This window comes from Comamonas aquatica NBRC 14918 (genome assembly GCF_000739875.1).
Classification (GTDB): Bacteria; Pseudomonadota; Gammaproteobacteria; order Burkholderiales; family Burkholderiaceae_C; genus Comamonas; species Comamonas aquatica.
In genome coordinates this window covers 1-113,747 of sequence record NZ_BBJR01000034.1, presented here as the reverse complement: position 1 = coordinate 113,747, position 113,747 = coordinate 1, and the positions used below count along the sequence as shown (strand labels likewise).

At 64.5% G+C, this 113,747-nt stretch carries 100 protein-coding genes and 1 pseudogene (1 of these 101 running past the window's edge); 44 read left to right on the top strand and 57 right to left on the bottom strand.

Features of this window, described 5'->3' with window-relative positions:
- The 4 genes from recB to CA2_RS05840 all read left to right on the top strand — a co-directional run.
- Positions 1–1,882 carry the 3' end of an exodeoxyribonuclease V subunit beta gene (recB, locus tag CA2_RS05855; protein ID WP_042413727.1) on the top strand. It extends 1,919 nt beyond the left edge of the window, so the window shows 1,882 of its 3,801 coding nt (coding positions 1,920–3,801); its start codon lies beyond the left edge, outside the window; its stop codon occupies positions 1,880–1,882.
- Positions 1,879–3,966, top strand: coding sequence for an exodeoxyribonuclease V subunit alpha (gene recD, locus CA2_RS05850; RefSeq protein WP_042413724.1), 2,088 nt, complete (start codon positions 1,879–1,881; stop codon positions 3,964–3,966). The genes recB and recD overlap by 4 nt, the downstream gene beginning before the upstream one ends.
- A gap of 98 nt (positions 3,967–4,064) precedes the next feature.
- Positions 4,065–4,454, top strand: a complete 390-nt coding sequence (locus tag CA2_RS05845; protein ID WP_052369848.1) for a DUF2946 family protein — start codon at positions 4,065–4,067, stop codon at positions 4,452–4,454.
- A gap of 302 nt (positions 4,455–4,756) precedes the next feature.
- Positions 4,757–5,209, top strand: coding sequence for a copper chaperone PCu(A)C (locus tag CA2_RS05840; RefSeq protein ID WP_245620892.1), 453 nt, complete (start codon positions 4,757–4,759; stop codon positions 5,207–5,209).
- Positions 5,210–5,279: 70 nt separating this feature from the next.
- Here the strand turns inward: CA2_RS05840 and CA2_RS17485 are convergent, their stop codons facing one another.
- The 3 genes from CA2_RS17485 to CA2_RS05825 form a co-directional block, all read right to left on the bottom strand.
- A complete protein-coding gene (locus CA2_RS17485; RefSeq protein WP_081888885.1) occupies positions 5,280–6,437 on the bottom strand; it encodes a CMD domain-containing protein in 1,158 nt (385 codons plus the stop codon).
- Complete coding sequence (locus tag CA2_RS05830; protein WP_042413717.1) at positions 6,434–7,924, bottom strand: NAD(P)-binding domain-containing protein; 1,491 nt, start codon at positions 7,922–7,924, stop codon at positions 6,434–6,436. The genes CA2_RS17485 and CA2_RS05830 overlap by 4 nt, the downstream gene beginning before the upstream one ends.
- Positions 7,925–8,005: 81 nt before the next feature.
- On the bottom strand, positions 8,006–9,031 hold the full coding sequence (locus CA2_RS05825; RefSeq protein WP_042413714.1) for a Bug family tripartite tricarboxylate transporter substrate binding protein: 1,026 nt from the start codon (positions 9,029–9,031) through the stop codon (positions 8,006–8,008).
- Between the two features lie 230 nt (positions 9,032–9,261).
- Between CA2_RS05825 and CA2_RS05820 the strand changes: the two genes are divergently transcribed.
- From CA2_RS05820 to CA2_RS05805, 4 genes and pseudogenes are all read left to right on the top strand, one after another.
- The gene (locus CA2_RS05820) at positions 9,262–10,137 is read left to right on the top strand and encodes a PhaM family polyhydroxyalkanoate granule multifunctional regulatory protein (RefSeq protein ID WP_042413710.1); all 876 of its coding nucleotides are present in this window, start codon (positions 9,262–9,264) and stop codon (positions 10,135–10,137) included.
- Positions 10,138–10,189: 52 nt separating this feature from the next.
- Positions 10,190–11,461: an FIST N-terminal domain-containing protein gene (locus CA2_RS05815; protein WP_081888884.1), complete on the top strand. Its 1,272-nt coding sequence runs from the start codon at positions 10,190–10,192 to the stop codon at positions 11,459–11,461.
- A pseudogene (locus CA2_RS05810) lies at positions 11,458–12,768 on the top strand (MFS transporter); the annotation flags it as partial. The gene CA2_RS05815 and the pseudogene CA2_RS05810, both read left to right, overlap by 4 nt.
- Positions 12,769–12,831: 63 nt before the next feature.
- Complete coding sequence (locus CA2_RS05805) at positions 12,832–13,908, top strand: zinc ribbon domain-containing protein (RefSeq protein WP_042413705.1); 1,077 nt, start codon at positions 12,832–12,834, stop codon at positions 13,906–13,908.
- A gap of 89 nt (positions 13,909–13,997) precedes the next feature.
- Here CA2_RS05805 and CA2_RS05800 read toward each other — a convergent pair whose 3' ends face one another.
- Both CA2_RS05800 and tgt read right to left on the bottom strand, forming a co-directional pair.
- Complete coding sequence (locus CA2_RS05800; RefSeq protein WP_042413702.1) at positions 13,998–15,473, bottom strand: GGDEF domain-containing protein; 1,476 nt, start codon at positions 15,471–15,473, stop codon at positions 13,998–14,000.
- A 138-nt stretch (positions 15,474–15,611) separates the two neighbouring features.
- On the bottom strand, positions 15,612–16,784 hold the full coding sequence (gene tgt / locus CA2_RS05795; protein WP_042413848.1) for a tRNA guanosine(34) transglycosylase Tgt: 1,173 nt from the start codon (positions 16,782–16,784) through the stop codon (positions 15,612–15,614).
- A gap of 90 nt (positions 16,785–16,874) precedes the next feature.
- Here tgt and CA2_RS05790 point away from each other — a divergent pair, with 90 nt between their 5' ends.
- Positions 16,875–17,363 carry a universal stress protein gene (locus CA2_RS05790; RefSeq protein ID WP_042413700.1) on the top strand — a complete coding sequence of 163 codons (489 nt, stop codon included), beginning with the start codon at positions 16,875–16,877 and terminating at the stop codon, positions 17,361–17,363.
- A gap of 51 nt (positions 17,364–17,414) precedes the next feature.
- On the opposite strand, the gene CA2_RS05785 is transcribed toward CA2_RS05790, so the two are convergent.
- The 3 genes from CA2_RS05785 to CA2_RS05775 form a co-directional block, all read right to left on the bottom strand.
- Positions 17,415–17,843 (bottom strand): hypothetical protein, encoded by a 429-nt coding sequence (locus tag CA2_RS05785; RefSeq protein WP_042413845.1) that lies wholly within the window; start codon positions 17,841–17,843, stop codon positions 17,415–17,417.
- A 251-nt stretch (positions 17,844–18,094) separates the two neighbouring features.
- Positions 18,095–19,294, bottom strand: a complete 1,200-nt coding sequence (locus CA2_RS05780; protein ID WP_042413844.1) for a phospholipase A — start codon at positions 19,292–19,294, stop codon at positions 18,095–18,097.
- Positions 19,295–19,469: 175 nt separating this feature from the next.
- A complete protein-coding gene (locus tag CA2_RS05775; RefSeq protein WP_042413697.1) occupies positions 19,470–21,533 on the bottom strand; it encodes an ATP-dependent helicase in 2,064 nt (687 codons plus the stop codon).
- Positions 21,534–21,734: 201 nt separating this feature from the next.
- On the opposite strand from CA2_RS05775, the gene CA2_RS05770 reads away from it, so the two are divergent.
- On the top strand, positions 21,735–22,688 hold the full coding sequence (locus CA2_RS05770) for an AEC family transporter (protein ID WP_042413692.1): 954 nt from the start codon (positions 21,735–21,737) through the stop codon (positions 22,686–22,688).
- Positions 22,689–23,033: 345 nt separating this feature from the next.
- Here the strand turns inward: CA2_RS05770 and CA2_RS05765 are convergent, their stop codons facing one another.
- The 3 genes from CA2_RS05765 to hemE form a co-directional block, all read right to left on the bottom strand.
- On the bottom strand, positions 23,034–24,161 hold the full coding sequence (locus CA2_RS05765) for an asparaginase (RefSeq protein ID WP_042413689.1): 1,128 nt from the start codon (positions 24,159–24,161) through the stop codon (positions 23,034–23,036).
- 181 nt (positions 24,162–24,342) lie between these two features.
- The gene (gene priA / locus CA2_RS05760) at positions 24,343–26,508 is read right to left on the bottom strand and encodes a replication restart helicase PriA (protein ID WP_042413686.1); all 2,166 of its coding nucleotides are present in this window, start codon (positions 26,506–26,508) and stop codon (positions 24,343–24,345) included.
- A gap of 397 nt (positions 26,509–26,905) precedes the next feature.
- On the bottom strand, positions 26,906–28,039 hold the full coding sequence (gene hemE / locus CA2_RS05755; RefSeq protein ID WP_042413682.1) for a uroporphyrinogen decarboxylase: 1,134 nt from the start codon (positions 28,037–28,039) through the stop codon (positions 26,906–26,908).
- 234 nt (positions 28,040–28,273) lie between these two features.
- Here hemE and gltS point away from each other — a divergent pair, with 234 nt between their 5' ends.
- Complete coding sequence (gene gltS / locus CA2_RS05750; RefSeq protein WP_245620895.1) at positions 28,274–29,500, top strand: sodium/glutamate symporter; 1,227 nt, start codon at positions 28,274–28,276, stop codon at positions 29,498–29,500.
- A 413-nt stretch (positions 29,501–29,913) separates the two neighbouring features.
- On the opposite strand, the gene CA2_RS05745 is transcribed toward gltS, so the two are convergent.
- The gene (locus tag CA2_RS05745) at positions 29,914–32,190 is read right to left on the bottom strand and encodes a protein-disulfide reductase DsbD family protein (RefSeq protein ID WP_042413679.1); all 2,277 of its coding nucleotides are present in this window, start codon (positions 32,188–32,190) and stop codon (positions 29,914–29,916) included.
- A gap of 100 nt (positions 32,191–32,290) precedes the next feature.
- On the opposite strand from CA2_RS05745, the gene CA2_RS05740 reads away from it, so the two are divergent.
- Positions 32,291–33,178, top strand: a complete 888-nt coding sequence (locus CA2_RS05740) for a creatininase family protein (protein ID WP_042413676.1) — start codon at positions 32,291–32,293, stop codon at positions 33,176–33,178.
- Positions 33,179–33,266: 88 nt separating this feature from the next.
- Here the strand turns inward: CA2_RS05740 and CA2_RS05735 are convergent, their stop codons facing one another.
- The gene (locus tag CA2_RS05735; RefSeq protein WP_245620891.1) at positions 33,267–34,775 is read right to left on the bottom strand and encodes an ABC transporter substrate-binding protein; all 1,509 of its coding nucleotides are present in this window, start codon (positions 34,773–34,775) and stop codon (positions 33,267–33,269) included.
- Positions 34,776–34,990: 215 nt separating this feature from the next.
- Here CA2_RS05735 and CA2_RS05730 point away from each other — a divergent pair, with 215 nt between their 5' ends.
- On the top strand, positions 34,991–36,946 hold the full coding sequence (locus CA2_RS05730) for a sensor domain-containing diguanylate cyclase (RefSeq protein ID WP_042413670.1): 1,956 nt from the start codon (positions 34,991–34,993) through the stop codon (positions 36,944–36,946).
- Between the two features lie 184 nt (positions 36,947–37,130).
- Here the strand turns inward: CA2_RS05730 and CA2_RS05725 are convergent, their stop codons facing one another.
- The 22 genes from CA2_RS05725 to flgB form a co-directional block, all read right to left on the bottom strand.
- Positions 37,131–38,774, bottom strand: a complete 1,644-nt coding sequence (locus tag CA2_RS05725) for an alkaline phosphatase D family protein (RefSeq protein WP_042413667.1) — start codon at positions 38,772–38,774, stop codon at positions 37,131–37,133.
- 108 nt (positions 38,775–38,882) lie between these two features.
- A complete protein-coding gene (locus CA2_RS05720; RefSeq protein ID WP_052369846.1) occupies positions 38,883–39,491 on the bottom strand; it encodes a hypothetical protein in 609 nt (202 codons plus the stop codon).
- A gap of 151 nt (positions 39,492–39,642) precedes the next feature.
- On the bottom strand, positions 39,643–40,314 hold the full coding sequence (locus CA2_RS05715; protein WP_042413665.1) for a histidine phosphatase family protein: 672 nt from the start codon (positions 40,312–40,314) through the stop codon (positions 39,643–39,645).
- A 199-nt stretch (positions 40,315–40,513) separates the two neighbouring features.
- Positions 40,514–41,680, bottom strand: coding sequence for a DUF1513 domain-containing protein (locus CA2_RS05710; RefSeq protein WP_042413662.1), 1,167 nt, complete (start codon positions 41,678–41,680; stop codon positions 40,514–40,516).
- On the bottom strand, positions 41,664–42,668 hold the full coding sequence (locus CA2_RS17480) for an imelysin family protein (RefSeq protein ID WP_081888886.1): 1,005 nt from the start codon (positions 42,666–42,668) through the stop codon (positions 41,664–41,666). Before CA2_RS17480 ends, CA2_RS05710 begins: the two co-directional genes overlap by 17 nt.
- Positions 42,668–44,146 (bottom strand): di-heme oxidoreductase family protein, encoded by a 1,479-nt coding sequence (locus CA2_RS05700; protein WP_042413660.1) that lies wholly within the window; start codon positions 44,144–44,146, stop codon positions 42,668–42,670. Before CA2_RS05700 ends, CA2_RS17480 begins: the two co-directional genes overlap by 1 nt.
- Positions 44,147–44,223: 77 nt before the next feature.
- Entirely contained in the window at positions 44,224–45,411 is a 1,188-nt protein-coding gene (locus tag CA2_RS05695; RefSeq protein WP_042413655.1) for an imelysin family protein, read from the bottom strand.
- Positions 45,412–45,525: 114 nt separating this feature from the next.
- Complete coding sequence (locus CA2_RS05690; RefSeq protein WP_042413652.1) at positions 45,526–46,470, bottom strand: PhzF family phenazine biosynthesis protein; 945 nt, start codon at positions 46,468–46,470, stop codon at positions 45,526–45,528.
- 95 nt (positions 46,471–46,565) lie between these two features.
- Positions 46,566–47,750, bottom strand: a complete 1,185-nt coding sequence (locus CA2_RS05685; RefSeq protein ID WP_042413649.1) for an aminotransferase-like domain-containing protein — start codon at positions 47,748–47,750, stop codon at positions 46,566–46,568.
- Between the two features lie 226 nt (positions 47,751–47,976).
- A complete protein-coding gene (locus CA2_RS05680; RefSeq protein WP_042413644.1) occupies positions 47,977–48,576 on the bottom strand; it encodes a LysE family translocator in 600 nt (199 codons plus the stop codon).
- Positions 48,577–48,763: 187 nt separating this feature from the next.
- Positions 48,764–49,990, bottom strand: coding sequence for an HDOD domain-containing protein (locus tag CA2_RS05675; protein WP_369441157.1), 1,227 nt, complete (start codon positions 49,988–49,990; stop codon positions 48,764–48,766).
- A gap of 110 nt (positions 49,991–50,100) precedes the next feature.
- Positions 50,101–51,306: a flagellar hook-associated protein FlgL gene (gene flgL, locus CA2_RS05670; protein ID WP_042413641.1), complete on the bottom strand. Its 1,206-nt coding sequence runs from the start codon at positions 51,304–51,306 to the stop codon at positions 50,101–50,103.
- Positions 51,307–51,330: 24 nt separating this feature from the next.
- The gene (gene flgK / locus CA2_RS05665) at positions 51,331–53,307 is read right to left on the bottom strand and encodes a flagellar hook-associated protein FlgK (RefSeq protein WP_042413635.1); all 1,977 of its coding nucleotides are present in this window, start codon (positions 53,305–53,307) and stop codon (positions 51,331–51,333) included.
- 21 nt (positions 53,308–53,328) lie between these two features.
- Positions 53,329–54,285, bottom strand: a complete 957-nt coding sequence (gene flgJ, locus CA2_RS05660; protein ID WP_042413632.1) for a flagellar assembly peptidoglycan hydrolase FlgJ — start codon at positions 54,283–54,285, stop codon at positions 53,329–53,331.
- Positions 54,282–55,427 (bottom strand): flagellar basal body P-ring protein FlgI, encoded by a 1,146-nt coding sequence (locus tag CA2_RS05655; protein WP_042413629.1) that lies wholly within the window; start codon positions 55,425–55,427, stop codon positions 54,282–54,284. The genes flgJ and CA2_RS05655 overlap by 4 nt, the downstream gene beginning before the upstream one ends.
- Before the next feature lie 21 nt (positions 55,428–55,448).
- Complete coding sequence (locus tag CA2_RS05650; RefSeq protein ID WP_081888882.1) at positions 55,449–56,192, bottom strand: flagellar basal body L-ring protein FlgH; 744 nt, start codon at positions 56,190–56,192, stop codon at positions 55,449–55,451.
- A 119-nt stretch (positions 56,193–56,311) separates the two neighbouring features.
- The gene (gene flgG, locus CA2_RS05645) at positions 56,312–57,094 is read right to left on the bottom strand and encodes a flagellar basal-body rod protein FlgG (RefSeq protein WP_042413623.1); all 783 of its coding nucleotides are present in this window, start codon (positions 57,092–57,094) and stop codon (positions 56,312–56,314) included.
- A 34-nt stretch (positions 57,095–57,128) separates the two neighbouring features.
- Entirely contained in the window at positions 57,129–57,866 is a 738-nt protein-coding gene (gene flgF, locus CA2_RS05640) for a flagellar basal-body rod protein FlgF (RefSeq protein WP_042413620.1), read from the bottom strand.
- Positions 57,867–57,898: 32 nt separating this feature from the next.
- Positions 57,899–59,188, bottom strand: a complete 1,290-nt coding sequence (gene flgE / locus CA2_RS05635; protein ID WP_042413617.1) for a flagellar hook protein FlgE — start codon at positions 59,186–59,188, stop codon at positions 57,899–57,901.
- 17 nt (positions 59,189–59,205) lie between these two features.
- Positions 59,206–59,874, bottom strand: a complete 669-nt coding sequence (locus CA2_RS05630; RefSeq protein ID WP_042413615.1) for a flagellar hook assembly protein FlgD — start codon at positions 59,872–59,874, stop codon at positions 59,206–59,208.
- A gap of 21 nt (positions 59,875–59,895) precedes the next feature.
- On the bottom strand, positions 59,896–60,300 hold the full coding sequence (gene flgC / locus CA2_RS05625) for a flagellar basal body rod protein FlgC (RefSeq protein ID WP_042413612.1): 405 nt from the start codon (positions 60,298–60,300) through the stop codon (positions 59,896–59,898).
- Between the two features lie 29 nt (positions 60,301–60,329).
- Positions 60,330–60,755 (bottom strand): flagellar basal body rod protein FlgB, encoded by a 426-nt coding sequence (gene flgB, locus CA2_RS05620; RefSeq protein WP_042413609.1) that lies wholly within the window; start codon positions 60,753–60,755, stop codon positions 60,330–60,332.
- A gap of 171 nt (positions 60,756–60,926) precedes the next feature.
- On the opposite strand from flgB, the gene flgA reads away from it, so the two are divergent.
- The 3 genes from flgA (at position 60,927) to CA2_RS05605 (ending at position 62,565) form a co-directional block, all read left to right on the top strand.
- The gene (flgA, locus tag CA2_RS05615) at positions 60,927–61,667 is read left to right on the top strand and encodes a flagellar basal body P-ring formation chaperone FlgA (protein ID WP_042413830.1); all 741 of its coding nucleotides are present in this window, start codon (positions 60,927–60,929) and stop codon (positions 61,665–61,667) included.
- Positions 61,668–61,759: 92 nt separating this feature from the next.
- Complete coding sequence (flgM, locus tag CA2_RS05610) at positions 61,760–62,086, top strand: flagellar biosynthesis anti-sigma factor FlgM (RefSeq protein ID WP_042413606.1); 327 nt, start codon at positions 61,760–61,762, stop codon at positions 62,084–62,086.
- Between the two features lie 113 nt (positions 62,087–62,199).
- The gene (locus CA2_RS05605) at positions 62,200–62,565 is read left to right on the top strand and encodes a hypothetical protein (protein ID WP_042413602.1); all 366 of its coding nucleotides are present in this window, start codon (positions 62,200–62,202) and stop codon (positions 62,563–62,565) included.
- Positions 62,566–62,745: 180 nt separating this feature from the next.
- On the opposite strand, the gene CA2_RS05600 is transcribed toward CA2_RS05605, so the two are convergent.
- From CA2_RS05600 to motA, 9 genes are all read right to left on the bottom strand, one after another.
- Positions 62,746–63,462, bottom strand: coding sequence for an RNA polymerase sigma factor FliA (locus CA2_RS05600; protein WP_042413599.1), 717 nt, complete (start codon positions 63,460–63,462; stop codon positions 62,746–62,748).
- Positions 63,463–63,466: 4 nt separating this feature from the next.
- Positions 63,467–64,249: a hypothetical protein gene (locus CA2_RS17150; protein WP_052369844.1), complete on the bottom strand. Its 783-nt coding sequence runs from the start codon at positions 64,247–64,249 to the stop codon at positions 63,467–63,469.
- Positions 64,242–65,765 (bottom strand): flagellar biosynthesis GTPase FlhF, encoded by a 1,524-nt coding sequence (gene flhF, locus CA2_RS05590; protein ID WP_042413596.1) that lies wholly within the window; start codon positions 65,763–65,765, stop codon positions 64,242–64,244. Before flhF ends, CA2_RS17150 begins: the two co-directional genes overlap by 8 nt.
- Positions 65,762–67,888, bottom strand: a complete 2,127-nt coding sequence (flhA, locus tag CA2_RS05585) for a flagellar biosynthesis protein FlhA (RefSeq protein WP_042413593.1) — start codon at positions 67,886–67,888, stop codon at positions 65,762–65,764. Before flhA ends, flhF begins: the two co-directional genes overlap by 4 nt.
- Positions 67,889–67,909: 21 nt before the next feature.
- Positions 67,910–69,061 carry a flagellar biosynthesis protein FlhB gene (gene flhB / locus CA2_RS05580; protein ID WP_042413590.1) on the bottom strand — a complete coding sequence of 384 codons (1,152 nt, stop codon included), beginning with the start codon at positions 69,059–69,061 and terminating at the stop codon, positions 67,910–67,912.
- Between the two features lie 237 nt (positions 69,062–69,298).
- Entirely contained in the window at positions 69,299–70,075 is a 777-nt protein-coding gene (locus CA2_RS05575; RefSeq protein WP_042413588.1) for a protein phosphatase CheZ, read from the bottom strand.
- Positions 70,076–70,079: 4 nt separating this feature from the next.
- Positions 70,080–70,469, bottom strand: coding sequence for a chemotaxis response regulator CheY (gene cheY / locus CA2_RS05570; protein WP_042413586.1), 390 nt, complete (start codon positions 70,467–70,469; stop codon positions 70,080–70,082).
- Between the two features lie 76 nt (positions 70,470–70,545).
- Positions 70,546–71,526, bottom strand: coding sequence for a flagellar motor protein MotB (gene motB, locus CA2_RS05565; protein WP_042413582.1), 981 nt, complete (start codon positions 71,524–71,526; stop codon positions 70,546–70,548).
- Between the two features lie 3 nt (positions 71,527–71,529).
- Positions 71,530–72,387, bottom strand: coding sequence for a flagellar motor stator protein MotA (motA, locus tag CA2_RS05560; protein ID WP_042413827.1), 858 nt, complete (start codon positions 72,385–72,387; stop codon positions 71,530–71,532).
- A 379-nt stretch (positions 72,388–72,766) separates the two neighbouring features.
- On the opposite strand from motA, the gene CA2_RS05555 reads away from it, so the two are divergent.
- Complete coding sequence (locus tag CA2_RS05555; protein WP_042413579.1) at positions 72,767–73,498, top strand: LbetaH domain-containing protein; 732 nt, start codon at positions 72,767–72,769, stop codon at positions 73,496–73,498.
- Position 73,499: 1 nt separating this feature from the next.
- A complete protein-coding gene (locus CA2_RS17475; RefSeq protein ID WP_081888881.1) occupies positions 73,500–76,352 on the top strand; it encodes an O-linked N-acetylglucosamine transferase family protein in 2,853 nt (950 codons plus the stop codon).
- Positions 76,353–76,478: 126 nt separating this feature from the next.
- On the opposite strand, the gene CA2_RS05545 is transcribed toward CA2_RS17475, so the two are convergent.
- The 9 genes from CA2_RS05545 to CA2_RS05515 form a co-directional block, all read right to left on the bottom strand.
- Positions 76,479–77,240, bottom strand: coding sequence for an SDR family NAD(P)-dependent oxidoreductase (locus CA2_RS05545; protein WP_042413574.1), 762 nt, complete (start codon positions 77,238–77,240; stop codon positions 76,479–76,481).
- Positions 77,237–77,911, bottom strand: coding sequence for an acetyltransferase (locus CA2_RS17470; RefSeq protein ID WP_081888880.1), 675 nt, complete (start codon positions 77,909–77,911; stop codon positions 77,237–77,239). Before CA2_RS17470 ends, CA2_RS05545 begins: the two co-directional genes overlap by 4 nt.
- A 2-nt stretch (positions 77,912–77,913) precedes the next feature.
- The gene (locus CA2_RS05540) at positions 77,914–79,287 is read right to left on the bottom strand and encodes an acyl-CoA reductase (protein WP_156105964.1); all 1,374 of its coding nucleotides are present in this window, start codon (positions 79,285–79,287) and stop codon (positions 77,914–77,916) included.
- Positions 79,188–80,315 carry a LuxE/PaaK family acyltransferase gene (locus CA2_RS05535; protein ID WP_245620890.1) on the bottom strand — a complete coding sequence of 376 codons (1,128 nt, stop codon included), beginning with the start codon at positions 80,313–80,315 and terminating at the stop codon, positions 79,188–79,190. The genes CA2_RS05540 and CA2_RS05535 overlap by 100 nt, the downstream gene beginning before the upstream one ends.
- 13 nt (positions 80,316–80,328) lie before the next feature.
- The gene (locus CA2_RS05530; RefSeq protein ID WP_169741448.1) at positions 80,329–81,720 is read right to left on the bottom strand and encodes an AMP-binding protein; all 1,392 of its coding nucleotides are present in this window, start codon (positions 81,718–81,720) and stop codon (positions 80,329–80,331) included.
- 11 nt (positions 81,721–81,731) lie between these two features.
- Positions 81,732–81,956 carry an acyl carrier protein gene (locus CA2_RS05525; protein ID WP_042413567.1) on the bottom strand — a complete coding sequence of 75 codons (225 nt, stop codon included), beginning with the start codon at positions 81,954–81,956 and terminating at the stop codon, positions 81,732–81,734.
- A gap of 34 nt (positions 81,957–81,990) precedes the next feature.
- Positions 81,991–82,767, bottom strand: coding sequence for a TylF/MycF/NovP-related O-methyltransferase (locus tag CA2_RS17465; RefSeq protein ID WP_081888879.1), 777 nt, complete (start codon positions 82,765–82,767; stop codon positions 81,991–81,993).
- Between the two features lie 16 nt (positions 82,768–82,783).
- Positions 82,784–83,890 carry a DegT/DnrJ/EryC1/StrS family aminotransferase gene (locus CA2_RS05520; protein ID WP_042413564.1) on the bottom strand — a complete coding sequence of 369 codons (1,107 nt, stop codon included), beginning with the start codon at positions 83,888–83,890 and terminating at the stop codon, positions 82,784–82,786.
- Positions 83,891–84,154: 264 nt separating this feature from the next.
- Entirely contained in the window at positions 84,155–85,396 is a 1,242-nt protein-coding gene (locus CA2_RS05515) for a flagellin (protein WP_042413561.1), read from the bottom strand.
- Between the two features lie 392 nt (positions 85,397–85,788).
- On the opposite strand from CA2_RS05515, the gene CA2_RS05510 reads away from it, so the two are divergent.
- The 5 genes from CA2_RS05510 (at position 85,789) to CA2_RS05490 (ending at position 90,970) form a co-directional block, all read left to right on the top strand.
- A complete protein-coding gene (locus tag CA2_RS05510) occupies positions 85,789–86,988 on the top strand; it encodes a flagellin (protein ID WP_042413558.1) in 1,200 nt (399 codons plus the stop codon).
- A gap of 178 nt (positions 86,989–87,166) precedes the next feature.
- A complete protein-coding gene (locus tag CA2_RS05505) occupies positions 87,167–88,348 on the top strand; it encodes a flagellin (protein WP_042413555.1) in 1,182 nt (393 codons plus the stop codon).
- A 433-nt stretch (positions 88,349–88,781) separates the two neighbouring features.
- Positions 88,782–90,149: a flagellar filament capping protein FliD gene (gene fliD / locus CA2_RS05500; protein ID WP_042413553.1), complete on the top strand. Its 1,368-nt coding sequence runs from the start codon at positions 88,782–88,784 to the stop codon at positions 90,147–90,149.
- A gap of 95 nt (positions 90,150–90,244) precedes the next feature.
- Positions 90,245–90,655, top strand: a complete 411-nt coding sequence (fliS, locus tag CA2_RS05495; RefSeq protein ID WP_042413551.1) for a flagellar export chaperone FliS — start codon at positions 90,245–90,247, stop codon at positions 90,653–90,655.
- Between the two features lie 24 nt (positions 90,656–90,679).
- Positions 90,680–90,970 (top strand): flagellar protein FliT, encoded by a 291-nt coding sequence (locus CA2_RS05490; protein WP_476728541.1) that lies wholly within the window; start codon positions 90,680–90,682, stop codon positions 90,968–90,970.
- A 418-nt stretch (positions 90,971–91,388) separates the two neighbouring features.
- Here the strand turns inward: CA2_RS05490 and fliE are convergent, their stop codons facing one another.
- Positions 91,389–91,712 carry a flagellar hook-basal body complex protein FliE gene (fliE, locus tag CA2_RS05485; protein ID WP_042413820.1) on the bottom strand — a complete coding sequence of 108 codons (324 nt, stop codon included), beginning with the start codon at positions 91,710–91,712 and terminating at the stop codon, positions 91,389–91,391.
- A 181-nt stretch (positions 91,713–91,893) separates the two neighbouring features.
- On the opposite strand from fliE, the gene fliF reads away from it, so the two are divergent.
- The 13 genes from fliF (at position 91,894) to fliR (ending at position 103,034) form a co-directional block, all read left to right on the top strand.
- Positions 91,894–93,585 (top strand): flagellar basal-body MS-ring/collar protein FliF, encoded by a 1,692-nt coding sequence (fliF, locus tag CA2_RS05480; protein WP_042413815.1) that lies wholly within the window; start codon positions 91,894–91,896, stop codon positions 93,583–93,585.
- A 47-nt stretch (positions 93,586–93,632) separates the two neighbouring features.
- The gene (fliG, locus tag CA2_RS05475) at positions 93,633–94,628 is read left to right on the top strand and encodes a flagellar motor switch protein FliG (protein WP_042413549.1); all 996 of its coding nucleotides are present in this window, start codon (positions 93,633–93,635) and stop codon (positions 94,626–94,628) included.
- Positions 94,629–94,659: 31 nt separating this feature from the next.
- On the top strand, positions 94,660–95,475 hold the full coding sequence (locus CA2_RS05470) for a FliH/SctL family protein (RefSeq protein ID WP_042413547.1): 816 nt from the start codon (positions 94,660–94,662) through the stop codon (positions 95,473–95,475).
- A 40-nt stretch (positions 95,476–95,515) separates the two neighbouring features.
- The gene (gene fliI, locus CA2_RS05465) at positions 95,516–96,883 is read left to right on the top strand and encodes a flagellar protein export ATPase FliI (RefSeq protein WP_197504879.1); all 1,368 of its coding nucleotides are present in this window, start codon (positions 95,516–95,518) and stop codon (positions 96,881–96,883) included.
- A 21-nt stretch (positions 96,884–96,904) separates the two neighbouring features.
- Complete coding sequence (gene fliJ / locus CA2_RS05460) at positions 96,905–97,369, top strand: flagellar export protein FliJ (protein WP_042413541.1); 465 nt, start codon at positions 96,905–96,907, stop codon at positions 97,367–97,369.
- A gap of 2 nt (positions 97,370–97,371) precedes the next feature.
- Positions 97,372–98,607 (top strand): flagellar hook-length control protein FliK, encoded by a 1,236-nt coding sequence (locus tag CA2_RS05455; protein ID WP_042413538.1) that lies wholly within the window; start codon positions 97,372–97,374, stop codon positions 98,605–98,607.
- Positions 98,608–98,796: 189 nt separating this feature from the next.
- Positions 98,797–99,354, top strand: a complete 558-nt coding sequence (locus tag CA2_RS05450; protein ID WP_042413535.1) for a flagellar basal body-associated FliL family protein — start codon at positions 98,797–98,799, stop codon at positions 99,352–99,354.
- A gap of 17 nt (positions 99,355–99,371) precedes the next feature.
- The gene (gene fliM, locus CA2_RS05445) at positions 99,372–100,376 is read left to right on the top strand and encodes a flagellar motor switch protein FliM (protein WP_042413532.1); all 1,005 of its coding nucleotides are present in this window, start codon (positions 99,372–99,374) and stop codon (positions 100,374–100,376) included.
- Positions 100,366–100,815 (top strand): flagellar motor switch protein FliN, encoded by a 450-nt coding sequence (gene fliN / locus CA2_RS05440; RefSeq protein ID WP_042413529.1) that lies wholly within the window; start codon positions 100,366–100,368, stop codon positions 100,813–100,815. The genes fliM and fliN overlap by 11 nt, the downstream gene beginning before the upstream one ends.
- Positions 100,808–101,167: a FliO/MopB family protein gene (locus CA2_RS05435; protein ID WP_245620889.1), complete on the top strand. Its 360-nt coding sequence runs from the start codon at positions 100,808–100,810 to the stop codon at positions 101,165–101,167. The genes fliN and CA2_RS05435 overlap by 8 nt, the downstream gene beginning before the upstream one ends.
- An 8-nt stretch (positions 101,168–101,175) precedes the next feature.
- The gene (gene fliP, locus CA2_RS05430; RefSeq protein WP_042413810.1) at positions 101,176–101,955 is read left to right on the top strand and encodes a flagellar type III secretion system pore protein FliP; all 780 of its coding nucleotides are present in this window, start codon (positions 101,176–101,178) and stop codon (positions 101,953–101,955) included.
- 18 nt (positions 101,956–101,973) lie between these two features.
- Entirely contained in the window at positions 101,974–102,243 is a 270-nt protein-coding gene (gene fliQ / locus CA2_RS05425) for a flagellar biosynthesis protein FliQ (RefSeq protein WP_042413524.1), read from the top strand.
- Positions 102,244–102,263: 20 nt separating this feature from the next.
- Entirely contained in the window at positions 102,264–103,034 is a 771-nt protein-coding gene (gene fliR, locus CA2_RS05420; protein ID WP_042413521.1) for a flagellar biosynthetic protein FliR, read from the top strand.
- A 93-nt stretch (positions 103,035–103,127) separates the two neighbouring features.
- Here fliR and CA2_RS05415 read toward each other — a convergent pair whose 3' ends face one another.
- Positions 103,128–103,757 carry a response regulator gene (locus CA2_RS05415; protein WP_042413517.1) on the bottom strand — a complete coding sequence of 210 codons (630 nt, stop codon included), beginning with the start codon at positions 103,755–103,757 and terminating at the stop codon, positions 103,128–103,130.
- Between the two features lie 38 nt (positions 103,758–103,795).
- Positions 103,796–104,884, bottom strand: a complete 1,089-nt coding sequence (locus CA2_RS05410; protein WP_042413512.1) for a hybrid sensor histidine kinase/response regulator — start codon at positions 104,882–104,884, stop codon at positions 103,796–103,798.
- 103 nt (positions 104,885–104,987) lie between these two features.
- Here CA2_RS05410 and CA2_RS05405 point away from each other — a divergent pair, with 103 nt between their 5' ends.
- The 7 genes from CA2_RS05405 (at position 104,988) to CA2_RS05375 (ending at position 111,469) form a co-directional block, all read left to right on the top strand.
- Complete coding sequence (locus CA2_RS05405; RefSeq protein ID WP_042413509.1) at positions 104,988–105,434, top strand: hypothetical protein; 447 nt, start codon at positions 104,988–104,990, stop codon at positions 105,432–105,434.
- A gap of 53 nt (positions 105,435–105,487) precedes the next feature.
- A complete protein-coding gene (locus tag CA2_RS05400) occupies positions 105,488–105,850 on the top strand; it encodes a response regulator (RefSeq protein ID WP_042413506.1) in 363 nt (120 codons plus the stop codon).
- Between the two features lie 42 nt (positions 105,851–105,892).
- Entirely contained in the window at positions 105,893–108,022 is a 2,130-nt protein-coding gene (locus tag CA2_RS05395) for a chemotaxis protein CheW (protein WP_042413503.1), read from the top strand.
- Positions 108,023–108,125: 103 nt separating this feature from the next.
- On the top strand, positions 108,126–108,614 hold the full coding sequence (locus tag CA2_RS05390) for a chemotaxis protein CheW (protein ID WP_042413500.1): 489 nt from the start codon (positions 108,126–108,128) through the stop codon (positions 108,612–108,614).
- 104 nt (positions 108,615–108,718) lie between these two features.
- Positions 108,719–109,582 carry a CheR family methyltransferase gene (locus CA2_RS05385; protein ID WP_042413498.1) on the top strand — a complete coding sequence of 288 codons (864 nt, stop codon included), beginning with the start codon at positions 108,719–108,721 and terminating at the stop codon, positions 109,580–109,582.
- Between the two features lie 50 nt (positions 109,583–109,632).
- Positions 109,633–110,331, top strand: coding sequence for a chemoreceptor glutamine deamidase CheD (cheD, locus tag CA2_RS05380; protein ID WP_042413495.1), 699 nt, complete (start codon positions 109,633–109,635; stop codon positions 110,329–110,331).
- 16 nt (positions 110,332–110,347) lie between these two features.
- Positions 110,348–111,469, top strand: coding sequence for a protein-glutamate methylesterase/protein-glutamine glutaminase (locus CA2_RS05375; RefSeq protein WP_042413492.1), 1,122 nt, complete (start codon positions 110,348–110,350; stop codon positions 111,467–111,469).
- A 116-nt stretch (positions 111,470–111,585) separates the two neighbouring features.
- On the opposite strand, the gene abc-f is transcribed toward CA2_RS05375, so the two are convergent.
- Positions 111,586–113,481, bottom strand: coding sequence for a ribosomal protection-like ABC-F family protein (abc-f, locus tag CA2_RS05370; protein ID WP_042413807.1), 1,896 nt, complete (start codon positions 113,479–113,481; stop codon positions 111,586–111,588).
- A gap of 68 nt (positions 113,482–113,549) precedes the next feature.
- Between abc-f and CA2_RS18375 the strand changes: the two genes are divergently transcribed.
- Positions 113,550–113,747: hypothetical protein (locus CA2_RS18375; RefSeq protein WP_217997625.1), on the top strand; the 198-nt coding region annotated here is incomplete at its 3' end.

The window sequence follows — 113,747 nt, the reverse complement described above, 5'->3', positions numbered from 1 at the left end:
CGACGGACTGGCCGTGCGCGCCGGTCTGGCCACGCCCATGATGGGGCTGTCGTTTGACGAGCTGGCCTGGCTGGCCAGCGACGATGAAGCTTTTGATGCGCGCAGCGAGCAGCTCAAGGAGCTGCACAGCCTCTGGCTGCGCCTGGGCGTGCTGGCCATGCTGCGCCAGACCCTGTACCGCTTTGCATTGCCGGCGCGCTGGCTGCAGGACCTGGGGGGCGAGCGCCGCTTGACCAACTACCTGCACCTGGCCGAGCTGCTGCAAGGCGCGAGTGCCCAACTGGAGGGCGAGCAGGCGCTGATCCGCTGGCTGGCCACCCAGATTGAGAACCCGGGCGCGGCCGGCGATGCCCAGATCGTGCGGCTGGAGTCCGATGCCGATCTGGTCAAGGTCGTCACCGTGCACAAGAGCAAGGGGCTGGAATACCCGGTGGTCTGTCTGCCGTTTGCGGGGAGCTTTCGGCCAGTGGATGGCAAGGCGGCCTATCTGTCGCTGCCCGTGCAGATTGATGGTGCGCCGGCGCGCGAGTTGGTGCTGGACTACAACGAGGCGCAGCTGGCGCAGGCCGACAAGGAGCGCCTGCGCGAGGACCTGCGCCTGCTCTATGTGGCGCTGACCCGCCCGCGCCATGCGCTGTGGATGGGGCTGGCGCCGATGAAGCGCGGCAGCAGCAAACATTGTGTGAACGAACAGGGCGCTGCCGGCTACCTGCTTGCGGGGGGGGCTTCTCAATCCGTAGCGGGCTGGCGCGCCAGCATCCAGGCCCTGGCCGAGCGTTGCACGCGGATCGCCGTGGTGGACCTGCCGGCCGAACTGCCCGTGCCCACGCGCTATGTGCCGGCGCAGGCCTTGCCCGCCCTGGCCGCAGCGCCCGTGTATGCGGCGCAGTTCGACCGCCGCTGGGGCATCGGCAGCTTTTCGTCGCTGACCCGCGCCATGGCCGCCCCCAGCCTGCCGGTCCTGCCGGTGGCCGCGCAAAGCCCTGCCGAGGACGAGCGCGCGCTGCAGGCCCAGGAGGCCGGTGATGCCGCGCTGGACCTGGGTGCCATCCACGACGCCATGACCGCCTTGCCCAGCGTGGCCCCAGCCCGCGCCGGCGCACGCAGCGATGCGGCGGTCTGGCACCGCTTCATGCGCGGCCCGGTGGTGGGCAACTTCCTGCACGACCAGCTGGAATGGCTGGCCGCCGAGCACTTTGCGCTGCAGCCCGAAGACGACCCCGAGGCCAGCGAACCCCTGGCGGCCCGTCTGCTGCGCCGCTGCGAGCGCGCGGGCCGCCAGGCGCAGGCCGCCGATGCGCTGCAGTGGCTGCGCGCCGTGGTGCACCAGCCGCTGGCGCCGCTCGGTGTCTCGCTGGCCCAGCTGGGCGAAGGCGATGCGCTCTTGCCCGAGATGGAGTTCTGGCTGCCGGCGCAGCGCCTGTCGGCCCCGCGCATCGACGCGCTGTGCCGCCAGCACATCCTGCCCGGTCGGCCGCGCCCGGCGCTGCCCGAGCGCGAGCTGCACGGCATGCTGATGGGCTTTGCCGATCTGGTGTTCCAGCATGGCGGGCGTTATTGGGTGCTGGACTACAAGACCAACCACCTGGGCCAGGATGCGGTGGCCTACGGCGCCGGGGCGCTGGCGCAGGCCATGCTGGAGCACCGCTATGACGTGCAGGCCGCGCTGTATCTGCTGGCGCTGCACCGCCTGCTGCACAGCCGGCTGGGTGCGGCCTACGACCCCCGGGAGCAACTGGGCGGTGCGCTCTACTTCTTCCTGCGCGGTCTCGATGGCGAGGCCGCCGGCATGCAGGTGCTGCAGCCATCGCTGGATTTGCTCCAAGGGCTGGAAGCATTGCTCGACGACCGCGCCGAAGAACCCCAGGAGGTGCAGCCATGAAGGGCCGCCGCAAAGCCGATTTGCAAACGCTGGACCTGTTTGCCGCCGCCGATGAGGGCGACACCGTGGTGTTGAGCACCATCGACTGGCTGGCCGCCCTGGAGCGTCTGGCCGATGCCGGCCTGCTGCGCCGCCTGGACAGCGCCCTGGCCGCCTTTGTGGCCGAACAGGACGCCGAGGCCGCGCCCGCGCTGCTGGTGGCCACGGCCGTGCTGGCGCAGATGGAGGGGCGTGGCCACAGCTGCCTGCCCTTGCAGGCGCTGGCCAGTCATCCGAATGAAATCCTGGCCTGGCCCAAGGAGGCTCTGCGCTTGCAGCTATCGCTGTGGGAGCAGTTGCCGCGCCAGACCAGCGACTGGCTGCATGCCCTGCGCCGCAGTCCCGTGGTGCGCGTCGTACCGCCCGGGGCGGTCGTGGCCGACCGCGGGCAGCCACTGGTGCTGTGGGATGGCCCCGCGCCCCTGCTGTACCTGCGCCGCTACTGGGACTACGAGCGCAGCGTGGCCACGCACATTGCCCAGCGCACGGCGGCCGATGCGGTGGCGCTGGATGAGCCCCGGGTGCGCGACTGGCTGGGGCGGCTGTTCAGCGCGTCCACCGTGGCCGCGGAGGCGGTGGACTGGCAACAGCTGGCTTGCGCGCTGGCGCTGCGCGGGCGTATGTCCGTCATCACCGGTGGCCCGGGCACGGGCAAGACCTATACGGCGGCGCGCCTGCTGGCGCTGCTGTTTGCCACTGCGCCGGATGCCGCGCAGCTGCGCGTGGCGCTGGCCGCGCCCACGGGCAAGGCGGCGGCGCGGCTCAAGCAATCGATTGACAGTTCGCTGCGGGAGCTGCAGGGGGCCGTGGGCCGCGATCTGGATCTGGAAGCGCTGGTCCAGCGCATGGGCGCGGCGCGCACCCTGCATGCGCTGCTGGGCGCCAGGCCCGACACGCGGCGTTTGGCCCACCATGCCGGCCATCCGCTGGATGTCGACGTGCTCATCGTCGATGAGGCCTCCATGATCCACCTCGAGATGATGGCCGCGCTGCTGCAGGCCCTGCCGCCCACGGCACGCCTGATTCTGCTGGGCGACAAGGACCAGCTGGCTTCGGTGGAGGCCGGGGCCGTGCTGGGCGACCTGTGCCGCGATGCGCAGCAGGGCCACTACGCACCCGACACCGTGGCCTATGCCGAGCGCGTGACGGGCCAGTCGCTGCCGGCAGCCTATCGGGCGAGTGGCCCTGTGCTGCCGCTGGCCCAGCACACGGTCATGTTGCGCAAAAGCCGCCGTTTCAGCGGCCCGATTGGCCAGTTGGCCCTGGCTGTGAATGCCGGTGATGCGCCGGGGGCCATGGTGCTGCTGCGCACGCAAACCCAGGCCGGCCCGCAGGCCGAGCTCTGGGCGCGCGAAGGCGGTGAGGTTGAGGCCGTGGTGCGCAGCGCCGTGCAAGGCCGTGGCGGCAGGGCCAGCTATGCGGCCTATGCCGAGCGGCTGGCGCAGCGTGGCCAGGGCGGCTTTGCCACCGAGGCCGAGCACCAGCAATGGGTGCGGGACGTGCTGGCCGCCTTCGACCGCTACCGCCTGCTGTGCGCCGTGCGCGAGGGCGCCTGGGGCGTGGCGGGCCTGAACCGCGCGGTGGAGCAGGCCTTGCAGGCCCAGGGTGCCATCCGCAAGGAGGGCGAGTGGTACCGAGGCCGCCCGGTGATGGTCACGCGCAACGATGCGCAACTGGGCGTGTTCAATGGCGACATCGGCATGGCCTTGCCCGGCTTTGCCGACCCGGCGCGGCTGCGCGTGTACTTCCTGCAGGGCGAGCACTTGCACCACGTCAGTACGGCGCGCCTGGCCCATGTGGAGACCGCCTTCGCCATGACGGTGCATAAGAGCCAGGGCTCGGAGTTCGAGCACACGGCCCTGGTGCTGGCCGCGCAGGGCGGCAATGTGCTCAGCCGCGAGCTGGTCTACACCGGCATCACGCGGGCACGCCAGGCGTTTTCGCTGTGGTCCGAGGCGCCGGGGCTGCTGGCCTCGGCCATCGCCAGCCCGACCCGGCGCAGCAGTGGCTTGCTGCGCTGGCTGAATGCCAGTGCCCATTCCTGAAAACGGAGCGGTTGGCGCAGATCCAGTCAGCGCTAAAAGCCGATTTGGGCCATAGCACCGTGGGGGGGCTGCACTGGGGCATATCCGCTCCCCCTAGAATGGCCGACATGTTGCTGCTGGCCCCATCGCTTCGTTGGCGTCGCTACACCGTCTGGGTGTTGGCGGCGTGGCTGTGCGTGGTGGCGGCCGGCGTCGGGGCGCCGCTGGCGCGGGCCCATCTGGCCCTTGGGAGCCTGGAGCGCCTGTGCTCCGGCGACAGCGCGCCGCACTGGGTGCCCAGCCCGGCCAGCACGGCCGGTGCCGATGCGTCGGCGGCGCTGCACCATCTGATTGATTGCCCGCTGTGCATGCCGGTGCTGGCGCCGCCGCCTGCTCTGCAGGCCGCCAGCGTCCAGGCCGCAGCGCCGGATCGCCCGGTGGACTGGGCCTGGGTGCCGGTGGCGGCGCGCTGGACCTATGGGCCGTTGGCGCGCGGTCCTCCGGGTTGAGGCACTGTCTTTTCTGCACGTGTTCACAGCCGGTGCACGCCGGTGTGGGTGGGGGCCTGGGTGTGTAGCGGCGTTGGCCGCGCGCGCCACGCTGAGATCGGCGGTGTGCGCCGAACCTCCCAGGCCGTCACCCCGGTCCCGCCGCGTTGAGGTCGGTGGCACGTGCACAGAACACGCAGGCGGTCGCCGCCGTGGCGACCTGCTTGCGTCGGGTCCTGAATTTTTGAAAGCAATCTGTGATGTTAAAGAACCCCATGTGGATCGCCGCTGCGCTGCTGAGCGCTGTCTTGACAACCCCTGCCATGGCCCACTCCGATGCGGCCCATGTCGCCGCCGAAGGCGCCTGGGCACGTGCCAGCGTGGCCGGCCAGCAGGCCACGGGCGCCTTTGTGCGCCTGACGGCCAAGGAGCCGCTGCGCCTGGTGGGCGTGCGCACGCCGGCCGCGGCCGTGGGCGAAATCCACGAAATGAAGATGGAGGGCGATGTGATGCGCATGCGCGCCCTGGATGGCCTGGACCTGCCTGCGGGCCAGACCGTCGAACTCAAGCCCGGAGGCCTGCACCTGATGTTCCAGCAGCTCAAGGCCCCGTTGCAGGAAGGCACGCAGGTGCCCGTGACCCTGGTGTTCCAGGATGCCCAGGGTGCGGAGTCGCGCCTGCACCTGCAGGTGCCGGTGCAGCGCATGGCCCCCAAGGGCGGTGAGGCCACCGGGCATGGCGGCCATGCCATGCCCGCGGGCGGCCACCAGCACTGAGGGACCACCGCCCCCAGCCGGCGTGCGCCAGGTGGGGGCGGTGTGTATCCGGTCCTCGGGGCGTCTGGGCTCAGGCGGCCTGGGGCCAGATTTCCACGCCCAGGTTCAGCATCAGGCGGTTGGCCCAGCCGAACAGCGCGGCCGAGTGCAGCATGTCGAGGATTTCCAGGTCGGACAGGCCGGCCTCGCGCAGGGCCAGTACGTCGCGGGCGGCGAACGCGCCCGGTGCGCGCGTCAGCACCAGCGAGGCCTGGATGATGGCGCGCTCGCGCGCATTGGTGCCGGCGGTGTCGGGGTCATCGAACAGCTGGGCCATCACGTCGTTGCGCTTGGCCAGTTGCTCGAAACGCTGGGCATGCACGGAGGCACAGTACACACAGCCGTTGCTGCGCGACACGGCCGTGGCCGCCACTTCACGCTCCGCGCGCGACAGGCCGCCGGGCGCATACATGATGGCGTTGAAGGCCTGTGAACGCTCCAGCAGCACGGCGGGCTGGCGGCCGAGCAACAGGTAGAAGTCCATGGTCTTGGCCTTGGGGTGGCTGATCTCCAGCACCTTCTGCTGTTCGGGCGTGGCCGTGGCCGGGTCCAGCACCGGCAGCCAGGACTTCCAGTCCAGCGTCTCGCTGGTGAAGCCGTTGCGGCGCAGCGGCTCGCCCGGCGCGGGCAGGTTGGCGGGGTGCACAAACGGTGCGGCCGCCGCGGTGTCGGGGGCCGCACTCGGGGCGATGCCACCCAGCGCTGCCATGGCCTGCACGCCGACCAGCAGGCGGGCCTGGTAGGCCACAAAACCGACCAGCTGGGCCAGCAGCACGGTGTCGTCCACGGACAGGCCCGCCGCCGGGATGGCCAGCAGCGTGGCCTGGTCGCTGTGCGCAGGCTTCAGGGCCAGGGTGCGCACAAAGTGCAGCATGGCATCCAGGCGCGTATCGTCGGTCTGCGCGCCGGCCTGGTCCAGGACGCTGCGCAGCGCGGGGGTGAGCGCGTCGCCCAGGGCCAGCGCGCGGGCGCGGTACTCGGCCGCCAGGGCGTCCACGCCGCTGACGCGGGCCTGCTCGGCGGCCAGCACCAGGCGTTCGATCTGCGACAGGCCCGCCGTCAGGGCGTCGCCCAGCAGCAGGTCTTCGCAGGCCTGGGTGGCCACGGCGACCTTGCTGCGCTCGTGGCGGGTGGCGAATACGGGGTTGCCGGCGGCGAGGCCGGCCAGGCGGTCAATGGTGTCGGTCATGAAAAAACGTTTCCGTCGTGCAGTTGGCGAATGCGTGCTGCGCTGTCCGCGGCGGTCCACTCCGTGCCGTCCAGTTCGGGTTCGGCATAGGCTTGCAGCTGGGCGAAGTGGTGCTCGATGTCCTCGCGGTAGAACAGCGCGGCCAGCCCCTGGGCCAGCTTGCGGGCGCCGTCGCTGATGGCGGGGATGTCGCCCGAGATCGTGCCGTGGGACAGCGCGGCCGGATAGCAGAAGCAGTGAATGCGCTCCAGCCCAGGCTGGGCGCCGGGTGTGTGCTCCTGAAATTCAAACAGCGCACCCAGGTCGGGGGAGGCGGACAGCTCCGCATCCTCCTGCCCGGTGGCGGGTTGGTAGCGCTGGTTCCACAGGCGCACGTGGGGGGCGATGTCGGCAAACTCCGGGCGCAGGCGCCAGTCGATGGCAAAGCCGGTGGAGACGATCAGGAAGTCCAGCACGAACACGCCCTGGGTGGTGTGCACGTGCAGCTTGTCGCCCACGGGTTCCACGCGCTGCACCGCACAACCCAGGTGGAAGTGGGCGTTGGCATGGCGCGCCACGCGCAGGGTGCTGCCCTGCGGGGGGGGCACCTGCTGGGCGTTGATGTAGTGGCGGATGCGCCATTTCCAGTCATCGGACAGCAGGTACTGGCCGTGGGTCAGGCCGGGCACGCCCGAGCCCTTGGATTTGTTGATGCGCGGCAGGTCGCTGCGGCGCACCAGCAGGTCCACGCTGGCGGCGCCCAGCTCCAGGGCCGTGCCGGCGCTGTCCATGGCCGAGGCGCCCGCGCCCACCACGCCCACATGCCGGCCGGCCAGCGTGGTGTAGTCCAGGGCATCGGACGAGTGGGCCCAAAAGCGGCGGTTGATGCCGTGCATGAAGGCCGGCACCTGCGCGCCACCCAGGCCGTCGCGGCCTGTGGCCAGCACCAGGCGGCGCGTGAACCAGGTGCGTGTGTGGCCGTCGGCGCGCACGTCCAGGGCCACCAGGCCATCGGCCTGGGGGCGCACGGCGAGCACCTCGTGCGCGTTGCGCACATCGGCGCCGGTGACGCGGCGGTACCAGCGCAGGTAGTCCATCCATTGCAGGCGCGGAATCTTGTCGAGGGCGGTCCAGGCCTCCAGGCCGAACTGCGCAATGAACCAGGCACGGAAGCTCAGCGCAGGAATGCCCAGCGCCGGCCCGGTCAGCTCCTTGGGCGAGCGCAGGGTCTCCATGCGCGCCGTGGTGGCCCAGGGGCCCTCGAAATCGCGCGGCGAACGGTCCAGCAGCACCGGGCGGATACCAACCTGGCGCAAGGCCACGTTCAGCGCCAGGCCGGCCTGGCCAGCGCCGATCACCAGCACGTCGTGCACGGCCTCGCTGTGGTGGGTGCGGGCGGGCAGCCAGCTCTTGGCTGGCCAGCCCAGGGTGGTGAAATCGTCGCGCAGGCGTTCTTCCAGGGCCGGCAGACCAGCCGGCTGGGGGTGTGAAGCAGCGGAAAGAGACATAACAAAATCCAAAAAGCGCCTGAAGCTCGCGAGAGCGGCAGGCGCAGAGCAGCAGGCAGTGCTGCGATCCTAAACGTGGAATCAGTCGATGCTGATCTTGGCGTCCTTGACCACCTTGGCCCACTTCAGGCGGTCCTGGTGCACGGTGCGCTTGAACTGCTCGGGCGATTCGATGCGCAGGGTGTTGCCCTGGGCGGTGAAGCGATCGCGCACCTCGGGCAGTTGCTGCGCCTCATGGATGGCCTGGCTGAGCTTGCGGATGACCGGTGCGGGCGTGCCCTTGGGGGCGAACACGCCGAACCAGATCGAGCTGTTGAAGCTCTCGGTGCCGGGAATGCCGCTGGAGGCGATGGTCGGAACTTCCTTGACGGCTTCCACGGCCTTGGCCGTGGTTACGCCCAGCAGGCGCACCTTGCCGGCCTTGTAGTGGGGCAGCACGCTTTGCACCTGGTTCATGATGCAGCAGGTCTCGCCGCGCAGCACCGAGCCAATGGCTTCGGGGCCGCCCTTGTAGGGCACGTGCACCATGTCCAGGCCCAGGCGGGCATTCAGTTCGGCGAAGGCCATGTGGGTGCCTGCGCCGTTGCCGGTGGAGGCGTAGTTGTACTTGCCGGGGTTGGCTTTGACGGCCGCCACGAACTCCTGCAGGTTCTTGACGTCCAGCACGTTGGGGTTGACGGTCAGCACGTTCGCTACGTCGATGATGGGCGCGACGGGGATGAAGTCGGCTTCCACATCGAAGGGCAGGTTCTTGTACAGCGCGGCGTTGCTGCCGTGCGTGGCGGCGGTGCCGAAGTACAGCGTGTAGCCATCGGGCTTGGCGCGCGCCACGTATTCGCTGCCGATGTTGCCGGCTGCGCCGCTCTTGTAGTCAATGATGATGGGCTGGCCCAGGCGCTGCGACACGGGTTCCTGGATCGAGCGGCCGACCATGTCCACGCCGGAGCCGGCATTGAAGCCCATGATCAGGGTCACGGGGTGCTGGGGCCATGCCGCAGGTTCGGCCGCCTGGGCGGCCCAGGGCAGCAGCGCCAGTGCCGCCATCGCGGCCAGGGAGGACGGGGCGGCCCGCAAGGACCGGGACAGGGGACGGGACAGCAGGCGCATGGTGCAAAGCGTTCAAAAAATCAGGGATCTACTTATTTTGATTGCAAAATAATTACGGGCTTTTATATGCTTATGTGGAATAAAGCGTGCTTCCGCGTCCGCATCGGCCGGGGTGCGGTGTGCGTTGCAGATGACAAGCCAGGCGCGTCCTTGTGCAGTAAGCTTGTGTCACGCGGCCCGGAGCGCTGGATGCGCCTGGGTTTTCATCGGCTCTTGCTTGCAGGCTTGCTATGAGTGACACCTCGGCTTTCGGTTTCGGCAAATTCATCCCCGGTTTCGATTTCTTGCAGAACCTGGGCAAGGCCGGCCAGGGCGCATCGGCGGTACCGCCATTTGCCCACTGGGTCGCCCCCACGGTCAGCGTGGAAGAGATCGACAAACGCATCGAAGAACTCAAGGCGGTGCAGTTCTGGCTGGAACAGAACAACCGCGCCCTCAGCGCCACGGTCCAGGCCTTGCAGGTGCAGCGCATGACGCTGTCCACCTTGCAGGGCATGAATGTGAACCAGGCGGACCTGGCCCAGGGTTTCCCTTTCGCGGGCGCAGCCAAGGCGGCGGCGGATGCGGCCACGGGCCAGCCGCTGTCCAACTGGCCCCTGCCGGACCAAGCGGCCGCCGATCCGGCCCCCGCTGCACCAGTACCGCCGGCCGCGGACGAACCTGCGGCCCCTTCGGCTGCAGAGGCCGCCCCGGCCGCCGGGATGGCCACGGCCATGCAATGGTGGGGGGCGCTGACCCAGCAGTTCCAGCAGATCGCACAGCAGGCCCTGCAGGACCCGGCCCAGCAGCAGGCCGTGAAGCAGGCCACGCAGATGGGCTCCGACTTCGCCAAGGTGGCCGTCCAGACTGCCAGCGACATGGTGCGCCAGGCGGTGTCGCAGGCCATGCCCGCCAAGGCGGAGGCCGCGCCGGCCGCCAAAACGCCGGCGGCGAAGAAAACCACTCGCCAGCCGGCGCCCGCTGCCGCTGCGCGCCAGCGTGCACCGGCTGCTGGCAAAACGGCCACGGCGAGCAAGGCGGCCAAGCCTGCGCCGCGCAAGTCCGCCGCGGCCCAACCGGCGGCAAAAACCAAGTCCGCTGCCGCACGCAAACCGGGCGCGCGCTGAGTCCCTGGGCTGACCACGGCGCGGCGGTGGCTGCGCAAGGAGCGATCGTGTGATGCCGTTTTTCCCTTGCGCCCATGCCGGTCATCCGTTGTGGCAGCACGCGACCCGGCAGGTGATCGTGCAGTTGCAGGCGCAGATCAGCATGCAGCCACCGACAGTCCGGCATGGCCTGGGCCTGGTCTATGTCTCGGCCTCGCTGGCGGCGCACGCGGCCGAGATCGTGGGCACGCTGGCGCAGGCCCTGCCCCAGGTGCAGCATTGGGCCGGCTGTGCCGCGCACTCGGTGCTGGCCGGGGACATGGACTATGGCCACACCGGCGCGGTGGCCGTGATGCTGCCCGTGCTGGCGCCGGGCGACTACCAATTGTTTTCCGACATCGCCACGCACAAGCCGGCGCAGCCGGGCATGACCGCCCAGGCGGCGCTGGTGCATGGCGATGCTGCGGCCCCCGCACTGGTGCCGCAACTGATCGAGCTGGCGCGCCAGCTCGAATGCCCGGATCTGCTGGGGGGGCTGGGCCATATGGGCCAGGACCATGCCCAGTGGGCCTGGGGCAGCACGCCATCGGGCCGCCTGCCGGCCACGGTGGGTGGTGGCGGGGTGCAAAAAGGCGGGCTGTCGGGGGTGCTGTTCGGGCCTGGGGTGGAGCTGCTGAGCGTGGGCATTCAGGGCTGCCGGCCCATGGGACCGTCCCACACTGTGACCCACGCCGAGGGCGCGGCCCTGCTGGCGCTGGATGGCCGGCCGGCTCTGGAGGTGTTGTTTGGCCACCTGAACTGGCAGGAGGCCCTGGCCGCGCCGGGTGCGGCGCCCCACCGGCTGCCGGGGGAATTGCAGCAGACGCTGCTGGCGCTGTCGCCACCCCACCCCTGGGTCTACGGCGCCAGCGTGGCCCTGGCGGCCCACGTGCTGTCGGTGGTGGGGATCGACCCCCTGCGGCAGGCGGTGTTTGTCGAGGGCCTGCCGCAGCCGGGGCAGACCGTGACCCTGTGCCAGGCGGACGAGCAGGTGGCGCGCGCCGAGGTGCGCCGGGCCTGCGCCGAGATCGGCGACTGGCTGGCGCCGGAGCCCACACCGGCCCAGGACGGCCAGGCCGCCGCGATTGGGCGCAGCATCTGCGGGGCCATCTACATCCGCAGCGCATTGCGCCACCCGGTGCCCCGCAGCGCTCAGGTGGATGCGGAGTTGCAGCTGATCCGCCATGCCCTGGGGCCCGTGCCGCTGCTGGGTTTTACCAGCACCTATGAAGTCGATGGCACCGCGCTGCAGCAAATGAGTGCACAGTTGCTGGTTTTCACCCAGCCGCTGCAGGCTTTGACATGAGCGACCACACCCCTCAGTTCGGACTGCTGCGCCAGCGGCGGTTCGGTCCTTTCTTTGCCACCCAGTTCCTGGGGGCTGCCAACGACAACCTGTTCAAGTTCGCGCTGACCGTGCTGGTGACCTACCAGCTGCAGGTGGCCTGGCTGCCGCCCTCGGTGGCGGGGCTGGTGATTGGGGCGTTGTTCATCCTGCCCTTCGTGCTGCTGTCGGCCACGGCAGGGCAACTGGCCGATCGCATGGACAAGGCGGTGCTGATGCGGCGCGTTAAGGACTGCGAGATCGCCATCATGACCGTGGCCCTGCTGGGCTTTGTCTTGCAGTGGCCGGCCCTGCTGCTGCTGTGCCTGGTGGGCATGGGCGTGCATTCCACCTTCTTCGGTCCGGCCAAGTTCGCCTACCTGCCGCAGGTGCTCCGGCCCTCGGAGCTGACCGGGGGCAACGGCATGGTGGAGATGGGCACCTTCGTCGCCATCCTGCTGGGCAACATGGTCGGCGGGGTGCTGATCGCCACGCCCGAGGTCGGGCGCATCCACGTGGCCGCCAGCTGCCTGGCGCTGGCCCTGCTGGGGCGCTGGGCCGCTGGTGCCATTCCGCACCAGGGCACGCCGGCGGTGGTGCACCGCATGAACTGGAACCCCTGGTCCGAAACCCTGGCCAACCTGCGGCTGGCGCGCACCGATGGCCTGGTGTTCCGGGCCGTGCTGGGCATCAGCTGGATGTGGTTCTTCGGGGCCGTGTTTCTGGCGGAATTCCCGGTGCTGGCCAAGGAGGTGCTGCACGGCAGCGAACAGGTGGCCGCCTTGCTGTTGGTGGTGTTCTCGCTGGGCGTGGGCACCGGGGCGCTGCTGTGCGAGTCCCTGTCCCGCGGGCGCGTCGAGCCCGGGCTGGTGCCCCTGGGCGCGCTGGGCATGAGCGTGTGCTCGGTCGACCTGTGGTGGACGCTGCAAGGCCTGCCACCCACGGCCGGCATGCTGGGGCTGGCGGATTTCTGGCACGCCCCGGGGCGCTGGCGCGTGCTGCTGGACCTGTTCGGTCTGTCGCTGGCCGCCGGGGTCTACAGCGTGCCGCTGTATGCCCTGATCCAGCAACGCAGCCCGGTCACGCACCGGGCGCGCATCATCGCGGCCAACAACATCCTGAATGCGCTGTTCATGGTGTCGTCGGCCGTGCTGGCCGGGGCGCTGCTGGCGGCCGGGCTGACGGTGCCGCAGCTGTTCTTGTGCATGGGGGCCGCGAATGCCGTGTTCGTGGCCCTGATGTGCTGGCGCGACCCGCAGTACCTGCGGCGCAGCAAGCACTGGCTGTTGCGCCTGGCGGGGCGCATGCAGCCGCCATCCGCATAATGCGCGCAGTACATGAGGAGGTAGGCCGTGGGTAAATCTTTGCGTTGGTCGGAAACCTGGTTTCGCCGGGGACTGTGGCTGGTGGCGGTGGTCTTTGCCAGCTTCCTGATCGGTCTGGGCTCGGCGGTGGTGGACGATCTGCCCCAGGTCGAGCAGCGCCTGGAGCTGGACGACTTCCTGGACCTGCGCCAGGCCCAGCCCCTGCGCAATGAGCAGGAATCGCTGCGCGCGGCGCAGCGCCAGGCGCTGGAGGCGCGCGACCAGGCCCAGTTGCGCTGGCAGCAGGCGCGCAGTGACACGCAGGCGGCGCGCGACACCTTCAGCAACTGGATCGCCACGCGCTCCGCCACCCAGCGCAGCGAGCAGGACCCCGAGGTGATCCGCCGCACCCAGGCGTTGGAGCAGTTGCGCCAGACCGAGCGCCAGGCCCAGCAGCAGTTGCAGGACCAGGAGCAGGCCCTGCTGAATGCGCGCCAGCAGGCCACGCGCGTGGGTGACCGTCTGCAGGCGCTGGAAGACACGGCGCACGAAGCGTTGCAGCGTGCCCAGCGCGCGCAGGAGCTGCGGGTGTTCCTCTACCGCCTGGCCCTCACGCTGCCCCTGCTGGTGCTGGCCGGTTGGCTGTTCGTGAAAAAGCGCAAGAGCCCCTGGTGGCCCTTTGTCTGGGGCTTCATCTTTTTCGCGCTGTTCGCCTTCTTTGTCGAGCTGGTGCCCTACCTGCCCAGCTATGGCGGCTATGTGCGCTCGGCCGTGGGCATCGTGCTGACGGTGCTGATCGGGCGCTGGGCCATCGTGGCACTGCAGCGCTACCTGGAGCGCCAGCGCCAGGCCGAGGCCCTGCCGGCCACCCAGCGGCGCACGCAGATGACCTACGACAAGGCCTGGGGCCACCTCAGCAAGGGCGTGTGCCCGGGCTGCGAGCGTGCCGTGGACCTCAAGGATGGCGTGACCGATTTCTGCCCACATTGCGGCATCGGCCTGTTCGAACCCTGCACCGCCTGCCAGGCGCGCAAGAGCAGCTTTGCCAAGTTCTGCTTCCACTGCGGGGCGGCCGCCGCCACGCCGGACGCACCGGGCACACCGCCATCTTCCAAAGATCGGTAAAAAAGAGAGCGCATGGCGCGCGCTGTGTCTGGGTTTCCAATGCTTTGGTGCTTGAAACCAGCACACAGCGTGCGCCAGCAGCTATGGTTTTACATGGATGACGGGGCCAGCGCCGGCCCGTACTGGCGCACCTGGTTGCGGCCGCTGCGCTTGGCCATGTAGAGCGCCGCGTCGGCCTTGGACAGCAGCTGCTCGATGCTGTCCTGCGCGCCGATCGACACCACGGCGTGCAGGCCGATGCTCAGCGTGACCTGGAAGGGGGCGCCGTCTTCCAGTGCAAAGCGGTGGTCGCGCAGGCGCTCGCAGATGCGCTGGCCCACGGCCAGGGCCTGTTCGCGCTGGATGCGCGGCAGCAGGATGGCGAACTCCTCACCGCCCAGGCGGCCCAGCAGATCGTCGGGGCGCAGTGCCTCGCTGGCCAGCTGGGCAAAGGTCTGCAGCACCACATCGCCCTGGGCATGGCCGTAGTGGTCGTTGACCTGTTTGAAATGGTCAAGGTCCAGCATCAGCACGGCGACGGACTGACCTTCTTCCTCCAGGCGCGAGAGCAGCTTCTGGCCGCGCTCCATCAGCGCCCGGCGCGCCAGGACCCCGGTCAGGTAATCATGGTGCACCGCGTGGTGCAGCTTCTGCAAGGCCTGCATGCGCAGCGTGTAGGCACTGGCCACGGCCAGGGGCGCCAGCGACAGCATGGCCAGCCCGGTGCGGTAGGACAGCACATCGTCCAGGTGCGCCGGGACAAAATCGAAGGCACTGAAGGCCAGCAACCCGGTTTTCCACAGGCAGACCAGCAGGCTCAGTACGGTGACCGGGAAGACGCCATAGCTCATCGCGCACCAGACCATGGCGGGGAGGCTGAAGGCCATCGCGCCGTTGCCGCCGATCAGCTGGCTGAGGGCCTCGCTGAGAACCAGGGCCAGCAGCGGCAGGGCATCGTTCCAGGAGCGTTGCTGTTTGGTCAACGGCCAGGTCCAGGGCCAGCCGCCGGGGGCAGCCAGGAACACCGGCAGGATCAGCACGTAGTTGTAGAACTCGGCCGACAGCCACAGCAGCGCCGACTGCCACAAGGGCATGTGGAAGGCGACCGCGCTGGGCCAGGCCCCCGCCAGCGTGCTGACCGTGGCCGCCAGCAGGCACCCCAGGAAGACGGTCATCACGGAGCGCTGGTTCTGGAAGCCCAGCACCTGGTTGCGCACGCGCGCCAGGAACAGCCAGCCGGCCAGCACGCCGATCAGGTTCGCCAGGTTCAGCGTGAGGGCCATGAATGGCGTGGCACCGGTCAGCAGGTCGGCGGCGATGTAGGCCAGCAGGGCAGACAGCCAGGTGCCCGGGTGGCGCGCCAGCTCGGGGTGGCGCAGCAGCAGGCCCAGCAGGATGGCGTTGGCCGGCCAGAAGGCCGCCATGGACCCCAGTGGGCGGCTGTAGACGCCCAGCAGGCAGGCCAACAGGATGCCAGCGGTCAGTGCGGCTTGCCCGCGCCAGACGGACGGGGGCTGGACAGAAGGGGCGGAGGCATCCAGGGACACGGGTGGGCGCAGGGGCTGCAGGAGTGGGGGCCCACCCATTCTCGATATTTCCTGCGGCGCCCAAGTAGGACACAGGACCGGCCTGCTGCCGTTCGTCGACTTGGGTCGGCGGCAGGCCCGCCCAGCGGGCGCAAAAAAGCCTCCCGCAGGAGGCTGGCTGGTGGGCGTGCCGCGGTCTCAGACGCCGCGTGCGCGGTCGGCCTTGAACTGGGCGCGGAACTGGGCGAAGGTGCCGGCGTCCAGCGCATTGCGCACTTCCTGCATCAGGTTCAGGTAGTAGTGCAGGTTGTGGATGGTGGTCAGCATGGGGCCCAGCATCTCGCCGCAGCGGTCCAGGTGGTGCAGGTAGGCACGGCTGAAGCCGTCGCGCCCGCCGTTGTCCCAGCTCACGCCGCTGGCGCCGGCACAGGCGTGGCAGGTGCAGGTGGTGTCCAGCGGCTGGTGGTCGCTCTTGTGGCGCGCGTTGCGCAGCTTCAGGTCGCCGTAGCGCGTGAACACCGTGCCGTTGCGCGCGTTGCGCGTGGGCATCACGCAGTCGAACATGTCCACGCCGTCGGCCACGCCCTGCACCAGGTCCTCGGGCGTGCCCACGCCCATTAGGTAGCGCGGCTTGTTGGCCGGCAGCAGGTGGGGCGTGTGGGCCATGATCTCCAGCATCTCGTCCTTGGGCTCGCCCACCGAGACACCGCCCACGGCGTAGCCGTGGAAATCCATCTCCACCAGGGCCTGCAGCGATTCCTCGCGCAGATTGGTGTACATGCCGCCTTGCACGATGCCGAACAGCGCGTTGGGGTTCTCCAGGCGCTCGAATTCGTCTTTGGAGCGCTGGGCCCAGCGGCGGCTCATCTCCATGGACTTGCGCGCTTCGGCCTCCGTGGTCTTGTGGCCGTTGGTCTCGTAGGGCGTGCATTCGTCCAGTTGCATCACGATGTCCGAATTCAGGATCGTCTGGATCTGCATGCTGACCTCGGGCGACATGAAGAGCTTGTCGCCGTTCACCGGGCTCTGGAAGTGCACGCCTTCTTCGGTGATCTTGCGCATCGCCCCCAGCGACCAGACCTGGAAGCCGCCGGAGTCGGTCAGGATGGGCTTGTTCCACTTCTCGAATCCATGCAGGCCGCCGAAGGTCTTCATGATGTCCAGGCCGGGGCGCATCCACAGGTGGAAGGTGTTGCCCAGAATGATCTGCGCACCCATTTCTTCGAGGCTGCGGGGCATCACGCCCTTGACGGTGCCGTAGGTGCCCACGGGCATGAAGATGGGGGTCTGGACCTTGCCGTGGTTCAGGGTCAAGGTGCCACGGCGGGCGTGGCTGGTCGGATCGGTGGTGAGAAGTTCGAACTGCAGCATGATGGCGCGCATTGTCCCAGAAGCCGTGGCGGGTCGCGCTGGGCGGGTCTATAGTGGAACCCAGCCCGCTACTACGACAAGGAGAACGCCATGTACGCCAACATCATGATCGCCATCGACGGCTCCAACGAATCGCTGCAGGCCGTGCACCAGGCCCTGTCCCTGGTGGGCCGGGGGCTGCGTGCCGAAATCGCCCTGGTGAACGTGCAGGAGCCGGCCTCGCTGCTGCAACTGGCCACGCAGGACTCAGACGCGATAGCCGCCGCCGCTGTGGAAGCGGGCGAACACCTGATGGCCGAAGGCGCCGCGCTGCTGGACGCCGCGGGCGTGGGCTATTCCATGGAGGTGGTGCTGGGCGAACCCGCCACCGTGCTGGTCGACATGGCCGAAGAAATCGATGCCGACCTGGTGCTGCTGGGCGCCCGCGGCATGGGCGCCATCGAAAGCGTGCTGGTGGGCTCGGTCTCCAAGGCCGTGATCAGCCGCTGCACCCGCCCGGTGCTGGTGGTCAAGCTGCCCGAAGACCCAGCACAGTCCGTGCTGGGGGATGAGCCGGAAGTCGAAGAGGTCGAATCCTAGGATCGTGACGGCGCCGCCCCACAGGCGGCCTGACCGGAGTGGGGCACGCCTTCAGGCGGCGCGGCGCTGCCAGCCTTTGCTGTGCGTCTGGCTGCCGTGGGCCTGCTGGCGCGTGCCGGCGCGCGGCTGCAGCTTGCCGTGTGGCAAGGAGGCCAGTCGCTGGAACATGCGGCGGCAGTAGCCGCGGATCCACAGGCACTTGTTGATTTCCTCGACCGGGAAGGGGCCGCTGATGACGATGATGTCCTCGGCGGCCTGCCACTGGCCGGCCGCGCGCAGGCGGCGGCGGGCGGTGGTGGCCCAGGACTGGATGCGCGAGGGCGTGCCGTGCTGGTGCACCTCGCCGGTGTACAGGTCGAACGCGATGGCCAGCAGATCTGTCTTCAGCTTGAAGCGGCGCTCGCCTGTGACTGCGCTGGGCTGGTCGCGCATGTCGTACAGGTAGTAGCTGCCGGCTTTGAGCTGGTATTGCAGATTCATGGTCATCCTTGGTGCCGCATTGTCTGCGAACGTCCATGCATGCAAACAAAGGAAATGGCGGTGCGGGCACCGCCTGTTTGTGGGAGCACTGGCTCCCCGCGTCCCACGTGCCGCCGATTCTGCGCCAAGCCCGCGGCGGCCACAAGCGCCGGCGATGGGCGGAAGCGCCGGCGGTGATGATTGTTAATAAAAATGGCCTCAAGCACGCACGCCGTGCGCGCTGAAAGCTATCGTTTGCGAAGTGGCCGCGTTCAGAAGTCCAGCAGGCTCAGGCCCACGGCCAGCGAGGTGCGCTTGCTGTTGTAGTCGATCAGGCTTTCGCCGTAGCCGCTGAACAGCTGCACGTGCAGGCGCAGGTTGCTCTTGCCGCCGTTCCAGCCCGAGCCGATGGTGCGCAGCCATTCCAGGCGGCCCGAGCCGTAGCCCTTGCCCAGGCTGCCGCGTGCCGTCAGGCCCAGGGTGTTGGCGTCGTTGACGTTCCACAGCAGCTTCACCTCGCCGCGACCCCAGTAGTTCTGGATCCCGGGGTTGTCGTCGTCGGGCGTGCTTTCGGACATGCGCTTCCACAGCTTGGCGTGGACCTGCCAGCGGTGGCCCAGCTCGGCGCCGGTCATCACGTACCAGCGGTTCCAGCTGCGCGACAGCGGATCGCTCTGGCCGTTGGAGTGGTGCACCATGCCGGCGCCGCTGTAGCGCCAGCGCCAGCCGCCGGGCAGTGCGGCGTCGGTGGGGTAGACGTAGAAGATCTCGGGCTCGTGGTCCGTGGTGCGGAAGGGGCGCGAGAGATCGGGGTTGAACACCTGCCAGAACGACTGCTGGGTGTAGCCGACCCAGACCGAGTCCTTGCGGCCGGAACTGGAGTCGGTCAGCAGGCCGGAGGCGATCTTGGTGCGCGCCGACAGCTGGATGCGCATTTCCTGCGGCTGGTAGTCGCGCACCGGGGCGGGTTCCTTGCCGGGGCTGCTGGGCTGCTGGTTGATGTGGTCGCTGCGCAGCACCGACACCGACAGTGGCTTGTAGCCACGGAAGGTGAAGGTGCCGCAGTCGCTGCCGGGCTCCAGCTCGAAAAAGCGCGAGATCTCGCTGTAGCGCGGATCGCGGCAGCCGCCGTTGGTGGGCACCAGGCCCTGGCCGGGCAGCACGTCGGCCTGCACCATGGGGGCGTTGGCGGCCTGCTGCAGCATGGCCTCGGGCTGCTGGCTGGCACTGGCCGCCGGGGCCTGCCAGGTGCTGGCCGGCGGCGGGGTCAGGGGTTGCTGTTGCTGCGCCCAGGTGTCAAAACAGGCCAGGCGGGCCTGGTTGTCGGTGGTGGCGGCGCATTGGCGCCAGGCCTCCTCGCGCACGGCGGCGGGCGCCTGGGCCTGGGCGGCGGGCAGGGCGGTGAGGGTGGCCAGCGCGGTGGCCAGCGAAGTCCAGTGCAGGCGAGGGGAAGGGGTCAGGGATCGTGCCATGGCGGTGTCGGGGCGGTGCTGCCGTGCAGCCTCGGTGGAATGCTGGCGCAGCATACGGGCTGTGTCCAGCCGGTGGCGTCAGCCAAAGGCGACGTTGCCGGCGGTCACGGTGTGCAAATGTTGCGCTTTTGGCCATGCAGCCCAGGTGGGGCTTGCGTGGTCAGCTATGAAAAAATCAGGGCTTGGGCGCGGCTTCGGCCTTGCGGGCCAGTTGTTCGCGCAGCTGGCGCAGCTTTTCGCGCGGGTCTTCGCGCGCGGTGGCGGCGTCCAGGTTCATCTCCTTGATGAAGCGGCTGGGCTGGCACTGCACCATCTCGCGGCCCTTCTTGCGGCGCTTGGTCCAGCTGACGGCCAGGGTGCGCTGGGCGCGCGTGATGCCCACGTACATCAGGCGGCGCTCTTCCTGCAGGCGGGCGGCGACGTCGTCGCTGACCTTCTGCTGGCGGCCTTCGTCGTCGTCCAGCTTGAAGGGCAGCATGCCCTCGGTCACGCCCACCAGCTGGGTGTGCGGCCACTCCAGGCCCTTGCTGGCGTGCAGGGTGGACAGGACCACCATGTCCTGCTCCTTCTCGCGTTCGCTGATGGTGGACAGCAGGGCGATGTTCTGTGCGATCTCCAGCAGGCTCTTGACCTCGGTCTGCGTGGTGGTGCCGGCCGCGTCCTCGATCTGGCCACCGGCGCGCTGGCTCATCCAGTCGCAGAACTCCAGCACATTGCTCCAGCGCGCGGCGGCCACGGTCTCGCTGTCCTCGCTGTCGTAGAGGTACTGCTCGTAGCCAATCTCTTTGAGCCAGTCGAGCATGAAGCTGCGGCTGGCCTCGGCCCCCAGGGTGTGACGGGCGCGGTATTCCAGGTCGTTGATGTAGCGGCCGAATTCCAGCAGCCCCTCGTGCGCCTTCTTGGGCAGCACGGCCTCGAGCATGTGGCTGAACAGGGCGCCGAACATGGACAGCTTGTGCTGGCCCGAGAACTCGCCCAGCTTGCCCAGCGTGGTGTGGCCGATGCCGCGCTTGGGCGTGCCGATGGCGCGCAGGAAGGCCGGGTCGTCGTCGTTGTTGATCCACAGGCGGAACCAGGCGCACAGGTCCTTGATTTCGGCCCGGTCAAAGAAGCTGGTGCCCCCCGAGACCTTGTACGGGATGCTGGCCTTGCGCAGCGCCTTCTCGAAGGGCTTGGCCTGGTGGTTGGCGCGGTAGAGGATGGCGAAGTCCTTCCAGGCCGGCTGCGGGTTGGCGTTGGCGCGCAGGCTCAGGATGCGCGCCACGGCGCGCTCGGCCTCGTGCTCCTCGGTGTCGCAGTCGACGATGCGCACCGGCTCGCCCTCGCCCAGTTCCGAGAACAGGGTCTTGGGGAACAGCTTGGGGTTGGGGCCGATCACGTTGTTGGCCGCGCGCAGGATGGCCGAGGTGGAGCGGTAGTTCTGCTCCAGCTTGATGAGCTTGAGGTGGGGGTAGTCGATGGGCAGCTTCTTCAGGTTGTCCAGCGTGGCGCCGCGCCAGCCGTAGATGGACTGGTCGTCGTCGCCCACGGCGGTGAAGTGCGCGCGTTCGCCCACCAGCAGCTTGAGCAGCTCGTACTGCGTGGCGTTGGTGTCCTGGTACTCGTCGACCAGCACATGGCCCAGCAGGCGCTGCCATTTCTCGCGCACCTCGGCATGGCCGCGCAGCAGGCGCATGGGCATGCCGATCAGGTCGTCGAAGTCCACGCTCTGGTAGGCGGTCAGGCGCTCTTCGTAGCGCTGCATGATCAGGGCGATGCTGCGCTCGTGGTCGTCCTGGGCCATGGCCAGGGCCTTGCGGCTGTCCCAGCCGGCGTTCTTCCAGTTGCTGATGGTCCACTGCCACTGGCGCGCCGTGGCCACGTCGGTGGTGCCGCCGGCGCAGTCCTTGAGGATGCCGGTCACGTCGTCCTGGTCCAGGATGCTGAAGCTGGGCTTGAGGCCCAGCACGTGGCCGTCCTCGCGCACCATGCGCACCCCCAGCGAGTGGAAGGTACAGATCATCACGTCCTTGGCGGCCTTGCCGATCAGGCCCTTGGCCCGCTCGCGCATTTCGGCGGCGGCCTTGTTGGTGAAGGTGATGGCGGCGATGCGCTTGGGCGCCAGGCCGTTGTCGATCAGCCGACCGATCTTGTGCGTGATCACGCGCGTCTTGCCCGAGCCCGCACCCGCCAGCACCAGGCAGGGGCCTTCGGTGTAATGGACAGCTTGGAGTTGGGCGAGGTTCAGACCAGCAGACATGGGACAGGAAGGGGCAGCAAGGACGGACAAACAACAAACGCCTGGCAGGCAGGCGTGCCCCATCATACGCAAGCCCACCCGGTGCCGCGAGGGGGGCCGGCCTTGCCCGCGCGGGCCAAGAGTTTGCAGACGGCAACACTTGTCGCCTGCGCGTAAGCGGTGTAGGCGAACGTCCGGGCGCTGCTGCCACAATCGCCCACCGTGCTGTCCATTCTTGCTGTCACCTTCCCCTTCTTCGCCCTGGTGCTGTGCGGCTTCATCGCCACACGCCGCGGGGTGCTGCCGCTGGCTGCCATTCCGGGGCTGAACACCTTTGTGCTGTATTTCGCGCTGCCGTGCATGCTGTTTCGCTTTGGGGCGCAGACGCCCATCGCCCAACTGCTGGACCCGGTGGTCGGCGCCGTCTACCTGGGCTGCGGCCTGCTGCTGGTGGCTGGCACGGTGCTGGCCACGCGCCGGCGCTGGGGCTGGAACGACGCCGCGTTTGGCGCCCTGGTGGCGGCCTTTCCCAACTCTGGCTTCATGGGCGTGCCGCTGCTGGTGGCGCTGCTGGGCGCGGGCAGCGCCGGCACGGTGATCCTGACCATGGCCATCGACATGCTGATCACCACCTCGCTGTGCATCGCGCTGTCGCGCCTGGGCCAGGGGGAAGGTGGGGCCCTGCCGGCGCTGCGCAAGGCCCTGGGCGGCATGCTGACCAATCCCATGCCCTGGGCGATTGCGCTGGGGGCCGTGGCCTCGGCCAGCGCGCTGCAGTTGCCCGGGCCCATCGACCAGACCGTGGCCATGCTGGCCGGGGCGGCCTCGCCCGTGGCGCTGTTCACCATCGGGGCGGTGTTGGCGCGCTCGCAGATGAACCAGCACGAACAGGTGGCTGCGCGCCATTACGTGCCGATCGCCCTGGCCAAGCTGCTGCTGCACCCGCTGCTGGTCTGGCTGGCCTGCCAGCTGGCGCTGGCGGCCGGCGCCGCGCTGGCCCCCGAGACGGTGGTGGCCCTGGTGCTGGTGGCGGCCCTGCCCAGTGCCAGCAATGTGTCGCTGCTGACCGAGCGCTTCGGCGCCCACGGCGGGCGCGTGGCGCGCATCATCCTGGTGAGCACGGCGCTGGCCTTTGTGAGTTTTTCGCTGGTGGTGGATCTGCTGCTAAAAAAATAAGAGCGTTCAGCGCAGGTGGGTACTGGGCTGGAAGGCAATTTGACGCGTATCGGTGCCGGGGGCGTCCTGGCTGGCGGCTTGGCGATCTGGCGGTGCCGGTGCGGGCTTGGCGGCACGTTGCGCGGGCGGTGTGCGCGAGAGACGTTTATGAAAACAAGAGCGCCCAGCACAGTCAGGGACTGCGCTGGGCGTTGATTAGATGCCTGTGTGCGCCATCGGGCGTGGCCGGCGCAACTGGCGCGGCCCCGCACGTGACCATCAAGCCTGGGCCGCACCGCCGCGCCGGTGTCGCCCCTCTCCCGCAGCGCGCGGGAAGGGGAAGGCGCACCGCGCCTCAGAGGGGCTTCAATACTCCCAGAACATGCGCTGCAGCTCCTGCGTGCTGGCGCCCTTGGCCAGGGCCAGCATGGTCAGGATGCGCGCCTTTTCGGGGCGCAGGTCGTGGGCCACCACCCAGTCGTACTTGTCGTCGGGCTGCTCGGCGTTGCGCAGCACGAAGCCATAGGGCACGCGCGAGGCGCGCACGATGACGGTGCCCTTGGCGCGCGCGTCCTGCAGCGGCTTGACCATGCGGTCGGCCACCGAGCCATTGCCCGTGCCGGCATGCACGATGGCCTTGGCGCCGCCGGCGACCAGGGCGTTCACGGCCGTGGGCTGCACGTTGCCGTAGGCGTAGACGATGTCCACCTGCGGCAGGGCCGTGATGCTGTCAATGTTGAACTCGGACTGGTTGGTGTGGCGCTTGACCGGGGCGCGGAACCAGTAGTTCTTGCCTTCCACCACCATGCCCAGCGGGCCCCACTGGCTCTGGAACGCAGCGGTCTGGATGTTGATGTCCTTGTTCACGTCGCGGGCGGTGTTGATCTCGTCGTTCATGGTGACGAACACACCCTTGCCCTTGGCGTCCTTGGAGGCGGCCACGGTGACGGCGTTGACCAGGTTCAGTGCACCGTCGGCCGACAGGGCGGTGCCGGGGCGCATGGAGCCGACCACGGCGATGGGCTTATCGGTGTGCACCGTCAGGCTCAGGAAGTAGGCGGTCTCGGCCAGGGTGTCGGTGCCGTGGGTGATGACGATGCCGTCCACGTCGGCCTGCTTGGCCAGCTGCGACACGCGCTGGGCCAGCTTCAGCAGGTGGTCGTTGGTGAAGCTCTCGGAGGCGATCTGGAACACCTGCTCACCGGACACCTTGGCGATGTTGCCCAGCTCGGGCAGGCCGGCCAGCAGCTTGTCCACCGGCACCTTGGCGGCCGAGTAGGTGGCGCTGTTCATGGCCGAGGCACCGGCGCCGGCGATGGTGCCGCCGGTGGCCAGCACCACCACATGGGGTTTGGCGCTGGCGGGCATGGCGGCCATGGGCGCGGTGGCGGCAGGGGCGGCCGCCGTGCTGGGGCCGGCCGCCTGGGAAGCACAGCCGGCCAGGGCCAGGGCCGCCGAGATCAGGCTCAGGCGGAAGGTGGAAGTCAGAGACATGGGAAGCTCCCGAAAAAAGAAAGTGCACCGCCCGGCGGGCAGTTGCTGCTGCGCACGATGCAACATTCGCGCCCGTCTGGCATTCGGACAAACACCGAGCCCACCGGGGTGTTCACAAATCAGGAGCTGCCTGCGCAGGCGGGATATGGGTGAACTGGTAAAAAGTGTTGCAAAACGCTTTTCACAGCGACAGCGGATCCACATCCATCAGCCAGCGCACCACGCCCTTGTGCTGGGGCTGGCTGCGCACCCAGTGCAGCCAGGGCTGCCAGGCGTGCAAAAACCTTTGCAGGGCGCGGCGGTCGGCGGCTTCGATCAGCATCTGGGCACGCTCCACATTGGCCACGCGCTGCACGCTCATGGGGATGGGCGGGTACAGGAACACGTCGTCCAGGTGCGGCAACTGGCCCTGGCGGGCGGCGTCGCTGACGGCGCGCAGAAAGTCCTGGGCCGCAGCCTGGGTCTTGGCGTCGGCGCGCACCAGGGTCTGGAAGGCGAAGGGCGGCATGCCGGCGTCGTGCCGCTCCTGCAGCTGGCGCGCAGCAAAGGCCGGGTAGTCGTGCTGGCGCAGGGCGGCGAAGACGCTGTGCTGCGGCTCCGCGGTCTGCACCCACATCTCGGGCTGGCTGCCCTGGTCGCTGACGTAGCTGGCATCGCGCCCGGCCCGGCCGGCGGCCTGCATCAGCAGGCAGAACAGGCGCTCGGGGGCGCGGAAATCGCTAGAGAACAGCGCGCCATCCGGCTGCACGGCGGCCACCAGGGTGATGCGCCGGAAGTCGTGACCCTTGGCCACCATCTGCGTGCCCACCAGCACGTCGATCTCGCCCTCGTGCACCTGGGCCAGCTGGGCCTCCAGCGCCCCCTTGTGGCGGGTGGTGTCGGCATCGATGCGGCCAACGCGGGCCGGCTGGCCGTCCGGGCGCTGCACGTTGCGCAGCAGGCGGGCCAGCTCTTCCTCCAGCTGCTCCGTGCCCTTGCCCAGCGGCAGGATGTCGGGGTTGCCGCAGGACGGGCAGGCCGGCGGCACGCGCTGGCTGTGGCCGCAGTGGTGGCAGCGCAGGCTGCGGTCGCCCTTGTGGAACACCTGGTGCGCGCTGCAGTGCGGGCAGTCGCTTTTCCAGCCGCAGTCGGTGCAAAACAGCACCGGGGCAAAGCCACGGCGGTTGAGCAGCACCAGGCTTTGCTCACCGCGCTGCACGCGCGCGGTGATGGCCTCCAGCAGCGGCGGGGCGAACACGGTGCGCTTGGGCTGCTGGCGCATGTCCACCAGGCGCACGCGCGGCAGGGCCCCGGCGCCGATGCGGCTGGGCATGTGCAGCCGCAGGTAGCGGCCCACGGCCGGGTCGCTGGCGTGCCAGCTTTCCAGCGAGGGCGTGGCGCTGCCCAGCAGCACCTGGGCGCCGCTGGCGTGGCCGCGCCACAGCGCCAGGTCGCGTGCCGAGTAGCGCGCGCCTTCTTCCTGCTTGTAGCTGGGGTCGTGTTCTTCGTCGACGACGATGACCTTGAGCCCCGGCAGGCTGGCGAACACCGCCATGCGCGTGCCCAGCAGGATGCGCGCCTGCCCCTGGTGGGCGGCCAGCCAGCTCTTGAGGCGCTGCACCTCGGTCATGCCGCTGTGCATGCTGACCACGGACTGGGGGCCGAACAGCGGGGCGAAGCGTGTGGCAAAGCGCTCCTGCAGCTGGGGCGTGAGGTTGATCTCCGGCACCATCACCAGGGCCTGGGCCTGGGGATCGGCCTCCAGGGCGCGCTGCACGACGCGCAGGTAGACCTCGGTCTTGCCGCTGCCGGTGCTGCCGTACAGCAGGAAGGGGCCGGGGTGTTGCGCGATCTGGTCGACCACGCCGCGCTGCTCGGCGCTCAGGGTGACGGCCGCCTCGGGCGGGGCGGACAAAGCGGCCACGGGTTCCACCGCCGCCTCGGCGGCGGCCCTGGCGGACTTGCGGGGGGGCTTTTTGGGCGCCGGCGGCTGCAGGCGCTTGGCCAGCTGCTCGGGCGTGGCGCTGCGCAGCGCGGGGGGCAGGCCGGCCATGGCGATCTCGCCCAGGCTGCGTTGGTAATAGCGGGCGGCAAAGGCCACCAGGCGCAGCCAGCTGGCATCCAGCGGGGGCAGGGGCAGCACGGCGTCCAGGGCGCGCAGCTGCACGTGCGCCGGCACCGGCTCGGCGTCCTGGGGCGCCTCCCAGACCACCCCCAGCAGCGGGCGCGTGCCCAGGCGCACGCGCACCAGGGTGCCGGGGGGCAGGGGGCTGGGGTGGGTGTAGCTCAAAGGCCCGCCCACCGTGCTGTGCATGGGGGTGTGGACCGCCACATGCACTACATGCGGTGTAGGAGCCGGGTCAGACATGCGTGTCGGAGAAGGAAGTCCCGAAGCACGGGACGTTTCTGTGGATAACTTTGTGGGGATTGTTTACCACAGCTGGCGTCGCCCGAAAGGCATGCGCGGGAAAAAAATCGGGCATGACAAAGTTGTGACGAGCTTTTGTGTTTTAAAACAATGGCTTGCTACGATAAGGCGTGGTTTTTTGCTATAGCCTTGGGGGCAAGCAAGGCCGGTGGCTGCATGCACCAAGTTGTGCATAAGTCGAAGGCCGTGCACATGTCAAGTGCGTGTAAATCTCAGGGGGATGCCCGCTGCTTGGGCGGAGTTGTTGTTTTTTGGCTGCAAACGGGCGCCCCGCCGCGCCCCGGTCTGCCATGCAGTCTGTAAGCCAAAAACCTACAAACTGCATGTGAGTGGGTGCTCAGTGCTGTGGCGTGGCTGCGGCACTCTGGCGCAGCTGGCGCGAGTGGCTGTGCACGGCCTCGACCAGGGCGGCCACATGCTCCGGCGGGGTGAATTGGCTGATGCCATGCCCCAGATTGAAGATGTGGGTGGGACCGTTCGTCGTGGTGTCGGTGTGCGGACGGCCAAAGCTGTCCAGCACGGCGCGCGCCTGGGCGGCGACCTGCTCGGGCGGGGCGAACAGCACGTTCGGGTCGATGTTGCCCTGCAGCGCCTTGCCGGGGCCGCCGACTGCGCCGCCGACGATGGCGCGGGCCTTGCCCAGGTTGGCGGTCCAGTCCAGGCCCAGCACTTCGCAGTCGATGTCCTTCATGTCGGGCAGCCAGATGCCACCGCCCTTGGTGAAGACGATGCGCGGCACGTCGGTGCCATCCACGCCGGTGCGCTGGAGCTGCGCCAGCACGCGCTTGGTGTAGGCCAGGCTGAATTCCTGGAACGCACCGTCGGCCAGCACGCCGCCCCAGCTGTCGAAAATCATCACGGCCTGGGCGCCCGCGTCGATCTGGGCGTTCAGGTAGGCGGCCACGCTGTCGGCGTTGACGGCCAGGATGCGGTGCATCAGGTCGGGGCGCGCGTACATCAGGCTCTTGACCAGGCGGTAGTCGTCGCTGCCCTTGCCCTCGACCATGTAGCAGGCCAGGGTCCAGGGGCTGCCCGAGAAGCCGATCAGCGGCACGCGGCCGTTCAAGGCCTTGCGGATGCTGGTCACGGCGTCGAACACGTAGCGCAGCTTGTCCATGTCGGGCACGGCCAGTTCGGCCACGGCGGCCTCGTCGCGCACCACCTTGGCAAAGCGCGGGCCTTCACCTTCGGCGAACGACAGGCCCAGGCCCATGGCGTCGGGCACGGTCAGGATGTCGCTGAACAGGATGGCGGCGTCCAGCGGGAAGCGCGCCAAAGGCTGCAGCGTGACTTCGGTGGCGTAGTCCACGTTGGTGGCCAGGCCCATGAAGCTGCCGGCCTGGGCGCGCGTGGCCTTGTACTCGGGCAGGTAGCGCCCGGCCTGGCGCATCAGCCACAGCGGGGTGTAGTCGGTGGCCTGGCGACGGCAGGCGCGCAGGAAGGTGTCGTTCAGAAGGGGGGCAAAAGACATGGGCGCTCGCACGGAGAAAGGACCGCAGCCTGGGCGCGCGGCCCGGGCTGGCAGACGGTTCTGGGGAGCGGGCAGTGTAGCGGATGCCTCCGGCGGGCCGGGTGCCCGCCGCGCAGTACTGGACGCAAGCTGCAGGTGTACTGATACAGCGCAAGCCGTGGTTTGGTGCGTCTGCCGGCTTCATGCACAATCGCCGGCTTTGTTTTGTTACATCTTGCTGCCAACTTGCCCGCCGTGACCCTGCCCGAGACCCTGCACATCCCCGCCTTCCAGAGCTTCACCCTGGCCATCCTGCTGTTCTTCGCCGGACAGAAGATCGCCGCGCACTGGGGCGTGGTGCGCCGCTACAGCGTGCCGGAGCCGGTGGTCGGCGGTTTTCTGTGCGCCTGCGTGGTGGGCCTGGCGTATGCGCTGCTGGGCACGCGCATCGAGTTCGACCTGAATGTGCGCGACACCCTTCTGCTGTACTTCTTCGCGGCCATCGGCCTGCGCTCGGACCTGCGCACCCTGAAGGAGGGCGGCAAGCCGCTGCTGATCCTGCTGGCGCTGGCCACGCTGTTCATCGTGCTGCAGAACCTGCTGGGCATGGGGGTGGCGCAGCTGTTCGGGCTGGATGCGCGCGCGGGGCTGATGACCGGCTCCATCTCCCTGACCGGTGGCGTGGGCACCACGCTGGCCTGGGGGCCGATCTTCGTCGAGCGCCTGGGGATCGCGAATGCGGTCGAGCTGGGCATGGCCAGCAACATGGTGGGCATGATTGCGGCCTGCACCATCGGCGGCCCGATTGCCAGCTACCTGATGCGCCGCCACGCCGTGCACGGCAGCGGCGCACGCCCGCTGGACGTGGGTGTGCCCAACCAGCAGCTCACGGTCACGCTGGACTACTACGGCGTGCTGCGCGCCTGGCTGTGGCTGAACATGGCGTTGATGCTGGGCGGCGTGATCACCCCGTTGTTCTACGAGGCCGGGCTGCAGCTGCCGATGTTCGTCGGCTGCCTGATCGGCGGCATCGTGCTGCGCAACACCCTGGGGCAGTGGATGCTGTCGCGCAAGCGCCGCAAGCTGGGCCAGTTCCACTGGCACAGCATGCGCCAGGGCCTGGCCATGATTTCGGACATCTGCCTGGGCATGTTCCTGACCATGGCGCTGATGGGCCTGCAGCTGTGGGCGCTGCAGGGGGTGATGGGCTTTGTGCTGACCGTGCTGGCGCTGCAGATCGGCATGACCGTGCTGTTCGCGCTGTGGCTGGTGTTCCGCTGCATGGGCCGCGACTACGAGGCGGCGGTGATCACCGCAGGCTTTGGCGGCATCGCCCTGGGCTCCACCGCGACGGCTGTGGCAAACATGACGGCCGTCACGCGCAGCCATGGCGCGGCGCACCGGGCCTTCATCATCGTGCCGCTGGTGTGCGGCTTCTTTGTGGACATCGTCAATGCGCTCATCATCCAGCTGCTGATCTGAGCGGGGGGGCGGGGCTTGTGCCAGCACCGGCGCAGGCGCAGGCCAGAGGGCGGTTGTAGGTGCCGCCGCCTGGGTCTACGCCGGATCGGTGCGGTGGTCAGGGCCGCTGCGGCATGTCCTGCCTGGTGCTCAAAGCCACCAGGGGGCTGGATGCGTCATCTGCCTGTCATCTGCCGCTTGCACAATACCGTTCGTGGGCTGATGAAGAATTTTGGGTGAAGGCTGGTTGATCCCCTTCACAAGCAACCGAACCTTGGTCCACGCCAACACCGAACCGCTGCCGCGTCCCTGGGGACCGGCAGCGGTTTTTTTATGGCCGTCTGAAAAAAGAGCGCTTGGCGCGCGTCCATGGGCTGTTTCAGATGGTTTTTGATCTGAAATGCAGGCCAGACCTGCGCCAACCGCTCTGGTTTTTACAACTGCGCCAGGGCCGCGTGCACTTCCTGGCGCGACAGCAGTTCGGTCAGCACCACCGGGGGCTGGCCCGGTGCCAGCAGCACGTAGACCGGCACGCCGTTGCGGCCCAGGGCGGCCAGGGCCTGGGTGATGGCCGGGTCGCGCCGCGTCCAGTCGGCGCGCAGCAGGGCCACGTTGCGGCGCGCGAAGTCGGCCAGCACCTCGGCATCGGCCAGGGTGGTGCGCTTGTTGACCTGGCAGGTCACGCACCAGGCGGCGGTGTAGTCCACGAACACGGGGCGGCCGGCGGCCAGCAGCGCCGCCTGGGCGTCGGGCGACCAGGGCTGCCAGGTGTCGCGCGCCGAGGTGGCCGTGGCCACCGGCGCGGGCTCCAGCAGGTTGCGCCCCAGGCTGTGGGCCAGCCACCCGGCCAGCGCCAGCACCAGCAGGGCCAGCACCGCGCGCGTGCGGCCGCGCAGCGTCAGCGTCCAGGCCAGGGCCGCCAGGCACAGCAGCAGGGCCAGCAGGGTGGCCGCGCCGTCGATGCCGGTCTGCTGGCCGATCACCCACACCAGCCAGATCACGGTGGCGAACATGGGGAAGGCCATGGCGCGGCGGAAGGTGTCCATCCAGGCGCCGGGGCGGGGCAGCCAGCGCAGCAGCGCCGGCACCCAGCTGACCAGCACATACGGCAGGGCCATGCCCACGCCCAGGGCCGCAAACACCGACAGCGCCTGCGCCGCCGGCAGGCCCACGGCAAAGCCCAGCGAGGCGCCCATGAACGGCGCGGTGCAGGGCGAGGCAATCGCCACCGCCACCACGCCGGAGAGGAAGGCATCGCCCAGCGGATGGCGGGCGTGCAGGTTGGCGACCCGGCTGGGCAGGACGTGGCCGAACTCGAACACGCCGGCCAGGTTCAAGCCGATCAGGGTGAACAGCGCGGCCAGCGCCGCGACCACGGCCGGCGACTGCAGCTGAAAGCCCCAGCCCAGCTGTTCGCCCGCCGCGCGCAGGCCCAGCAGCACGCCGCCCAGGGCCAGGAAGCTGAGGACCACGCCGGCGGCATAGGCCAGGCCGTGGCGGCGCTGGGCCGCGGTGTCCGTGCCATGGCGGGCAAAGCCCATGACCTTGATCGCCAGCACCGGGAACACGCAGGGCATGAGGTTGAGCAGCAGACCACCGACCAGGCCGCCCAGCACCGCCAGCAGCCAGGTGGCGGCGCTGGCACTGGGCGCGGGCGGGGCCGGCAGCGTGGCCGCGGCCTGCTGGTTGGCGGCCAGGGCCGCCGCCAGCGCGGGCGACACGCTGGCCAGCTGGGCCGCCTGCCAGGGCTGCTGCACCGTGGCCTGCATGCGCCAGGCCTGGGCGGGTGGCGCGTGGGCCACGTCGGTGCCGGCGGCTGGCAGGCCCAGCACCAGGGGCAGCTGGGGCGGGGCCTCGCCGCGCATCGGCGACAGCGGCACGTCGGCGGTCCACACGGCACCGTCCCAGCGCTGGTGCCAGTCCTGGCCCAGCACGGCGGCATGCACCAGGGTGTCGGCGGTCTCGGGGTACAGCGCCAGGGTCTGGCCGTGGGCCGCCTGCGGCAGGCCAGCCACGCGCAGCTGCAGGCGCTCGCCGCCGTCCGACGCGCTGGCGCTGGCGCTGGCCTGGGCCGTGTCCAGCGCCAGTGGCGCCTGGGCGTGGGCGGCCTCGAAGGCCGCGCTCCACAGGGTCTGGGGGGCGGAGGCCGGCAGGCGCAGCAGGAAGTTGCCCTCCTCGGGAATGCATTCCACGCGGCACACCAGCCAGCTGGCGTGCAGCCGGATGTCCACCCCGCCGTCGCTGCCGGGGGCAAAGTCGGGCGCCACCTGCAGCGGCACGGGCAGCAGCACCGTGCCTTCGTAGCCGTAGTTCAGCATGTCGCCCACGCGGATCTGCTGGGGCACGGGCCAGGCGATCTCGCCCGCCTGCAGGCCGGCCGGCAGCTGCCAGGTCAGCTGCGTGGGCAGGCCGGAGTCGCCCGCGTTCTTCCAGTAGGTGTGCCAGTCGGGCTGGTGCTCGATGCGCAGGCCCAGCGCCAGCGGCCGCCCCGGGGCGATGCCCTCGGGCGCCAGGGCCACCAGCTGGGCGCGCACGCGTGGCGTGACCACGGTGTCGGACGGCCCCTGCGCCGCTGCACCGCCCAGCTTGAGCTGCAGTTGCGCCTGGGCCGCGGTCGGCAGCGCGGCGCCGCACACCAGCAGCAGGCTCAACAGGATCAGCGCCCAGACAAGGGGCAGGCGGCGGAGAAAAGCGGGGGCAGATATCGGCATGGCAAAGCTTGGAGGCGGAAACCGTATTGTGGTTCCTTCCGCAGGGCGGCTTTCGGCCGGGCGGCGGCGTAGCGCTGCAACACGCTCTAAGATCAGGGGCATGTGCTCCTTCCCTCTCCCCGTGAACCCGCCCGATGTCCCCGATGTGCCGCTGACGGCCTGGCCCGCGCGCCATTGGGCCGGGGTGTCGGCCCGTGACTTCGCCCTGGCGCAGCGCAGCGGATTGGCCGCGCAGACCGTGGCGGTGCTGCCCGTGGGTGCGGTGGAGCAGCATGGCCCGCACCTGCCGCTGTCGGTGGACAGCACCCTGGTGGACGGCATGGTCGCCGCCGCGCTGCCGCACCTGCCGGCCGAGGTGCCGGTGCTGGTCCTGCCCACGCAGCAGATCGGGCTGAGCCTGGAACACGCCAGCTACGCCGGCACGCTGGGGCTGTCGCCCGCCACGCTGCTGGCGCTGTGGACCGAAATCGGCGCCTGCGTGGCCCGCGCCGGCGTGCACAAGCTGCTGATCTTCAACGCCCACGGCGGCAACGTCAGCAGCATGGACATCGTCGCGCGCCAGCTGCGCATGCAGTGCGGGCTGCTGGTCTACCACAGCAGCTGGTTCAACCTGCCGCTGCACGGGGCCGATGCGGCCTTCAGTGCCCACGAACACCGTTTTGGCGTGCACGGCGGGGAAATGGAAACCTCGATGCTGCTGCACCTGGCGCCCGCGCTGGTGCGCATGCAGCACGCGCAGAACTTCGCCTCCACCTCCGAGGAACGCGCCCGGGACTATCCCATTCTGGGCAACGGCAAAAGTGCCAAGCTGGGCTGGGCCATGCAGGACTACAACCCCTGCGGCGCGGCCGGCAATGCCGCTGCGGCCGATGCGGCGCGCGGCCAGGCTCTGGTGGAGGCCGTGGGGGTCAGCCTGGCGGCCCTGCTGGCCGAGGTGCACCGGCTGCCGGCCACGACCGTGGGCGCGGAGCCCAGCCCCCTGGGCTGAGGCCTGCGCGCCGTGGCAGGGCGGGCGGCTGCAATGTGCCGCGTGCCCTCTGATTCGGCACCGTGCGCGCGCCCGTCACCTGCGGTGCCTAGCTGGCCCAGCGCAAGGACGCAATATCGTGCGTATAAATGGGGTAGTTCATCCAAAGGCCCTGCAAGCCCTTGCGTGCCACGGCACTGACCTGTGAATTAAACAACCAGACGTTGGCTGCATCCTGGGCTAAATACCGTTGCATGGCCGCGTACAACAACTGGCGCTCACGCGGGTTGCGGGATGCTGCGTGGCGATGCGTCAGGTCGCGGAAATCTGCGCTGTCATAGCCAAAGTAATACCCGGGATCGGCATAGATCATGTGATCCAGCGGCTCGACATGGTTGATCAGCGTCAGATCGAAGTCCCCCTGGAAGGTATTGCTCAGCCACTCCTGCCAGGTCACTGGCTGGAGGTGCACCCGAATGCCAACTTTCTCCAAGTACGCGGCGATGAAGGGGCCTCCTTCGCGGGCGTACGGAACGGGAAGCAGGGTCAGCGTGAGTTCCAGGGGCGTCTTCACGCCAGCTTGTTGGAGCAGCTCTTTGGCACGCTCCGGGCTGTAAGCATGCAGGTGCGCAAGATTCAGGAAGCCAGGGTCCGTAGGGGCAAAGTGGCTGCCGATGACATTGCCTTTGCCCTGCAAAATGCTGCTGACGAAAGCTTGGCGATCGATTGCATAGGTGATTGCACGGCGTACCCGTACATCTTTCAAGACAGGGTGGCGGTGGTTGACGGCCAGCATGCCTTTGCCACTGGAAGAGCCCAGTAGCACTTGGTAGCGCGGATCGCCGTGGAAGCGGTGCAGATCGTGTGTGATGAAATTGATGAAGACATCCACCTCGCCTTGCTCCAAGGCTCGAGCCTGCTCTTCCAAATTATTGATAAAACGGAACGTGGCGTGCTCAATCGCTGCTTTTTCTGGTGCTCGAAAGGTCGCAGACTTGCGCATTTGCACACTGTGTCCCTTGCGCCACCTGACAAATGCATACGGACCTGTACCAATCGGATGCGTGGCAGCAGAGGCGGCTGAATTAGGGTGAAGGATGACTGCGCTGGCTTCTCCCAAGTGAAAAAGAAAATGTGGATCAGGATTGCGCAGTTCTAGCTCGAAGCGAAGAGCGCCTTTAGCGGTCATGCGCTGAATGTTGTCAAAGACGCTTTTCTTGGCCTTGTTTGGAGAGTTCGGAGCCTGTGCTTGGCGAAAGCTGAAGAGCACACACTCCACATCCAGCGCAGCGCCATCGTGAAAGCGCACATTCGGCACCAACTCAAAGGTGTAGATGCGTTGACTGGCGTCGATCTGCCAGCGGGATGCCAGCAACGGTTCGACGGCTCCGTTTTCGCTGATTTTGACCAAGCCCTCAAAAATGTTGTAGAGCACCACCTGGCCGCAGGCGGCTGCTGCAAATCGTGTGGGGTCCAGGCCATCAGGCTCCAGTGCAATATTCAGCGTTACGCTGTCACGCCGGGGTTGGGCAATAGCGGAGAGTGGCAGACAAGCCGCCAAGCCGGTTGCGCCCAATTGCTGGAGGCAGCGGCGACGAGGAATGTTCGGTACAGGCATGAGAGGGAACATGGCGTGCTTGGTTATTGGCTGCGATGTCCGTATGTATCAATCAGTATCCGATAATTGACCAAGCGCACGCGGCTTTGTAAGCAGTTATTTGATGCTACGAGTAATGTTGCGAGGTTGGCTTTCATCTTTGTAACGCGCGGATAAGCTCAGGGAACTGGCGAACCGGCATAGCCTATGGGGCGCCGGCAGATCGCTGAATCGGCATGCACAAGCTTCAACAGTACAAAGACAAACATCTCTGGCATGTGATCGCAGTCGTGGTCATCGTGCAAGTTGTACTTGCTTGGGCAGGCATGCACGTCTATACAGAGCGTGAGCTGCGTTATCGCCACCAAATAGAGAGTGGGCTCAAGAGCAACAACGACCGGGTGCTCCAGAGTTTGGCCAAGTGGCGGTCCAGCACGCTGGCTGCAGCTGAGTCGCTGATGGACGACATGCTGTTTGCTCACGCCTTATCGCGTTGGCTGGTTCAGCACGATGCACTGGTACGCGATGATTTGGAAAACCGTCTGCGTAGCCTGACGGAGCGCAATGAATTTGCCAAGGTGTTGTTACTTGATGCCGAAGGGCGCATCCTGCTAGCAACGGCGGGTGCGGAGGAGCGCACGCTCCCGGAGCGTGAACAAGCGGCGTTGCAACAAGCCTTGCTGCAAGCGCAAGCGGTGGTGGTGGAGCCTTACCGACAAGCCCAGTTTGCGTACCCCACTTTCTCTGTGCTCACCCCTTTGTACGATGGTTTGCAGCCTTTGGGGGCGCTGTGGATGGTGGTGGACTTGCGCGCTAACCTTTTCCCACTTTTGAATGCGATTCAGCAAGGCAGCGCTACCGCAGAATCGATGTTGTTGCAGCGTGAAGGCTTGGACGTTGTACACATCAATCCGTTGCGGCATCGCATTTCCCAGCCATTCGAAAGGCTGGCTTCTGTTGAACAGGATGATGACCTGGTGGCGGTGCAGGCGTTCGCGGGTATTCGTGGCGTTCTTTACGGTCCTGACTATCGAAGGCAACAGGTGTTGGCAGCCAGTGGTGTGGTGCCCGATTCACCCTGGTTGCTGGTGAGCAAAATCGATGTGACCGAAGCGTTTGCCCACGATCAGCGCAAGGAAGGGGTTTTCTTGGGCCTGCTGATCGGAATTTCCGCCTTGCTCATGTTGTCCACGGTGCTGTACTGGATCTGGCGCACGGGTCAGCGCGAACATGTGCTCAAAATCGAACTCGAAAACCACATGAAGTGGCTGGAGCGAGCGCAGAAAACGGCATTGCTGGGCTTTTTCTCGATCGATTTTTCAAACCGGAAGATCGAGCTGTCCCCGATGGCGGTCGAGATATTGGGAACGCAAGGCCAGCGGCAACTGACTTTCTCCGACTTGGCTCGCTACATACCCGCAGAACAAATCAAACGCACGCTGCGAAAGCTGTTGAAGGTACGGCGTTTCGGGACGGTGCAGAAAATTGAGTTCGATCTGCGTCCCCAGCTCCCGCAGTCGCATACGCATACGCATACGATAGAGTGCTGGTGCGAAATGCAAGATGCCGCCGCATACGATCAAACGGCCAAAATTATTGGAACCATCCAGGACATCACACAGCGCAAGGTGACGGACCAGGCCCTGGAGGAATACCGCACTTTGCTGGAGCACCAGGTACGCAAAGACAGCTTAACCGGGCTGTCCAACCGCCGCGCCCTGGATGAGGCATTGGATCAGGCATGGGAACATGCCATGCGTGACAGCCAGCCTTTGGCGGTGTTGGTGATCGATATCGACCATTTCAAAAGCTACAACGACCACTATGGCCATTTGCAGGGGGATGTGTGCCTGCAGCAAGTGGCCCACGTCCTTGAGCAGCAGGTGCAAGGGGGGGATGGGTCTGCATTCCGCTTTGGTGGGGAAGAGTTTGTGGTGTTACTGCCCAACACCACGCTTGCTCAGGCCGAGCAGATAGCCTGCCATCTTTGCCAGGACGTTCAAATGCAAGGCCTCGAGAACGCCGCAGCTCCGGAGGTGCAGGTGGTCACGATCAGCGTCGGCGTTGCCAGCGTGACACCGAGAACGGGCGACTGTCTGGGAGGCCGCTCTTTGATGGCCATGGCGGATGCCGCGCTGTACCAAGCCAAGAGCGCTGGGCGCAACCAGGTGTGCGTGCAAACCGCAGACTGATCGGCCTCCGGTCTGGCGGGATGGTGCCGCTAGCGTCACCTCGCCTTGGGGCGTGCGGTGCTGCTGAAATGTTTCCCTGATCCCCAGCGGAGAGTCCGTACCGCGATGCAGGCCGTTGCCATGCCCGCACCCGCGATGGGCATTCAGCGCAAGCGCACGATTCGTGATTCCAAAGCCCATGTGCTCACTGACGGACTGCATCCATCGCCGGTTTGCATCCAATTTCCACCGGGCCGGCTTTTCCATCCTCAACGGCAAATTGCGCCAGCGTCGTGACCGGGCTGTCCGCGCGCAAGGGGTTGGCCACGGTGCGCAGCTGGGTGCGCCAGGTGGTGGGGGTGATGTCCACCAGGCTGTAGCCACGTTCCTCGCAGCGGGCCAGCAGCACCTGCGGGTTGTGGGCACGCAGGGCGTCGACCTTGTCCTGGGTGGTGCCGCTGCGCGAGCTGATGGAGGTGGTGCAGAACTCGCTGGCCAGCACCGGGTTGCCGGCGCCCGGGGGGCGGTCGGCCAGCGTGGGCACGGCGCAGACGTAGTTCTGGTGGATGTCGCCGCCCAGCAGCACGCTGTTGCGCGGGGCGGCCTCGGCGATCTGCTGGCTCAGGCGCTGGCGGGCTGCGGGGTAACCGTCCCAGCTGTCGGTGGACTGGTGGCCGCTGGGCCGGCGGCGGGCGGTGAACAAGGTGGTCTGGGCCACCACGCTCCAGCGTGCGGCTTCGGGGTGGTGGCGGCTGTCGGCCTGCAGCTGGCGGCCCAGCCAGGCTTCCTGTTCGCGGCCCAGAAAGCTGCGGGCGGGGTCGAACAGCTCCGGGCAGCGGTCCGTGTGCACGCTGCCGCTGTCGGCCTTGCCGGGCGTGCGACAGGCCTGCAGGCTGCGGTACTGGCGGCCATCCAGCAGGTGCAGCTGGGCCAGCGATCCCCAGCGCAGGCTGCGGTACAGCTGCAGCCCTTGCTGGCTGCGCTGCAGGGCCCCGGCGCGCAGCGGCATGTTTTCGTAGAACGCCTGCCAGGCGGCCATGCGCCGGGCCAGAAAGGCGCTGGGATCGCCCACGCCCTGGTCGGCGGCATAGTCGTTTTCCACCTCGTGGTCGTCCCAGATCACGCTCCAGTTGCAGACCGCGTGTGCGGCCTGCAGCAGCGGATCGCTTTTGTGCAGTGCGTAGCGGTCGCGGTAGTCCTGTAGCGTGCGGGCGGTGCGCAGCGGTTGCGGGCGGGCCAGGCCTTCGGCGTTCGCGGGCTGGGCGTACTCGTAGATGTAGTCGCCCAGGAACAGCACCAGGTCCGGCTGGTCCTGCACCACGGAGCGCCAGGCGGCGTAGTGGCCGTGCTCCCAGCGCTGGCAGGCGGCGAAAGCCAGGCGCAGCCGTGGCACCGCTGCCCCGGGCGCGGGGGCGGTGCCGCAGCGGCCGGTGGGGCTGATGGCGTCGCCCTGCATGAAACGGTAGAAATAGTGGCGCCCCGGCGCCAGCCCGTTGACCTGCACATGGACGGCGTGCCCCCATTCCGGCAGGGCCTGGGTCTGGCCGCTGGCGGCGATGTGGCGGAACGCCGGGTCGTGCGCCAGTTCCCAGCGCACGGTCAGCGCGGGCAACGGCGGGGCCTCGGCCTGGCCCAGCCAGTGGGCGGGCGGGGTCAGGCGCGTCCAGATCAGGGCGTTGTCCGGCTGCGGGTCGCCACTGGCCACGCCCAGGGTGAACGGGTCGTGCTCGGGCTGGGCGCTGCCGCTGCGGGCCCAGGCGGGCACCTGGGCCAGGACCGCCCCCAGGCCGGCGCCCAGCAGCAACCCACGGCGACCGGTGAGCGAGCGATGGAAAAGTGAGCTATTCATGCAGGTGTGGTGCGCGCTGGAGGTGGTTTGGTCTGAAAGTTCGTCCGTGCCGCACGGGCGACCTGGTGATGCGGCATTGCGGCCACGAGGTCGGTCACCGAGGTGTGCTCAAGGGGCGGCATCCACGCTGTCCGGCAGCAGCCACAGGTGGGTGCACTGCCAGTGGTGCAGGATTTCGCGCAGGACCAGCAGTGCGGCGGCCGCGCGCGGATCCTGGGGCAGGTCGGGGTCCTGGTGGCTGTAGTGGCGGCTGGACTGGGCCACCAGGCGCTCGAACAGCGCCTCGATGGCCTCGCGCGTGATGGCGGGCACCTCGCCCGGGGCATGGCCACCGACGGCCTGCAGTGCCAGGTGGCGCAACAGGGGATCGCGCGTCGCCAGCAGGGTGTGCGCGGGCAGCAGGCGTGCCTGCGGCATGACGGCGTCCTCCACCTCCATGATGCCGGTCTCCAGCTGGGCGGGCGTGGGCATGCGCTGCTGGAAGCTGCGCTGGGTCAGCGACTGCAGGCCCAGCGGCAGATGGTGCAGCACGGGCGGGCTGGTGTCGCTGTCGCTGACCAGCAGGGTGCAGACGGGGCCCTCCACCGCGAACAGCGCCAGGGCCTGGTGGGGGGACAAGGCCGTGCCCAGCTGCGTGCGCAGCTGTTGCAGGGTGGCGAGGCTGGGGGGGTGCGCGGGGCGGTCGCCGGGCGCCGGGGAGCGGGGGATTCCGGACATGGTGGTCTGCTGCCGTGGGGGTACAAAGCCTTGGTTGTAAGCCCATTCCAATGCCCCTGCAGCGTACGCAGCGTGGCCGGTGCGCGGTGGCGGTCCGTTGCGGGGGCCGGCCACCGGCGGTACTGCCGCCGCAGGGCCGTGGCAGAGGGCCTCAGGCGAAGGTGACCCAGTCGCGGGTGGCGGGCGTATCCAGGTGGCCCAGGGTGTTGAAGGTCTGCAGCATCAGGCGCTTGGGGCTGGTGCTGAGCTCGGTCACGGCCGTGTTGCGGATGCGCATGTTCAGGGCGATCGACACCTCGGCCGGTGCGCCCAGCACCAGGCCCGCGGCGGTGGAGATAGGGCCCCCGCTGCTGACGACCAGCACGTCCCCGTCCGGGTGCTGGCGGCGTAGCTGGTCCAGGGTCTGGCGGATGCCGTCGGCAAAGCCTTCCCAGGTGGGCATGCCGGCGGGGCTGATCACGCCGGACATCCATTGCGCGATGGCATCGCACAGCAGGCGAAAGTGCGCCCGGTAGCGCTCCGGGGTGTCTGCCGGCGGCAGCGGGTCGGGGTGGATGCAGCGGATCAGCGCGTGGCTGTCGTACTCGTTGAGTGCCGGCAGGGCCTGGGCCGCGGGCAGGCCGGGCAAGGTGGCCTGGATGCCTTCCAGCGTCTGTACATGGCGGCGCAGCGTGCCGGTGCAGACCGCGTCGAAACGCTGGCCGCGCTCGTGCCAGTAGCGGCCCAGTTGCTGGGACTGCTGCAGCCCCAGGGGGCTGAGCTGGTCGTAGTCATCGGCGCCAAATGAAGCCTGGCCATGGCGTACAAGGTAGAGGGTTCCCATGGCCGCAGATTGTGGAAGCGGTCGATGCGGAATGCCTGTCCTATCGGAGACGATGGTGGCGGCCGGGCCGCAGTCCCGGAGGGGGTCAGGCCGGCCCGCAGGTGTATGCGCCGGCAGGCTGGGGCGCCGTGGACGGGATGGAGAGAAGGTTTTGATAGCTGTCAGCGCTGATGGGATGAGCGCTGCAGCCACTTTTCATTCACAGCTGTGGTGGCAGCTGCACCCAGTGGTTGTCCAGGGCCAGGTGGTCGCTGCGGCCGATGGCCGTCTGGCCAGGCCACTGCAGCACCTGCTGCGAGCCTCCAGACCACACGGGCGCGCGCGGCGGCTGCAGCGGCTGGATCACGCTGGGGTTGCTGAGGCTGTACACGCCGGCCTGGGCATCCTGGCGCAGGCAGCGCGCCAGGGCGTTCGGCGTGGCCGGGGGCTGCCACCAGCTCAGCACGTCGGCGCGCGGGCAGCTGACGGCAAACAGGTGGCCGTCGCTGCTGATGTCGCCGCCATAGCCCTGCCAGGGCGCGCCGGTGGGGCGGGGGGCGGTGTGCAGCCGTTGGCCGTCGAACAGGGCCAGCACCGGGGCGTGGAGCTTGTCCTCGGCCAGGTCGTGCTCGGCCTGCAGGGCAATGCCCAGCCAGCGCTGGCCCGGGTCCCAGGCCACGGCCGGTCCCCACGCCAGGTGGCGCAGGCTCAGCCGCGGATCGGGCAACTGCCATTGGCCGGCGAGGGCGCCCCGGTCCTGGGGCCGCAGGCGGACGATGGACGAGTCCATGTGGTCCAGGCGCAGCTTGCGGCGCCCGGTCTCGGGCTGCGTGGGAATGCCGCCGTTGGCCACCACCAGGCTGCCATCGCGGTCCAGCAGCAGCTGGTGCGGGTCCATGCCGCCGGTGCGCCATTCGGCGATCTTCTCCAGGGTCTGCGCGTCGCGCACGCCGATCAGGCCCTGGCTGTCGGCCAGGTCGGTTTCGGTGGTGTAGAGCTGCCGGCCGTCGGCACTGGCGATCACGTGGCCGTTGAAGGCGCGGTCGGGCTCGATCCAGTGCCAGTGCGCGCGACCATCCGGGTGCAGCTGCAGCAGCCAGTCGCCGGGGCGGCGGCTGGCAAACAGCAGGCGGCCATCGGCCAGTTGGGTCATGCCGTGGGCCCGCGTGGGGATGGCGTGGGCCTGGACCACCTGCAGGCGGTCTGTGGCGGTGGCCGGGGCCTGCAGCACGCCGACAAACAGGTCGGGCCCGACGGCCCAGGCCGCGGCCCAGCGGGGAGGCTGGGCGGCCTGCGCCCAGGGCCGCGTGGGCCAGGCTGCCAGCAGCGCCATGCCCTGCAGCCACTGCCGGCGCGTGCGCGAGGCGGGCTCAGTCACCGTCGGCATCCGAGAAGCCGATGGTGACATCCAGGGCCAGGGCGACGTCGTTTTCCACCAGGTGCTTGAGCTGGCTCAGCGCCCGGCTGGCTGGGGTGGTGCGTGCCAGCTCGACACGGTCCACGGCCTGCATGGCGGCATCGGCCTGCTGCACGGCGGCGCGCAGCTCGTCGGCCAGGCGTGTCCAGCCCTGGGCTTCGACCAGGCGGGCCATGCTCACGTGTTCCGGCTGGCGGGCGTCGCCCACGGCCAGGTGGCGCAGCGAGCCCCATTGCGCCTGCCAGCTGGCCAGCGTGCCCTGGCTGGGTGCGCGCGTGACGGCGGCCGGCTTGCCCGGGCTGGCGCTGCGCAGCGGCTTGTCCATGGACTGCCAGCGCAGCCGTTCCAGGCCGCCGATCCACTGGTTCAGGAATTCTGCGGTGCTGTGGAAATCCAGCGTGGTGCTGGCGCTGGCAGCCAGGTTGGCCTGGTGCAGGTCGTGCATTTCCTGGGCCAGCTCGGCAGCGACCAGGCCGACGTAGTGGCAGGCCGGGGTGTGCGGCTGGGCCACGTCGACCCACAGCAAATGCTCGGCCGCCGGGAAGCCCTTGGCCGGTGCGCCAATCGTCTCCATCGCGGCCAGATCCTGGGGGGCCTTGCGCAGCGCGGTCTTGAGCAGGGGCAGGCGCAGCGGCTGGAAGTCGACCATGCGCGCGGTGCGGCGTTCGATCTGCGGACCCATGGCCAGCGCCGACAGGCGCTCCCAGTCCTGGCTGGCCTGGGTGAACTGGGCGCGCGCCGCCGCCAGGCTGGCCTGGCCGGCGCAGTACTGCTGCACCTGGGTGTGCAACTGCTGTGCGGAGGCACTGGCCTGCGCCGATTGCGGCACAAACCATTGTGCGTACAGCGCCTGGGCAGCGGCCCCGGAGGTCAGGGGCGTGGCCGGTGGTGCGGCGGCCAGGGCATGGCCAGCGGTCAGCAGCCCGATCAGGCCCAGGGAGAAGAAAGAGCAACGCATCACAGAGATTCCACAAATTGAATCAGGGCTGCCCGGTCGGGTGCCGGCAGGTGGCGGAATTGTTCCCGCGCCGCCTCGGCTTCGCCACCGTGCCAGAGGATGGCCTCGGCGACGCCGCGGGCACGGCCGTCGTGCAGCAGGCGCTGGTGGTCGTTCACCGCCGGCAGCAGGCCGATGCCCCACAGCGGGGGCGTGCGCCACTGGCGGCCGTTGGCGGCAAAGTCCGGGCGGCCATCGGCCAGCGCCTCGCCCATGTCGTGCAGCAGCAAGTCGGTGTAGGGGGTGATGTCCTGGCCGGACAGGGCCGGGCTGCTCAGGCGCGGGAACAGTGCGGTGCCGGTGCGGTAGCTGGGGCGGTGGCACTGCGCGCACTGGGCGGCATGGAACAGGGCTTCGCCGCGCAGCACGCCCTCGTCCTGGGCGTTGCGGCGCGCGGCCGGGGCCAGGGTCGACTGGTAGAAGATGACATCGTCCAGCGCATAGTCCTCGATCTCGACCCCCTGCCGGCCCTTGGCATTGCCATTCGGTGCGGCCAGGCAGTCTTTCTGCGTGGTGGTACAGGTCTGTTGCGGGAAGCGGCGGGAGGTGATGCCGATGTCGCCCAGGAAGGCGCCGGCGGTCTGGTGTGCCAGGCTGCCGACGTTGGCCTTCCAGCCAAAGCGGCCCAGGATCATCTGCTCGGCGTAGGCATCCCAGACGTAGTTGGGCTGCCCCTTGATGGGGCCGGTGCTGGCCGCCTGGGCCTGGGCGTTGGCCAGGATCTCGGCCTCGGGGATGGCTTCCAGCAGACCCAGACCGATCACCTGCGGGGCAATCCGCGGGCTGACCATGACGTCGGGGGCCATGGGGCCATAGGCCAGGTTGCGCAGGTGGTAGCGGGGCTTTTCCAGGGTGTAGGGCGTGCCGTCGGCGTACTGCCCCTCAATGCGCTCGTAGCTCAGGTGTACTTCGCCCTCGCCCTGGACGCCATGGATGCCCATGGTGTTGAACTGATCGCCGTACACGGGCTCGTGCTTGGGGCCGCCGTGGGCATCGGTGCCGGGCACCGACAGGCGCAGCAGCAGGCCGGCAAACGGCTGGGGCGCCAGCGGGTTGTGGAAGTCGGGCGGCTGGGCGCGCCCGTCCTGCACGTGGCAGCCGCCGCAGGAGCGGGCCAGGAAATGCGGACCCAGTCCGTCGCGCGCGGTGGTGGAGGCCGGGGCCTGGACCCAGTTGCGCTTGAAAAAGGAGTTGCCCACCACGAAGCGCGTGCGTTCGGCGTCGCTAAGGTTGGCGGCGGGCAGCGAGAAGGCGTTACGGCCGTTGGAGAACACGGTGGTCTTGCCACCGGGCTGGGCATCGGCGGCAGGGCGCGCAAACAGGGCCTGCGCGGCATCTGCGGCGCTGGCGGCTGTGTCGCCAGGGGCCGGGCTGGCGGTGCAGGCGGCCAAGGCCAGGGCGGTGGCCAGCACGCTGCTGGTGCGGAGCAAGGAGGTCATAGGCAGGGGCCGAAGGCCCGGAAACAGCCACCGCGGCCAGGCCGCGGTGCAGGAGGACAGGCAGCCGTGGCTGCCGCTCAGGGCTCGACCAGGTTCAGCTGTTCGAAGCCGACGGCCTTGGCCGCGTCCACCAGGTCTTTGCTTTGCTGGGTCAGAGAGTCGATCGTGGCCTGGATCTTGGCGCGTGCGGCGCTGTCGCGTGCGCCCTGGATGGCCTGGTCGAACGGTGCCGGAATGGCTTGTGCCGAGGCCACGGACTTGGCAATCTGCAGCGAGGTCTTTTCGGCGATCACCGGGTCCTGCGCTGCCACCCAGTCGCGCAGGCCGGGGCCTTGCAGCACCGTGCCGTTGCGGCGCTGGTAGTGGCCCAGCCAGACATTCTGGATGCCCTGGGCGTTGGTGACCGCGTCGCGGTGGGTGTTGTCCGAGAAGCAGGAGTGCTCGTCTTCCTGGTCACGGCTGGCCATGGCCACCTCCAGGCGCTCGCCCGCCAGTTCGCCGCGCGACAGCGAGCCCAGGCCGATGAACACCTTGCGCAGGGATTCGTCGCCGCCCTGGTCGAAGGCCGCGCGGAAGTTGTTCTTCACGCCGGGCTTCCACTGGTCGGCCACGGATTGCAGGTCGTCCAGCAGCAACTCGGTCACCACCTTGAGGTAGGCGCGGCGGCGGTCGGCATTCGGCTTCTTGCCGTCCACGAAGTCGGTGTAGGGGCGCGCGCCGGGGCCGTGGTCGTCCAGGTCCTGGCCCCACAGCATGAATTCGATGGCATGCCAGCCGGTGGAGATGTTCTCCTCGCCGTCGTGCTCGTTCAGCGCGGCCAGGCGTTCCTTGGTGATGGGCAGCTTGCGGTTGTTGATCAGGCCGGCGTTGTCATCGCCCACCACGTAGTCCACATAGGACTCGTCCATGGGCCAGGCGTTGATCTGGCCCTCGGGGCCGTCGGCGTTGTCGATGGGGCCGTCGTAGAAGCGGAAGGCCTCGGTCTGGCCGTAGAACTCGCGGGCATCCAGCCAGGCCTTGCGCGCCGCGTTCTGGGTGGCGGGGCTGGGCTTGGCCAGGAAGGCATGGATCGCCTTTTGCATCTGCTGCGCGGCTGCGATGGTGTCGCTGTAGTTGGCATACACCAGGGTGCTGTAGTGCTGCACCACGGCCGAGGCCTGGAGCGCGCTGGGGCGGGCGCTGGTCGCAGCGGGTTGGGCGGCGGAGGCCGGTGTGGCCGCGAGGGTACCAAGGGTCAGGGCACTGGCAATCAGATAGCGATACATAAGGCAGGCAGTGGCACAAGGCAGAATCAAAGGTGCGCGGATTCTACGCGATTGATAATTATTTTTATTTGCTTTGTCGCAACGCGGCCGGGCCGTGGCCTGAGGGCCCTTCGCTCAGAGCAGCACCGTGCCCCGCACGCAGGTCACGGTCTGCCCGCCGATCCACAGCTGCTGCTGCGCGTCCTGCTGCACGGACACCCAGCCGTCGCGCCCCACGCAGGCGCCCTGGTTGGCCATGTAGGGCGCCTGCAGGTGGCCTTGTGCGATCAGCCAGTCGGCCAGGCTGCCGTTCAGGCTGCCGGTGACCGGGTCTTCGACACCCGTGGTGGAAAAGGCCCGCACTTCCAGCTGGGCCTGGGCTGTGGCCGGTGCGGCGCGCAGGCCGGTGGCAAAGGCTTCGGCCTCGCGGCAGGCGCGGCCGATCAGCGGCGTGGCGTCGTCGGCCTGGTAGCGTGCCGCTACGCCCACCTTGTGGCCCAGGGCCTTGATGCGCGCCAGGTCCGGCTCCAGGCCGAGCACGGTGTCCGGGCTGTCCAGCAGCAGGCACAGCCAGTGCGGGCCGTTGTCCAGGTAGGCGGCGTCCAGCACCTGCTCGTTGGTGATGCCCAGGGCCTCGTAGATCAGGTGCAGGTGGGCAGGCAGCGGCAGGGCGCGGGTGGCCGGGGTGGCAAATGCCAGCCCGGCGGCCGAGGGCTGGATGGGGATCAGGCCCTTGGCGCACTCCTGCACGATGCGTGTGGGGTCCTGGGGCGTGCCGCCCTGGGTCAGCCAGGCATGGCAGGTGCCCAGCGTGGGGTGGCCGGCGAACGGCATTTCGGCGGCCGGGGTGAAGATGCGCACGCGGTAGTCGGCGCCCTGGGCGCGGCCGGCCTCCGTCGGCGGCAAAACGAAGGTGGTCTCGGACAGGTTGGTCCAGCGCGCAAAGCTTTGCATCTGGCCCTCGTCCAGGCCCTGGCCATCCAGCACCACGGCCACCGGGTTGCCCCGGTAGGGCTCGGCGGTGAAGACGTCCACGGTCATGAACGGGCGGGTGGTCAGGGGTGGGCAATGGGCGGACATGGCGGGGTTCCCAATCAGAGCGAACAAAAAAGCGCATAGCTTGCGAGAAGCTATGCGCTGTGCACGATACGCCACCCGGGGTGGCGTCCAGGCGATTATTTGGCCTGGAGCGCGCGGATGGCGGCGGCCAGGGCGGCAATACCCTGGTTGATCTGCGCGGGCGAGACGGTCACGTACGACAGGCGCAGGGTGTTGTGTTCGGCCTCATCGGCAAAGAAGGGCGCGCCAGGCACAAAGGCCATGCCGCGCTCGACCGCTTCGGGCAGCAGCTCCTGGGCGTTCATGCCCTTGGGCAGGCGCACCCACAGGAACATGCCACCCACGGGGCGTGTCCAGCTCACGTCCAGGCCTTCCATTTCGCGCTCCAGGGCCACCAGCATCACATCGCGCTGGGCCTTGTACATCGCACGGATGGTGGGGATGTGCTGCTGAAGGAAGCCGTCCTTCATCACCTCTGCCACCACGCGCTGGTTGAAGCTGGGGCTGTGCAGGTCGGCGGCCTGCTTGGCCTGGGTCAGCTTGCCGTAGACCGACTTGGGGGCCACGATGAAGCCCACGCGCAGACCGGGGGCCAGCACCTTGGAGAAGGAGCCCATGTAGATCACGCCCTCGGGGTTGCGCGCCGCCAGCGGCAGGGGCGGCTCGCCCTCGTACCACAGGTCGCCGTAGGGGTTGTCCTCGATCAGGGGGATGTCCAGTTCCTTGGCCTTTTCCACCAGGGCCTGGCGGCGCGCCTCGCTCATGGTGCGGCCGGTGGGGTTCTGGAAGTTGGGCAGCACGTAGGCGATGCGGGCCTTGTCGGCACCGTTGCCGACCTTGGCGGCGAAGTCCTCGACCAGCATGCCTTCGTCGTCGCTGTCCACACCGACAGCCACGGGCTCCATGGGGGTGAAGGCCTGCAGGGCGCCCAGGTAGGTGGGTTTTTCCACCAGGATGCGGCTGCCCTTGTCCATGAAGATCTTGGCGATCAGGTCCAGCGCCTGCTGGCTGCCGGTGGTGATCAGCACCTGGTCGGGGTTGACGTCCCAGGGCAGGAAGTCGGCGATGGCCTGGCGCAGCGCAGGGAAGCCTTCGGTGGTGGAGTACTGCAGCGCCGCGGCGCCGTCACGCTCCATCACCGCGTTGCAGGCGGCGGTGAAGGCCGTGATCGGGAAGCCCGCGGGGGAGGGCAGGCCACCGGCCATGCTGATGATGCCGGGACGGTCGGTGAGTTTCAGAATCTCGCGGATCGCGGAGGAGTTCATCTTGGCGGCACGTGCAGCCAGGGTCCAATTCGTCATAACTACTCAATCTCTAGAAGCGGCGCGCGCACTGTGCGCGTGCCGGACAAGGCGTGGTGCAAAGAGCATACCGTTGTGGGGCATGGCCGTGTCACCCGGAAACTACGCATAGCCGGGCGCTGCGGCAATGGGCGTCGGGCACGGGATGGGCGGCGGCGCCGGTGCAGCTATTGTGGGGCGAAGCGCCGCGGCTTGCAGGGGCCGGGCCGAAAAAATCACCGCCGCTTCAGGCGCGCAACATCCAGGCTGCGGTGCCCACCAGCAGGGCGGCCATCAGGCGGTTGAACCACAGCAGGCGCCGGCCGTGGGCCAGCCACTGGCGCAAGGCAGCGCCGATGCAGGCGTAGCACAGGTTGCTGCAGAAGGCGTAGCTCGCCATGACGGGGAGCACGACGAGCATGCGCTCGGCAAAGTTGGCCTGGCCAGCGACCCATCCTGCGACGATGGTCAACGCCAAAAACCATGCCTTGATGTTGATGAATTGCAGCAAAACCCCTTGGGCAAAACTGATTTGCAGCTGCGCGGGCCGCGCCTGGGCCAACTGGCCGCTGCCCGACAGCTTCCAGGCCAGCCACAGCAGGTAGCCGATGCCCACGGCCTTGATGCCCGCGCGCAGGGGGGGCAGGCCGGTGATCAGCGCGCCCACGCCCAGGGCGCACAGCCCCAGCAGCAGGGTCCAGCCGACGGGCACGGCCAGCACGAAGCGCAGGCTGTGGCGCAGGCCGTGGTTGGCCGCCATGGCGGTCGACAAGGTGGTGTTGGGGCCGGGGGTGAAGCTCATGGCCGTGGCCAGAATGAGCAGGGCGGTGAATTCGTGCAGGGGCATGGCGGGCGGGGTCAACAGGGGCGCACTGTAGGCCGCTGCGGGGTGCCGCGCCAGCGCGTTTTCACCGACGGCATGGGGAGCTTGTCAAAAACCGAAGCTGCTGGCGCTGGTCTTGTCTGGTGTTTGAGGGATTTTCGATCCGAAAAGCTTGCCAGATGAGCGCCAGTTGCTTTGATTTTTGATGGCTTTACCAGCTGGGCCGCTGGTTGGGCCATTCGCACACCAGACGCAGCAGGGTGCGGTTGACGTGCTCCAGGCTGATCTCGTGCTCCTCGCACAGGGCGCGGATGGCGTGGGCGCCGTCCTCGCTTTCCAGTGCCTGGGCCAACTGCAGGCTGGGGGCGTACGGGCCTTCGCCCTGCACGGCGGCCTGGGGGATGCGCTCGGACAGCGGCAGCCGCGTGAGCGTGGTCTCCAGCGGCTCGTCCAGCACCTCGTGCAGGCGTGAGAACAGGCCGCACAGGTAGACCTCGCTGCGCAGCTCCTGGCTGACGCCGGCATCCAGCAGGTGCGAGGTCAGCGCGGCGCGCATCACCATCGACAGGCGGATGGGCTGCAGGTCCTTTTCGTGGCTGGCGTGGATCAGCTGGGTGCCCAGCCATTCCTTGAGCGTGCCGTAGCCCAGCATCACCAGCGCACGGCGCAGCGAGTTGATGGGGTTGCGCGCGCCCAGGGCGGCCGAGTTGGCGTACAGCATGAAGCGGTAGGCCAGCAGCGGGTCCTCGCTGAGGATGTCTTCAAAGGTTTCCAGCGACTGGTCGGCATCGACGGCCTTGAGCAGCCGCAGCACGTGCTCGTGCGAGGGGTGCAGCACGCGGGCGCCGCGCAGCTTGTGCAGCACGTCCTCGTCGGGCCAGCCGGCGATGGCGCTGGCATGGTAGTGCTCCAGGCAGCGGCGTGCCAGGGCCTGGCTGTGGATGTCCTCGTACATCTGCCCTTCCAGCAGCGACAGCCGCTGGGACACGGCCTGGTCGGCCGTGGCGTGCATCAGCGCCAGCGCATCCTGGGGTTCCAGGTGCAGCAGGCTGCAGGCGAAGTTGTTGGCTTCCTGGGCCGTGGGCAGGCGTTCCATGCTGCCGCGCCAGACCAGGCGCACGCCCTTTTCGGCGGCGCGCGTGGTCAGGGCGCGCAGCAGGGCGTTGGCGTTCAGCCACTCGGCGCGCACTTCCAGCGCCCAGGAGGGGTTGGGGCCGATCTGGGCCAGCAGGCCTTGCAGCAGCGCCGGCGATTGCGGCGACAGCAGCAGCAGGGGGGCGTGGGGCGACCACATCTCCTGCAGGATGCGCAGCAGGTGGGCCGTGTCGGCCGGGTTGTCGGGCGTGTCGTGCAGGAACAGTTGCACGCCCGCCAAGTGGCGCTGTGCATTCCACAGCGGGCGATAGCCCATCACCAAAGCATTCAGAACGAATTCCACAGCGCAAGCGCTCCGTGTTGAGGTCTAGGGAGGGCTGCCGTTGCCAGCCGCCCGGGACCGGGTGGCCCCGCCGTTGCGGGACCACGCACCCAGGCTAGTGGGGGCAGCGTTCAGCGGATGTAGTCGAACAACGACAGCTTCTGGATGGAGGCGTAGGACTGCAGCGCCGCCGAGACCGCGGTTTCCTGGGTCTTGAGCTGTGCAATCGCCTTCACCATGCCTTCGGAGTCGTAGTCTTCCGCGGCCACGCGCTGGGCCTGCACCTGCTCGTCGCGGGCGTCCAGCGTGTTGTTCATGCGCTGGGCCTGGTTCAGCAGGTCCCCGGCGACGCCGCGCACGGTGGAGATGCGGTTCAGCGCGGTGTCCAGCTCGGCCAGCGACTGGGCGATGCCATGGGCCAGGGCGCCGGAGTTGGTGCTGCCGTCGGGGTTGCCGCCGTTGCGCACCGTGGAGATGGCGTGGTCGATGGCATCGAAGACGGAAATGGTTTCGCTGGGCTTGACGGTGAAGCTGTCGCCCACGGCCGGTTCGCCGCTGATGGTCAGCACCATGCCGGCGACATCGATGGCGTCGCCCGCCTTGTAGGGCAGCATCGTGGTGCCGCCATCCAGGCTGTACGACAGCACGCCGTTGTCGTCGTGGAAGCTGATGGTCACCTGCACGGTCAGCGCGGTGGCGGTGGCCGGGTCCTTGATCACGCCGGCGTCGGTGTGGGCCTTGCCCTGGTTGGCCGGGTTGGCGTCCACGGCCAGCACGCCGTTGCCGGTCTTGCCGCTGAAGAAGGCCAGGGCACCATCCAGCGAGTTGGTGATGGTGTATTCGCTGCTGTTGGGCTGGCCGGACTGGATGCCGTTGCCGCCATTGGGGAACGGCGTGTTGGCCTGGGTGTCCAGACCGCGGAACAGGGGCAGGCCGTTGCTGTCCGTGCGGTTGCTGTACTTGAGGATCTGGTCGCGCAGGCTGGTCAGCTGCTCGACCAGGGTGTCGCGCTGGGTCTGGTTGTAGGTGCCGTTGCCGGCCTGCACCAGCAGCGTGCGCAGCTCCTGCACGGCGCTGTTGATTTCGCCCAGCGTGCCTTCGGCGTACTCGACGGTGGCGGTCTGCGCATCCAGCATGCGCTTGTCGGTCTCGATGCGGTCCAGGCGGGTGCGGGCGCGTTCGGCCAGGGCGGCCGCCACGGGGTCGTCACTGGCGCGCAGCACGCGCTTGCCGGCCGTGGTGTGTTCCATCTGGCTGGCCAGTTCCGCTTGCTGCTTGCTGATGTTGCTGATGGTGCGGTCATACATGTTGGCCGTACCCAGGCGTGTAATGCTCATGGAGAACTCCTAAACCTTGATGAATCAGCCGCCGACCGCGTTGAGCACGCTGTCGAACAAGGATTGCGCGGTTTGAATGATCTTGGCCGAGGCCTGGTAGGCCTGCTGGTACTGCAGCAGGCGCGCGGCTTCCTCGTCCAGGTTCACGCCCGATACCGCTGTGCGATCTGCGTTGAGGTTGTTGGCCACGGTTTCGGACAACTCGGCCGCGTACTTGGCGCTTTGGGTGCGCGTGCCGATCACGGCCATGGCCGAGGAGAAACCGTCGCTCAGCGTGGTGCCGCCGTCGAAGATGGTGGTGTCGCGCAAGGCCAGGAAGGCCGAGGCGTTGCCGGCGTTCAGCTTGTAGCCGTCGCCCAAGTCTTTGGCATTGCCCACGGTCACGGTGTCGGTGCCGTTGGCGCCAGGTGTGCCTGTGAGCGTGATGTTCCAGCCGTTGATCTGGATGGCCTGGCCCGAGGTGTAGGGCGCGGCGGCCGAGGCGGCACTCCAGCTGCTGGTGGCCGGGTCGTAGGTCTGGTAGCTGTAGTTGCCGGCGCCGTCGAAGGTGATGCGCACCGGGGCGTTCTGGGCCGGCACGCCGGCCAGGTCCGTGGCGCGCAGGCTGCTCATCTGCAGCGTGCCCTGGTTGCCCTGGTTGATCTTGGCGGTCACGGCGCTGGACACAGCCAGGTCGCCGGCGTTGTGCACCAGCGGCTGGATTTCGTCGGCGGCCGCGCTGAAGGGCTGGAACAGGATGCTCTGGCCCTGGGTGGCGCTGGCGGTGACCGTGGCGGGCACGGAGAACTGCAGGCCATCGACCTGGGCATCGATACCGTTCACCGGGTCGATGGGCAGGTTGGTGGTCTTGCCGTCGGAGATGCGGATCAGCTGGGCGTTGCTGCTGCCGTCGAACAGGATCTTGTAGTCCGAGGCGACCAGGCTGCGTGTGTCGGTCACGGTGGCCGTGGCGCTGGTGGCCGGGTTGCTGACGTCGTAGCCGGTGATGTTGCTCCAGCCCTGGGTCTGCGTGGTCAGCTTGAACAGGTCGGTGCCGTAGTTGCCCGACAGGGTCAGGCCCAGCTTGTTCTGCTGGTTCAGCTCCGAGCCGATGACCAGTGCCAGGCGGCCCAGCAGGTTGCGGCCGACGACCAGGTCGTCGTTGTTGAATTTCAGCAGGCCTGCGATCTCGCCGCCACCCACCATGTTGGCGGTCAGCTCGACCTGCTCGCCATTGGGCTGGCTGAAGTACAGCGACAGCTTGCCGCTGCCCGGGTATTCGGTGGTTTCTGCCACGCTCAACTGGCCGGCGCTGCTGCCCAGCACCAGCGGCTGGCTGCCGCCGACGAACAGGTTGATGCCGCCGTTGTCGGCGTCCACCTGGCTGGTCTGCACGTACTGGTTGATCTCGCGGATCAGCTGCTCGCGGGCGTCCAGCAGGTCGTTGGGCTGGTGGCCCGAGGCCACGGCGCGGCTGATCTGGGTGTTCAGCGCGGCCACCTGGCCTGCCAGGTTGTTCACCAGGGTGACGTTGTTGCCCAGCTGCTGCTGGGTGCTGTAGTCCTGTTCCTTGAGCGTGGCCGAGGCCGCGCGGAAACGCGCCGTTAGCTCGCTCATGCGGGTCAGCACCACGTTGCGGGCGGTGCCGTCGGAAGGTGCGGCCTCCACGTCCGCGAAGGCATTCATCACGCTGTTGATGGCGGCGCCCAGGCTGCTGTCGCCACCCGAGTACACGTCCTGCATCTGCATCAGCGACTGGTAGCGGATGGCGTCGGCGGCGCTGGCGGCATTCGCTGCGTTCGACTGCTTGCCCAGTAGCTCGTTGTAGTGGCGCATGACGGTGGCCACTTGCACGCCCTTGCCGACAAAGCCGTTGCCCACGTTCTGGCCGATCAGGGCGCTGGTGGCCACGGTCTGGCGGGAGTAGCCGGCCGAATTCGCGTTGGCGATGTTGTGGCCGGTGGTGGTCAGGGCGTGCTGGTTGGCAACCAGGGCGGAAACGCCGACGTTCATCAAGCTCATGGTGGAGGTCTTTCTAAAGCTTTAACCTTGGGTGCCCTGCTGCGCGGCGCGGGCACTTTCAATCGCGCGGGACAGCTTGCTGGCGTAAAGAGGGTCGGTGGCATAGCCCGCGTTCTGCAGGGCCGTGGCGTAGGCCTTGGCGTTGCCCGTGCTTTCCACGGCCTGCGCATAGCGCGGGTTCTCCGTGATCAGGCGGGCGTAGTCGCGGAAGGAGTCTTCGTACGAGTCGTAGGCGCGGAACTTGGCCTTGACCTTGCGGGGAATGCCGTCGACGTATTCGGTGGTGGTGATCTCGGCCACCTTGCCCTTCCAGTTGCCCGTGGCCTTGATGCCGAACAGGTTGAAGGAGTTGCTGCCGTTGTCGCCGCGGATCTCGCTCTTGCCCCAGCCGGTTTCATGGCCGGCCTGGCCCAGCATGTAGCTGGCGGGAATGCCACTGTCGCGGGCCACGCGCTCGGCGGCGCTGCTGTGGGCCTGGACGAAGTTGTCACGCCCCTTGGGCGATGGCGCATAGGCGTCCAGAAAGGCCGTGCTGCCCACGCCCGAATTGCCCGACAGCCCCGGATAGCGCGGGGTGCGGCCGGCAAAGCTGACGGTGGAGGGGATGCTGAAATTGCGTTCGGTGCCGCCCAGGGCCGCTGCGGGATTGACGCCGGCCTCGGACGGATCGATGCCCATGGAGCGCGCGATCTGCGCCGTGATGGCATCGGCCAGGCCGCCGGGCATGCCCGCCATGGAGACGGACAGCTGCTGGTCCATCATCGAGTCGGCCAGCTTGGAGCTGTCGTTGTCCAGCAGGCCGCTTTTCATGGTCGCCTGGCGCATGCTCTTGATCATCTCGTGCATGAACAGCGACTCGAGCTGCTTGGCAGCTTCGCGGGCGGCTTGCGGGTTGTTCGCGTTGGCCTGGCTCTTCAGGCTGTTGAGCGAATTGATGTCGGTGGCCAGCGCATTGTTGGCCGACAGAGACAAATTCATATCACCTCCAGCTCGGCGTTCAGGGCACCGGCGGCCTTGATGGCCTGCAGGATGGCCAGCAGGTCCTGGGGCGTGGCGCCCAGGGTGTTCAGCGAGCGCACCACATCGGTCAGTTGCGGCGAGGACGGCACGCGGATGACCTTGCCGGGCTCCTGCGTGACGTTGATGTTGGTCTTCTCCGTCACCACGGTCTGGCCCTGCGAGAAGGCGCCGGGCTGGCTGATCACGGGGGTGGAATCGATGGTGATGGCCAGGTTGCCGTGGGCAATCGCGCAGGGGCCCAGGGTCACGGCCTGGTTCATCACGATGGAGCCGGTGCGGGCATTGATCACCACCTTGGCGGCCGGCTTGTTGATCGGCAGGGTCAGCTCCTGGATGTCTGCGATGAAGCCGACGCGGGCGCCGGGATTCACGGGCGCGCGCACTTCCACGGTGCGGCCGTCCAGGGCCATGGCGGTGCCCATGCCATGGCGGCCATTGATGGCCTTGACCACCTGGCTGGCGGTCTGGAAATCGGTGTCGTTGAGGCCCAGCTTGATGGTGTCGCCGTCATTGATGGGCGTGGGCACGGCCCGTTCGACCTGCGCGCCCTGGGGGATACGGCCGGCGCTCAGGTGGTTGATCTGGACCTTGGAGCCGCCTTGCGAGGCCCCGGCGCCACCGACCACCAGGTTGCCCTGGGCCAGGGCGTAGATCTCGCCATCGGCGCCGCGCAGCGGCGTGGTGATCAGCGTGCCGCCCTTGAGCGACTTGGCGTTGCCCATGGACGAGACGTTGATGTCGATCTGCTGGCCGGGCTGGGCAAAGGCGGGCAGCTCGGCAGTCACGATCACGGCCGCGACGTTCTTGAGCTGCAGGTTGTTGGTGTTGGCCGTGGCTGGCAGCGTGATGCCCATCTGCTGCAGGTAGTTGGACAGCGTCTGGGTGGTGTAGGGCATCTGGGTGGTCTGGTCCCCCGTGCCATCGAGGCCGACCACCAGGCCATAGCCGGTCAATTGGTTGGACCGCACGCCCTGAACCGAGGCCACTTCCTTGATGCGCAAGGCGTGGGCGGGAGCGGCCAGCATGCCGCCGCTGAGGGCCAGCAACGCCAGGGCGAGGCGTGCGCTGCGGAATGTGGGGAGCGTGGACAGTACTTTCATACTGCCCAATTCTGGAGAGCTTTAGAAAGGGATAAAGCTCAAAAAGAAGCGCGACAACCAGCCAATTGCCTGCGCTGTATTTTGCTGGCCGCGGCCGCGCGATTCCACGCGCACATTGGCCACCTGGGTGGAGCTGATGACGCTGTTCGGCTGCAGCTGGTAGGGGTCGACGGTGCCGGTGAAGCGCAGCACATCGACGTTCTGGTTCACGCCGATCTGCTTTTCGCCGGTGACCACCAGATGGCCGTTGGGCAGCACTTCGACGACGGTCGCGGTGATGGCGCCGGTGAAGGTGTTGGCGCTGGTCGTGCCGCCGCCGCCTTCGAAATCGGCATTGCTGCCGGCACCGATGGTGCCGGCCTTTTTCAAGGTGTTCAGCGCCCCGCCGGTGATGAAGGGAATCGCCGTCAGGCTGCTGGAGATCGAGCTGTCGCGGTTCACGGTCGATGACGATTGCTGACTGGCCGTCACGCGTTCGGCGATCTGGATGGTGACCATGTCCCCGACCAGGCGGGCGCGGCGGCTTTCAAATGGTGGGCGGTAGCGGTTGGCCTGGAACAGGCCGCCCGTGGCCTGGGCCTGCTGCTGGGGCACGGCAATCGCCGTGGCAGGCAGCGGGTGGGTCTGGCTTTGCAGGTCCACCGGGGGCGGGTCGTTGAAGGCGCAACCGCTGATGACCAGGCTGGCCGCGCCCCACAGCGCAATGCGGGGCGTGCGCTGGGCCAAAGCGAAAACTTGGGAGGAGGGGCGAGAGGCGGCGGACATAAGCGCTCCGGGAAATGCAAAACAGGAGCGGCTTGCGCTGGTGCAGACTGGGTTTGCAATGCTTTTTGCTTTGAAACCCTCGCTGAACAAGCGCCAGGCGCTCTGAATAGAGGTGTGAATTACAGCTGCGAGAGCTTGGCCAGCATCTGGTCGCTGGTGGAGATGGCCTTGGAGTTCATCTCGTAGGCGCGCTGGGTCTGGATCATCTGGACCAGCTCTTCCACCACGTTCACGTTGGACGATTCCAGGAAGCCCTGCATCACCGTGCCCAGGTTGTTGGTGCCCGGGGTGCCGGCCTGCGGAGCGCCGGAGGCGGCGCTTTCGCGGTACAGGTTCTCACCGATTGGCTCCAGGCCGGCCGGGTTGATGAAGGAGGCGGTGTTGAGCTGGCCGATCTGCTGGGGCTGGGCGTTGCCGGGCACGGTCACGCTGACCACGCCGCTCTTGCTGATGCTCAGCTTGGTGGCGTCCTGGGGCACGGTGATGCCGTCCAGCAGCGGGTAACCGCCCGCGGTCACCAGCTGGCCGGTGGCGCTGCGGCTGAAGGTGCCGTCACGGGTGTAGGCCGTGGTGCCATCGGGCATCTGGATCTGGAAGAAGCCGTCGCCGCTGATGGCGACATCCAGTTCCTTGCCGCTTTCCAGGGGCGTGCCCTGGGTGAAGTTGCGGGTGGTGGCCACGGTGCGCACACCCAGGCCCAGGTGCATGCCGGTGGGCAGCACGTTCTGTTCGTCGGCCTGGGCACCGACCTGGCGCAGGTTCTGGTAGATCAGGTCTTCGAACACCGCGCTCTGGCGCTTGTAGCCGGTGGTCGAGACGTTGGACAGGTTGTGCGAAACCACATCCATCTGGGTTTGCTGGGCAGACATGCCGGTCTTGGCAATCCACAGTGAATTCATCATGGCGAAGTGTCCTTCCGTAATTCAGGGGCCGGCTTTAGCCGTTCAGGCTCAGCAGCTGGCTGGCGCTCTTGTCGTTGGTTTCGGCAGTGGTCAGCAGCTTCATCTGCTGCTCGAACTGGCGCGAGGCGGCGATCATGCCGACCATGGCTTCCACGGCGTTCACGTTCGAGCCTTCCAGCGAGCCTGCCACCATGGTGGCGTTGGCATCGGCCGGCAGGTCGCCCTGGGGCGAGCGGAACAGGCCGTCATCGCCACGCTTCAAGGTCTGTTCCTGGTTGGGGGTCACCATCTTCAGGCGGCCCACATTGATCGGGTCCTGGCCGGCCAGGGTGGCCACCACCGTGCCGTCGCCGCCAAAGCTGATGCTGGCGTTCTGCGGAATGTCGATCGGTGCGCCGCCATCGGTCAGCACGGGCAGGCCGGTGGCCGTGACCAGCTGGCCTTCGGCCGTGACTTCGAGGGCACCGTTGCGGGTGTAGGCCTCCAGGCCATCCAGCCCCTGCACGGCAAACCAGGCATTGCCGCGCGCCATCAGGTCGGTGCTCTTGCCGGTGTGGATGGCGGGGCCGGCCTGCTCCAGGTGGCCGGAGGTGGCATCCAGACCGAACACGCGCGTGGTGGAGCCCTGGCCTTGCAGTGGCACAGAGCGGAAGGTGCTCAGCTCGGCACGGAAACCCGTGGTCGAGACATTGGCCAAGTTGTTCGACAGCACCGCCTGCCGCTGCGCGGCCGCGTTGGCGCCGGTCATGGTGGTGTAGATGATGCGGTCCATTACAAACTCCTAATTGCGCGCGTCGGCTGCGCTTAGCGCAGGTTGACCAGGGTCGAGAAGATCTGGTCCTGGGTCTTGATGGTCTGGGCGTTGGCCTGGTAGGCGCGCTGGGCGGTCATCATGCCGACCAGCTGGGCGGTCAGGTCCACGGTGGATTCCTCCAGGGCATTGCCCTGGATCACGCCGAAGCTGCCGCTGCCGGCGGAGCCGTACACCGGTGGGCCGGAGTCGTTCGAGGCCACCCAGTTGTTGTTGCCATCGGGCTGCAGGCCCTGGCTGTTGGTGAACTTGGCCAGGGCCAGCTGCGCTTCGGCGCGGGTGACACCGTTGGAGTAAGTGGCCATCAGCGTGCCGTCCGAGGCCACGTTCACGGCCGTCAACTCACCCGTGGCATAGCCGTCCTGGGTCAGCTTGGCCACGGAGAAGGCGCTGCCCATCTGTGTCACCTTGCCCAGGTCGATGTCCACCGGCCAGGGACCGGGGGTGGGGTTGTTGGGGTTGGTGGTGTCGACGGTGGTGGTCAGCGTGGTGCCGGTGGGGGCTGCGAACTGGGGCACGTAGCCGGCATCACCGGGGGTCAGGCCGCCGGGGTCGGCCGCACCGCTGAAGGCGGCCACGGTTTGCAGCTTGCCCGTGGAGCTGAACACCATCTGGCCGATGGGCATGTCATTGGGGTTCAGGCTGTCGTACACAGTCCAGGTGTTGGCGCCCGACTTCTGGAAGTACATGGACAGCGGGGTGGCCATGCCTTGTTCGTCGAACACTTCCAGCGACGTGCCATAGGTGGAACGTGCTGGGGCGGGCACGGCACTCTGGTCCACGCGTGCATCCAGATTCAGCGTGGCGGTCACGGTGCTGGTCTGCTTGGCGGGGATGGGGGTGCCGGCAGGGAACACCAGGTTGCTCAGTGCCACGCTGGTGCGCAGGCCGGTGGTGGCGTCGACGGTGTAGCCCTGGACCTTGTCGCCATTGACCGTGACCAGTTCGCCGGCCTTGTTCAGCTGGAAGGCACCGTTGCGGGTGTAGGCCGTGCCGGTGCCGGTTTGCACCACGAAGAAGCCGTCGCCGTTGATGGCCATGTCCAGGCCGTTGGCGGATGGGGTGGTGACGCCTTGCGTGAACTGCTGGGACACAGCGGCCACGCTGACACCGATGCCGGTGTTGGTGCTGCTGGACGCACCCATGGCGCTGGCCACCATTTCATTGAATTCAGCGCGGGAGTGCTTGAAGCCTACCGTGTTGCTGTTGGCGATGTTGTGGCCGATGACGTCCAGGTTCTTGCTGGCAGCGTTCAGGCCGGACAGACCGTGATAGAAACCCATGGTTGACTCCTGCGAATTTAGAACACAGCCTTGACGCTGTTGTAGTTGATGCTTTCACCGTTCGCCAGCTCCAGCATGAGCGAGCCGTTGCTGATGCTGGTGGCGACCACCGCGTTGGGTGACAGCGTGGTGGACTTGACCGCGGCTTCGCCGTTGGTGGCAGTGACCTTGAAGCGCAGGTCCATGCTTTCGCCGGTGTAGTCGCTGCCGTCCCAGGTGAAGTAGTTGCGGCCCGCGTTGGCCGAACCCATCTCGATCGTGTCCACGAGCTTGCCGTTGGCATCGGTGATGGTGACCGTGACGTTGGAGGCCGAGGCATCCAGGTCGAAGGCCGCCGTGCCGGTCAGGTGCTTGGTACCGTCTTCGGCTTCCTTGGCGGCCAGGCCCAGGTGGTTACCGGCGGACAGCACGGTGTGGCCGATCATGGACACACCCTGCAGCATCTGCATGGAGGCGAACTGGCTGGTCACGCTTTCCACGGTGCTGTTGAGCTTTTCGATGCCGCTGACGGTGCTAATCTGCGCCATCTGCGATGTCAGCTGCGAGTTGTCCATTGGGCTGGTAGGGTCCTGGTTCTGCAGCTGGGCCACCAGCAGCGTCAGGAACTGGTCCTGCATGTCGGCTGCGGAGGTGACCGAGCCGCTGCCGGAGGAGGTGCTGGTGTTGGAGGAAACGCCGGAAATCATGTGCGCCTACTTTCTGTGTGCTTATTGGCCCAGCTGCAGCGTCTTCAGCAGCAGCGACTTGGCGGTGTTCATGACTTCCACGTTGTTCTGGTAGGAGCGGGAAGCCGAAATCATGTTGACCATCTCGTCCACGGCATTGACGTTGGAGTGGGTCACATAGCCCTGGGCGTCGGCCAGCGGGTGCTCGGGGTTGTGCACGCGGCGACCGGGGGTGTTGTTTTCGGTGACGTCCTTGACCTTGACGCCGGCCGCCCCTTCGGGACCCATGGGCGCGGTCTGGAAGACCACTTCGCGGGCCTTGTAGGCCTGACCATCGGGGCCGGCGACGGCGTCGACGTTGGCCAGGTTGGAGGCCACAACGTTCAGGCGCTGCGACTGGGCGCTGATGGCACTGCCCGAGACGCTGAAGATGGAGAACATGGACATGGCGGTGGTTTCCTTGTAGGTCGGTGCGCTTACTGGCCGGTGATGGCGCTGAGCATGGTTTTGGCGCTGCCGTTCAGAAAGCGCAGCGTGGCTTCGTAACGCACGGCGTTGTCCACAAAATTGGCACGTTCACGGTCCAGGTCGACCGTGTTGTTGTCCAGGCTGGGCTGCGAAGTCAGCGAATAGCCCAGGCGGCCCTTGCCGTCGGTGCCGAACTTCTCGGTGGGCAGGGGCATGTGCTGGCTGTGCGTGGTGCTGGCGGCCTGCAGCGCCTGGCGCACCGAGCCGTTCTCGCCCTGCGCGGCCTGCAGCGTCTTGGCGAAGTTGAAGTCCCGTGCCACATAGCCGGGGGTGTCGGCGTTGGCGATGTTGCTGGCCAGCACCCGCTGGCGCTCCGCACGCAACAGCAGAGCGTCGCTGTGGAAGTCCAAACGTCCGGTCATTTTGTTGAGCATGCGAATCCTTGTGCGGTGTGAAAAACGGAATGCGGGGCGCCTCCAGTCGGGCGGACTTTGGCACGTGCAGCGATTATGGAAATCCGCCGTATTTGCTAAAGCGCGAAGAAAGCAGGCTTGGGTGGGTACTTTCGGGGTTTAAAAGTCGCAGGGCTGACTACAGTGGCTGGCATGCCCCATGACCTGTTTTCGACCGCCGCCCCTCTCCGTCTTGCACGCGCCCTGGTGCGCACGCTGGCCAGCGTGGCCGTGGGCGGTGCGGTGCTGGGGGCTGGGGCGCAGGACCTGGGGCAGATCAGCAGCGAGTGGCTGCAGGGGGCACTGTCCAAATCGGCCGAGATGCAGACCATGCCGTTGCGCATGGAAGTGCAGGTGGGCCGGCTGGACCCGCGCCTGAACCTGGCGCCCTGTCAGAATGTCGATCCCTACCTGCCCAGCGGCAGCAAGCTGTGGGGCCGTACCCGTATCGGCCTGCGCTGCGTGGAAGGCGCTAAGCCCTGGAATGTGTTCCTGCCGGTCACCATCCAGGCCTTCGGCCCTGCCTGGGTGCTGACCCACAATGTGAGCATGGGCGAAGTGCTCACTTACGATCACGCCATGCAGGCCGAAGTGGACTGGGCCGAGTCGCCCCATGCCATCATCGCCATGCCCGAAGATTGGGTGGGACAGACGGCGGCGCGCAACCTGACGTCCGGGATGGCGCTGCGCCAGACTATGGTCAAGGCGGCGCAGATACTGAAACCGGGTGCCACCGTCAAAGTGATTGCCCAGGGCGGCGGCTTCATGGTGACCGGCACCGGCCGGGCGCTGGAAGGTGGCGCTGCCGGCCAGAACATCCGGGTGCGCATGGACAACGGGCGCACCGTCACCGGAACCGTCAATCCGCAAGGGGAAGTCGTGGTCGCACAGTGATACAGACGGATTTGAAAGAAAATGCTCAAGTTATCTTTCAAGCCGCCGATAGCAAGACTACAGAGCCCGGAGCGGGGCCATTGGAGAAAAACATGAAGGTCGGACAGAACACCAACGTCGAGATGCTAGCAGCCAAGCTGCAGCAGAACGCTGCGCAACAAGCCCAGCAAAAACAAAACGGCACCGCCAGCGAGGTGGTGCAGCAAACCCGCAGCAATGCGGCAGGGGTGCCCGTGACCATGTCGAATTCGGCACGCTCCCTGGACCAGAACAGCAAGACCTCGTCGGATGTGGACATGGCCAAGGTGCATGCCATCCGCGAAGCCATCGCCAACGGTACTTTCAAGGTGAATGCCAGCGTGATCGCCGACAAGATGCTGGTGGACGCCTCGGCGCTGCTGGGTCTGTCCCGCGCCTGAAGCCTTCCCGGGGCGTTGGCCGCCGCTCAGCCTTCCGACCTTCGGCTGAACGGATTGACCAACGCCCCAGCTCCATCTGAACCCGCTCAACCCGCGCCTGTCGCGCCCGCACCATGCAACTCAGCGAAGCCCTGGAACAAATTGACGGCATGATCGACCTGGTCAGTGCCCTGATCGTGGAAAACCAGCCCGAATCCACCGAACAGGCCATCCGCCAGCTGCGCGATGGCATGCAGGCCTTCGCCGGCCTGGCCCAGCGCTTTGGCGCCGAGCAGTTCACGCCCGAGAACGTGCAGCGCATGCAGGCCATGTCCGGTCGCCTGACGCAGATGCGCGGCCACATCTCCAAGATGTCGGCCATCACCGGCCAGCAGCTGGCATCGCTGATCCCTGAGCAATCGGTCCACCACACCTATGGCGGCGCCAAGCAGCCCGGCAGCGCAGCCTCGGTGGCGCGCATGTACCACATCAGCGGTTGATCTAAAAAAGAGAGCGCATGGCGCTCGTCTTTCGGATGTTTGCAGTACAAATGCCGTGCAAACGCCCAAATCACCTGTGATAACCGCTCCTGAAAAAATTAAAGCGCCTCATGAGGCGCTTTTTTTGTCGGTGGGGATGGCTGCGATACCGCACGGGGTGCGGCCGGCGGTGCCGGGCCGTCAGTGGGCCCGCATCTTGGTGCGCAGGCGCGCGATGGCCTGGCTGTGCAACTGGCAGACGCGCGATTCGGTGACTTCCAGCACGGCGGCGATTTCCTTGAGGTTCATGTCGTGCTCGTAGTACATGCCCATGACGTACTTTTCGCGCTCGGGCAGGCTGTCGATGGCCTGCACCAAGGCGGTGCGCATGCGGTCGTCGCGCAGCAGGCTGAAGGGGTCGGCATCGGCATCGGCCACATGGCGGTCCAGGAAGCTGCCGTTGTCGTCATCGCCGGGGGTGATGTCTTCCAGGTAGACCAACTGTGTGCCACGCACCTTGGACAGCAGGGACTGGTACTCGTCCAGCGCCAGTTCCATGGACTGGGCGATTTCCGATTCCTTGGGGGCACGGCCCAGCTGCTGCTCCAGCCGGTGGATGGCGTTCTCGATGTCTTTCTGCCCCTTGCGCGAGCTGCGGCTCATCCAGTCGTTCTCGCGCAGCTCGTCGAGCATGGCGCCGCGGATGCGCTGGCCGGCAAAGGTCTCGAACTGCACACCCTGGCTGGCCTCGTAGCGCGACAGGGCATCGGCCAGGCCAATCATGCCGACCTGGATCAGGTCGTCCAGCTCCACGTTGGGCGGGAGCTTGGCAATCATGTGTTGCGCGATGCGACGCACCAGCGGGGCATGCTGGCGAATCAGCGCATCGCGGTCCAGTTGACCATGGGCGGTGTACATCGACTCAGTGGCTCCACACAGCAGGCGAGGAAGAAGAAAACGCCGCTTCGCGGGCCGCCATCTCTTGGGGCGGCTGCACGGTTTCGGCGTGCTCCAGGCATTGTAGGGCCCAGCGTTGCAGGTGCCGGGGTTGCAGCGGATCGAATTGTTCGCACAGCGGCTCGGCCTGCAAATGGCGCAGTGCACACTGCGACAGCGATTTGAGCACCGGGTCCAGTCCGTAGTCGGCGGGGCGCATGGCCACCAGGCGCGGCATCAGGCCGCTGCCGGCAACCACCTGCTTGAGGGCGCGGTAGCTGCTGACCACGTTGCGTGACTGCGCTGGCACCAGTTGCAGCGGCGCCTGGCGGCAGCCTTGCAGCATGCCCACCAGCAGGGGGGCGGGGGCCAGCAGCACCACCAGGGCGTGGTTGCGCACATAGCGGTACAGCAGCTCCAGCGGGCGTGTGCCGGTGACCGAGGCCTTGTGCTGCAGCTGCACCATGCCGCGGGCTGCGGGCAGGGTGGCGACGCTCAGCGGATTGCCGGTGTCGGCCGGCAGGGCGGTGTGCGCATAGCCCAGGCGTGGCTGCAGCAGATCCTGCAGCCCGGGCAGGGCGGGGGTTTCCTGTTCGGTGCCATCCAGCACCACGACGGGGTAGCCCTGTTGCTGCAGCTGGGCGCAGGCCATCCACAGGGCGGCCGCGTCGGCGCTGTCACCGGAGGGCACCACGGGCAGCACGCGCAGCGAGGACTGCACGCCCTGCCAGCGCAGGCCGGTACCTTGGTGCCACACGCTCTCAAGCATGCAAGGCCCCTTGGGCGTTGCCGATGGACGATTCCGTGAAGTAGAAGTCCATGTCCAGCGACGAGGGATCGAAGGCCGACTTGGTGTGGGCGCGCATGGAGGTGGCGACCAGTTCGCCGGCATTCGCACGCTCGAAATCTTCGGGCACGCGCTGGCCGTTGGTGATGCCGCGCAGCACCATCTGGTGGCGGATCAGGGCGTCCAGGGCGGGGGCCAGCTTCACGGCCTCGTCCAGCTTGGACAGGATGGTCTGCTTGCAGCCATCGCGCTTGAAGGCAGCCAGCGATTCGTCCAGCGTATCGCCGTGGGCGCCGGCATTGGCCACCAGCAGGCGTTCCACGCCGGGCAGGTTCAGCACTTCCAGGATGTCGTCCTTGCGCGGGTCGCGCGGGGCCACGCCGGTGGTGTCGATGATGACCATCTTCTTGCCGGCCAGCAGGCCCAGCAGGTCCTGCAGGGCGGCCTTGTCGTGGGCCAGGTGGGCCACCACGCCCAGCATGCGGCCGTAGGCGCGCAGCTGCTCGTGGCCGCCGACACGGTAGGTGTCCAGCGTGATCAGGCCCACGTTGTGGGGGCCGTGCTTGGCCGCGCACAGGGCGGCCAGCTTGGCGGCCGTGGTGGTCTTGCCCACGCCGGTGGAGCCGACCAGGGCGAACACGCCGCCCTTGTCCCACAGGGGGGCTTCGGCACTGTCGGTGCGCAGGTTGCGCTCCAGCACCTGCATCAGCCACTTCAGGGCCTCGGCGGGGCCGTGGTCCTGGGGCAGGCGCTCCATCATGGCGCGCGACAGGGCGGGCGAGTAACCGGCGCGGATCAGCTTGAGCATCAGGTTGCTCTGCAGCGGATTGGCGCGCGTCTGGTTCATCCAGGTCAGGGTGTTGAAGCGCTCTTCAATCAGTTCCTTGACGGACTGCAGCTCGTGCATCAGTGCGGGGGCGGCGGCCGGTGCGCTGGCCTTGCGCGGTTCGGCGGGCAGCTCCACCGCCAGACCGCGCAGGGGGTTGTGCTTGATGACCGACGGCGCGGTGGGCAGTGGCGCGCTGTCGCGCACGGCATCCAGGCGGTTCTTGCGGGCGAAGGTGGGCAGTGCCTCGGTGGCGACGCTGTCGCTCATCTCTTCGTTGCGGCGGCGCAGCATGCGTTCGCGCACATAGTCCTGGAAGGACAGGGTGCTCATGGCCAGTTGCTCGGTGTCCTCGGCCACGCTCTGGCGTGCGCTGGCCTTGATCACGGGCTTGGCCTGTTGCAGCTGGGGCTCCACGCGCAGCGGAGACTTGGGCGCTTGCTTGGGGGCGCGGGTCTCTTCGGCCTCGCGCGCCTGGATGGCGGCCATCAGCCCGGGGCTGGTGGTGCGGCCCTTGTCCAGGTTGCCCAGTGCATCTTCCGCAGTCGCCATGACTTCCACGCCATGGGCCGTGGGGCGGTTCGACAGGATCAGGGTGCTGTCACCAAAAGCGGCTCGCGCCTTGTCCAGGGCTTCGCGGGACGTGGGGGCTAAGAAGCGTTGGATGTTCATGCGTTTGCACCTTTAAGGATAGGGCCGATGCGGATGGTGTGGGTCTCGGGGATTTCGCTGTGCGCCAGCACTTGCAGGCGTGGGGCCACACGGCGCACCAGGCGTGCAATGGCGTTGCGAATGGCGTCGGGCACCAGCAGGCAGGCGGGCATGCCCAGCTCTTCCTGCTTGTTGGCGACCTCGGCCGCGCGTTGGGTCAGCATGTCGGCCACACCGGGGTCCAGCGAAGGCGCTTGCGGGTTGGACAGGGCTTGCACCAGCAAGCGTTCCAGACCGGGCTCGATCGCAATGACGTTGAGTTCGCGGGTGGGACCGTAGATTTGTTGCACGATGGCCGGCGACAGGGCGATGCGCACGCGGCGCGCCAGTTCGGCGGCATCCTGGGTCGTGCCGGCGTTCTCCGCCAACGTTTCAATGATGGTGCGGATGTCGCGGATGTGCACAGCGTCCTCCAGCAGCAGCTGCAGGACCTTCTGGAACGTTGTGACGGTGACCATCTTCGGAATAACTTCTTCAATCAACTTGGGCGCGGACTTGGCCACGTGCTCCACCAGTTGTTGCACCTCGTTACGGCTCAACAGCTTGGCAGCATGCATTTGCATCAAGTGTGACAAATGTGTCGCCATCACGGTTTCCGAATCAACGACCGTAAAACCGGCCATTTGTGCCGCTTCCTTCTGGCGTTCGTCGATCCAGTGGGCGGGCAGGCCGAAGGCCGGGTCGGTGGTGGGGGTGCCGATCAGCGGGGTGCTGATGCCACCGGGGTTGATGGCCAGGTACATGCCGGGGAAGGCCTCGCCTTCGCCCACCATCACGCCGCGCAGGGTGATGCGGTAGGCACTGGGCTTGAGCTCCAGGTTGTCGCGCACGTGCACGGCCGGCGGCAGGAAGCCGACTTCCTGGGCAAACTTGCGGCGCACGCCCTTGATGCGGGTCAGCAGGTCGCCCTGGCGCTTCTTGTCCACCAGCGCGATCAGGCGGTAGCCCAGCTCCAGGCCCAGCAGGTCCACGGGCTGCAGGTCGTCCCAGGTGGCTTCGCTGTCCTGGGCGGGGGCGGCCAGTGCGCCGCTGGGGGCGCTGTTGTCGGTTCCGGCGGCACCGCTGGCGGCGGCCTGGCTCTTTTGCTGCTTCTTGCGGTGCACCATCCAGGCGCCGTAACCAAACAGGCTGCCCATCAGCAGGAACACGGTGTGGGGCATGTTGGGGATCAGGCCCAGCATGATCAGGATGGCGCCGGTGATGGCCAGGGCGCGGGGCGAGGCCAGCATCTGGTCGGCGATCTGCTTGCCGGTGTCGTTGTCCTTGCCGACGCGCGAAATGACCATGGCCGAGGCCACGGAGATCAGCAGGGCGGGGATCTGGGCCACCAGCGCGTCACCCACGGCCAGCAGGATGTAGCTGTTGGCGGCGTCGCCGGCGCTCAGGCCGTGCTGGGCCATGCCGATGATGAAGCCACCGATGATGGTGATGATCAGAATCAGGATGCCGGCCATGGCATCGCCGCGCACGAACTTGGAGGCGCCATCCATGGAGCCGAAGAAGTTGGCTTCTTCCTGCACCTCGGCGCGGCGGCGCTTGGCTTCGGCTTCGTCGATCAGGCCGGCGTTCAGGTCGGCGTCCACGGCCATCTGCTTGCCGGGCATGGCGTCCAGGGTGAAACGGGCCGAGACTTCGGCGATACGCTCGGCACCCTTGGTGATCACCACGAAGTTGATCACCACCAGGATGGCGAACACGATCAGACCCACGGCAAAGTTGCCGCCGATCAGGAAGTGGCCGAAGGCCTCGATCACCGCGCCCGCGGCGCCAGGGCCGGTGTGGCCTTCCATCAGCACCACGCGGGTCGAGGCCACGTTCAGCGACAGGCGCATCAGCGTCGTCAGCAGCAGCACCGAGGGGAAGACCGCAAAGTCCAGCGGGCGCACCATGTAGGCGGCGATCATCATCACCATCAGCGCGGTGGCGATGTTCAGCGTGAAGAAGGTGTCCAGCAGCCATGGCGGCATGGGCAGGACCATCAGGGCCAGGATGGCAATCACCAGCAGGGGGGCGCCCAGGCTCTGGAGGGCCATGCCGTTCTTGGCGTTCCAGGCTTGCAGGTTTTTGAACAAGGCGGTGCTCATGGTGGCAGTGCTTTCTAACGCTTAAGACTGTGCGGCCGCAGCACGTCGGGTGTGCGGATCCAGTTCCGGGGGCACCAGGGGCTGAACCAGCTCGCCCGGGGCAGGGGCCTCGCCGCGCATCGCGGCCTTGAGGCGGTAGACATAGGCCAGCACCTGGGCCACGGCGGTGTACAGCGTGGACGGGATGGACTGGTCGATTTCGGCGTGTGCGTACAGGGCACGCGCCAGCATGGGGGACTCCAGCACGGGGATGTCGTGGGCCTTGGCCACTTCGCGGATCTTCAGGGCCACCAGGTCGGCGCCCATGGCCACGACCTGGGGTGCCGCCATATTGCTTTCGTCGTAGCGCAGGGCCACCGCGTAGTGGGTGGGGTTGGTCACCACGAAGTCGGCCTTGGGCACGGCATTGACGCTGGCGCGCTGGGCGATCTCGCGCTGCTTCTGGCGGATCTTGCCCTTGAGCTCGGGGCTGCCCTCGGACTCCTTGTGCTCCTGCTTGACTTCCTGGTGGCTCATCTTCAGGCGCTGCAGGAACAGGAACTTCTGCAGCGGCACATCGATCAGCGCCACGGCAAACACCACCAGCAGGAGCAGCAGCAGGCCGGTCACGATCCAGTCGCCCACGCGGGCCAGTGCGGCTGCGCCGCCCAAGGATGGCAGGGAGGCCATGTCCGGAATGCCGGACTTGATGTGAAACCAGCCCACCGTGCCCAGGATGAGCATCAGCAGCACGTTCTTCAGCGCTGTGATCAACTGCTGCTTGGAGAAGACGTTGCCCAGGCCCGAGATCGGGTTGATGCGGTTGAACTGCGGCATGATGGGCTTGAGGCTGTAGATCCAGCCGCCAGACATCAGCGTCGCCGCGATCGAGGCCGCATTGATTACCAGAGCAAAGATCACGCAGCCCAGGATGCCGATCCAGGCCATGTCCACCAGGCGCTCCATCATCAGTTGCGGCGACAGCACGGTCTCGGCATTGAACGACATCTGCCGGCCCAGGGCGATGCGCAGGTGGTGCATCAGCGTCGGGCCGCCCACGATCACGACCAGCGAGCCCACCCCCAGCACGGCCAGATGGCCAAGATCCCGCGAGCGCGACGTCTGTCCGTCCTCGCGGGTTTTCTGCAGCTTCCTGGCGGTGGCTGGTAGGGATTTATCTTGGCTCGATTCCATGGCGGCATGAGGGAAAGGTGTCATGCCATTGTCCGCAAGCGGCCAGAACGCTAAAGCGGGAAAAGCGCGCCACAGGTGGCGCTATTTCAACGCCCGCAGCGGTGGCGGGCGGTGGGCAATCTGCTAGGTGCCCGAGCAATGCTCTAAATACAAGAGCTGTCAGCGCTTATTTTTCAATCGCTTCAGAAGTAAAACTATCTAAAGTGCTTGAAATGCAAGCGCTGGCAGCTCACTTTTTTAAAAGCCCAAACTGGCCAGCAAATCGTCCACCTGGGACTGTGAGGTGACCACGTCCTGGGCGTTGGGGTCCACCACGGGGCCTTGCAAGACCGGGTGCGCCGGCTGGTCGGCTGCCGCGCTGGGGTTGTGCGCCGCTTCCTCGGGGGCGGCCTCGGCCAGGGCGGCCGCCCACAGATCGTCCGCCTGGTCGGCGGCCACGGCCGCACCGGTCGCCATGGCGGCAGCGGCGCTGACCTCGCCCGCATCCAGCAGTGGCTGGTGGCCGGCCGGTTGCGGGGCGGTCTGCAGCAGCAGCTCAATCAGCTGGTTCTCCAACGTGCCGGCCAGGGTCACGACCTTGGCGATCACCTGACCCGTCAGGTCGTGGAAGTCCTGCGCCATCATGATGTCGGTCAACTGGTTGTCCACGATCTCCGTGGCCTTTTCCATGTCTTCCAGGTAATTCATGATGTGGCCCTTGGCCACGGCCGCCACCGGGTCGGCAATCATGGACTGGCGCATCTGCTTGGTGCGCGCCACGATGCTGGACTGGCGCTCCTTGGCATCGTCCACCAGGGTCAGCACCTTCTCGGCCGCCTGGCCGGTCAGGCGGGCAATGTAGGACAGGCGGTTTTGTGCATCCGGGAGCTCTTGGGCCGTCCCGCGCAGGCGGTCGGCATAGCCCAACTCGCGCAACGCGTCGTGCAGCTGGCGTGTCAGCAGTCCGATCTTGTTGTGCACCTCGCCATGGTCGAAGCCTGCGGGTGGGCCGGCGTTGGGCGGTGTGTGTTCCATGGCTTTACCCCAGGCCCACCTTCTTCAGGATCAGGTTCACCTTCTCTTCCAGCGTGGCCTTGGTGAAGGGTTTGACGATGTAACCGGCCGCGCCACCCTGGGCCGCGGCGACGATGTCTTCCTTGCGGGCTTCGGCGGTCACCATCAGCACGGGCAGGTGCTTGAGCTTGTCGTCGGACTTGATTTCCGTCAGCAACTGGAAGCCATTCATGTTCGGCATGTTGATGTCGGACACCACGAAGTCGAACTTGCCGTTGCGCAGCTTGTGCAATGCCGCCACGCCGTCTTCGGCCTCATCGGCCTCGGTGAAGCCGCTCTCCTTGAGCAGGTTGCGCACGATGCGGCGCATGGTCGAGAAGTCGTCAACAATCAAAAAGCGAAGGTCGTTGGCCACGGGGGACCCTTTCGGTCAAAAAAGCTCTGAATGAAACCTGTGCCAAGCACGGGCTTCGTCCTGTTTTCACAAATTGTCACGGAGTTTGGGCTGCAGGTGGGGGATTGTCCTGCTTTTCCGTTTCCAATTTGCTGTCTGGGTGGACAGTCGGGGTTTGCTTGCCCAGCAAGCGTTCCTCTGCCTCATGCGTCAGCACGGTGATCGTGATGCGCCGGTTTTGCGGCGCGCGTGGGTCGTCCGGGTGCAGCAGGTCGCTGGCTGCCAGCCCCACCACGCGTGCCAGTTTGTCGTTGGGCATGCCGGCTGCCACCAGTTCGCGGCGCGAGGCGTTGGCCCGGTCGGTCGACAGCTCCCAATTGCTGTAGCCGCGTTCGCCCATGCCATACGGCGCAGCGTCGGTGTGGCCCGCCAGGCTGATGCGGTTTTCCACCCCGCCCAGGGCTGAGCCAACCTCGCGCAGGATGTCGCGCATGTAGGGCTTGACCATGGCGCTGCCGATGTCGAACATCGGGCGGTTCTGGTCGTCTACGATCTGGATCTGCAGGCCATCGGGTGTCACGTCCATGCGGATCTGCGAGCGGTATTCGTTCAGCGTGGCATTGCTGGAAATCATGGCGTCAATCTTGGCGCGCAAGGCCTGGATGCGCTGGGCGTCCTGCTGCGCGCGCTGGCGCTTGGTGTCCACCTGGCGGCGCTGGCTTTCGCTCTCAGCTTCCGAGCGCTTGACCTGGCCATACACCTTGGTCAGGTCGTTGCCGCCCCCGGGGATGACGCTGGAGCTGTTGCCCGAGCCGTCGCCCCCGGCCATCGCCACCTTGAGGGGCGAGTTGAAGTACGCGGCAATCCCCTGCAGGTCACCCTTGGAGGTCGAGCCCAGCAGCCACATCAGCAGGAAGAAGGCCATCATCGCCGTCATGAAGTCGGCATAGGCAATCTTCCAGGCGCCGCCGTGGTGACCATGTTCACCCTTCTTGACGCGCTTGATGATGATGGGCTGCAGCTTCTTGTCATTCGCTGCGCCCGCGGCTGCGCCGCCGGGCTGGTTGGGTGGCGGCATGGATTACTTCCTCTTGACGTGCTCTTCCAGCTCCAGGAAGCCAGGCCGCTCGGTCGAGTACAGCACCTTGCGGCCAAACTCAATCGCCGTGGGCGGGTTGTAGCCCTGCATGCTTGCGATCAGCGTGCACTTGATGCACTCGTATTCTTTGGCGGCGTCCTGGTTGCGCTGCTCGATCAGCCCGGCCAGGGGTTCCACCAGAGCATACGCCAGCAAAATGCCCAGGAACGTACCCACCAGCGCCGAAGCGATCATGCCGCCCAGCACCGAAGGCGGTTGCCCGACGGAGCCCATGGTGTTCACCACCCCCAGCACCGCTGCCACGATACCGAAAGCCGGCAGGGCACCGGCCAGGCGCTGCAGCGCCGTGACCACACGGTGCTCCTCCTGGTGGTGGGCATCCATTTCGTTTTCCATCAGGGATTCGATTTCGTGCGAGTTCAGGTTGCCCGACACCATCATGCGCAGGTAGTCGGTGATGAACTCCACCAGATGCTGGTCTGCCAGCAGTTCGGGGTACTTCTGAAAAATTTCCGAATTTTGGGGCTCTTCCACATCCATTTCGATGGCCATCAAGCCTTCCTTGCGGGCCTTTTGCAGCAGGTCGTACAGCAAGGCTAACAGGTTCATGAAGCGGCCTTTGTTGTGCTTGGCGCTTTTGATGCAGCTGCCCAGCGCCGATGCCGTCGCCTTGAGCACCTTGGGCGGGTTGGTCACGATGAACGCGCCCAGGGCGGAGCCGCCGATGGTGGCCATTTCGAACGGCAGGGCTTTGGCAAGCACACTCATGTTGCCGCCATGCAGGGCATACACGCCGAAGATACAGCCGAAGGCGATGATGTAACCAATAAGTACAAGCATGGCGGTGATTTTGTCAGACTGAATGTCGATCAAAGGAAGGAACTGGTGTGAAAGCCAGCGTCTCTTCTTTGTTTTGGGTGGGGGATGGCTCGGTAAGCTCGGATGCACAAGGTGGGCTACCTGCCAGTTATCGGCAAGTTCGCCTGTTCCTTGAATGCTTTGTCCTGGCGGCTTGTTCAGCAGGCAGGCCACGGCCCGCCCTTGTCCGCCGGCGCCCAGATGTCCGTGTTTTTTTTCTGACGGTGGCCGTTTCTGGCGGGCGTGCCAAGACATCCGTGCAGGTGTTTGTATGCAGTGCACCTCTGTCTGCGCAAAGAGCAGGTTTGAGTGAAGAACATGCAGCGACTGATGGCAATCACATATCTCAACTGACAGATCAATGAATATTCAGACAGAAGAAAATTTTTGTGGCCTAGACAAAAAATCACCATTGTCAAAAAATTTTAATATCCTGAGATATGAAGATGGTTCTATGTCAACCATTCCTCATGGGTTCTTCAGGGACTGGTTGGATAATGATTTGTTGGATGCGGGTTTTGGTGATTTTTATATTGGAAGATGTTCCGGTGTTGGTGTCGGATCTGTGGTGAAGTATGACACGGCCACGCAGTCACTCAAAATAGGAAGATATGTTGCAGGTGGTTTGCGGCTCAAGTTTATTTTGAATGGTCAGCATGATATGGAATCTATCTCCATCGCCATGCTTTCTTTTTTGGCTGACGGTTTGAAAAATACGCCTGTACCGCAATACCAGGACACAGTGATCAAGAATGATGTCTGGATTGGTGACGAAGCGATGTTCCTCGGTGGCAGCGTTGTGGAGAATGGTTGCGTGATCGGGGCCCGAAGTTTGCTTCCGCCTAACTTTAAATCGGAACCATATGGTGTTTACGTTGGCTCACCAGCGCGGTTAGTAAGATTTAGATTTTCGGAAAAAATCCGTGAACTCCTTTTGCAACTGGAGTGGTGGAATATGCCCCTGAACTGGTTGCGAGTAGAGAATGATAAATTTCTCTTGAACCTCGCTCGGATGGCAGAAGGTGCTGCGATAGATGTGCTGCAGGGTTTGATAGAGAGTAAAAAGCAAATGCTTAAAAAGAGCAGAGGGTAAAATGAAAATCAATAATAAGGCTGTGAATGTAGCCCAGACTCTTGAATCCTTGCCGGAAGATGGCATGGAATGTGCCATCTATTTGCAGCAGCAGTGGCGGTTTGAAGATGCACGCAAAAAATACGAGGAATTGCTAAGGGGAAATCCCGAAGATGCCAGCGCTTTGCACAATATCGGGGTGCTATTTTCGGTGCAACTCTTGGAGCCTTCGACCGCCTTGCCCTACTTTGAGGCCGCACTCAATATCAACCCAACGCGTCTGCAGTTTTGGTTTAGTTATATCGATGCGCTGATCAAGGCTGATGCTTTGGAAGTGGCCGAACATGTTTTGAGTTTGGCCAGTGGTTATGGGCTCAACGATTTGCAAATTGCCTCGTTTGAGCGAGATATACGCCTGGCCCGAACCACTGTGAACGATCTCGTGGCTGTCGCTTTGAAAAAGGCCGCTCCACTGCCAGAGCCGCAGCCTGTTCAGGCGGTAGCTTCAGTGGGTGACGAGCCAAGCATCGCCGATTTGCAGCAATTGCTGAGCCTCTTCAATCAGAAAAAATATGAGCGTGCCATAAAGAATGCCTCGACTTTGCTGGTGCGATTCCCGACATCGGCATCGGTTTGGCGATTGCTGGCGGAGTCGGAAAAACGTGCCGGGCATTGGCAAAAGGCTCTGGAAGCGTATCGGCAGGCTGCATCCCTGTTGCCTGCCGATGCATCCGCCCAGATGCTGTGGGCAGACGCCTTGCTGGGTGCTGGGCAGCAGCATGAGGCAGCGGCGGTTCTACAGAGGATTCTGCGCATGCAGCCTGACTACGCTGCGGCGCATGCAAAGATGGGCCAAGTTTTTCAGGCGCAAGGCGCGCTGGAAGAGGCTGTGCAAAGTTATGCCCGAGCCTTGCAGCAAGAGCCGAACAATCCAATTTTCCTTGAAAAATTTGGCGCCACTTTGCGCTTGCAAGGTGACCAAGATGGCGCACTGGTCTGTTTTAAAGCCGCTGTGGATGCAAGCCCAAATTCTGCAGAGTTATTGGATGCCTATGGGGTTACCTTGCGCAACCAAGAGCGATTAGGGGCTGCGGAAAATGCTTTTAGGCAAGCTTTAAAAATTCATCCTGGCTACACCCAGGCGCTGCGCAACCTGTGTCATTTACTGGAAGTGCATGGTCGATTTGCTGAAGCCGAAGCCGGTTTGCTGCGCTGTGCAGAAATCGACAATGAAAGCCCGGAAAGCCTGTATGAAATTGGCCGTAACCTGGTGCAGCAGAAAAAAGAAGATGAAGCATTGGAGTGGCTGCGCCGAGCAATCAAAGCCCAGCCAGATTACGCTGCGGCCCATATTACCCTTAGCGCTGCATTGAATGCCACCGAAGATCCCTTGGCAGCTATGGAGGAAATTAAGGCCAGTATTAAAGTCTTGCCCAATATTCCGCACTTGCATACCAATTTAGGGATTGTGAACCTCTCCCTTAGCCGCGCTGATGATGCCATTGCATGCTTTCGCAAGGCATTGGAAGTTGCGCCTAACTTCTCCCATGCACGCAGCAGCATGCTGTTTGCCCTGAGTCATAGCATCAAAATCACCCCCGAAGAGCTGTACCGAGAGCACCGTGCTTACGGAAAATTGATTGAAGAAGAGGTGAAAGGAAAGGAATACACCACCTACACCAATAGCCGTACCACCGATCGGCCTCTAAAAATAGGCTTTGTTTCTGCTGACTTAAGGAATCACGCGGTAGCTAAATTCGTCATTCCATTCTTTGAAGAATTGCATAAGCGACCAGAATTTATTACCTATGCCTATTCCAACCACGGTGCAGTGGATGAATCAATGCTCGCTATCCAAAAAAATATGGATGTTTGGCGGACGGTCGTGCAATGGTCAGACGATAAACTGGCTGAAAAAATTCGAGAAGACCAAATTGATATCTTGGTAGATATGAGTGGCCATACTGCTGGAGATCGACTGAAGGTTTTTGCACGCCATCCTGCTCCAGTGCAAATGACGTGGCTTGGATATCCTGGAACGACGGGGTTGAAAGCAATGGACTATCTTGTGACGGAAGAGAGTTTATTGCCGGGGGAAAATATCAGTCCCCAGTTCACTGAGAAAATTATCAGACTGCCACGTGCATTTTCTTTTGATGGAAAAAATACGATACAACCTGTTGGTGCTGCTCCCTGTATAGAAAATGGTTTTATTACATTTGGCTCTTTTAACCGGCTTAATAAAATCAATAGGGAGGTGATTGCTTTGTGGTCAGCAGTATTACGGGCTGTTCCTGACTCCCGTTTACAAATGGCGGCAATGCCAGCTAATGGAGCTCCTGAAGAGCTATTGGCTTGGTTCCAGGAAGAGAGTATTTCTGAAGATCGATTGTATTTTTACCCGCGTTCTGGTTTTTCAGAGTATCTCAAGTTGCATAATCAGGTTGATTTATGTTTGGATACTTTTCCATATACTGGTGGAACCACCACACTCCATGCATTGTGGATGGGAGTTCCGACATTGACTTTGGCCGGAAAAACTTATCCAAGCTATCAAGGTGCTTTAGTGGCTCATCAAGTAGGGCTTGAAAAATACTTAGTGGCAAGAGATTTTGAAGACTTTATTCAGAAGGCTGTTTTTATGGCTAAAAATAAAATATTTTTAAATATGATTAGAAAGAATTTGGGAAAATATTTAATTAAAAGTAATAATGAAAAAATATCTCAGATAGTTGATGGTTTTACTAAATCATTTTTAACGGTTTGGTCAATGTGGTGCTCTGGTAGCAAACCAGGGAATATAAAAATAGATGATGAAAGTATAGGTTTTAATAAAGATTTTCCCGATTGGGAAGAGTTTTTTAAATTTATTTAGATATATTTTTTAAATAAAATATAATTATCTTTATGGAGATGCTTTGAAGTCTTTTAAAAGCCTCTCCTAGAGAATAAATTTTCACTACGGTTTAGTATGATTAATTATGTATCAAGTTTTAATCATCTAAATTGCCATTCCCCCGTCAACTCCAATTACTTGACCGGTTACATAGCTAGCCATATCGCTGGCTAGAAACAGCGCTACGTTGGCTACCTCTGCGGGCGTACCGATACGCCCCATTTTGATAGAGGCTAACCGCTCAGCGAATTTTTCTGGGCTGATGGAGCGTGCCATGTCGGTGTCGATAAAACCGGGGGCAATTGCATTGACGCGAATATTCTGTGGCACAAGCTCTTTAGCTAACGATTTGGTGATACCGATGATAGCGGCCTTACTGCCGCTATAGACTGCTTGCCCCACTTCACCATAATGCCCCATTATGGAGCTGAAATTGATAATGGCACCACCGCCAGAGCGGGCAATTAAGCGGCTGGCGTATTGGGCGCAGTAAAGCGTACCAAAGGTATTAGTGCCAAAATTACTTGCAATTTGTTGTGGCGTGACCATACCTATGAGTGCGCTATCCAAAACCCCCGCATTAGCAACAAGAATATGAAGTTTTTGATGGATGCGAAACACGGCTTGAAAGGCATCGCGAACGCTGTGCGGGTCGGCCACGTTACAGGTAATGGCTTGCACCTGAGCATCGTCTTGGGATGTGCGTATCTGTGCGCATGCCTGCTCCAAGGTCGCCATAGAGCGGCCCATCAACACAATATGCGCTCCAGCTTGGGAAAACGTTTGGGCTGTGGCAAAACCAATACCGCGGGATGCGCCGGTGATAACAGCAATTTTGCCTTTAAGTAGTTGAGGGTGGGTACTCATATGATCGGTTTTTTGGGAAGTGAGCGCTGTGCTACGACCAAATATTGTCCGCGTACCGCAATCATTTGATTGTCGGGCGCAGGGTGTCGAACGGCAGTATGTGCATCAATTGTGCAGTTATCACCAACTTGGATTTTGGGGAATATGGTGGCACCAGAGCCCATGAAACTGCCTTCACCCAAAACAGCATCGCCATTAAGTGAGCAGTAGGGTGAGAGGACAGAATGCGCTCCTACTTTGGCACCGTGGCCGACACTGCAAAAAACATTCAGTGCCACATTGTCACCAATAGTCGCACTAGCATTCACGATGCTGTTGGGGCAGATGATTGCCCCTTCGCCAATGTGTGCGGTTGTGGCTACCAGTGCTGAGGGGTGGATATAGGTCAAGAGCTGTGCACCGCGTGTGCGCAGCAGGTCGGCAAGGGTACGCCGAGCGGTGGGGCTGCCGATGGCAATGGTGATGGCATCGCCGACCTGGGGATGGTAGTCCTGAATGTTGCCGAAATACAGCGCTTGTGGGATTTTGTGTAGCACTTCGCAGTCCGGGCCATCGTTCAGGATACCAAGCAGGGGGCGCTGTGATGCTTCTGTGGCGGCCAAATCGGCGGTGATGTAGCTATACATTTCCAGGCCAAAGCCCCCGCCTCCAGCGATAAGAATGCGTGACATGGTTAGCTTCCTTGGGGTGTTGAGTGGGCTTGGGGTGGAAGGCTGATTTGGCGGGTGAAGGCGGTAAACAAGTCCACTCCATCCCAGACCGGTGCAAAACTCAGTGCCTCGCCAAATGGCACGATACGGTCGATGGCACGGGGCGGCAGGCTGTCTACCAAATCCAACAACTCAGCGCGGTTAAAGCCCAAAACAGTCAAGGTTTGCTCCTTGTCGCTCAGTTGCGGGGCCAGTTCGTGCAGGTGGTTCAGGCGTTGTTCCAAAAACAGGCCGTTGCCGCAGTGCAAGTCTTTCATGGCCGGTTGCAGTGCTTGCTCCAGGGTCAGCCGCAACGGGTGCGCTCCGGCGGTTTGCTCCGGGGCCGGGTGTGCCAGCGCCTGTGCGGCCATGTCGAAGGCCGTGCCCAGTCGTGCCATGTGCATGGCGGCGGTGTTCTCCGGCTGCATGCGTGCTACTTGGCTTTGCACCGCAGCCCAAAAGCGTTGCTGTGCCTGGGCGCATTCGCTGGCATGGCCGACCCAGGCCAGCAGCCGGGGGGATGAGCAGGCTTGCTGGGCAAACCAGAAGGCATCGTTATAAAAGGCCGCGGCCTGTTGGTGTAGCGCGGCATCATCGAGTGCCAGCACGGCAGGGGCGTTGATGGCAGCGGCAGAAAAGCGATCGGGAAAGCATAGTTCCGTGGCACTGGGGCGCAAGGGAATGGCGCGGATGGCGGCCACGGTGGCATCGCCACCCCAGACTACGCGACACATGGCGGCTGCGGAGATGGTGTGTGTAACCGCCTCATCGTGCGGGTAAGTCAGCAGCACCACGCGCCCGACGATGGGGTGTCCCGCTGCCTCGTCGGCCAAGGTTTGCTGCAACACGGCCATGATGAAATCGAATTGGGTCGAAGGTTTTTGCGATACCCGTACCCAGTTGACGTTGCCTGCCAGTAGTGCAATCAGCCACGAGTACATGGCAACCGAGTCCACATTGGCTGGAGCTAGGTGAAACACTAGGCCGCGACCGCGCACTATGGCATCTGTCAGCGTTGGGCGGGTTTGCTCCAACTCGCGTAGGCGTGCGGCGCGAAACCAATGCGCCAGTGCGGCTAGTTCTGGGAATTCGCGGATGCGTGGGTGGGTCAGCAGCTTTTGTGAGAACTTGCCAACAAAGGTGACGGCACGCGGGTCAAACGGCTCCCAGGCGGGCAAGGCGTTGCTGTGCGCAAGCGCATCCGGCAGGCTGGAGTCAGGGCGTGCGCCCAGGAAAAAGGTAATCTTCGGCATCGCGTTCATGCTGGAATGGCCCTGGTATCGCTGCAACCGCGCAGTTCTGCCTGAGGCAGACGACCAAGAACGGAGAAGTAACGCCCGTGACGGCCACAGGGGCAATCGTCCTCGCCGTGCAGCACGCCCAGGTCTTCCGTCAGCAGGGAGTGGCCGGGGTAGCTCACCGGCAGGGCGCTCAGGACTTGCACTGCGCCTTCGCGCCCAGGCGGCAGCGGCTCCAGCGTCAGCGGGTCGCGCACGATGACATCGGCAAATGCCGGGGCGTGCAGGTGCCCGTGCTCGCACTCCATGAAGATGGAGCCGACCTGCTCGACCATGCCGTAGTAATTGAAGATGCGCTCCAGCCCCAGGTGTTCGCGCAGCAGCGCCTTGAAAGTGACGTTGTTTACCTGCTGGTCTTGCAGGCGCTTCCAGCCACCACCGTGAATCAGGGTGCTGCCGGGGCCAAAGTCCAGTTTGCGGCCTTGCGCGATGACGGCTTGCAGCAAACGCTGCCAGACCACGAAGGTAAAGCCGAAAGCCAGAATGGGCGCGCCCCGGTGCTGGGCCAGGAAGTCCTGCAAGGCATCTATTTGCAAGTCCAACCCTGCATCCAGGCAGTAATGGTGCTGCCTGCCAAATACGGAGAAGCCCAAAATACCCGCCGCCCGTGCATTAAAGCGGCTGCGGTCTTTGAGCAGATCGGCGCTGTCCACAATCACCATAGGCAGGCGCTGCTTACCCAAAAAACTGGCCATGATGGCCGTCAGCACCCGCGTTTGGCGCAACGAGGTTTCACGGTCCAGATAGATGCGTGAGACGGCTTGCCCAGTCGTGCCGCTGGAGGTCAGGGTTTTGATGATGCTGCTGCGCTCGCTGCTCATCAGGTCTTGGGTTTTGAATAGGCGCACCGGTAGCCACGGCACATCTTCACGGCAGGCCGCAGGGGCTGTGCCAAACATGCGCTGGCGCATGTTGGCGTAAGGCGTGCAGTGCTGGGCGTGCCATGCCGTCAGTGCGTTCAAGGCATCCAGTAGCAGGGGCTGCTTTTGCGCGGTGCTCAGGCTGTAGGGCGGGGTGTCTAGTGCAATCGCCATACCTGGAAAGTCAGGCGTGGCTGTGGGTTGCTGGGGCGGGGTGTTGGCAGGCATGGGCGGCTTCCTCTCAAGCATCGGCCAGCAAGGCGGGGTAGTCTTTTTTGCCGTTGCTCAGGACGGGCAGGCGCTCCACCAGCCTGAACCGACAGAGGCTGTGATGGATGCCGAACCGGCTGGACAGCCATTGTTTCGTGGCCTCTATCAGCGCCTCATCAGCTGCTTCCAGCCAGACCACCAAACGCTCGTCGCGGCCTGATGCCATGACGGGCAGCTCCAGCTTGTTTTGCAACTGCTGCTCCACTTCGTCCAGGCCAATACGGTTGCCCGCCAGCTTGACGAAACGCTTGAGCCGTCCGGTGATGTAGAAAAAGCCCTCATCGTCCTGTTGCGCCATATCGCCGGTGCGCAGCAGGCCGCGTTGCGTGTCGCCTAAGGCCAGATCTCCCCGGCAGTTGGCGTAGCCCAGCATGACGTTGGGGCCGGTGTAAATCAATTCGGAATTAGCAGGGTCGATGTACAGCTGGCCGCCGGGGATGGCAATGCCAATGGAGCCTATTTTTTCTGCCAGCTGATGCGGCGGCATATAGCTGATGCGTGCCGTAGCCTCGGTTTGCCCGTACATGACGAAGAAGCGCCAGCCGCGCGCATCAGCCAATTGGGCAAAGGCGCGGATCAGCTTGTCATCGAGCCTCCCGCCAGCTTGGGTTAGGGTGCGCAGCGAAGGGAAGTCTTGCTTGCTGAAGCCGGTGCGCCACAGCATCTGATAGATGGTGGGAACACCTGATAGCGAGGTAACGGCCTGTGCGCGGATGGTTTCGGCAAATGCGGGCGATAGGACACTGACGTTTTGCAGCACCAGACTGGCACCGGCGTGCAAATGGCTGTTGATGACCGAAAGGCCGTAGGAATAGTGGGGTGGGAGCATGGTCAGTGCCCGTTCATCCGGGGTCAGGCCCAGGTATTGGGCAATGGCAGTAGCGTTGGCCTGAAGGTTGCCGTAGGACAGGCGTACCAGCTTTGGACCGCCCGTGCTGCCGGAGGTACTGAGTAAAAGCGCCAGTTCGGGGGCCAGGTTGGTTTTGTGATTGGCGGGATACTGCAGTTGAGTGAGGGGCAAGTCGGCTCCCCTTAAAGGTGTTGCCTGGAGATGCTCCCCCATCACCCAGTTCGGCTGGTAATGCGCTTGCAGGCTGGCCGCCAAGGCCGGGGCTATGCCCGCAGGTAGTAACAGTGGGACATGGCGTGCCTGCAGGCAGGCTAAGTAGGCCACCAGACTGCCCAGGGTGTTGCTGGTAAGCAGCAGGCCGAGTTGTCGTGGGCCCAGACCGCGCAACTGCTGTGCTGCTGCTGCGACGCGCTGCGAGAGCTCGGTGTAGCTGATGGCTAAGCCGCGCTCGTCAACGATGGCTGTGTTGTGCTGGTGGTTTGGGCGAGTATCCCAGAACATCGTATGCGTCATGGAGGAGCACATTAAAGATGCTTTGCGACAATTTCTTTGGCTTTTGCAAAACTGCTCATGTCAATCACGTCTTCAGCGTCAATCATGATGTCAAAACCCTCTTCGATGGCGGCCACCAAGGCCATATGTGCTACCGAGTCCCATTGTGGAATGGTTGCATATTTTAATTCATCATGAATTTCTTCAATTTTGATATTTAAACTGGTTGAAAAAATATTACGAAGTTTTTCTTTCATTTTATTTGCTCATGGATAGGTTTAAGTCAGTACCCTACTCTCCCCAGACTGCCCATGAGCAGTAAGGTTGTAGTGGAGTTCTTTTTAGTTTTAAATTTTTTAATCCTAGTGTTTCTCTTAGGGCGATTGTCTCTCCTGGGAAATGTTCGCAATTTAATTCATCAAAAACAAGAATAGAGCCTTTGGTTAGTCTATCTGAAATTAAATTTAAAACGTCCCTGGTAGGAGTGTATAAATCGGTATCAAAGATAGCCATTGATATAATTGAGTGAGGATTTTTTTTGAGCCACTCTGGAAAAGTTATACTAATATCTCCTTTAATGAGTTCATGTTTTTTAATATGAGGCATTGGAGAATTTTTTTCATGTGAGTTTAAAATATTTTCTAGAATTTTTTCATAATTATCTATTGTTGAGTAGTCACCAATGCCCCACATCTTCTCAGAATTTTGAAGAGAGTCATGGTCAGATATAGATGGAAATCCTTCAAAAGTATCAAAGCCAATTATTTTTCTTGATATATTAAAGGGTTCATAAATAGAGCGCAAATTAGTTAAAGTGGTCATGGTTGCGCCCCATTGCACTCCAAATTCACATATTACGCCTGGAGTATTAACAATATTCTTATAAAGTTCTGAGTAGTAGAGCGTCCGGGCAAGAGTTTGAACCTTCATTCCGACCATTGAGTGAATATGCCAATGCGGCCCAAATTTTGGTAATAGATCACTTAAAATTAAACGTAAATTTTCATTGTTGATGATTTCTGTATTTGTTTTTTGAGAAAGTTCATTTGATTTTTTCATATTTTTCATTTGGTAAATTTGATAATTAATTAAAAATTATCCTACTGATTGTTAATAATTGATTTTTAGTAATTTTTGGATAAATCGGTAAGCACAATACTTGTCTTGAAAATTTTTCGGCAATAGTTATATTTTCAGCTGCTGCTGAAAGAAGCCCACGGTACATAGAAAAATCAGTAATCAACGGATAAAAATACCGCCGTGCATAAATACCATTCTCTTTAAGCTTTTCATACAAAGCATCTCGGCTTAAAGGGTATTCAGGCCCAATAAGAATCGGAAAGTATGAATGGTTGGCGACAGTCTGGTGGCCTTGGGGTAAGCAGGTAATTCCTGGCACATGTGCCAGTTGCTCGCGGTAATAGGCATCAATTTCGGCCCGGCGCTGCATGACATGTGGCATATGTTCCAGTTGCAGCAAGCCAAAGGCGGCGTTGATTTCGCTCATCTTGCCGTTGATGCCTGGAGCGACAACGGTGACCTCGTCCACAAAGCCAAAGTTTTTCAGGTGATCAATGCGCTGTTTGGTTTTGGCATCGTGGCAGATGATGGCGCCGCCTTCAAAGGTGTTGAAGACCTTGGTGGCGTGAAAGCTCAGTACCGATAGGTCGCCGTGGCGCAAGATGCTGCCTCCGGCATCTTGCACGCCAAAGGCATGGGCCGCATCGTAGATGACGCGCAGGTTGTAGTTGTCGGCAATTTTTTGAATCGCTGTGGTGTCGCAGGGGTTGCCGTAGCAGTGCACGGGCAGGATGGCGGTGGTTTGCGGGGTGATGGCCGCTTCGATTTTGGCGGGGTCCAGGTTGAGGGTGTGCGGCTCGATATCGACAAACACGGGTGTGCAGTTTTGCCATAGCAAGGCGTGGGCCGTGGCAACAAAAGAGTAGGGGGTGGTAATCACTTCCCCCTGAATGCGCAGCGCTTGCAGGGCGGTAATCAGAGCCAGGGTGCCGTTGCTAAACAGGCTGATGTGCGGCACCCCCAGATAGCGGCACAGTGCTTGTTCGAGTTGCTGGTGAAAGGGGCCGCCGTTGGTCAGTACTTTATTGGCCCAGATTTGCTCCAGGTAGGGGATGAACTCCTCCAAGGGGGGCAGGTAGGGCTGGGTAACGTAGATTTTTTCTGCTGCCATGGCATGGGGGCGCCTTGCGGCGTCATAGGGTGAACCTTCGCAACAAGCGTAGCAGCACGTATTCCTGGCAAAAGGGCAAGAAGACAGGGGAAAGTAGAAGTGTTCTGCTATTAGGAGCCGGGGAATTTCTCTGCCGCACCACTAAAAAAAAGCTGCTCAAGCCTGCATCTTCTGAGTTCCAGATGACGAGATCTGAAAGCCAGAGAAAACAAGCGTGAGCAGCTATTTGGTCGCGCCGGCGTGGTTGGCGCCGTTTTTAGATGCTTAGCCCTGCAGCAGCTTCAGCACGTTTTGCGGAATTTGATTGGCCTGGGCTACCATCGCAGTGCCTGCTTGCTGCAGGATTTGCGTGCGACTCAGATTGGCGGTTTCCTTGGCGAAATCCGTATCCACGATACGGCCACGTGCGGCCGAGAGGTTCTCGACTTGTACATCAATGTTGTTGACGGCTGTCTCAAAACGCGTCTGGATGGCGCCTAAGGTGGCGCGAGCGCCGTTGACTTGGTCGATCGCACTGTCGATTTTTTTCAGCGCAGTCCATGCACCGGCTTGGGTTCTCACGTCAATCGTATCAATACCTGAGTCGTTGTAGACCGCGCCAACGGCGGTGGTATTGCTGCCGCCGATGGCAGTTGCTGTGTTGTCCAGGCCCGTGGTCGATGCATCGAAACCGCCGAAAGAGATAGAGACGGGAATGCCATCTTTGTCGAGCTTTTCGGAGCGCAGTTCCACTTTATAGGTTTCGGTGCCTTCGTTCTTGGTGAGGTAGGCGGTGACGCCGGAGTCGGCGGTCTTATTGTTAATGGCTTCAATGACTTGACCCAGGCGCTCCTGACGGCTTTCGGCCGCTGGCAGGTCGTTCAGGTCAATGGTCTGCCCTGGGGGGGCGACAGTAATTTTCAGACCGGATACACCAGACGCAAAGCCGGACAAAGCGGTGGCGCCTGTCGCGGTGTCCACGGAGGTGATATCAGTACCAGCATAGCTGATGCTCGAGAGTTGGCTGGAGCGAGTGTCGACCAGTGCGCCCAAGGTGATGTTGTCGCCCGAGTTGGCGCCTACCTGAAATACTGCACCAGCGAAGCTGCCATCCAGCACCTTTTGACCGTTGAAATTGGTTTGCTTGGCCACGCGGTCAATTTCGTCCGACATTTGCTTGACTTCAGCTTGCAGTGCGGCACGGTCGGACGCACTGTTGGTGGCGTTGCCGGCTTGCACGGCCAGCTCACGCATGCGTTGCAGCATGTCGCCAATCTTGCCCAAAGCGCCTTCTGTGGTCTGTGCCAGCGAGATGCCGTCGTTGGCATTGCGCGAGGCCACGGTCATGCCTTTGACTTGCGTGTTCATGCGCTCGGCAATCGCCAGGCCCGCGGCATCGTCCTTGGCGCTGTTGACGCGCAGCCCTGATGACAGGCGCTGCATGGTCGTGTTCAGGGACTGCCCCGAGAGCGTCAGATTGCGCTGAGCGTTGATCGAGGCGATGTTTGTATTGATTGTTGCGGCCATTGCTGTGATTCCTTCAGTTAGGCAGAAAACGGAGGATGCGAGTTGCTTCGCGTCACCTAGAAACCATGGGCGCTGAGAGGCGGACAGGCAACAGGAGCGATGGAGGCATTCTTTCCTGCCTGCCTTGCGGGTATTGCTGGAATAAGCGTGGGGTTTGGGGTTCTTCTTGTGGTTTTGTGGGTCTTATTGGTTCAAAAAATATAGCTACAAATCCTTTGTGGATAAGTGTTTAATACTATTTTTCATAAACCTGCTAAAGATTTCTGGTCGGTGCCCGATAAACCATGTGTACGCAGCAGGCACCACATGCCGCAACGGCCCACAGAGGTCAGGCAGCCTGGATGCGACAAGCAAAACTTGTTCAAACACTGCCCGTTTAAAGGAATCGCACCATGGCCATGACCATCAATACCAATGTTGTCTCGATCAACGCTCAGCGCAATCTGGGTTTGTCGGGCGGCTCGCTGTCCACCTCCATGCAACGTCTGTCGTCGGGTCTGCGCGTCAACAGCGCCAAGGACGATGCCGCGGGCTTGGCGATTGCCGAGCGCATGAGCACCCAGGTGCGTGGTTTTGCGGTGGCCTCGCGCAATGCCAACGACGGCATCTCGCTGGCGCAAACCGCGGAAGGCGCCTTGGGCAAGGTGGGCGACATGCTGCAGCGCATGCGTGAGCTGGCCGTGCAAGCGGGCAACGCCACCAACAGCAAGAGTGACCGCGAAGCGCTCAATGCCGAGCTGGTGCAACTGCGCGATGAGGTGGATCGCGTGGCCAAAACCACCAGTTTTAACGGCAAAAAAGTGCTGGACGGCAGCTTCACCGGTGGCGTGTTCCAGGTGGGTGCCAACTCGGGTGACAACATCACGGTGGGGGCTTTGGCCAATACCAAGGTGGATCAGCTGGGTAAAACGGAGTTTGGTACAAGTTCCGTTACCGGTATTGCTGATGCTTCTAAAACAGCTGCAGCCAACAATATGACCAACGCCGATGTGATCATCAATATCACCGGTGCCAACAAGGTCAGCGCACAGGTGACGATTGCCAAAGATGAGAACGTAACCGGTGATGAAGCACTGGGCCGCGTGATTCAGGCGATTAACTCCAAAACGGCAGACACCGGCATCGTGGCTTTTCTGGCCGATGACGGTAAGTCCATCCAATACCGTGCTGAAAAAGATGCTGATGGCGTGCTGGCCAGTGCTGCTATCGCTGTGTCTGGTGCGGCGGCTGGTGTGACGGCGCTGTTGGCACAACCCACGACTGCCAACACCGACCAAACCGGTATCCACAAAATGGACATCAAAACCCAAACGGGTGCCTGGGAGTCGCTGCAGCGCATTGACAGTGCCCTGGACAAAGTCAGCGCTGCCCGTGCCGAGCTGGGCGCTATCCAGACCCGATTTGAAAAGTCGATTGAAAACATCGACATCATGCAAGAGAACATCTCAGCGGCTCGCGGTCGCATCACCGATGCGGACTTTGCCAAGGAAACGGCCAACCTGAGCCGCACGCAAATCCTGCAGCAGGCCGGCACCGCCATGGTGGCCCAGGCGAACCAACTGCCACAGAACGTGCTGAAGCTGCTGCAGTAAAGAGAACTGTATGCCCTGCTGGGTGGCCGCCTCTTCATCGGTTACCGGGCGGGGTATGACGAAAACGGGTGGTGCAAGCTGCCTGCAAAAAAAGCCTAGCTCAAGCATTTGGAAAACATATTTCAAAGCTTGGGCGAAGGTGTATCACTAGAAGTGAATCCTAAGAAGGGGAATCGAAATGGGTATGTCAATTAACACCAATGTGGTGTCCATCAACGCCCAGCGCAATCTGGGCTTGTCCGGCGGCTCGCTGGCAACTTCCATGCAGCGCCTGTCTTCGGGCCTGCGTGTGAACAGCGCCAAAGACGATGCTGCTGGCCTGGCCATTGCCGAGCGCATGAACACCCAGGTCAAAGGCCTGGCGGTGGCCTCGCGCAATGCCAACGACGGCATCTCGCTGGCACAAACGGCCGAAGGCGCTTTGGGCAAAGTGGGCGACATGCTGCAGCGCATGCGCGAGCTGGCCGTGCAATCGGGCAACGCCACCAACAGCAAAACCGACCGCGAAGCGCTGCAAGCGGAATTGAAGCAACTGCGCGATGAAGTGGACCGTGTGGCCAAAACCACCAGCTTCAACGGTGCCAAGCTGCTGGACGGCAGCTTCACGGGGGCGGTGTTCCAGGTGGGTGCCAACTCGGGCGACAACATCACGGTGGGGGCACTGGCCAATACCAAGGTGGATAAGCTGGGCAAGGCCAACTATGCGGAGGCTGAGATTGCGAAAGCAGCGGTGTCGATCGCAGGCACCATGATGACGGGCGCCACACCGATCACCGTGACCATTACCGGGGCCGATGGTGCGTCGGCAAAGGCAACCATTGCCAATTCGAGCGATGCAACCAATGAAGAAGCATTGGGCAAAGTGCTCCAGGCGATCAACTCGAAAACTGCCGATACCGGAGTGACTGCCTTCTTGGAAGATGGCGCGGTTAAGTTCCGTGGCACCATCAAAGATGGTGGTACCTACCAGGCGATCAACGTTGCCTTGAGCGGTGGCACCTCTGCAGCGCTGGGAACCATTTCTGGTGATGCCCAAAAGAACACTGTGGGTATTCACGATGTGGATATTGGTACCCAAAAAGGTGCGTGGGATGCGCTGCAGAAAATCGACAGTGCCATCAACAAAGTCAATACCGCCCGGGGCGAGCTGGGTGCCATCCAGACGCGTTTTGAGAAAACGGTGGAAAACATCGACATTCAAAACGAGAACCTGACCGCTGCCCGGGGCCGCGTGGTGGATGCCGACTTTGCGCAAGAAACCGCCAACTTGAGCCGCACGCAGATCCTGCAACAGGCAGGTACTGCCATGGTGGCCCAGGCCAACCAGTTGCCCCAGCAGGTGCTGAGTCTGCTGCGTTAAGTGGCGGTACGGTCTGCCGGCCTCTACAGGGTGGCAGACCGAGGATAGTTTTGCTTTTGATGGCAGCCGCCAGGTGTCTGGTGGCTGCCTTTTTTCTTTTCTATTGCGCGATGCATGCCTCGAATGCCGGCAGGATGCTCTCGGCAAGTCGGGGCAGAGTGTTTGCGCAGTCGAGCCCTGCTGCTGTTGCTGGCGGCAAGGCGTATGGCCTAGTGGATGATGTGGGTGCGGTCCAGGCTCAAGTTGGCGCGGCGGCTGCCGATAAAACGGTATGGCCTCTTGAGGCCGCTGGCTGCGTAGGCAGGTCACCTGGATTGGCGGGTGCTAGAGGTTTTGTTTGGGCTTTTGCGTGAACGCCAATCCGACGACAATCAGCTTGTTCTACGCGTGATTTGGGTCATTGCGGGTACTTAATGCAACAGGAGTCTTCATCATGGCAATTTCATCGGCAGGTATCGGTAGCGGGTTGGACGTTGCCAAAATCGTCGAGCAGATGGTGACTGCTGAAAAAATACCGCTGAAGAAGCTCGAATCCAAGGCCGAAGGCATTCAGACCCAGATTTCCACCTACGGTGAAATCAAATCACTGACCTCTAAGTTGGGGGATATCGTTTCCAAACTGACCCGCGACAGCGCGTGGAATGGGGTGAATATTTCCTCCAGCAATTCCACCATCTCTGGGAGCATGACGGGGATTGCCGCGCCAGGGACTTACAACATCCAAGTCACGCAGCTGGCGCAGGCTCAGACCACGGTGGTAGGGGGGGCGGGCGCCGCGGCTTTGGCCAAAGACGAAACGATGGGGGCGTCTGGAAAACTCACTCTCAAGAAAGGCGTGGGTGCGAATGAGGTGGTCAAGGCGCTGGATATTTCCAGCTCGGATACGTTGACCAAAATTGCTGCCAAGGTCAACGAGGCCGGCATGGGGATCCAGGCCTCGGTGGTGACGGACGTGGATGGCAAGGAGCGCCTGATGCTGCGTTCCAAAGACAGTGGAACCGGCAATAGTTTTACGGTTGGTATTGACCCGGCTTTGACGAAGCTGGGGCAGACAAATTCGCAGCTTGCCCAAAATGCGGTGGTCAAGCTGAACGGGGTGACTGTGGAGTCGAACAGCAACACGTTTGCCAACACGATTCCGGGGATGTCTTTCTCAGTGTCGGAGATCACCACGAATTCCGCGACCATGACGGTGAAGACGGATACCGAGGCCATCAAGAAGAGCTTGCAAGAGTTTGTGGATGCGTACAACGAGCTCAACGATTTGCTGTCTAAGTCGACCAAGTACACCGAGGAGACCAAAACCGCAGGCGTTCTGCAGGGTGATAGTGCAACGGTGAGCTTGCAAAATACGTTGCGGATGTTGACCCAAGGTATTTCTGGTAGCACAGGAGCGTTGACACGTCTTTCCGATATTGGCATTCAAATGCGTGAAGGTGGTGGTTTGACGGTGGACAGCACCAAGCTGGACAAAGGCTTGGCGAATGTCGATGACTTAAAAGCCTTGTTCGCCAATAAGGCCAATAGCATGGGTCAAGGGGGGGGGGTTGCCGTGAACTTCAAGGAGGTGACGGACAAACTCTTGGCATTTGACGGCACGCTCAATTCGAAGACCGACTCGCTGGAGCGCACACTCAAAAGTAATGGCGCCGAGCAAGATAAGGTGAATAAACGTGCAACAACCTTGGAAGAGCGTCTTTATAAACAGTATTCGGCGCTGGATGGCAAGATGTCTTCGCTGAATGCCCTGAACTCCTACGTCTCGCAGATGGTGACGACGTGGAACAAGTCCTCGAGCTGATTCGGGTACCAGGTTATTTTTCGGATTTTTTGAGTTCGGGCGTGTGGCTGTGCAATCCAAGCAGAACGTGCCCGAACTAGAGTAAGGAACAACACATGTTTTCTTCTGCAAGCTACGGGGCAGCCAATGCCTATCGTCAGGTGGGGGCCCACTCGGGTGTGGAGAATGCTTCCCCGCACCAACTGATCCAGATGCTGTTTGATGGCTTATTCCAGTCGCTGAACGCGGCGCGTGGCGCCATCGAGCGTGGTGAGGTGGAGGAAAAGGGGCGCCATATTTCCAAATCCGTGCGCATTTTGCAAGAGGGTTTGGTCATGGGTCTGGACCTCGAAAAAGGTGGTGAATTGGCGGCTAATCTGAAGCTGCTGTATGACTATTCTGTGGCCCAATTGACCAAGGCAAACATCCACAATGATGTGGCATTGGTGGAAGACGTTATCAAGGTTTTGCAGCCCGTGGCGCAAGGCTGGAAAGAGATTGGAACCGCAGCCAACCCCGTGATGTGAGGGGGTGCTGTGCAGGAGAACAGATTGCTCGATTACTACAAGGCCATTGAGGCCAAGAGTGCCGAAATGCTGGCAGCAGCGATGCAGCAAAACTGGGACTGCGTGGTGGAATGTGAGAAGTCGTGCGCCGTGCTCATTGGCGAGCTGCGTGTGCAGTCGCAGGAGCTGGTGCTGACGCCGGCGCAGCGCAAGGAAAAGACGCGCATCATGCAGAGCATCTTGCGCAATGACGCGCAGATCCGGGTGTTGGCCGAGCCGTGGCTGGCGACGCTGGAGTACATGGGCAAGGTGCCGGCCAGCTCGGTGCTGCACTGAGGTGGGCGCTGCGTCCTGCTAGGTGGTTAAGTCCTTGGTGGGGACACAAGCCGCATGCTGCAAGGCATGCGGCTTTTTTCATGGGTTCGCCTGCGGCAGTCGGAACCAGGCACCGGCGTGGTCAGTGTCGCTGAAACGGCCGGCAGCTGAGGTGCAATACTTTTGATAGCTGTCGGCGCCCTGCTATTCATGGTTTTAATGCATCAACGACCTGAATCGTCCAGTGGATGTGCGCGGTGTGCTCATCTTTTCTGAGCTGAAAGGCCTGTGGACCTGCTTGCGTGGCGATGGGCAGTGGCCAGGTTTGCGCGCAAAAAAGACCGCAACCCGAGGGTGCGGTCATCAAGATTTTGAGAGTGAGTGAGCGTTAGGGCGGGGCGCAGGCCAGGGTGGCCATTCGCCCTGCACCGGCAGGTGCTCAGACCTGCATGTTCATGACATCGGTGTAAGCCTGCACCAGGCGGTTGCGCACATGCAGGGTGGCTTGGAAGCCGATTTGCGCCTTCTGCATGGCCACCATGGTTTCTTCCAGGCTGACCGAGGGATTTTCCATCTGCACTTCTTGCTGCAGGTGGCTGGAGTGGTTCTGGGCGGCGCTGACGGAGCGCAGCGCGTTTTCCAGGGCGTGGCTGAAACCATGGCCGTCTGCTTCGGCCTGCTGCACAGGCTTGGTCAGGCGTTGGGCCATATCGCTGGAAATGGGTGTCAGCGCAGAGTTGGTGCTTTGCAGGCGCAGGTCCATGGTGTTCATCCCTAGGTTGTTCTTGATTGATGGCGCAATCGTAGGCAAATGCAAACCTGGCATCTGTGTGAATAAATGGGGAAACGGCCGCCTTATCGGGGGAACGGTGGCGTGGGAAGTCCGAATAATCGGCGGCACGTTGGGCTCCGTGTCGGGCCTGAGCTCCCATTTGGAAAAGAACATGTCTGCAGTTGCTGAAATTCCTGTTGCTGAGAACCCCCCTGCCGCAAGCCCGATGAACTGGCAGCAGCGGGTGGCAAGCCTTGATCGCAATCAGCGCATCCTGATCGGCGCTGTGGGCGCGCTGGTGGTCGCCGGTCTGGTGGCGGCCTTGATGTTCAGCCGCCAGCCCGATTACCGCGTGCTGTTTTCCAATCTGAGCGACAAGGACGGTGGCGCCATCGTCACGCAGCTGGCGGCCATGAACGTGCCCTACAAGTACACCGAAGGTGGTGGTTCGATCATGATCCCCGCGGACCGGGTGCACGATGTGCGCCTGAAGCTGGCGACCCAGGGGCTGCCCAAGGGCGCAGTCTCCGGCTTCGAGATCATGGAGAACAGCAAGTTCGGCATTACCCAGTTCCAGGAGCGCGTGAACTACCAGCGCGGCCTGGAGGGTGAGCTGACCCGCTCCATCATGGGCCTGTCGGCCGTGCAGAATGCCCGCGTGCACCTGGCCCTGCCCAACCAGAATGGTTTTTTCCGTGAGCAGCAAAAGCCTTCGGCCTCCGTGCTGCTGACCCTGTACCCCGGTCGCATGCTGGACCGCACGCAGATCGCGGGCATCGTGCACCTGATTTCTTCCAGCGTGCCGGAAATGCTGCCCAGCGCGGTCAGCGTGCTGGACGACTCGGGCAAGCTGCTGTCGCAGACGGGCAACCCCGAAGATAGCCCCGTCAACGTCCAGCAGCTGATGTACCAGCAACAGCTGGAAAAGCAGTACACCCAGCGCATTCTGGACATCCTGGAGCCGGTGGTCGGCAAAGGCAATGTGAAGGCGCAGGTGACGGCCGAGCTGGACTTCTCGCGCACCGAATCGACCTCGGAACTGCATGCCCCCAACCAGGGTCAGGCCGCCAGCGCGGTGCGCAGCCAGCAGGTGCTGGAAAGCACTGGCGAGAAAGAGCCCGTGCCCCCGACCGGCGTGCCCGGTGCCACGAGCAACCAGCCCCCGCAGAACGCGGCAGCGCCCATCAACGGCGCGGCCCCCACGCTGCAGGCGGCCAACGGCCAGCAGACCAACATCATGGCCATTCCCGGCAGCAAGCGCGAATCGGTCACCAACTATGAAGTGGACAAGACCGTGCGCGTGACCCGCAACAGCACGGGCTCCATCAAGCGCATGACGGCCGCGGTGGTGGTGAACTACCTGCCCGGCACAGCGGCCGAGGCTGGCGCGGCCGTGACGCCCCAGGCCATGTCCGAGGCGCAGCAGGCCCAGATGCTGGCCCTGGTGCGCGAGACCATCGGTTTCAACGCGGAGCGCGGGGATTCGGTCAACCTGATGAACGCGCCCTTCCAGCAGGAGCTGCGCCTGGCTTCGGACCTGCCGATCTGGCAGCAGCCCGAAACGATCGATCTGGTGCGCTCCATCGCCTGGCCGGTGGGCCTGGTGCTGGCGGCCCTGATCCTGATGTTCGGCGTGGTGCGTCCGATCCTCAAGGCCCGCAAGAAGAAGGAGCTGGCCCAGCAGCTGGATCTGCTGGAGGCCGAAGAGCTGGAGCGCCCAGCGCTGGCCGCGCCGCCCAAGCCGGGCGAGCCCACCCCCGAGGAGCTGCGCCTGGAGCAGGCGCGTGCCCTGGCCAAGCAGAACCCGATTGCCGTGGCCAACATCGTCAAGACCTGGGTCAATGGCAGCGATGGCAGCCACTGATCCTGACCACTGGCACCTAACTATCTACAGAACACAAAGAGTTTGCTATGGATGATCGAGGTCTGAACGACGCCGCCATTTTGCTGATGTCCCTGGGCGAGGAAGAGGCGGCCGAGGTTTTCAAGCACCTGTCGCCCAAGGAAGTGCAGAAGCTGGGTGAGACGATTGCCCGCATGCGCGGGGTGTCCAAGGAAAAAGTGGATTTCGTGATCGCGCGCTTCACCGACGACTGTGCTGCCCAGAGCCTGCTGGTCGAGGACGCCAGCGACTACGTCAAGTCGGTGCTGCGCCGTGCGCTGGGCGATGACAAGGCCGCGCTGCTGCTGGACCGCATCTTGCAGGGCGGGGATGTCTCGGGCATTGAAAGCCTGAAGTGGATGGACCCGATCTCGGTGGCGGAACTGCTGCGCAACGAACACCCGCAGATCGTGGCGGCCATCCTGGTGCACCTGGAGTTCGACCAGGCTGCCGCGGTGCTGATGCAGCTGCCCGAGCGCATGCGCAGCGAAGTGATGCTGCGCGTGGCCACGCTGGAAGGCATCCAGCCTTCGGCGCTGAAGGACCTGAACGAAGTGCTCTACAAGGTGCTGGCCGGTGGCGACAAGATCCGCAAGACCTCGCTGGGTGGTGTCAAGGCGGCGGCCGAGATGATCAACCTGCTGGGTGGCAATGCCGATGTGGCGGTGCTGGACACCATCCGCAACTACGACGCGGACCTGGCGCAGAAGATCATGGACAAGATGTTCGTGTTCGACGACCTGGTCAAGCTGGACGACCGCTCGCTGCAGCTGGTGCTGCGCGAGGTGGCGTCCGAGACGCTGATCATCTCGCTCAAGGGCGGCTCCATGGAAGTGCGCGACAAGATCCTGGCCAACATGTCCATGCGTGCGGCCGCTGCCCTGCGCGAAGACCTGGAAGCTCGCGGCCCCATGCGCTTGTCCGAGGTGGAGGCGCAGCAAAAGGAAATCCTCAAGGTGGTGCGTCGCTTGGCGGACGAGAACCAGATCACGCTGGGCGGTGGCCCAGAAGACAGCTTTGTCTAAGGCCAGTCCTTCGAAGTTCCAGTAGGTTGACATGACACGCTTTATTCCCAGCGAAGAGATTGACGAGCAGCAGGTGCGGCACTGGCACTTTGGTGGTGTCCGCAATGGCACCTTCAACAAAGGCTTTGCGGCCATGCCCGAGATGACCTCGGACCCCGCCTTGCTGCCCTTGGCCGAAGAGCCCGTGGCGGAGCCGCAGCCCGAGGAGCTGGAGGCCGCGCCCGTGCCCGAGCTGGAGCTCGACGATGTGCCCCTGCCGGTGCCTGGGATTTCCGAGGAAGAGCTGCAGCAGCAACTGGAACAGGCCCGCCAGGAGGCCTATGCCCAGGGCCTGGAGCAAGGCCAGCAGCAGGCGGCCCAGGAATGGCAGGCCCGCATGGCCGACTACCAGAACAACCTGGGCCGTGAAACGGCACAGCGCCTGAACGAGGTGCTGCATGCGGCACAGACCGGGGTGCAGGGTCTGCAGCAGCAAATGGCACCCGACTTGCTGCAGCTGGCCGTGGACATCGCGCGCCAGGTGGTGCGCCAGGAATTGCGCTGCAACCCCCAGGCCCTGCAGCCCGTGGTGGCCGAAGCCCTGGACATGCTGGGGGCCGACACCAAACCGGCCGTGGTGCGCCTGAATCCCGAGGATTTCCAGCAGCTGCAGGCCCACCTGCGCGCCGCCTTGCCCAATCCCAAGGTGGAATGGCTGTCCGACCCGACCGTGGCCAAGGGCGGTTGCCTGGTGGAAAGCCAGGGTGCACAGATCGATGGCAGCCTGGAGCGCCGCTGGCAGCGTGCCGTGGCGGCGCTGGGCCTGGTGTCGACCTGGTACGACGGTGGAGCCGGTCATGGCAATTGACCATTCGCACATCGGCGCCGCGGTGGCGCAGTTGCAGGACATGCTGCGGGTGGGGCGCGAGCGCGTGAACCAGCCGCTGCCCTTGCACAGCCACGGCACCTTGACGCGGCTGACCGGCCTGGTGCTCGAGGCCAGTGGTCTGCGCGTGCCCGTGGGCTCGCAATGCCACCTGCAGATGCCCGGTCAGGAGCCGGTGCTGGCCGAGGTCGTGGGCTTTGCCGGCGATCGGGCGTTCCTGATGCCGGCCGGCGACATCCAGGGCTTGTCGTGCGGGGCGACCGTCACGCCGGCCGAGCCGTTTGTGCCGCCCCTGCGCCTGGGGGATACCGAGGCGCCGTCCCTGGCAACGGGCGTGCTGCGCCTGCCCATGGGCGATGGCCTGCTGGGACGCGTGGTCGACTCGCAGGGTGTGGCGCTGGACCACGGCGGCGCGCTGGTGAACGTCGTGTCCGAGCCGTTGGACCGCGAGCCCATCAATGCCATGGAGCGCGCCCCGGTGCGCGAAAGCCTGGATACGGGCGTGCGGGCCATCAACAGCCTGCTGACCGTGGGGCGTGGACAGCGCCTGGGCCTTTTTGCCGGCTCGGGCGTGGGCAAGTCGGTGCTGCTGGGCATGATGGCGCGCTTCACCCAGGCCGACGTGATCGTCGTGGGCCTGATTGGTGAGCGCGGCCGCGAGGTCAAAGAATTCGTTGAGGACATCCTGGGTGCCCAAGACCGCAGCCGCGCGGTGGTGGTGGCGGCACCGGCCGATGCGCCGCCGCTGCTGCGCATGCAGGGGGCCACTTACGCCACGGCGATTGCCGAGCATTTCCGCGACAAGGGCAAGCATGTGCTGCTGCTCATGGATTCGCTGACCCGCTACGCCCAGGCCCAGCGGGAGATTGCGCTGGCGATTGGCGAGCCGCCCGCCACCAAGGGCTATCCGCCTTCCTGCTTTGCCAAGCTGCCGGCCCTGGTCGAGCGCAGTGGCAACGGCTTGAATGGCGTGGGTTCGATCACGGCCTTCTACACCGTGTTGTCCGAAGGGGATGACCAGCAGGACCCGATTGCGGACGCTTCGCGCGCCATCCTGGATGGCCACTACGTGCTGTCGCGTGCTTTGGCGGAGCAGGGGCACTACCCGGCCATCGATATTGAGCAGTCGGCCTCGCGGGTGATGCACAACGTCGTCAGCCGGGAGCACTTCGAGTTAGCTAGACGTTTTAGGGCCGTCTATTCGCGCTATCAAAAAAGCAAGGATTTGATACAAGTAGGAGCTTATGTCAACGGCTCCGATCCCCAGGTCGACGAGGCCATTCGCCTGCAACCGGCGATGGCCACGTTCCTGCAGCAGACCATGTTCGAGTCTGCTTCCATGGACGAGAGCCTGGCGCAAATGGCTGCTGTCCTGCAACAGCCGGCTTGAGATAACTAGAGGATGCTGGGAATGTCGTCACTCAATGCACTGATGATCGCGATCGAAATGGCCACGCGCAAGCGCGACGAGGCGCGCCAGGCCTTGCGTGAGCGTCAGCATGCCCACGATGCCGCCAGGTCCCAGATGGAGCAGCTGGAGCACTATGCCCTGGAAATGCAGCAGCGTTGGGGGGCGACCGAAGGGGCGGCGATGAAGCCCGAGGTGATGTTTCACCACGGCCAGTTCATGGACCGGCTGCAGCATGCCATCAACCTGCAAACCAAGGTGATGGCAGACCAGGCGATCCGCCTGGAAGCGGCGCAGAAGGCCTTGATGGCGACGGAGCTGCGCCTGAGCAGCCTGAACAAGGTGGTGGAGACCCGCCGCCGCGATATCGCGCTGGCGCAGATGCGCCGCGAGCAAAAGCAGACCGATGAGCGTGCGGCTCTGCAGTTCATCGGCCGCACGTTCGGCTTGCAGTTTCAAGAGGTCTGAGCATGGATATTCAAGCAGCGAACACGCCGGCCAAGGCGAAGGCCGCGGCCAGCGACAAGCAGGACAAGAGCAAGGTGGAAGACGGGCGTGAAGGGGCGCCCGCGTTTGCCCAGCTGTTGCTAGGCCTGCAGCCTCCCGCCGCGCTCGAAGCCCGGGCGGCGGCGCAGGACGTGCTGGAGGCCTGGCAGTTGCCGAGCGCCGAGCTCGTGCAGGCCGACAGCGCCGTGCTGCGCGACGGCTTGTCCATCGGCTTGGACCTGGGCAGCCTGGTGGGCCAGACGGCGCTGCTGGATGACCGTGCCGATGCGGCGCTGCAAAACGGCAGCTTTGTGCTGGCGCAGCAGGCGGCGGGCCGTGCCAGTCCTGCAGGTTGGGGGGCCCAGCCGCATGTGGCGGCAGGCCAGGCCGTGGCGACCGTCGCGGCCGGCGTGCAGTCGGCCCTGCCCTGGGTGGCGGACGGTAGTGCGGCGGCTGCGGTGGTCAAGGTGGCCACGGAAGCCGCAGGTCTGGTCGAGGACGGATTGCAGGCCGTGGCCGATCTGGTGCAGCCAGATACGCCAGCCTCCGAAGGGCGCGTTAATCTGCTGGGGGCCTGGAAACTGGAAGACCCGCAGGCCGTCCCCTCGCCAACGCTGCAACGCGTGATTGGTCAGGTGGAGCAGTGGGCGGTCGCGGGCGCAGGCCTGCAACCCAAGGCTACGGAGCGTGCCGAGGGCAGCAAGTCGGGGCAGGATGCGGTGGTGGGCATGTCCGCGGCGCAGGGCAGCGGCACCCGTTTGACCGAGAGCGCGGTGCGCGAGACCCAACAGGCCCAGGATGCGCAGTGGGAGGCCCAGGCCGACGTGCCGGTGGAAGACATGCGCTTTTGGCTGCAGGGCAAGCAACAGCGCGCCGAGGTGGTCCTGGACCATGATGGGCAGAACGTGCGGGTGCAGGTCTCCGTGCGCGGCAACGAAGCCCATGTGACTTTCCAGGCCGACCAGCAGCACACCCGGGCGGTGCTGGACAACAGCCTGGCGCAGTTGCGCGAGATGCTGGAGCAGCAGGGTGTGGCCTTGGCGGGGGTGTCCGTGCAGGCCCAGACCGCGGACGGGCAGCAGGCTGGCGCAGGCGCACAGGAGCGCGGCAATGCGTGGGCGCCGCAAGGGGCCGCACGCCATGCCCAGGTGGCAGTGCCCGACGCCGGGGGCAGCGGCGCGCAGCGCCCGCGCAGCCAGGGCCTGGACGTCTATGCCTGAGGGCGGCGTACGCCCGCTGCGGCGGGTGGCCGATTTGTTTGGCGGCTGTTTGAGCCTTTTATTCTGGCTATAATTTCCGGTTTCTCCAAAATAATTAACCCGTTGCGCGCAGATTGCGCGTGCACCGTTCCCGGGGACTGTCCCTGGCAAGGGTGAGCGAATTCACTATCTCCACCAAGGAACCACAACGTGGCCGCAACCAATCCTGCCGCCGCTCCGGCACCCGCCAAGAGCAAGAAACTGATCATCATCGGCGCCATCGTCGCCTTGCTTGTCGTGGCCGTCGCAGCAGTGGCACTCTTTGTCATGAACCGCTCACAGCACAGCGACCCCTATGGTGAAGAGGCGCCCGCCAAGAGCGCCGCGACCGTGGTGCCCACGTTCCTACCCCTGGAGAACATGGTGGTGAACCTGGCCGACCCCGGTGGTGACCGTTTTGCCCAGGTCGGCATCACGCTGGAGCTGCAGGACGAGGCCACCGCCACCACGGTCAAGCAGTACATGCCCAGCATCCGCAACGGCATCCTGATGCTGGTGTCCCAGCGGACAGCGGATGAACTGCTGCAACGCGAAGGCAAGGAAAAGCTGGCCTCTGACATTCTGCGCGAGGTCACCCGCCCACTGGGGATGAACGCGGCACGTCCCCAAGCCGCACAGGCCCAGGGCGATGAGGACGAGGCACGGCCCGCCGCCCGCCGCAGCAGCCCGGTGCGCCGTGTGCTGTTCTCCAGCTTCATCATCCAGTAAGCGCAAGGAAGTTTGGCATGAGTGATTCTTTTCTCTCGCAGGAAGAAGTTGATGCCCTGCTGGAGGGGGTAACGGGCGAGCGCCAGAAATCCGACTCCGAGGAGGTGGATGAAGGCTCGGTCCGCAACTACGACATTTCCAGCCAGGAGCGCATCGTGCGTGGGCGCATGCCCACCATGGAGATCGTCAACGAGCGCTTTGCCCGCAATTTCCGCATCGGCCTGTTCAACTTCATCCGCCGCAGCCCCGAAGTCTCGGTGGGCACGGTCAGCGTGCAGCGCTACAGTGCCTTCCTGCGCCGCCTGGCGGTGCCGACCAATTTCAACATTGTGGCCATCCGGCCGCTGCGCGGCAACGGCCTGATCGTGTGCGAGCCTTCGCTGGTGTTCGGCATCATCGACACGCTGTACGGCGGCGCCGGGCGCCTGCAGACCCGCATCGAGGGCCGCGACTTTTCGGCCACCGAGCAGCGCGTCATCAATCGCCTGGTCGATGTGATCAGCGAAGAGTACAAAAAGGCCTGGCATGGCATCTATCCGCTGGAGCTGGCCTACCAGCGCTCGGAAATGCAGCCGCAGTTTGCCAACATCGCCACCCCCAGCGAAATCGTGGTGTCGACCGCCTTCCAGCTGGAAATCGGCGACGTCTCGGGTTCCATCCATATCTGCATGCCGTATGCAACCATGGAACCCATCCGCGACATCCTGTACTCGTCCACCCAGGGCGACTCCATGGAAGTGGACCGCCGCTGGGTCAAGGTGCTGACGCGCGAAATCCAGTCGGCGGACGTGACCCTGGTGGCCGAGTTGGCCCGGGCCGATGCCACGGTGGAGCAACTGCTGGCCATGAAGCCGGGCGATTTCATCGAGCTGGATCGCCAGCCGCGTATCCGTGCCTCAATCGGCGGCGTGCCGATCTTTGAGTGCCAATACGGGACGCACAACAACAAATATGCAATCCGCATTGAGCAATGTTTGCGCAGTGGGGAATCGAACTGGACCGGAGAGAAGAATGGCAACTGACCAGAACAACAACGGCAGCGTCCCGGGGGATGATCCCTTCTCGGATTGGGCCGAGGCCCTGGAAGAGCAAAAGCAGACCGACGATGCCCACGCGGCGCTGGACGCCGAGCAAGGCGGCCCGCTGTCGGGCACGCCGGCCTACAACGGCGGGCACACGGGCACGGAAGTGCCGGTCAACGACATTAACATGGTGCTGGACATCCCCGTCCAGCTGTCCGTGGAGCTGGGCCGCACCAAGGTGCCGATCAAGTACATCCTGCAACTGGCCCAGGGCTCGGTGGTGGAACTGGACGCACTGGCTGGCGAACCCATGGACGTGCTGGTCAACGGCTACCTGATCGCCCAGGGCGAGGTGGTGGTTGTGAACGACAAGTTCGGTATCCGCCTGACCGACGTGGTCACCCCGTCCGAGCGTCTGCGCCGCGTCAGCCGTGGATAACGCCAGCCTGACCTCCTCGCTGCTGGCGCTGCTGTTGATGATCGGCGCCCTGGCGGCCTTGCCCTGGCTGCTCAAGCGCTGGCAACAACGCCAGCAGGGCCGGCACGCCGCCTCGGGCGTCAGCGCACAGGTGCTGGCTTCGGTGGCGGTGGGCCCCAACCAGCGGGTGGTCACGGTGGAAGTCGGGCAGGGCAGCACGAAGACCTGCCTGGTCCTGGGCGTGACGGCCCACAACATCCATTGCCTGCACGTGCTCGGTCAGCCGGCCGGTGCCCAGCCGGTGGCCGCGCCGCCGGACTTTGCCGTCACCATGGCACAGCTGCACAAAGACGAGCCAACCCCGCAACCATGAGAGAGCGCATGCGATTCAGCTTTCCCGTTCCCCGGGCGTCCTGGGGTGCTTTGGCCGCCGCTTTGGCGGCTTTTTGCTGGATGCCGGCCACCGTATGGGCGCAGTCAGCAGCGGCCCCCAGCCTGCCCCTCCTGGTGGGCAGCGGCAGTGGCGGCAACAGCTTTTCTGTGCCGATCCAGACCCTGCTGTTCTTCACGGCACTGTCCTTCCTGCCGGCCATCCTGCTGATGATGACGGGCTTCACCCGCATCGTGATCGTGCTGAGCCTGCTGCGCCAGGCGCTGGGCACGCAATCGGCGCCGCCCAACCAGGTGATCATCGGCCTGTCGCTGTTCCTGACGCTGTTTGTCATGGGCCCGACCCTGGACCGTGTCTACCAGGAGGCCTACCTGCCGTACAGCACCAACAAGATGCAGTTCGAGGAAGCGGTGCAAAAGGCCGAAGTCCCGATGCGGGAGTTCATGGTGCGCCAGACCCGCCAGACCGATTACGCCCTGTTTGCGCGGCTGGCCAAGCTGGAGCCTGGCACCCAGATCGAACAGGCGCCGTTCCGAGTGGTGGTGCCGGCGTTTGTGATCAGTGAACTCAAGACCGCGTTCCAGATCGGCTTCATGATCTTCATCCCGTTTCTGATCATCGACATGGTGGTGTCGTCCATCCTGATGTCGCTGGGCATGATGATGCTGTCGCCGGTGCTGGTGGCGCTGCCGTTCAAGATCATGCTGTTCGTGCTGGCCGATGGCTGGAACCTGCTGATCGGCTCGCTGGCTTCCAGCTTTGCCATTTAGACCTGAAAGGCTTGTGCCATGACCCCCCAAATGGTGCTGACGTTCGGGCGCGAGGCGCTCACGCTGCTGCTGATGGTGTCCTTGCCCGTGCTGCTGACCGTGCTGGCCGTGGGCCTGGTGGTCAGCATTTTCCAGGCGGTCACGCAGATCAATGAAAACACCTTGTCCTTCGTCCCCAAGCTGGTGGCGGCGGTGCTGGTGTTTGCCATTGCCGGGCCGTGGATGCTGAGCACGGTGGTGGACTTCATCCGCCGCACCATCGAGAACATTCCCAGTGCGCTGGGCTGAGGCGTGACCGGGGCACGGCGGTGATTGGAATTTCTGAAGAGCAGCTGATGGCGTGGCTGTCGCCCGTCATCTGGCCGTTTCTGCGCACGCTGGCCATGTTCACGGCCGCGCCCGTGTTTTCGCAGAAGGCCATCCCGGTGCGCGTCAAGGTGGGCCTGGCTTTCCTGGTGGCCGTGTGCGCCCAGGCGGTGCTCGATCAGCCCATGGTGGCGGTCAATTCGCCCCAGGCGCTGACCTGCGTGATCCAGCAGGTGGGCATTGGCCTGGCCATCGGCCTGGCCGCGCGCCTGGTGATCGCCGCCATGGAAGTGGCCGGCGAGGCCATCGGCCTGCAGATGGGCCTGAGCTTTGCCTCCTTCTTCGACCCGGCCAGCAATGCACAGCTCAGCGCGGTCTCGCGCTTTCTGGTGCAGATCTTCACCCTGTTCTTCATCGTGGTGAACGGCCACCTGTTCGTGCTGGTGGCGGTGATCAAGAGCTTCGACGTGTTCCCCGTCGACGGCTCGTTCTTGCAGGCCGTGGCGCAGATGCGCCTGCATGAGCTGGGCAGCGCCGTGTTCGAAAGCGCGCTGTGGATCGCCCTGCCGATGATGGCGCTGCTGCTGTTCGTCAACCTGACCATGGGCGTGATCGCGCGCATCGCCCCGCAGATGAACGTGTTTGCCATCGGCTTCCCGATCACCCTGACCGTGGGCATGCTGGGCATCACGGCCACCTTGCCGATGATGGAGCAGCCCTTCCTGCTGCTCATCGAGCGCGCCCTGTCGGTGTTCGGGGGCGGTTTTCTTTAGTTAAAAAGAAGAGCGGTTAGCGTTCGAATTTAAAGGGATTCAAGGTATTTACTATCTGAAGTCCTTTAAATTTGAGCGCTTCAAGCTATATTTTTATACAAGGCTGTTGCGGATGGCATAGACCGTCAGCTCGGCGTTGTTGCTCAGCTGCAGCTTTTCCAGCACCCGGGCGCGGTAGACGCTGACCGTCTTGGGGCTGAGCATCAGCTCCTCGGCAATGTCCGTCAGCCGCTTGCCGCTGGCAATCTTCTGCAGGGTCTGCATCTCGCGCTCGGACAGGGCCTCGTGCGGCACCTCGGGCGTGGGCTGGGCCAGGCTGTCCGCCAGCATCTGCGCCACCTCCGGGGTCAGGTACTTGCGCCCCTGGTGCACGGTGCGCACGGCGCGCACCAGCTCCAGCGGATCGCCGGCCTTGTTGGCATAGCCGTGGGCGCCAGCCTTCAGGCAGCGCAGCGCATACTGGTCCTCCGGGTACATGGACACCATCAACACCTTGATCTCGGGGTAGCTCTCGCGCACGCTGGCCAGCACTTCCAGCCCGTTGCGCCCCGGCATGTTGATGTCCAGCAGTAACACCTGGCAGGCCGCCTGGCGCAAGGTGTCGCGCAACTCGGTGTAGCCGGCGGCTTCGCCGATGACCCGAATGTCCGTGGCTTCGGCCAGCGTGTCGCGGATGCCGCGGCGCAAGACCGCGTGATCGTCGCAAATCACCACCTGAATCACTGTTGTCCCTCTGCGGTTGTCATGAAAGTGGGCCCATCTTACGGGAGCGGGATGGAGACGATGATGCTGGTGCCACGGCCGACCTGGCTGCTCACATCCAGCCACCCGCCCACCGTGCGCGCGCGCTCGGCCAGTCCGCGCAGGCCAAAGGCCTTGGGTTTGTCGCGCTGCCCGGCCGCCATCCCGCAGCCGTTGTCGCGCACTTCCAGGGTCAGAAACCCCTCGGCATTCGACAGCTCCAGGTGCACGGCGCTGGCCTGGGCGTATTTGCCGACGTTGGTCAGTGCCTCTTGCGCGGTGCGGTAGGCCACGACCTGGATCTCCGGTGTCACCTCGATGGACGCCGGCGCATCCACGCGCGTGGGCACGCCGGTGCGGCGCTCGAAGTTCTCGGCCAGCCATTGCACGGCGGCCACCAGCCCCTGGTCCAGCACCGGGGGGCGCAGGTTCATCATGATGCGCTGGCTGGCGCCCAGGGCGTGCTGCAGCATCTCCAGCGCCGCCTGGGCGTGGTTGCGCACCTGGGGCTCTGTCGCATTTCGGTCAATCCAGGCCAGGTCAAATTTGACGGAAGTCAAAGAACCACCGATGTCGTCATGGATCTCCCGGGCGATGGCCGCGCGCTCCTGCTCGATCGATTGCTGCAGGTGCTCGGTCAGTTCGGCCAGCTGGCGCTCGGAACGTTCCAGCTCCCGCCGCGCCTGTGCCTTGGCGCGGCGCGCCTCGTGCACCTCCAGGGCGCGCGACAGCACGTGCGGCAGGCGCGCCATGTTGTCCTTGAGCAGGTAGTCGGCAATCCCCTGGCGTATCGCTTCGACAGCAGCGGTTTCGCCGATCGCGCCGGACAGCAGGACAAACGGCGGGCACTGCGGCAGATGGCGCGCGGCGGCCCAGGCATCCATGGCCGTGAAGCCGGGCAGGTAATAGTCGGCCAGCACCAAATCGTAAGTTTGTGCTTGCAACTGGGTCAAGAAATCCGCCAATGTGTCGACACACACCATATGGCAGGCCAATCCTGCGCGTTGCAAGGTGATCTGTGCCAACCGCTGATCCGCTGCTGAATCCTCGAGGTGGAGGAAAAGCAGGGGCTTATCCGTTGGATCAGGTTCCCCGATGGGCGCTATCATTGGATACATCTTGGAACAAACTTTCGGGGGGTTGAATCCTTCGTGCCACAGGCAAACGCATGTTGGGCCAGCATGCTAGAGGTTCACCCATCTTGGAGAAACGATGCAACCACCGCAAACACCGTCTGCAGAACCTGCTGTGCAGGTGCCTGTCATGGTTGCTGCCGAATTACAGGATTCGCTGCTGGTCGTCATGCGTGACCTGCATCGCCTGGAAGGGTTGCTCAATCATGCCACGTCCAATTTGCTTGCGCGATTTGGCGAGGCCAACGTCCTGCTGTCGGACAATGCGGCAGACGACTCCCCCACTGTGGTGGCCGCGCGCGCGGCGCTGCGCAATGCCGTCACCGAGCTGCAGTTTCACGATATGGCGTCCCAGCTGATCGTGCACACCACCCAGGTGCTGCAGGGCTGCGCTTTCCGCATTGCTGCCGAGACCATGGGGCGCGAGGATGAGGAGTTGGAGGCCCCCGTGATGGCGATGCAACCTGAGCGGCCCAATCCTGTGACCCAAAGCGAGATGGATGCTGGTTCAATAGAGCTGTTTTGACCCATCCCCCAAGTCTGATCCATTCACATCTTAAAACTCCGTTGGAGCCTTACATGCACTCGATCCTAGCCGTTGATGATTCACCATCCATGCGAAAAATGGTCTCCTTCACATTGACAGGGGCTGGCTACAAGGTGGTGGAGGCGGTGGACGGCATGGACGCCCTGGAGAAGGCGGAAGCGCAGCATGTGGACCTGATCCTGGCGGACCAGAACATGCCGCGCCTGGACGGCATCGGCCTGACCAAGCGCCTGCGCGAGCATCCACGGTTCAAGAACACGCCCATCCTGATCCTGACCACGGAGTCCAGCGACCAGATGAAGCAAGCAGGCAAGGCCGCCGGTGCGACCGGCTGGCTGGTCAAGCCATTCGACCCCAACCGCTTGATCGAAGTGATACAGAAGGTGATTCGCTAAAGACGAGTTCGTGCGGAAGCTGAGAAAAAGATAGGAACCCAAATGGCGGATACACACAACGGCGGATCAGAGACGGATTTCGATCTGACCCAGTTCTACCAAATCTTCTTCGAAGAGGCGGGGGAGAACCTCGACCAGATGGAGCAGATGCTGCTGAATCTGGACTTGGATGCAGCCAATGACGAAGAGCTCAACGGCATTTTCCGTTGTGCCCACTCGATCAAGGGGGGATCGGCGACCTTCGGTTTCACCGACGTGGCCGAGCTGACGCACAAGATGGAGTCGCTGCTGGACCGTTTGCGCCGCCATGAAATCACCCCGGTGCCGGAAATGGTGGATGTGCTGCTGGAATCGGCGGATGCCTCGCGCAGCCTGCTGGCGCGCCACCAGGCGGGCGGCGAGGGCGAGGCCATGTCCACCGCCGATCTGGTGCAGCGCATCACGCGGCTGGCTGCCGGCGATGGCGCCGCGGCCGTGGTGGCGGCGCCTGCCCCGGTGGTCGCACCCGTGGCGCCGGCCCCTGCACCCGCTCCGGCCCCCGTCGCAGCACCCGCCCCAGTGGCGGCTGCCGTGCCGGGCGGCGTGCGCCACCTGCGCATCAAGATCGGCCCGGTCGAGGTGCTGGAGTCCGTCGAATCCATCAAGGAGCTGTTCCGCGACATCCCCGGCCTGGGCAGCATCGAGGACCTGCCTTGCGACGAAGCCCAGACACGGCTGTTCGCGGTGCAGACCCATTCCACCGATGACGACCTGCTGGACCTGATGGCCTTCCATGTGGCCAAGGAACAGGTGCAGATCACCGAACAGGGCGCATCCGCGCTGGTGGCTGCCTCCGCCGCCGCCGCAGTTGAAACTACAGACGTGGCAGAGACTGTGGCGGTGGTGCACCAGCCCGCTGCCTTGCCGGACACCGAGGCCTACGGCATCTTTGAAGGCGCGCCCGGTGCGCCCGCCCTCAAGCCGGTGGCCGCAGCGGCCAAGACCACCACGCGCCCGAACATGGCGCAGATGGAGTCCACCAGCATCCGCGTGGAAGTGAAGAAGGTGGACCAGCTGATCAACCTGGCCGGTGAGCTGGTGATCATCCAGGCGATGCTGGCGCAGAACAGCCGCGCGCTGGATCCGTCGGCCAACCAGCAGTTGCTGGCAGGACTGGCCGATCTGGACCGCAACACCCGGGACCTGCAGGAAGCGGTGATGTCGATCCGCATGATCCCGATGTCCACCGTGTTCAGCCGCTTCCCGCGCATGCTGCGCGATCTGGCCAACAAGCTGGGCAAGAAGATCAACCTGGTCACCCAGGGCGAGGCGACCGAGCTGGACAAGGGCCTGGTGGAAAAGATCACCGACCCCTTGACCCACTTGGTGCGCAACAGTCTGGACCACGGCATCGAAATGCCGGAAGACCGGATTGCCGCCGGCAAGTCCGAAGTGGGGACCCTGACCCTGGCAGCGTCGCACCAGGGCGGCTCCATCGTCATCGAGGTGCGTGACGACGGCAAGGGCATGAGCCGCGAGAAGATCCTCAAGAAGGCCCGCGAGCGTGGCATGGACGTCTCGGACAGCATGTCGGACAACGAGGTGTGGATGCTGATCTTCGCGCCCGGCTTCTCCACCGCCGACGTGGTGACCGACGTGTCGGGCCGTGGCGTGGGCATGGACGTGGTGCGCAAGAACATCGCCGCGCTCAACGGCTCAGTGGAAATCGACTCCGTGCAGGGCGTGGGCATGCGGGTGTCCATCCGCTTGCCACTGACCCTGGCCATCATGGACGGCATGTCCGTGGGGGTGGGCGAAGAGGTCTACATCCTGCCGCTGTCCTCGGTGGTCGAGTCGTTCCAGGTGAACGCAGCCGACGTCAGCACCGTGGCCCAGGGCTCGCAGCTGGTGAAGGTGCGCGACGAGTACATGCCGGTGATCGAGCTGGAGCGGGTGTTCGGCGTGCCGCGCACACCGGAGAGCAAGCGCAGCGACATCATGGTGGTGGTCGAGTCCGACGGTTCGCGCGTGGCGCTGCTGGTGGATGAGCTGCTGGGCCAGCACCAGGTGGTGGTGAAGAACCTGGAGAGCAACTACCGCAAGGTGCCGAATGTGTCGGGCGCCACCATCCTGGGCGATGGCACGGTGGCCCTGATTTTGGACACCAGCAGTCTGGTGCGCCGTACCCGTTGAAGTGAAGGCATGGCCGGCGCGTGCATGGAGCCTGCGCCGGTCCGAGCAACCAATTTTTTGCGCAGGGGCGTCATGCTGACGCCCACCGCTTGAGGAGAAAGCAATGAACATCATGGGAAAGAACGCGGAAAGCAAGGCATCCGGTGCCCGCGAATACCTGACCTTCCGCCTGGGGGCGGAAGAGTACGGCATCGACATCCTGAAGGTGCAGGAAATCCGTGGCTACGAGCAGCCCACGCGCATTGCGAACGCTCCGGAGTTCATCAAGGGCGTCGTGAACCTGCGCGGCACCATCGTGCCCATCGTGGACATGCGCCTGAAGTTCAATTGCTCCGAGGTCGAGTACAACAGCTTCACCGTGGTCATCATCCTGAACCTGCGCAACCGCGTGGTCGGCATCGTGGTGGACTCTGTCAGTGACGTGATGGAGCTGGCGCCGGAAGCCATCCGTCCCGCACCGGACATCGAAAGCGCCATCGACAACGGCTGCATCCTGGGCCTGGGCTCGGTGGGCGAGCGCATGCTGATCCTGCTGGACATCGAGAAACTGATGTCCAACGTCGACATGGGGTTGGTGGCGCCCGCGGAGTAAGCCGCGTGCGCAGATTCGCCTGTCCAGCCCGCCTCTCTGGTGGGCTGTTCATTTTTGGTGGCACTGTGGCCATGGTGTGAGCCTGGGCTTCTCTCTCTTTTCTCATGCGTCAAGATTCCTCCTCCGCTTCTGTTTCGGGCTCCGGCCCAGCCGCCCAAGGGCGGGAGTTCGCATGGACTTCGGCGGATTTCAGCCGGGTGCAAGCGCTGATCTACAAGCATGCCGGCATCAGCCTGCACGATGGCAAGCACGCCATGGTCTACAGCCGCCTGTCGCGGCGCCTGCGGGAAACCGGCCATGAAAGCTTTGACGACTACCTGTCGTGGCTGGAAAAGCAGGGCGATGCGCGCGAGTGGCAGGAGTTCGTGAATGCGCTGACCACCAATCTGACGGCTTTCTTCCGTGAGCAGCACCACTTCGACATCCTGGCGCAGCACCTCAAGAGCAAGCCGGCCGGCACGCCCTGGCGCGTCTGGTGCAATGCCGCCTCGACCGGCGAGGAGCCGTACTCGATCGTGCTCACGGCCCAGGAAACGCTGGGCGCGAACGCCAACTTCAAGCTCACGGCCAGCGACATCGACTCCAAGGTGCTGGCCACGGCCTCCAACGGCATCTACCGGATGGAGAACGTCAAGAACCTGAGCCAGGAGCGCCTGCAGCGCTTTTTCATGCGCGGCAAGGCCAGCAATGCCGGCATGGTGCGCGTCAAGCCCGAGCTGCGCCGCATGATCGACTTCCTGCAGGTCAATCTGATCCGCGACGATTGGCCCTTCAAGGAGCCGTTCGACATCGTGTTCTGCCGCAATGTCATGATCTACTTCGATGCACCCACCCAGCGCAAGGTGCTGGAGCGCATCCACCGCGTGATGAAGCCCGGTGGCATGCTGTTTGTGGGGCATGCGGAAAACTTCACCGATTCCCGTGACCTGTTCGTGCTGCGTGGCAAGACGGTGTACGAGCGGATCTGAATGCAGGCCTGCCATATGTTTTGCCGTTCCATGATCACGAGGGTGCGCTTATGAACACAACACCGCATGGATGGAACCACGCAGCCCCGGTTGCCACACGCAGTGCGGGGGTACCGGCCACGGCGCCGCAGGCGGCACTGGAGCGTTTGCGCCAGCGCCCGCGCAAGCCGGGGGAGGCCTCGTTTTTTTATTACGATCACCATTTCCAATACAACGCGGTCAAGGTGTTGCCCGGCGAGTATTTCGTGACCGGCGAGAACATGGTGATCTGCACGGTGCTGGGGGCCTGCATTGCGGCCTGCCTGTGGGACCGCAACCTGAACATCGGTGGCATGAACCATTTCATGCTGCCCGAGGGCGACAGCAACGATGTCAGTGGCCGTTATGGCTCGTACGCGATGGAAGTGCTGATCAATGAAATGATCAAGCTGGGTGCCCGGCGTGAGAGCATGCAGGCCAAGATTTTTGGGGGCGGCCAGGTGATGGCCAACTTCACCACCATGAATGTCGGGGAACGCAACACCGATTTCGTGACCCAATACCTGCATACCGAGCGCATTCCCATCGTGTCGGAAGATGTGCTGGACATTTATCCGCGCAAAGTGGTCTATTTCCCCATGACCGGCAAAGCCATGGTCAAGCGACTGGCCCATGCCCACCCCGAAGCCCTGGTGGAGCAAGAGCGTGCACGCGGCAGCGCGGCGCAGCTGGCCAAGACCAATGCCGGTGGTAGCGTGGACCTGTTTTGAGAGAGGTTGAAGAAGAATGAACCGGAAGATTCGGGTGATTGTGGTCGACGACTCGGCGCTGGTGCGCAGTCTGCTGGCCGAAATCATCAATCGTCAGCACGACATGGAGTGCATCGGAACGGCCAACGACCCCCTGGTGGCGCGCGAGATGATCCGTGAAAAGAACCCCGATGTGATCACCCTGGACATCGAAATGCCCAAGATGGACGGCATCGACTTCCTGGGCCGCATCATGCGCCTGCGCCCCATGCCAGTGCTGATGATCTCCACGCTGACCGAGCGCGGCGCCGAAGTCACCATGCGTGCGCTGGAGCTGGGCGCGGTCGACTTTGTCTCCAAGCCGCGCGTGGGCGTGGCCAACGGCCTGACCCAGTTGTCCAACGAGATCGTCGAGAAGATCCGCATTGCCGCCACGGCCCACGTGCACCGCATGGTCAAGCCGGCCGCGGCGGCGGCCGCACCGGCCGGCACCGATGCCGCAGGGGCGCCGGCCGCGGCCAAGCCGCCGGTCAGCAGTGCCACCTTGCTGGGCCGGGTGTCCACGGAAAAGCTGATCGCCATCGGGGCGTCCACCGGCGGCACCGAGGCCATCAAGGAAGTGCTGACCCAGATGCCGGCCGATGCGCCGGCCATCGTCATCACGCAGCACATGCCCCCCGGCTTCACCACCAGCTTTGCCGCGCGCCTGAACAGCCTGTGCCAGATCACGGTGAAGGAAGCCACGCACGGCGAGTGCATCCTGCCCGGCCACGCCTACATCGCCCCCGGTGGCAAGCAGTTCGCCATCAGCCGCAGCGGCGCCAACTACGTGGCCGTGGTGGATGAGCAGGCCCCGCCGGTCAACCGCCACAAGCCCTCGGTGGAGGTGCTGTTCAAGTCCGTGGCGCAGTTTGCCGGGCGCAATGCCTTTGGCGTCATGCTGACCGGCATGGGCGCCGATGGCGCCGTGGCCATGCGCGAGATGAAGGACGCGGGCAGCTACAACTACGTGCAGGACGAGGCCAGCTGCATCGTCTTCGGCATGCCGCGCGAAGCCATCGCCCATGGAGCGGCCGATGAGGTGCTGCCGCTGACGCAGATCGCCCACGCGCTGCTGGGCAAGCTGCGTGCCTCGCCGGACGTGCGCCACCGCATTTAAGGACTTCCATAAAAAAAAAGGAGCTGCCAGCGCCTTTCCGACAAGGACTTCAGATGGTTTTCTATCTGAAGTCCTTTGTTTTTTTGCGCAGACAGCTCCTTTTTTGAAGGGAGCAATCAGCTGGACAGCAATTCCCAGCGTTCCAGCGCCTGCATCAGCGCTTCCTCAATCTCGCCATCGCGGGCATGCAACTGCATGGCGCGGACGTTGTCGTTGGCATAGATGCTGGGGTCGTCCAGCTCCTGCCGGATGCGGGCCTGCTCGTCTTCCAGCGATGCAATCAGGTCGGGCAGCTGCTCCAGCTCGCGCTGCTCCTTGTAGCTCAGCTTGCGCTTGGCGCCCGACAGTACCGCCTTGTCCTTGGCAGCGTCCTCCTTGGCGGGGGCTGGCGCCTTGGTGGCGCTCTGCTTGGCTGCTTGCTCGGCCAGCTCGCGGCTGCGCTTGGATTGCAGCAGCCAGTCCTGTACGCCCCCTTCGTACTCGCGCCACAGACCGTCACCTTCGGCGGCGATGGTGCTGGTGACCACGTTGTCCAGGAAGGTCCGGTCATGGCTGACCAGGAACACCGTGCCGTCGTACTGCTGCAAAAGTTCTTCCAGCAATTCCAGTGTGTCGATGTCCAGGTCGTTGGTCGGCTCGTCCAGCACCAGCACATTCGCAGGCCGCGCAAACAGGCGGGCCAGCAGCAAGCGGTTGCGCTCGCCACCGGACAGCGATCGCACGGGGGAGTGCGCCCGCGCGGGCGAGAACAGGAAATCCTGCAAATAACTTTTCACATGCTTCTTGTTGCCGCCGATTTCGATCCATTCGCTGCCTGGGCTGATGAAGTCCTCCAACGTGGCATCCAGATCGATCTGGTGGCGCATCTGGTCGAAGTAGGCGACCTGCAGGTTGGCCCCGCGGCGGATGGTGCCGCTGTCGGCCTCCAGCTCACCCAGGATCATCTTCAGCAAGGTGGTCTTGCCGGCGCCGTTCGGGCCGATCAGCCCCACCTTGTCGCCACGCAGCACCGTGCCGGTGAAGTTCTTGACAATCGTCCTGGCGCCAAAGGACTTGGACACACCTTCCAGCTCCGCCACGATCTTGCCCTGGTAGCTGCTGTCCTTGCCGCTGGCAATGTCCATCTTCACGCTGCCCAGCGCCTCGCGCCGGGCCTCGCGGTTGGCACGCAGCCCCTTCAGGCGTTCGATGCGGCTCTGGCTGCGGGTGCGCCGGGCTTCCACCCCCTTGCGGATCCACACCTCTTCCTGGGCCAGCAGCTTGTCGGCCTTGGCGTTGATCACCGCTTCCTGCTGCAGCTGTTCTTCCTTTTGCAGCAGGTACTGGGCAAAGTTGCCGGGGTAGGACTGCAGGTGACCGCGGTCCAGCTCCACAATGCGGGTGGCAATCCGGTCCAGGAACGCCCGGTCGTGGGTGATGGTGACCACGCTGCCCTTGAAGTCGATCAGCAAATCCTCCAGCCACTCGATCGAATCCAGATCCAGGTGGTTGGTCGGCTCGTCCAGCAGCAGCACGTCCGGCTTCAGCACCAGCGCCTGGGCCAGTGCCACGCGCTTGCGGGTGCCGCCCGACAGGCTGCCGACCAGCGCCTGGCCATCCAGGTGCAGGCGCTGCAAGGTCTCCTCCACGCGTTGTTCCCAGTTCCAGGCATCCTGCGCCTCAATCTGGGACTGCAGCGCATCCAGGTCCACACCGTCGGCCCCCGACAGATACTGGTCGCGCAACTGCGCAATCGCCGCCAGCTCTTCTGCGGCGGACTGGAACACCGTGTGCTCGGGATTCAGGTCGGGCTCCTGCGGCACATACGCAATGCGCACGCCGTTCTGCACCTGCAGCGTGCCATCGTCGGCATGCGCCAGGCCGCCCAATATTTTCAACAGGGAAGACTTGCCCGCACCGTTGCGGCCAATCAGCCCGATGCGCTCGTTCGTTTCCAGCGCTAGGCTGGCGTGATCCAGCAAGGCCACGTGCCCAAACGCAAGCTGGGCGTCCAATAAGGTAATCAATGCCATGGTGTGCGCATTATCCAAGGCGGCAGCGCCCAGCGCTGCCGCAACCCTGACCATCTGGATGGTCAGGGTTGAAAAAATCTTTTCCAAAACCAGGGCCAAGCAGTGCTATAGTTCGCCTCCTTGCTTCAAGGGTGGTGGTTTGCCGCCAAGTTCTGAAAAAAATTTTGCAGCGGTTTGCGCAGACAGCTCAAATCGATGTACAATGCAAGTCTTCGCCAGCAAGTGCTGCTGACGGAATTTCTGAAAAAATTTCAGAAATGCATGAT

What these genes read in the sequence shown, in the direction of transcription:
- CA2_RS05825 (WP_042413714.1), bottom strand. Translation starts at nt 9,031, where the DNA reads ATGCGCCTGCTGTCCCGTCCCCTGTCCCGGTCCTTGCGGGCCGCCCCG.
- flgG (WP_042413623.1), bottom strand. Translation starts at nt 57,094, where the DNA reads ATGATGAATTCACTGTGGATTGCCAAGACCGGCATGTCTGCCCAGCAA.
- flhF (WP_042413596.1), bottom strand. Translation starts at nt 65,765, where the DNA reads ATGAACATCCAACGCTTCTTAGCCCCCACGTCCCGCGAAGCCCTGGAC.
- CA2_RS05655 (WP_042413629.1), bottom strand. Translation starts at nt 55,427, where the DNA reads ATGAAAGTACTGTCCACGCTCCCCACATTCCGCAGCGCACGCCTCGCC.
- CA2_RS05720 (WP_052369846.1), bottom strand. Translation starts at nt 39,491, where the DNA reads ATGTCCGGAATCCCCCGCTCCCCGGCGCCCGGCGACCGCCCCGCGCAC.
- tgt (WP_042413848.1), bottom strand. Translation starts at nt 16,784, where the DNA reads ATGCTGCAGTTCGAACTTCTCACCACCGATCCGACCAGCCACGCCCGC.
- CA2_RS05830 (WP_042413717.1), bottom strand. Translation starts at nt 7,924, where the DNA reads ATGTCTCTTTCCGCTGCTTCACACCCCCAGCCGGCTGGTCTGCCGGCC.
- CA2_RS17485 (WP_081888885.1), bottom strand. Translation starts at nt 6,437, where the DNA reads ATGACCGACACCATTGACCGCCTGGCCGGCCTCGCCGCCGGCAACCCC.
- motA (WP_042413827.1), bottom strand. Translation starts at nt 72,387, where the DNA reads ATGCTTGTACTTATTGGTTACATCATCGCCTTCGGCTGTATCTTCGGC.
- CA2_RS05555 (WP_042413579.1), top strand. Translation starts at nt 72,767, where the DNA reads ATGAATATTCAGACAGAAGAAAATTTTTGTGGCCTAGACAAAAAATCA.
- CA2_RS05410 (WP_042413512.1), bottom strand. Translation starts at nt 104,884, where the DNA reads ATGATAGCGCCCATCGGGGAACCTGATCCAACGGATAAGCCCCTGCTT.
- CA2_RS17475 (WP_081888881.1), top strand. Translation starts at nt 73,500, where the DNA reads ATGAAAATCAATAATAAGGCTGTGAATGTAGCCCAGACTCTTGAATCC.
- CA2_RS05395 (WP_042413503.1), top strand. Translation starts at nt 105,893, where the DNA reads ATGGCGGATACACACAACGGCGGATCAGAGACGGATTTCGATCTGACC.
- flgJ (WP_042413632.1), bottom strand. Translation starts at nt 54,285, where the DNA reads ATGAATTTGTCTCTGTCGGCCAACAATGCGCTGGCCACCGACATCAAT.
- flgL (WP_042413641.1), bottom strand. Translation starts at nt 51,306, where the DNA reads ATGAGCATTACACGCCTGGGTACGGCCAACATGTATGACCGCACCATC.
- motB (WP_042413582.1), bottom strand. Translation starts at nt 71,526, where the DNA reads ATGCCGCCACCCAACCAGCCCGGCGGCGCAGCCGCGGGCGCAGCGAAT.
- CA2_RS17465 (WP_081888879.1), bottom strand. Translation starts at nt 82,767, where the DNA reads ATGAAAAATATGAAAAAATCAAATGAACTTTCTCAAAAAACAAATACA.
- CA2_RS17470 (WP_081888880.1), bottom strand. Translation starts at nt 77,911, where the DNA reads ATGTCACGCATTCTTATCGCTGGAGGCGGGGGCTTTGGCCTGGAAATG.
- flhA (WP_042413593.1), bottom strand. Translation starts at nt 67,888, where the DNA reads ATGAGCACCGCCTTGTTCAAAAACCTGCAAGCCTGGAACGCCAAGAAC.
- CA2_RS05515 (WP_042413561.1), bottom strand. Translation starts at nt 85,396, where the DNA reads ATGGCCGCAACAATCAATACAAACATCGCCTCGATCAACGCTCAGCGC.
- flgE (WP_042413617.1), bottom strand. Translation starts at nt 59,188, where the DNA reads ATGGGTTTCTATCACGGTCTGTCCGGCCTGAACGCTGCCAGCAAGAAC.
- CA2_RS05715 (WP_042413665.1), bottom strand. Translation starts at nt 40,314, where the DNA reads ATGGGAACCCTCTACCTTGTACGCCATGGCCAGGCTTCATTTGGCGCC.
- fliJ (WP_042413541.1), top strand. Translation starts at nt 96,905, where the DNA reads ATGTCGTCACTCAATGCACTGATGATCGCGATCGAAATGGCCACGCGC.
- CA2_RS05390 (WP_042413500.1), top strand. Translation starts at nt 108,126, where the DNA reads ATGAACATCATGGGAAAGAACGCGGAAAGCAAGGCATCCGGTGCCCGC.
- CA2_RS05385 (WP_042413498.1), top strand. Translation starts at nt 108,719, where the DNA reads ATGCGTCAAGATTCCTCCTCCGCTTCTGTTTCGGGCTCCGGCCCAGCC.
- priA (WP_042413686.1), bottom strand. Translation starts at nt 26,508, where the DNA reads ATGTCTGACCCGGCTCCTACACCGCATGTAGTGCATGTGGCGGTCCAC.
- CA2_RS05530 (WP_169741448.1), bottom strand. Translation starts at nt 81,720, where the DNA reads ATGACGCATACGATGTTCTGGGATACTCGCCCAAACCACCAGCACAAC.
- CA2_RS05605 (WP_042413602.1), top strand. Translation starts at nt 62,200, where the DNA reads ATGCAACTCAGCGAAGCCCTGGAACAAATTGACGGCATGATCGACCTG.
- fliG (WP_042413549.1), top strand. Translation starts at nt 93,633, where the DNA reads ATGGATGATCGAGGTCTGAACGACGCCGCCATTTTGCTGATGTCCCTG.
- CA2_RS17480 (WP_081888886.1), bottom strand. Translation starts at nt 42,668, where the DNA reads ATGCGTTGCTCTTTCTTCTCCCTGGGCCTGATCGGGCTGCTGACCGCT.
- fliI (WP_197504879.1), top strand. Translation starts at nt 95,516, where the DNA reads ATGCTGCGGGTGGGGCGCGAGCGCGTGAACCAGCCGCTGCCCTTGCAC.
- CA2_RS05745 (WP_042413679.1), bottom strand. Translation starts at nt 32,190, where the DNA reads ATGCCGATATCTGCCCCCGCTTTTCTCCGCCGCCTGCCCCTTGTCTGG.
- CA2_RS05775 (WP_042413697.1), bottom strand. Translation starts at nt 21,533, where the DNA reads ATGTCTGCTGGTCTGAACCTCGCCCAACTCCAAGCTGTCCATTACACC.
- flgF (WP_042413620.1), bottom strand. Translation starts at nt 57,866, where the DNA reads ATGGACCGCATCATCTACACCACCATGACCGGCGCCAACGCGGCCGCG.
- CA2_RS05470 (WP_042413547.1), top strand. Translation starts at nt 94,660, where the DNA reads ATGACACGCTTTATTCCCAGCGAAGAGATTGACGAGCAGCAGGTGCGG.
- CA2_RS05535 (WP_245620890.1), bottom strand. Translation starts at nt 80,315, where the DNA reads ATGCCTGCCAACACCCCGCCCCAGCAACCCACAGCCACGCCTGACTTT.
- CA2_RS05695 (WP_042413655.1), bottom strand. Translation starts at nt 45,411, where the DNA reads ATGTATCGCTATCTGATTGCCAGTGCCCTGACCCTTGGTACCCTCGCG.
- fliF (WP_042413815.1), top strand. Translation starts at nt 91,894, where the DNA reads ATGTCTGCAGTTGCTGAAATTCCTGTTGCTGAGAACCCCCCTGCCGCA.
- CA2_RS05545 (WP_042413574.1), bottom strand. Translation starts at nt 77,240, where the DNA reads ATGAGTACCCACCCTCAACTACTTAAAGGCAAAATTGCTGTTATCACC.
- CA2_RS05600 (WP_042413599.1), bottom strand. Translation starts at nt 63,462, where the DNA reads ATGTACACCGCCCATGGTCAACTGGACCGCGATGCGCTGATTCGCCAG.
- CA2_RS05815 (WP_081888884.1), top strand. Translation starts at nt 10,190, where the DNA reads ATGCCGTTTTTCCCTTGCGCCCATGCCGGTCATCCGTTGTGGCAGCAC.
- CA2_RS05690 (WP_042413652.1), bottom strand. Translation starts at nt 46,470, where the DNA reads ATGTCCGCCCATTGCCCACCCCTGACCACCCGCCCGTTCATGACCGTG.
- CA2_RS05710 (WP_042413662.1), bottom strand. Translation starts at nt 41,680, where the DNA reads ATGCCGACGGTGACTGAGCCCGCCTCGCGCACGCGCCGGCAGTGGCTG.
- CA2_RS17150 (WP_052369844.1), bottom strand. Translation starts at nt 64,249, where the DNA reads ATGCTTGAGAGCGTGTGGCACCAAGGTACCGGCCTGCGCTGGCAGGGC.
- fliE (WP_042413820.1), bottom strand. Translation starts at nt 91,712, where the DNA reads ATGGACCTGCGCCTGCAAAGCACCAACTCTGCGCTGACACCCATTTCC.
- cheD (WP_042413495.1), top strand. Translation starts at nt 109,633, where the DNA reads ATGAACACAACACCGCATGGATGGAACCACGCAGCCCCGGTTGCCACA.
- flgC (WP_042413612.1), bottom strand. Translation starts at nt 60,300, where the DNA reads ATGTCCATGTTCTCCATCTTCAGCGTCTCGGGCAGTGCCATCAGCGCC.
- fliS (WP_042413551.1), top strand. Translation starts at nt 90,245, where the DNA reads ATGTTTTCTTCTGCAAGCTACGGGGCAGCCAATGCCTATCGTCAGGTG.
- CA2_RS05525 (WP_042413567.1), bottom strand. Translation starts at nt 81,956, where the DNA reads ATGAAAGAAAAACTTCGTAATATTTTTTCAACCAGTTTAAATATCAAA.
- CA2_RS05735 (WP_245620891.1), bottom strand. Translation starts at nt 34,775, where the DNA reads ATGCCTGTACCGAACATTCCTCGTCGCCGCTGCCTCCAGCAATTGGGC.
- CA2_RS05400 (WP_042413506.1), top strand. Translation starts at nt 105,488, where the DNA reads ATGCACTCGATCCTAGCCGTTGATGATTCACCATCCATGCGAAAAATG.
- flhB (WP_042413590.1), bottom strand. Translation starts at nt 69,061, where the DNA reads ATGGAATCGAGCCAAGATAAATCCCTACCAGCCACCGCCAGGAAGCTG.
- CA2_RS05405 (WP_042413509.1), top strand. Translation starts at nt 104,988, where the DNA reads ATGCAACCACCGCAAACACCGTCTGCAGAACCTGCTGTGCAGGTGCCT.
- CA2_RS05780 (WP_042413844.1), bottom strand. Translation starts at nt 19,294, where the DNA reads ATGGCACGATCCCTGACCCCTTCCCCTCGCCTGCACTGGACTTCGCTG.
- fliP (WP_042413810.1), top strand. Translation starts at nt 101,176, where the DNA reads ATGCGATTCAGCTTTCCCGTTCCCCGGGCGTCCTGGGGTGCTTTGGCC.
- CA2_RS05765 (WP_042413689.1), bottom strand. Translation starts at nt 24,161, where the DNA reads ATGTCTCTGACTTCCACCTTCCGCCTGAGCCTGATCTCGGCGGCCCTG.
- CA2_RS05845 (WP_052369848.1), top strand. Translation starts at nt 4,065, where the DNA reads ATGGCCGACATGTTGCTGCTGGCCCCATCGCTTCGTTGGCGTCGCTAC.
- flgM (WP_042413606.1), top strand. Translation starts at nt 61,760, where the DNA reads ATGAAGGTCGGACAGAACACCAACGTCGAGATGCTAGCAGCCAAGCTG.
- fliQ (WP_042413524.1), top strand. Translation starts at nt 101,974, where the DNA reads ATGACCCCCCAAATGGTGCTGACGTTCGGGCGCGAGGCGCTCACGCTG.
- fliD (WP_042413553.1), top strand. Translation starts at nt 88,782, where the DNA reads ATGGCAATTTCATCGGCAGGTATCGGTAGCGGGTTGGACGTTGCCAAA.
- flgA (WP_042413830.1), top strand. Translation starts at nt 60,927, where the DNA reads ATGCCCCATGACCTGTTTTCGACCGCCGCCCCTCTCCGTCTTGCACGC.
- flgB (WP_042413609.1), bottom strand. Translation starts at nt 60,755, where the DNA reads ATGCTCAACAAAATGACCGGACGTTTGGACTTCCACAGCGACGCTCTG.
- CA2_RS05685 (WP_042413649.1), bottom strand. Translation starts at nt 47,750, where the DNA reads ATGACGAATTGGACCCTGGCTGCACGTGCCGCCAAGATGAACTCCTCC.
- fliM (WP_042413532.1), top strand. Translation starts at nt 99,372, where the DNA reads ATGAGTGATTCTTTTCTCTCGCAGGAAGAAGTTGATGCCCTGCTGGAG.
- CA2_RS05730 (WP_042413670.1), top strand. Translation starts at nt 34,991, where the DNA reads ATGCACAAGCTTCAACAGTACAAAGACAAACATCTCTGGCATGTGATC.
- CA2_RS05790 (WP_042413700.1), top strand. Translation starts at nt 16,875, where the DNA reads ATGTACGCCAACATCATGATCGCCATCGACGGCTCCAACGAATCGCTG.
- flgK (WP_042413635.1), bottom strand. Translation starts at nt 53,307, where the DNA reads ATGAGCTTGATGAACGTCGGCGTTTCCGCCCTGGTTGCCAACCAGCAC.
- CA2_RS05630 (WP_042413615.1), bottom strand. Translation starts at nt 59,874, where the DNA reads ATGATTTCCGGCGTTTCCTCCAACACCAGCACCTCCTCCGGCAGCGGC.
- CA2_RS05680 (WP_042413644.1), bottom strand. Translation starts at nt 48,576, where the DNA reads ATGCCCCTGCACGAATTCACCGCCCTGCTCATTCTGGCCACGGCCATG.
- fliN (WP_042413529.1), top strand. Translation starts at nt 100,366, where the DNA reads ATGGCAACTGACCAGAACAACAACGGCAGCGTCCCGGGGGATGATCCC.
- CA2_RS05785 (WP_042413845.1), bottom strand. Translation starts at nt 17,843, where the DNA reads ATGAATCTGCAATACCAGCTCAAAGCCGGCAGCTACTACCTGTACGAC.
- CA2_RS05840 (WP_245620892.1), top strand. Translation starts at nt 4,757, where the DNA reads ATGGCCCACTCCGATGCGGCCCATGTCGCCGCCGAAGGCGCCTGGGCA.
- CA2_RS05455 (WP_042413538.1), top strand. Translation starts at nt 97,372, where the DNA reads ATGGATATTCAAGCAGCGAACACGCCGGCCAAGGCGAAGGCCGCGGCC.
- CA2_RS05575 (WP_042413588.1), bottom strand. Translation starts at nt 70,075, where the DNA reads ATGGAACACACACCGCCCAACGCCGGCCCACCCGCAGGCTTCGACCAT.
- CA2_RS05520 (WP_042413564.1), bottom strand. Translation starts at nt 83,890, where the DNA reads ATGGCAGCAGAAAAAATCTACGTTACCCAGCCCTACCTGCCCCCCTTG.
- CA2_RS05700 (WP_042413660.1), bottom strand. Translation starts at nt 44,146, where the DNA reads ATGACCTCCTTGCTCCGCACCAGCAGCGTGCTGGCCACCGCCCTGGCC.
- abc-f (WP_042413807.1), bottom strand. Translation starts at nt 113,481, where the DNA reads ATGGCATTGATTACCTTATTGGACGCCCAGCTTGCGTTTGGGCACGTG.
- CA2_RS05820 (WP_042413710.1), top strand. Translation starts at nt 9,262, where the DNA reads ATGAGTGACACCTCGGCTTTCGGTTTCGGCAAATTCATCCCCGGTTTC.
- hemE (WP_042413682.1), bottom strand. Translation starts at nt 28,039, where the DNA reads ATGTCTTTTGCCCCCCTTCTGAACGACACCTTCCTGCGCGCCTGCCGT.
- CA2_RS05505 (WP_042413555.1), top strand. Translation starts at nt 87,167, where the DNA reads ATGGGTATGTCAATTAACACCAATGTGGTGTCCATCAACGCCCAGCGC.
- CA2_RS05650 (WP_081888882.1), bottom strand. Translation starts at nt 56,192, where the DNA reads ATGTCCGCCGCCTCTCGCCCCTCCTCCCAAGTTTTCGCTTTGGCCCAG.
- CA2_RS05800 (WP_042413702.1), bottom strand. Translation starts at nt 15,473, where the DNA reads ATGGGTGGGCCCCCACTCCTGCAGCCCCTGCGCCCACCCGTGTCCCTG.
- CA2_RS05725 (WP_042413667.1), bottom strand. Translation starts at nt 38,774, where the DNA reads ATGAATAGCTCACTTTTCCATCGCTCGCTCACCGGTCGCCGTGGGTTG.
- recD (WP_042413724.1), top strand. Translation starts at nt 1,879, where the DNA reads ATGAAGGGCCGCCGCAAAGCCGATTTGCAAACGCTGGACCTGTTTGCC.
- CA2_RS05510 (WP_042413558.1), top strand. Translation starts at nt 85,789, where the DNA reads ATGGCCATGACCATCAATACCAATGTTGTCTCGATCAACGCTCAGCGC.
- CA2_RS05375 (WP_042413492.1), top strand. Translation starts at nt 110,348, where the DNA reads ATGAACCGGAAGATTCGGGTGATTGTGGTCGACGACTCGGCGCTGGTG.
- CA2_RS05740 (WP_042413676.1), top strand. Translation starts at nt 32,291, where the DNA reads ATGTGCTCCTTCCCTCTCCCCGTGAACCCGCCCGATGTCCCCGATGTG.